Here is a 112,528-nt window from a genome sequence, read left to right on the forward strand (position 1 = left end):
CTGGAGCAGAACGCCGACAAGCTGACCCAGGGCGCGCGCCTGCTGGCTTCGGATTTCGGTTTCCGCGAGGCGATCGGCACCGACGATCGCGAAACCATCCGGTCGGTGCTGGAAAACCATGGCGCGCGCATCGGTTCGACGCTGTCGATGTACATCGGTGCCGATCAGCAGATCAAGGCGTCCACCCAGACCTATCCCAGCGCCGATTTACAGCGCAACAGCCTGGAGCTGGTTGCCAGGGCGGCCGATACCAACGGCGCATCGGAGACTGTGATCGTCGATGACAACCTGTTCCAGATCGTCGCGGTGCCGGTCAAGGCGCCGCTCGCCATCGGTTGGGTGGTGATGGGTTTCCCGGTCGACCAGAAGCTCATCTCCGACATGCGCGCCTTGTCGTCGCTACAGGTCAGCGTGCTGGTGAGCACGCGCGGCGCACAGTGGCAGCAGGACGTATCGACCTTGCCGCAGGAAGAATCCGGCATGCTGATGGCGCAGCTACCGCAATCGCCTGCCAGCAGCAGCTTCATTCCTGAATTGAAGATTGCCGACAACGATTACAGCGCGCGCCTGCTGGTGCTGGCCAAGGGCGTCGCCGGCCAGAGCGCGGTGGCGGTGCTGCAGCGATCGATCAGCGAAGCGGTGGCGCCTTACCGGCGCCTGCAACTGATCCTCCTGAGCATCAGCGTGATTGGCGTTGTCATGGCGATTTTCGCCAGCGCCTTCGTCGCGCGCCGCATCACGCGCCCGTTGCGGGCGCTGGCCGACACTGCCAAGCGCCTGGGCGCCGGCGACTATCGCGCCCGGATCGACATCAAGGGCGGCGACGAGATCGGCAAGCTGGCCGACGCGTTCGAAAGCATGCGCACCGGCATCGCCAACCGCGAACTGGAAATCCGCCGGCTGGCGTATTGGGATTCGCTGACCGACCTGCCCAACCGCGTGCAGTTCGCCACGCTGTTGAAGTCGGCGATCGAACGCGCCAAAACCAGCGGCGGCCAGTGCCATATCCTGATGATGGACCTCGACCGCTTCCAGCACGTCAACGACGTGCTCGGACACAGCTTCGGCGACAACCTGTTGCGCCAGGTCGGCCGCCGGCTGGAGCAGCAACTGGAGCGCGAAAACGACAAGGTCGCCCGGCTGGGCGGCGACGAATATGCCATCCTGCTGCCCGCCACCGACCAGACCGAGGCGGTGCGCCAGGCCAAGCGTGTGCTCAATTTGCTGGAAGTGCCGATCTCCATTGACGACCAGACCGTCGATCTCGGCGCCGGCATCGGCATTGCCGGCTATCCGGAAAACGGCGAGGACAGCGATACCCTGCTCAGCAATGCCGAGGTCGCGATGTACGTCGCCAAGCGGCGCGGCAGCGGTTTCACCGTCTATGATCCCTCGATCGACAAGAGCAGCCAGGAAAGCCTCAGCTTGTTGAGCGAATTGCGCCGCGCACTCGACCGCAATGAGTTCCTGCTGTATGCCCAGCCCAAGGTCGACCTGGCATCCGGCCGGGTGGTCGGCGCCGAAGCGCTGGTGCGCTGGGTGCACCCGGAAAAGGGCTTCATCGGTCCGGATCATTTCATTCCGTTTGCCGAGACCACCGGTTTCATCCGCATGCTGACATCCTGGATGCTGGGCAAGGCGGCCATCCTGTGCCGCGAGCTGCAAGAGAAGGGCCTGGAAATCAAGATTTCCGTCAACCTGTCGACCCGTGATTTGCTGGATCAGGATTTACCGACGCATTTTGCCGACATCCTGGCGCGCAACAAGCTGGCGCCGTCCTCGATGTGCCTGGAAATCACCGAGAGCGCGATCATGGACGACCCGGTGCGCGCCCAGATGACGCTGGAGCGACTGCACGGCATGGGCGTCGAATTGGCAATCGACGATTTCGGCACCGGCTATTCTTCGCTGGCTTACCTCAAGCGTTTGCCGGTGGATGAACTGAAAATCGACAAATCCTTCGTGATGAACATGGAGCACGACGCCGACGACGCCAAGATCGTCAAGTCGACCATCGACCTCGGACACAACCTCGGCTTGCGCGTGGTCGCCGAAGGACTGGAGACCATCGCGGTATGGAATCTGCTGCGGCAGATGGGCTGCGACCAGGCGCAAGGCTATTTCATGAGCAAGCCGATGCCGGGCGACCGTTTCCTCGAATGGCTGGAGCAATGGCAGCCGCCCGAGATGCCGAGCCAGTCGGAAAACATGGCGATCTGACCGGTGCGCGACGGTATGTCCGGCAAAGGCGGAAAAAATATTTTGGCGGCGGCGGAATAAAGGCCTCTGTATCGCGTATACGTAGGCATGGGTAAGGCAAACCGCGCAACCCAGCCATGAAAGGAATATCGAAATGAAACTGCTTCCTCTTTCCCTGCTGACATTTTCCCTCCTGTCTTCCGTAGCTACTGCCGCTTTTGCCGACGACGTTTTGGTCAACAGTAAGGGCATGACCGTCTACACTTTCGACAACGATCCCGCCGGCAAGAGCGTCTGCAACGGCGGCTGCGCAGCCAACTGGCCGCCCGTGGCGCCGACCGGTACCCCAGGCGCGCCGTTCTCGGTGATCCAACGCGACGACGGCAGTCCGCAACTTGCCTTCAACGGCAAGCCGCTCTATCTGTATGCCGCCGACAAGAACCCGGGCGACCGCAACGGCGACAATTTCAAGAATATCTGGCACGTCGTCAAGAAATGATCGCCGCTGAGCCGGCGTAATAGAAGTCATGTCCGACGAAAGTCACCTGTTAGCCTGCATCCCGCGCCTGCGCCGCTATGCGCGGGCGTTGGCGGGGGATCGCGCCGGCGCTGACGACTTGGTGCAGGACACGATGGAGCGCGCCTGGCAAAAAATGTCGAGTTGGCGCAAGGGAACCGACATGCGGCCCTGGCTGTTCAGCATCATGCACAACCTGCACGTCGACCAACGCCGCAAGCCGGTCATCCCGACGGTGACGCTGGACGACGAGGACGCGCTGGCGGTGCCGGCCCATGCGCCCGACCGGCTGGCCGGCTACGACCTGGAGTCCGCTTTGCGTCTGCTGGCCGCAGAGCAGCGCGAGATTCTGTTGCTGGTCGTACTGGAAGAAATGACCTATGAAGAAGTCGCCGCGACACTGAGCATCCCGATCGGGACGGTCATGTCGCGCTTGTCGCGTGCACGGGAACGGTTGCGCGGCTTGGTGGAAGGGCGGCCCCAGCATTCGCCGTTGAAGGTGGTCAAATGAAACCGTTGCCGATTACCGAAGCAGACCTGCAAGGCTATGTCGACGGTTTGCTGCCGGAAGAGCGGTTGGAAGAGGTCGCCGTTTATCTCGAAAGCAATCCGGAAGAGGCCGAGCGCCTGCGCACCTATCGCCACCAGAACCAGGCCTTGCACCTGCTGTTCGACCCGGTCCTCGACGAGCCAGTGCCGGCGCGGCTCTCGGCGCGTCCGAGCAGCCGCCGGGAACTGCTGCGGCGTTATGCCGCCATGTTCATCGTGGCGATCTTTGCCGGCGCCGGCGGCTGGTATCTGCACGGCGCGGCGCAGTCGTCGTCGGTGAACTGGATCGCCAGCGCCGCCGGTTCCATGACGCGTGCGGATGCTCCGCTGATGATGGCGCGTCGCGCCGCCGTGGCGCATGCCGTCTACACCCCGGACCCGCGCCGTCCGGTCGAGATCGGCGCTGATCAGGAAGATGTCCTGGTGCGCTGGTTGTCCAAGCGCATCGGCGCCGACGTCCGCGCGCCTAAACTGGCGCCGCTGGGATATGAACTGATCGGCGGCCGCCTGCTGCCGGGACAGAGCGGCCCGGTGGCACAGTTCATGTATCACGACGGCGCCGGTCAGCGCCTGACCTTGTACGTGTCGACCGACCAGGTGCAGAACAAGGACACCGGTTTCCGTTTCGCCCAGGAGGGGACGGTCAACGTGTTCTACTGGATCGACGGCAAGTTCGGCTATGCCTTGTCGGGAAGCATCCCGAGGGGCGACTTGGCGCGCATCGCCAATACCGTCTACGAGCAACTGGACAAACCCGCCAACTAACCGGATGGCGCAAGCGCGAGACTCCCGATGAGGCAAAATCTTAACCTGTGTAAAACAGGGATAAGGAGATGTGATTTTCGTAAAGAAGTGTCAGATTGTGTCGCTAACGGGAGGTTGCATTTGAGTCACAAGGAGGCATCATGGAGATCGCATCTCTGGCAACAGGTGTCGCAACCGCTTGGCTGGCGAAAAAAGCCGTGGAAGGCATCGCTCTGGATTTGACCAAGGTTGCCAGTCACGTCGTGGATGACGTGGTTGGTCTTGTCAGCCCGTCCTTGCCAGCCAACCCGAATATCGGCCGCATCGTCAATACCAAGGCCTGAGGGGGGAACCGGTCAGCACGGGTTCTCATTGAAATCGCATCTTCGTGATGCGATTTTTTTTGCCTCGGGCTTTTTCCTGCGGGAGGGAGGGCACCTAACACATTGTTTTATTGGTAATAATCCTGAAAACAGAATTGTAAAATTCCTTGATTGTCGTAAAGAAATACGAAACGATGACGTTAAGTAAGGACACCATCAAAGGAGTGAATATGGACCTAGGAAATATCCCAGCCGTCGCTTCGGCGCTTGCGTCACAGCAGACCAGCGATTCAGTCAACATCGCGATGTTGAAAAAAGCCCTTGATAGTCAGACTGCAGCCGCCGTCGGTATCCTGCAAGCTTTGCCTCAGCCAGCAAATCCGAACGTCGGCCGCAACGTCAATACCGTTGCCTGATGTTCTGATTGCCAGCATTGTGTTTTGAAATCGCCCCTCTGGGCGATTTTTTTATGCCGTGTTGTACTCCTTGCGATATTTTGCCTAATAAAATAGGCGTTTATTAATTTTGGCAATTATATTGGTCAATCGCTTGTATTTTTAAAAATGCATAATAAAATGGTCTTTAAGATCATTGGCACACTTTATTATGCACTCCCTTCAAGCTCTCGGCGCGCAAATCCGCCATGTCCGCAAAGCGCAGAAACTGAGTTCGGCCAGTCTGGCCGAGCGCAGCGGCATTCATCGCAACACCTTGCAGGCGCTGGAAACCGGCAAGGGTAATATCGAGCTTAGCAAGCTGCTGTCGATTTGCACCGAGCTTGGCCTTGAATTGTTGCTGGTGCCGCAAGAAGTCTCGGCGCAACGCGCGGCCGAGGGTGAAGGCGCCCGCACCGAATTGTCCGAACGCCTGCACGCACTGATGAGGAACGGGTCATGAGCATGCTGAGATCCCTGCGGATTCGCCTCGGCGTGACCGACGTCGGTTCGCTGTTCGCGCTGGACGACGGTCGCGTCTATTTTCGTTTTGACGACGCCTATGCAACCGACCCGGGTCGGCCTGTGCTGTCGCAGTTGTATCGCGGCTCGACCGAAGATCGCACGGTGGCGCAATTGCTCAATCCGGCGCTGGAGGCCAATCGCGGCGACGGCAAAGGAGGCTTGCCGCCGTTCTTCCAGAACCTGCTGCCGGAAGGCCAGTTGCGCAAGCACCTGATCGAGCGCGCAGGGCTGGCGCCGGACGACGAGTTCGGCCTGCTGGCATATTGCGGCAAGGATTTGCCTGGCGATGTATCGGCCTTGTCCGAGACGCTGGACGACCGCCATCTGGGCCGCCTGATAGGCCAGGGCCGCGACAGTTACGAAATGAGCGCCGGCCAGTTGCCCACGCCGGACGGCGAATCCATCTCGGGCGTGCAACCCAAGGTCGGCCTGGTGCGCGCGGCGGGCGGCCGCTACGTGATGCGCTCGAAGGATGCACAAGGCGCGCATTTCATCGGCAAGCTGCCGGCATCCGATTATCCCAACATGCCGGAAGTGGAGTTCTCTTCGCTGGCGCTGGCGCGCGCTGCCGGCGTGCAGGTCTGCGACCATGAACTGGCGCCGCTGACGGCGATTGCCGATCGCTTGCCGTTCGGATTGCGCAGCGATGCCGAGAGTTTCCTGCTGATCCATCGTTTCGACCGCGACGCCGGCACGCCGACCGGACGGCTGCACATGGAAGACTTCGCCCAGATTACCGGCACGCCCGCCGCCGCCAAATATGCCGGCACGTACGCCGCGCTGGGCGTGGTGCTGCTGGAGCGCAGCATCAAGGCCGAAGACGACTTGTTCGAGCTGTTGCGCCGGATCAAGGTGAATGAACTGCTCGGCAATTTCGACGCCCACCTGAAAAACTTCAGCATGCTGTATCGCACGCCGCAGGCGGCGGAGTTGTCGCCTGCTTACGATATCGTGGCGTATTCGGCTTATCTCGCCGGGCACGGCCATGCATTGGCGTTTGCTCCCGGAGAAAAGGCGCGGCAGTTGCTGACGCCGGCGGTGCTGCGCGAACTGGCCAATATCTGGCGCATCCCTGAGCCGAAGCTGCAAATGGTGCTGGTCGATACCGTCGAGCGGGCCATGCTGAGCTGGCCGGCATTGTTGCTCACCTTGCCCTTGAACGATACCCAGCGCGACCGCATCAAGGCGCATCTGGACACCAATCCCAGCGTTATCGCCTGGCAGCGCCGCGCCGCGCGCAAAGTCGGCGGCAAGGCATGAAACTCCAAGCGCCTTTGCCGCTCAGGGACGGCGTCGCGCCCAGCTACCTGTGGCTGCCGCAGGGGCAGTGGAATGGCATGCTGGATTTTTTGTGCGCGCGTTTTCCGGCGGTATCGGAAGACGCCTGGCGGCAACGCATGGCGCGCGGCGAAGTGGTCAACAAGGAGGGGGTGGCGATTGCGCCGGATTCGCCTTACCGGCGCGGCGATTGCATTTTCTATTACCGCGACCTCGAGGGCAGCGAAGAAGTCATCCCGTTTCAAGAGGAAATCCTGCATCAGGACGCACACCTGCTGGTGGTCGACAAACCGCATTTCGTGCCGGTGATCCCAACCGGCCGGTTCCTGCACGAGAGCCTGCTGGTGCGCCTCAAGAAAAAAACCGGCATGGCCGACCTGACGCCGATCCACCGGCTCGACCGCGAGACAGCCGGCGTGATCATCTTTTCGCACAATCCGGCCAGCCGCGGCGCTTATCAGTCGATGTTCCAGCAGCGCGCCATGGACAAAACCTATGAAGCGCTGGCCGGCATGCTGGAGGGGCGCGATTTTCCTTTCACCCACCGCAGCCGCATGGTCGACTCGGACAAGTTCTTCCTGATGCGGGAAGAACCGGGCACGCCCAATTCTGAAACCCACATCGACCTGATCGAGCGGCGCGGCGAGCTGGGTTTGTACCGGCTCAATCCGGTGACGGGCAGGAAGCACCAGTTGCGCGTCCACATGGCGGCGCTCGGCGTTCCCATCGTCAACGACATGTTCTATCCGCAAGCGGCGCCGGCTGGGGTCTCGGACAACTACGACGCGCCGTTGAAATTGCTGGCGCGCTCGATCGCCTTTACCGATCCGCTGAGCGGCGACGTGCGCTACTTTGAAAGTCTCAGGAAGCTGTAGTTTCAGGTAGGCGCCAGCATCAGCTCCAGGTTCTGCAACGCTGCGCCGGACGCTCCCTTGCCCAGATTGTCGAACACCGCCGACAGCAGCACATGGCCGTGTTCTTCGTTGATGAAGACACCCAGGCGCATGTCGTTGGTGCCGTTCAATTCTTGCGGGTTCAGATGCGTCAATGCCTGCGTGTCTTCCAGCGCAATCACCTGCACATGCGCCGTTCCCGCATAGTGCCGGGCCAGGCATGCATGCAATTGTTTGCCGTCCGTGCCGGGCGCGAGCAAACGCAATTCCAGCGGCACCGTCAGCACAATGCCCTGGCGGAAGGCGCCGTAAGCCGGCACGAAAACCGGCCGATGGTCCAGGCCGGCATAGCGTTGCATCTCGGGCGGATGCTTGTGCGCCAGTGCCGTTCCATAAACCTGGAAGGCCGGCGCTTGCGCCGCGGACGGTCCCTCGTATTGTTCCACCGCCGGCCGGCCGCCGCCGGAATAGCCGGATACCGCGTGCATGGCGATCGGATAATCGCGCGGCAGCAAACCGGCCTGCACCAAGGGGCGCAGCAAGCCGATTGCGCCGGTCGGGTAGCAGCCGGGATTGGTCACCCGGTGTGCGGCGGCGATGCGTTGCGGCTGTTCCGCATCCATTTCGGGAAAACCGTAGACCCAGCCCGGCGCGGTGCGATGCGCCGAACTGGCGTCGATCACACGCACGGCGGGATTCTCGATGGCGGCCACGGCTTCGCGCGCGGCGGCGTCCGGCAGGCAGAGGATCGCGATGTCGCTGGCGTTGATCGCCTCCGCCCGACGGCGCGGATCTTTGCGTTCGGCGGCCGGCAGCGTGAGCAGTTGCAGGTCGTTGCGTTCGCGTAGCCGCTCGTGGATGTGCAAACCGGTGGTGCCCTGGTCGCCGTCGATGAAAACAAGAGGAGAAGCCATAATTGCATTCCTTGCGATGAGTGTTCAAAGGAAAAAGTAACCGAGCGCCTATCTTCCGCTCATTGGTAGAATAGGAAAAGTTGAATTTAATAACGATAACATTCAGTTTTTCTGATCAATGAGGGTGCCATGCGGGAAATCAATCTGGATCGCTTGCGGACACTGGTGGCGATCGCCGACCACGGCTCCTTCGCCGAGGCCGCGCGCGTCCTGCATCTGGCGCCACCTACCATCAGCCTGCATATCGCCGACCTGGAGGAGCGCATCGGCGCGGCATTGCTGTCGCGTAAGCGCGGACAGATACGGCCGACGAGCATCGGCGAGACATTGATAGCGCGTGCGCGCCGGCTGTTGGCCGACGCCGAACAGGCGCTGGAAGACGTACAGCGGCAAGTCCAGGGGCTGGCCGGCCGCGTGCGGCTGGGGGCCTCGACCGGTGCGATTGCGCACCTGCTGCCGCAGGCGCTGGAAGTGCTGGGGCGGGATCATCCGGGCATCGACGTGCAGGTCGAGGTGCTGACTTCGCAAGACACATTGTCGCGCTTGAGCGAGGGCACGCTGGACGTGGGATTGGTCGCCTTGCCGCAATCGCCGATGGCGCGCCTGGTGGTGCGGCCGTGGCGGCGCGATCCGGTGATGGCGTTCTTGCCGGCCAACTGGCGCAGTCCGAGGCGCATCGCACCGGAATGGCTGGCGGCGCAGCCCTTGATCCTGAACGATTCCGGCACGCGGCTTTCGCATCTGACGCTGGAATGGTTCGCCGCCGGCGGACAACGTCCTGTGCCGCGTATCCAGCTCAATTACAACGATGCGATCAAGAGCCTGGTGGCGGCGGGATACGGGGCGACGCTGCTGCCGCACGAGGAGGGCGCGCCGCCGCCGGATGCGCGCATACAAATGCGTCCTTTGCAGCCGGCATTGTGGCGGCAGTTGGGCATCGCACACCGCGCGGAAAATATCGAGCGGCCGACGCAGCACGTGCTGGAGGTACTAGGGCGTTTCAGTCTGGATTAAGGAAAAGTCTTTCCTCGCACATCAGGCCAACGCATCGCTGAGCGTTTGCTTCTCGTTGTTCGGCGCAATCTTCAACTGATGCAGCGACGCCACCAGATCGGCGAAGCGTTGTCCCTGGATCATGACGTGCTGGCGCAGCAGCTCGCATGTACGTTCACTGTCGCCGGCGATGATGGCGTTGACCACGCCTTCGTGCTCATCGTAGGACCGCTTCAGGCGGTCGCGCACGCGTAGCTGCAGGCGGCGATACGGGCGCAGGCGGCGTTGCAGGACGCGCGCCTGTTCTTCCAGGAAGGCATTGTGGCTGCCAGCGTAAATCCGGCCGTGGAAGTCTTCGTTCTTGTAGAAATACGTATCCGGGTCGACGGCGTCGCACGCCTCTTTGCACGCCTGGTGCGCCGCCATCAGCGAGGCGTGTTCGTCCGCCGACATGCGTCGCGCCGCCAGCCGGCCGCACATCGCTTCCAGCTCCGCCATCACTTCAAACATCTCGATCAATTGCTGCGGGCCGATCTCGGCCACGATGGCGCCGCGTCGCGGCCGCATCACGATGATGCCCATCGACGCCAACTGGATCAGCGCTTCGCGGATCGGCGTGCGCGATACGCCGAATTCCTCGGCCAATACGGTTTCGTCCAGATGCTGGCCGGGCGTCAGCTTGCCGATGGCGATCAGTTCTTCAATCGATTCGCGCAGTGTCTCGGAACGCTTCTTGTGGGTATCCATGATTGATGTCAAGTATGCAATAGACCAATTCTAAATCATCTTTGATGCTTGACAATGTATTTGTTTTGTAAGAACGTGTATACAAGAAAGATACATAAAAAAGCAAAAACAATAAGCAAGTGCAGAGACCAAGCCGCCGGACACGAATAGAAAAAGCGGTGGAAACGGCAAGAATAGTTGGCGATCAGTCAGCAGCAAGCCAGCACAAAAGTAGAAAACAATATTTCTTTCACTCAAGGAGGAGCAACATGACTTCGCAAACCCGCAGAAGCATCATCGGAGCGCTGGCCACAGCGCCGTTGTGGACGGTCGGTACGTCGGCCTGGGCGCAAACCACATCGCTGAAGATTTCCCATCAGTTTCCCGGCGGCACCATCAATGAAGGCGATTTCCGCGATCGCCTGACGCGCATGTTTGCGGAAGAAGTGACCAAGCGCACCAAGGGTAGCCTCAAGTTTGAGATCTATCCCGGCTCCTCCCTGATGAAAACCAACGCACAATTCTCGGCCATGCGCAAAGGCGCGCTCGACCTGTCGCTGGTGCCGCTCAACTATGCCGGCGGCGAAGTCCCTGAAACCAACATCGGCCTGATGCCCGGCCTCGTCACCTCGTACCAGCAAGGCTCGGCCTGGAAGAACGCCGAAGTCGGCAAGGAACTGGCGCGCATCCTGGCGGAGAAGGGCATCCTCATCGTCAGTTGGATCTGGCAAGCCGGCGGCGTCGCTTCGCGCGGCAAAGCCATTGTCGATCCGGCCGACGCCAAAGGCATGAAAGTGCGCGGCGGTTCGCGCGAGATGGATCTGATCCTGAAAGAAGCCGGCGCCGCCGTCGTGACGCTGCCGTCCAATGAAATCTACGCCGCCATGCAGACCGGCGCGATGGATGCGGCGATGACGTCGTCGACTTCCTTCATGTCCTTCCGCCTGGAAGAAGTGGCCAAGGCGCTGACTACCGGCCGCGACAAGGCTTACTGGTACATGTTCGAACCGCTGATGATTTCCAAGACCGTGTTCGAGCGCCTGAGCAAGGACCAGCAAGCCGCCGTCATGGCCGTCGGCGCCGAGATGGAGCAGTTCGCGCTCAAGGCCGCGCAGACCGACGATGTCGCCGTCGCCGCGGTCTATCAGAAAGCAGGCGCCAAGGTGGTCGATCTCGACGCTGCCACCGTCAAGAAATGGCAGGACATAGCCCGCGCCACCGCCTGGAAGGATTTCGCCGCCCGCAACGCCAACTGCGCCAACCTGCTCAAACTGGCGGAGAAACTCCTATGAGCCACGGCTTCGAGATGCAGCCGCAGGCCAGGCCGGCGGTGCCGGACAACGCTGTGCTCGCCGTACTGCACCATGTGCTTGAAAAATTCAACAAGCTCGCGGTGTTCCTGTCGATGATTGCGCTAATGACGACGTCCATCATCCTGACGTATTCGGTGGTGGTGCGGTATTTCCTGCATCATCCGACCGACTGGCAGGACGAAGCATCGGTGTTCATGCTGGTGGGCGTGATTTTCCTGTGTTCGGCTTACGTCCAGTCGCTGCGCGGCCATATCGGCATCGAAGCGCTGGCCGGCTTCCTCTCGCCGACGGCCAACAAGGTGCGCATGTTCATTGTCGATCTGGCGTCCTTCGTGTTTTGCCTGTTCTTTGCGTGGAAATCGTGGACGCTGTTCCACGAAGCCTGGGTTGATGGACAAACCACGTCGTCGACGTTCGCGCCGCCGCTGTGGATTCCGTATTCCATGATGGCATTGGGCATGAGCATGCTGACGCTGCAATTGCTGGTGCAGGTGCTGACCCGCATCACAGGTACGAAGGAGGCCGCATGACGCCGTTGGTCCTTGGTTCCCTGTATGGGATAGTCACCATTGTCGTGATGTGCTCCGGCATGCCGATCGCATTTGCGCTCGGCGTGGTGGCGACATCCTTCATGTATTTTTTCATGCCGGCGTCATCGCTCGATACCGTGACGCAAAACGTCTATGAAGAAATCGCTTCCATCACCTTGCTGTCGATTCCGCTGTTCATCCTGAAAGGCGCGGCCATCGGCAAGTCGCCCGCCGGCAAGGACTTGTACTCGGCCATCCACGCCTGGTTGAATCGCGTACCCGGCGGCCTCGGCATCGCCAATGTGTTCGCCTGCGCCCTGTTCGCCGCGATGGCGGGTTCGTCGCCGGCGACGTGCTCGGCTATCGGCTCGGCCGGCATTCCGGAAATGCGCCGGCGCGGTTATTCGCCAGGGTTTGCGGCGGGCATCATCGCCGCGGGCGGCACGCTGGGCATCCTGCTGCCGCCGTCGATCACCATGATCCTGTATGCGGTGGCGGCCGAGCAATCGCTGGGGCGTTTGTTCCTCGCGGGCATCGGCCCCGGCTTGCTGTTGGTGGTCCTGTTTGCCGGCTATGCCGTGTATCGTGCGCGCAAGGAATACAAGATAGCGCATGCGATCTACATCGGCGGCGGCGCCAAGTCGGCTTATCTCGACGACGAGCATTTCACGCTGGCGCAAAAGGTGGAAATGCTGCCGCGCGTGCTGCCTTTCCTGATCCTGCTGATCGGCGTGATGGTGGCGCTGTACGGCGGTTTCGCCACGCCGTCGGAAACCGCCGGCCTGGGCGCCTTGCTGGCCATCGTGCTGATCGCCGTCGTCTATCGCATCTACAAGCCGCGCGAGCTGGTGCCTTTCCTCAATTCGACCATCAAGGAGTCCGGCATGCTGCTGCTGATCATCGGCATGTCGCTGCTGTATTCCTATGTGATGAGCTACCTGCACATCAGCCAGTCGGCGGCGCAGTGGGTGGTCGACATGCACCTGTCGAAATGGCTGCTGCTGGCGGTGATCCTGCTGATGGTGATCGTGCTCGGCTTCTTCCTGCCGCCGGTATCGATTATCCTGATGACGGCGCCGATCATCCTGCCGCCGTTGCGGGAAGCCGGGTTTGACCTGATCTGGTTCGGCATCGTCATGACCGTGGTCATGGAAATGGGCCTGATCCATCCGCCTGTCGGATTGAATTTATTCGTGATCAAGAACATCGCTCCCGACATTGCCCTGTCGGAAGTCATCAAGGGAACCATTCCGTTCCTGGCGCTGATGTTCCTGGCCGTGATCTTGTTGTGTATTTTTCCGGGTATTGCCACCGGCTTGCCTAATATCATCATGGGAGTGAAGTAGATGTCTGCCACCGGCCACGTCTGGAATCGTCGGCAAACCAATCGCAATGAACGCCTGGCGCGCGCAAGCGGCGTGCTGGGCAATTCGCTCGAAGGCAAGCTGTTGCCGTCGGCGCGCATTGCCGATTTGCTGTACGCCGTCATCGAATCGGGCGATCGCGTTTGCCTCGAAGGCAACAACCAGAAGCAGGCCGACTTCCTGTCGAAGGCGCTGGCCGGACTCGACCCGGCGCGCGTGCATGACCTGCACATGCTGTTCTCGGTGCTGGCCTTGCCGGAGCATCTGGATGTGTTCGACAAAGGCATTGCCTCCAAACTGGATTTTTCTTTCTCCGGTCCGCAGGCGGGGCGGCTGGCCAAGCTGGCCTCGGCCGGGAAGCTCAACATTGGCGCCATTCATACCTATCTGGAATTGTTCGGCCGCTATTTCGTCGACCTGACGCCGCGTGTCGCCCTGGTGGCGGCGCAGGCGGCGGATCGCTACGGCAATCTGTATACCGGCCCCAACACCGAAGACACGCCGGCGATTGTCGAAGCCACCGCCTTCAGCAGCGGCATCGTCATCGCCCAGGTCAATGAAATCGTCGATGTGTTGCCGCGCATCGACATTCCGTCTGACTGGGTCAGCTTCGTGACCAAGGCGCCGACGCCGCATTACATCGAACCGCTGTTCACGCGCGACCCCGCGCAGATCTCGGAAATCCAGGTGCTCATGGCGATGATGGCCATCAAGGGCATCTATGCCGAATACGGCGTGCAGCGCCTGAATCACGGCATCGGCTTCGACACCGCCGCCATCGAGCTGATCCTGCCGACCTATGCCGAATCGCTCGGCCTGCGCGGCAAGATCTGCAAGCATTGGGCGCTCAATCCGCATCCCGCATTGATCCCCGCCATCGAAGCCGGCTTCGTCGAGTCGATCCATTCCTTCGGTTCGGAACTGGGCATGGAGGACTATATCCGCGCGCGTCCCGACGTCTTCTTCGTCGGCCCGGACGGCTCCATGCGCAGCAACCGGGCCTTTTCGCAGACCGCAGGCCATTACGCCTGCGACATGTTCATCGGTTCGACCTTGCAGATCGACCTGCAGGGCAATTCGTCGACCGCGACATTGGGACGCATCGCCGGTTTCGGCGGCGCACCCAACATGGGCGCCGACGCGCGCGGCCGCCGTCACGCCAGTCCGGCCTGGCTCAAGGCCGGCCAGCAGGCAAGGGTCGGCAAGAACACCATTCCGCGCGGCCAGAAGCTGGTGGTGCAGACGGTGGAAACCTTCCGCGAACACATGCAGCCGGCCTTCGTCGAGCGGCTCGACGCCTGGCAACTGGCCGAACAGGCCAGGATGCCGATTCCGCCGGTCATGATCTACGGCGACGACGTTACCCATATCCTGACCGAAGAAGGCATCGCCAACCTGCTGCTGTGCCGCACCGACGAAGAGCGTGAACAGGCGATTCGCGGCGTCGCCGGCTACACGCCGGTCGGCCTGGCGCGCGACAAACGCATGGTGGAAAATCTGCGCGACCGCGGCATCATCCGCCGCGCCGAAGACATGGGCATCGACAAGCGCCTCGCCACGCGCGACCTGCTGGCGGCCAAGAACATGAAGGATCTGGTGCGCGCTTCCGGCGGCCTGTACAACCCGCCCAAACGTTTCAGGAACTGGTGATATGGAAACCTTGAATTATCGTTTTGAAAACGGCACCCGCAAGCTGTCCGCCAAAGCGGAACTGGTCGGCGTGGTCAGCTCGGGCAACCTTGAAGTGCTGATCGAACCGGCCGATTTGCAGGGCGCCTGCAGCGTCGAGATCAAGACCGCCGCACGCGGCTTCGGTGCGATCTGGGAAGCCGTCATCGGCGACTTCCACAAGCGCTGGCAACTGGCCGACACGCGCATCTCGATCAACGACATGGGCGCCACCCCGGCCGTGGTCAGCCTGCGCCTGGATCAGGCGGTGGAATCGATGGTGGAGGCCGCATGACATCAACCCGGAGTTCCAGTTACCTCGAAGCCAATGCCCGCGAACGCATCGCGCAAGTGTTCGACGCCGGCAGTTTTGAAGAATTCCTGCCGCCGGCCAAACGCATCGTCAGTCCGCATCTGGGGCAACTCGACGCGCCGGTGTCGTTCGACGACGGCGTCGTGGTCGGCCGCGCCAGCCTCAATGGCGCCAAGGTATTTGCGGCGGCGCAAGAGGGCGGTTTCATGGGCGGCGCGGTCGGCGAGGTGCACGGCGCCAAGCTGGTCGGTTTGCTCAAGCGCGCCGTGCAGGAAAAGGCCGAAGGCGTCATCCTGCTGCTCGAAACCGGCGGCGTGCGCCTGCATGAAGCCAATGCCGGCCTGATCGCCGTGTCGGAAGTGATGCGCGCCGTGCTCGACACGCGCGCCGCCGGCATTCCGGTCATTGTGCTGGTGGGCGGCTCCAACGGCTGTTTCGGCGGCATGGGCATCGTTGCGCGCTGCGCCAACGCCATCATCATGTCGGAAGAAGGCCGCCTGGCGATGTCCGGGCCGGAAGTCATCGAGACCGCCAACGGCGTCGAGGAATTCGACTCGCGCGACCGTGCGCTGGTATGGCGCACCACCGGCGGCAAGCATCGCTATCTGCTGGGCGATTGCCAGGGCATAGTCGCCGACGACACCGCGGCCTTCCGTGCTGCGGCGTCGCAGACCTTGCAAGGATTCAAAGGTAATCCGACCGCGCTGACGCTGCAAGCGCTGGAAGCCGAACAGGCCATGCTCGAACAACGCATTGCGCGCTTCGGCGACGCCGGCGATCCGCAGGAGATCTGGGAGCGCCTGGGCGTCGGCAACGCAAAGGATATCCCGATGCTGGAGGCCGGACCTTTCGTCGATCTGGTCGCAAGCCATCGCGTGAAGGGAACACCATGAACTGGCAAACACTGGCGGACGATTTGTTTCCGCAAGGTCACAGCATCACCGAGAAGGCGGACTTCCTCTCCGGCACCGCGCAGGTCGACGGCGACATCGTCGCCGTGGTCGGCACCACCGGCCACACGCCGATCGGCATCGAGATCGCCTTGGCGCAGGCGCAGGCCATCCTGCAGACCGTGCGCGAACATCCGGGCCGCCCCATCGTCATTCTGGTCGACACGCAAGGCCAGCGCCTGCGCCATCGCGACGAGATGCTGGGCATCAACAGCTACATGGCGCATCTCGGCAAATGCATCGACCTGGCGCGCCGCGAAGGCCACAAGATCATCGGACTGGTCTACGATCAGGCGCTGTCGGGCGGCTTCATCACCAGCGGACTCATGGCCGACGCCTCCTACGCCTTGCCGAACGCCACCATCCGCGTAATGGGCTTGCCCGCCATGGCGCGCATCACCAAGGTGCCGGAAGAACGTCTGGTCGAGCTGGCCGGGAGCAACCCGGTGTTTGCGCCCGGTCCGGAAAACTACCGCCGCATGGGCGGCGTCGCCGACATCTGGAACGGCGACGTGGCCGAACAATTGAAACAGGCGCTGGCTAAGGCAGACAACAAGGACCAGCGCGCCGCCCTCGGCCTGCAACGCGGCGGCCGCAACTGGTCGCAGCGCGTGGTCGACGCCATCGTCAGCGGCAGCGATGTCCAGCCTCTATAAACGGCATGGCCTGGTCTGGCTGAACGCGGACGGCTGGCGCGAGGCGCTTGGGCGCGCCGCCGAGCCGCATTGCGTCGCCGTGCGGCGCTGGCAACAGAACGACTGGCCGGCAGTGATTCGTCGCAACGACGCGGATTGCGCGGCGGGCGACATCTGCCTCGGCATCGCATTGCCGCCCGACCGGGACGGCGTCAAGCTGCGCGTGCCTTTGTGCGTCGGCTTGGCTGGCGTGCGTGAGATGCGCCCCCCGCTGGCTATTCCTGAAGTCGTCATGCATGCAGCCTTGCCGTGGCGAACGGCCTTGTGCGATTTGCACGATGCTGCCGCCGCGCAAGGCTTGTCGCTGCGCGTGTACGGATCGCTCGCCTTGCAGGCGATCACCGGCCAGCCTTACCTGCGGCTGGCGTCGGATATCGATGTCCTGTTTTGCCCAGACAACGCCGATCAGTTGTCGCGAGGGATGCGGTTGCTCACGTCCTATGCGGCGAAGTTGCCGCTCGACGGCGAAGTGGAGTTTCCCGACGGCGCCGCCGTGTCATGGAAAGAGTGGGTACAGGCGAGCGATAGTGTTGCCGGCGTGGACAACAACCGCGTCCTGGCCAAACGCAGCAGCGACGTGGCATTGTTGCGCGTCGGCGATCTGCTTGCCGCGCTGGAGGCGAACGCGTGTCCGACCTGACCCACGCAGACTGCATGCCGGCCATGCTGTTGCCGGCGGCGGTGCATTACACCGAACGGCGCCGCCGGCTCCGGCAGCAGCAGGCATTTTGCCGCTATCTTGCACGCGCGGCCGTGCGCAGCCTGCATCAGGAACTGACGCTATATCCCAAGCCGGGTCTGGTATCGCTGGTCGATAACGGCAGCCATGACGACATGGATGCGTCGACTTTCATGCGCAGCCTGTTTTCGCTTCGGCATTATTTCGCCGCCATCGCCGAAGCCGGCATGGCAGGCGCTTCCTTCACCGAACTCAAATGCCTCGGCATCAAGGCGGAGCAGCGCATGCTGCAGGCCACCGATGGCGTCAATACGCATCGCGGCGCCATTTTTTGCCTCGGCATGCTGTGCGCTGCGATGGCCTGTTGCCGTGGCCAGGACATGCCGCTGTCGCCGCAGGCGATACGCGCGACCTTGCTGATTCGCTGGGGTGATGCGCTCACGGCGCACACCGGCGCGACAGGTGCCGGCGAGACCGGCAGCAACGGTTTGCGCGTCGCCGCCAGCCATGCCGTCGGCGGCGCGCGCGAAGAGGGCGCGCTGGGCTTTCCGTCGGTCTTTGAAATCGCCTTGCCGCAATTGCAGGCGACGATCGCCGCCGGGCGCGACTGGCAATGCGCGAAGGTGGATGCCTTGTTTGCGCTGATGGCGCATATCAGCGACACCAATGTCTATCATCGCGGCGGCAGCGCCGGCGCCGCGATCGTGCAGGAACACAGCCGCGCTTTCCAGGCTTGCGGCGGCACCGCCGACATCGCCTGGTTGGCGCGCGCCGAAGCATCCCACCGCGCATTCGTCCGTCATCGCCTGTCGCCGGGCGGCGCCGCCGATTTGCTGGCGGCGGCTTGCCTGATACATGCCGTTTGCCGCGGCGACGCCAAAGCATGAACCAGCGCTTTGCCGTTCTTTGTCCCGGCCAGGGCGGACAGCATCCCGCCATGTTCGACCTGCTGCGCAACGATGCGCGCGGCAATGCGATATTGCAGCGTTACGCGTTGGACCGGCGGCTCGGCCATCCGCTCGACGCTGTCTTGCAAGACGACCGCCTACTGTTCGCCAATCGTCATGCGCAGGCGCTGGTGGCGGCTGCGGGATTGGCTGCATGGGAAGCGTTGCGTGAGGCGCTCCCGGCGCCGGCGCTGGTTGCCGGTTACAGCATCGGCGAACTGACCGCCTATGGCGTCGCCGACGCGCTTGCGCCGACGGATGTCCTCGATCTTGCGATTGCACGCGCCGGCTATATGGATGCCTGTCTGGCGCATGCGCCGCAACAACAGGGCCTGATGTCGGTCGGCGGTATGCGGACTGACGAGGCGCAGGAAGTGCTGCGGCGGCATGGCGCCTTCATGGCGATCGAAACCGGATTCGACACGCTGATCGCGGGCGGCCGCAGCGAAACCTTGCTGGCCGCGCAGCGGCAGTTCGAGGCTGCCGGCGCCAGAACCGGCATGTTGCCGGTAGGTATCGCTTCGCATACGCCCTTGATGGAAACGGCGCTGGCGCCGTTTGCCGAAGCGCTGCATGCGGCATCATTCAACGACCCCGCCGTCGCGGTGCTTGCTGGTATTTCAGGGCAGGAAATCCATGACAAGGAGGCAGCGCGAAGCGCACTCGCGCAACAGCTCACGCATGCCATACGCTGGTCGTCATGCATGGATGCCTGCGCCGAACGCGGCATTGGCATGGCGCTCGAACTGGGACCTGGATCGGCCCTGTCGCGCATGCTGCGCGAGCGTCATCCACATATCGAATGCCGCTCGCTCTCCGATTTCCGCAGTCTGGCCGGAGCGCAAAAGTGGCTGCAAAGCAGGCTCGCCTGAGGCCGCGAGAAGGGCGGTTTTTTCTTACTCATCCAACCTACCGGGCAGACCTTACTTGACTAAACGTCAAGTTTTGCACATCTCTCGTGAAAACGCGAATGTACGCTTGAAATGTAACTATCAATTGGGTACATTGGACCCGTCATTAAGCATCTGCAACAATCATAAAAATTCGCAACAGCATAGCTACCGGGAACAGTAGGTCCACATCCGGCGTTCACGACGCAAATAACAGAAACGAAGAAGCTCATGTGAGACATTGTTGACGGGAGCAAAAAAGCGCGCGACCAACTTACGGATCCGACGTACGGGCATAAGCTATGACTTCACAAGTCTCTGGAACGGAGATTGCAGATTTTCAACTGTTATTTGAATCGGTACCGGGACTGTTCCTGGTTCTGTTGCCGGACCTCACCATCATTGCCGCCAGCGATGCCTACGTACAGGCGACCCTGACCATACGAGAGCAGATCGTCGGCCGCCATCTGTTTGACGTATTCCCCGACAACCCAGACGATCCGGCAGCGGACGGCGTCGCCAATTTGCGCCGTTCGCTGGAGCGTGTGCTGGCGAACAAGACCCCCGACGCCATGGCGATGCAGAAGTACGACGTACCGAGGCCGGACGGCAAGGGCTTCGAGGAGCGTTACTGGAGCCCGTCCAATTTCCCCGTTTTCGGCGATGACGGCAACGTCCGCTACATCATGCACCGCGCCGAGGACATCACTTCGTATGTGCAACTGAAAAAGGACCGGCAGGAGCTGGGTCGCCTGCACGACCAGCTACAGGCACAGACCAGCGCGGAAGAACTGGAATTGCCGGCGCTGGCGGACGACATCAACGCCAGCACCAAACACCTGCATGCGTTGAACCGCGCATTGAAACTGGAACTGCTGGCGCGCAACAAGCTGGAAGACGCCAACCGGGAACTGACGCGGGAACTGAAAAGCAATATTGAGAAACTGGAATCCAGCAACAAGGAGCTGGAAAGTTTCAGCTATTCGGTTTCGCATGATCTGCGCGCCCCCCTGCGCGCCGTCGATGGCTTCGCGCGCATGCTGGAAGAAGATATCGCGGCCCAGCTCGATGATGAGGGAAGGCGCAAGCTTCAGGTCATCCGCGACAACACCCGCAACATGGGACGGTTGATCGATGAGTTGCTGGAGTTTTCGCGTCTCGGCAGGAAAGAACTCAACTATGGCCATATCGATATGGGCGCGCTGGCGAAGGCCGCCTTCAATGAAGCCGACAATGCGGCCACGGACAAGATGGCGATGAACGGGGCGACGCTGACGATGGGTGAGTTGCCCGCGGCGACAGGCGATCTCGTGCTGATCAAGCAGGTCTGGTCCAATCTGCTGTCCAATGCGCTCAAGTTCAGCGCAAAGCGCGAGCAGCCGCATATCGATATCAGCGGCGCAGCCAAAGACGGCGAGCTGACTTATACGGTGCGCGACAATGGCGCCGGGTTCGACATGCGCTATTACGACAAGCTGTTCGGCGTTTTCCAGCGCCTGCATCGCATCAGCGAGTTTGAAGGCACGGGCGTCGGACTGGCCATCGTATATCGCATCGTGAGCCGCCACGGCGGTCGCGTCTGGGCTGAAGGCACGGTCGGTGAAGGCGCTGCGTTCCACTTCACGTTGCCAACAACAAGGGAGCCGGCGCATGAACAATTTTGAAAAGATCGACATCCTTCTGGTGGAGGACAATCCCTACGATGCCGAGCTGTCGATGCGCGCATTGAAAAAGAAAAAGCTCGCCAACAAGGTCGAGTGGGTGCAGGATGGCGCCGACGCGCTCGATTTCATTTTTTGTACCGGCATTTATGCCGGACGTCCCAAGGGCGAGTTGCCCAGGTTGATCCTGCTCGACATCAAGCTGCCCAAGGTCAGCGGCATCGACGTGCTGCGCCGGATCAAGGCGGATCCCGTCACCAGATCGATACCGGTGGTCATGCTGACATCGTCGGCGGAAGGCCAGGACCTCGCCGAGTGCTACCAGCTCGGCGTCAACAGTTACATCGTCAAACCGGTCAATTTTGAGAGCTTTCAGGAAGAGGTCGAAAAGGCCGGTTTCTACTGGATGCTCGTCAACAAGGTGCCGGCATCTTGAAGCGGGCGGCAACGGCAGCAGCAACAGCAACAGCGACAGCAGCAACAAACGGGGCAAGGGGATGAGAAGAAGCGTTCTGAAAGTCCTGATGGTGGAGGATGATCCCGCGGATGTCGAACTATCGCGTTATGAACTGGTGCGCGCCGGCATTGCCTGCGAAGTGAAGCAGGTCGACACCGAGGATACGTTCGTCGACGCCTTGAGCAGCTATCAGCCCGATATCATTCTCGGCGATTTTTCCTTGCCCGGCTTCGATGGCATGTCGGCGCTGCAGATCGTCCAGCAGATGACGCCGAACACGCCTTTCCTGTTCGTTTCCGGCACCATGGGCGAAGAGCGCGCGATCAAGGCGCTCAAGCAGGGCGCCTATGACTATGTGCTCAAATCCAACCTCGCGCGCCTGCCGTCGGCAGTGGAGCGGGCCTTGCAGGAAGCGCATCAGAAGCAGATCCGCAACAAGATGGAACAGGCCTTGCAGGCCGAGCGCAATCTGCTGTCAGCCATCTTCGACACCACCGGCGCGTTGGGGCTGATGCTGGACAAGGACGGCTGCATCGTGCGCTTCAACCAGGCAGCGGAACGAACGACCGGTTATGCGCTGTCGGACGTGCAGGGCAGGCATTTTTGGGATGTTTTCTTTCCGCCGGAAGAAATCGAACAGGTGCACACGCATTTCCTGCACTGGCATTTGCAGGCCCAGCCTTTGCAATACCAGAGCCGCTGGCTGACCGCCGGCGGCGAACGGCGCGAGATATTATGGTTGACGACTTCCCTGCAGGAAGACAACGGCGCGGCGCTCAATTTCATTTGCAGCGGCATCGACATCACCCAATGGCGCCAGGCGGAAGATCGCGTGCATCGCCTGAGCAACTACGATGTGTTGACCGGCCTGCCCAATCGCAGCCTGTTGCGCGACCGGCTTGAGCAAGGCATCACGCGCGTGGAGCGCGAACATCGGCCCGGCTTGCTTGCCGTGGTACTGATCGGCATACGCGGCGCCATCGCCGTGCGCGAAAGCCTCGGCCTGCAACTGAGCGAACTCGTACTGGTCGAGTCCGGTCGCAGGCTGACCGGACTGATGCAGCACGACGCCACGCTGGCGCGCTTCGGCGACACCAGCTTCGCCATGGTGCTGCATGTGCCGGACCAGGACCAGATCGCCATGGCGGTGCAGGAAGTCATCGACGTATTGGACCAGCCTTACCACGTCGACGAGCACGAGGGCGTCTATCTGGAGTCCAACATCGGCGTCACCATCTATCCGAACGACGGCGACAACGGCGACGCCTTGCTGCAAGCCGCTGAAGTGGCCATGCATCGAGCCATGGACAATGTGCTGGAGCGTTTCCAGTTTTATACGCCGGCGCTCAACAGCCAGGTCAGCCATCGCTTGCAAATGGCCTCGCAATTGCGTCAGGCGGTGCAAAAGAAGGAACTGCTGCTGCATTACCAGCCGCAGGTGTCGCTGCAAAGCGGCGAGATCGTCGGCGTCGAAGCGCTGTTGCGCTGGCAGCATCCGGAAAAGGGCATGATTTCGCCGATGGAATTCATCCCTCTGGCGGAAGAAACCGGGTTGATCGTGCCGATCGGCGAATGGGTGCTGCGCACGGCTTGCGCGCAGGGCAAGCGCTGGCACGACATGGGGGCGCATGGCCTGACGATGGCGGTCAATCTGTCTGCCAAGCAGTTCGCGCAAAAAAACCTCGAGAGCATGGTGCGTAATGCACTGGATGAAAGCGGCCTGGATTCGCACTGCCTGGAGCTCGAATTGACCGAAAGCGCGTCGATGGAATCGCCCGAAAAAAGCATCGAGGTCATGCGGCTCCTCAAGGCCATGGGGCTGCGACTGTCGATCGACGATTTCGGCACCGGCTATTCCAATCTCAATTACCTGAAGCGCTTTCCGGTGGATCAGTTGAAGATCGATCGCTCCTTCGTGCGCGACGTCACCAGCGACGCCGACGACCTGGCGATCTCGCGAGCGGTCATCGCGCTGGCGCGCAGCCTGCATCTGGAAGTGCTGGCCGAAGGCGTGGAAGAGCTGGGGCAGTTCGACATCATGAAAGAGAACGGCTGCGACAAGGTGCAGGGATATTACTTCAGCAAGCCGCTGGCCGTGGAGGACTGCACCAGATTCTTGCAGCAGCATGGAAAGATCCGCTGAACCGCAGCGCGCGAAAGATGTTTTGGTGGATAATCTGCTTCCATGACTGCCACAACATCTTTCGTCCAAACGCCATTCCGCGGCCTGCTGCTGGCGGCCGGCAGAGGCACGCGCTTCGATCCCGCCGGCACCGGCAATAAGTTGCTGGCGCGTTTGCCCGATAGCGGAGAGATCGTCGCGGTCGCCGCCGCGCGCAGTATGCTGCAAGTTTTGCCGGTGCTGGCAGTGGTCAACGCCATCGACAGCGAAGTCGCGCGATGCCTGGCGGCGGCAGGTTGCGATGTGGTGGAATGCGCCGATGCCGCCGCCGGCATGAGCGCATCGCTGATGTGCGGGATCCGGCACGCGCAGGAAGCTGCGGGCTGGATCATTGCACTGTGCGACATGCCTTATGTGCAGCCGTCAACGCACGCCGGTTTGCTGGCGGCATTGAAAGACGGTGTGCATATCGCCGTGCCGACTTGTGAGGGAAAGCGCGGCAATCCGGTCGGGTTCGGCCGAAGCCATCTGGAAGGATTGCTAGGCCTGAGCGGCGATCGCGGCGCACGCGGATTGCTGCAGGATTTTCCGGTCAACGAAGTTCCCGTCAACGATCCCGGCATCCACCGGGATATCGACACGCGCGCCGACCTCGCCGCGCGCTGAAATCACGCCGATCTATTTGGTGAATTCGCCCACTGCGCAGCCGTCGCTGCCCGCCGTCGGCAGAGGATCGGTGCGTGCCGCATGGGTCTGCGAGATCGTCACGCCGTTGCGGATCGCTGTCATTTCGGCCAGGATGGCGATGGCGATCTCAGGTGGTGTCCGCGCGCCGAGGAACAGGCCGACCGGGCCGTGCAGCTTGTCGATCTCGGCTGCACTGATGTCGAACAGCGCCAGCCGTTCGCGCCGCTTGATGTTGTTGGTGCGCGAGCCGATGGCGCCGATATAGAAGGCCGGCGACTTCAGCGCCTCGATCAGCGCCATGTCGTCGAGTTTGGGATCGTGCGTGAGCGTCACCACGGCGCTGTTGGCGTCGAGCTGCAGGCGCAGCAGCAGGTCGTCGGGCATGTCGCCGGACAGTTCGACGCCGGAGATGTCCCATTCCTGCAGATATTCTTCGCGCGGGTCGCACACGATGACCTGATAGTCGAGCGCCAGTGCAAATTGCGCTACGTAACGCGACATTTGCGCGGCGCCGATAATGACCAGGCGATAGCGCGGACCATATGGCGCGATCAGCTTGCGTTCCTGCACCACCGTCTGGTGCGCATGGCTGTCGGTGGCGAGGCTGGCGGCGCCGGTGTCGAGATCGAGCGTACGCGTCACGCGCAGGCCCTGGCGCACGGCAGCCAGCAATTCGGCGATGCGCGATTGGGATGACACCGGTTCCATCATGATTTCCAGCGTGCCGCCGCAGGGCAGGCCGAAGCGGTGCGCCTCGTCGGCGGTGAGGCCGTATGTCAGTCCGAACGGCAGCGCCTTGTTCAACTCGCCGGCCTGGACGCGCCGGATCAGGTCGTCTTCCACGCAGCCGCCGGACACCGAACCGCGCACATGGCCGTCGCCGCGAATCGCCATCATCGACCCGACCGGGCGCGGCGCCGATCCCCAGGTATGGGTGACGGTGCCGAGCAGGACGCGGTGTCCCTGCTGGTGCCAGGCGAGGGCGGTATTGAGGACGTCGAAGTCGATGGATTCCATGTGCGGTTCTTTCTTCTCTCCAAATCTTCTCTTATGCTTTCTTCAACTGCTCGCGAATCGGCAACTGGCGGATGCGTTTGCCGGTGGCGGCGAAGATCGCATTGCACAGCGCCGGCGCAATCGTCGGCGTGGCCGGTTCGCCGACACCACCCAGAGGCACGTCCAGCGTATGCGGCACGATATGCACCTGGATCTGGCCGGGAGCGGCGAACGAACGCAAGACTTCGTAGTCGTGGAAATTGCTTTGCTCCACGGCGCCGTTCTTGAACGAGATTTCGCCGCTCATGGCCAGGCTGATGCCCATGATGCACGCGCCTTCGACCTGTGAACGGATACGGTCCGGGTTGATCGACGGGCCGCAGTCGACCGCGATGTCGACGCGCGGAACCGTCACCTCGCCCGCATCGTTCACTTCGACTTCCACCACCGCAGCGATGTAGGTCACGAAGCTGTAGCACACCGCCAGCCCGAGGCCGCGGCCCTTGGGCAACTTGCGGCCCCAGCCTGCCTTGGACGTCGCCAGTTCGATCACGCCGCGCATGCGGCCGGTGTCGAGCGGATAGCGTTGCGGCGACTCGCCGTAATTCCAGCCGTCGGACATCTCCGAGGGATTGATCTTGCGCGCGGGGCCGATCAATTCCAGCAGGTAGTCGCGATGGTCGCGCTTGGCCGCCGCCGCCAGTTCGGCGCTGAACGATTGGACCGCGAACGCATGCGGGATATTCGATACCGAACGGAACCAGCCGATACGGGTATGCGCTTCGACCTCCGGCGCTTCCACGCGGAAGTTGGGAATGGCGTACGGAATATTGATCGCCGACATCGCCAGCTCGAACGGCGCTTCGCCCTTGGCGCCGGCCGAGAAGATCGATGCGATGGTCGGCGCGGCGGTGCGGTGCAGCCAGGAGGTGACTTTGCCGTTGGCGTCGAGGCCGGCTTCCAGATGTTCCACCGAGACCGTGTGCAGATAGTCGTGGTGGATGTCGTCTTCGCGCGTCCAAGTGACCTTGACCGGTGCACCGTCCATGGCCTTGGACAGCAGCGCGGCTTCGGCGGCGAAGTCCGGCTTGGATTTGCGGCCGAAACCGCCGCCCAGCAGCGTGACGTTGACGGTGACTTCTTCCGGTTTCAGGCCGAGATGGCCGGCGACCGTTTCGCGGGTGGCTTGCGGCGCCTGTACGCAGGCCCAGACTTCGCATTTGCCGCCGACGATGCGGGCGACCGCCGCCGGCGGCTCCATCGTCGCGTGAGCGAGGTGCGGCAGGTAGTATTCCGCCTCGACGCGGCGCGGCGCCCTGGACAGCGCCGACATGGCGTCGCCGGTATTGCGCACGGCCTTGGCCGGCTTGCGCGCGGCGGCTTCCATGGTCTTGCGGTATTCGACCGAATCGTAGGACGCGTTGGGACCGTTGTCCCAGGTCAGTTTGAGCGCTTCCCGGCCTTTGATGGCGGCCCAGGTATTGCGCGCGATGACGGCCACGCCGCCGAGTGGATTGAACAGCGCCGGCGGCGGGCTGCCCTTGAGTTCGATTATGCGGATCACACCCGGCACCTTGAGAGCTTCGCTGCTGTCGACACTCGCCAGTTTGCCGCCATAGACCGGCGGACGTGCGATGACCGCGTACACCATGCCATCCAGGCGGGTGTCGATGCCATACTGGGTGTTGCCGGTGACGATATCGTGGATATCGATGGCGCGGGTGCTTTCCTTGCCGATGTAGCGGAACTGCTGCGGCGTTTTCAGTTGCACCGCTTCACGCGCCGGCAACGGCAGCTTGGCGGCATCGGCGGCGACTTCGCCGAAACCGAACTTGCGGCCGCTGGGCTTGTGGATCAGCTCATGATTCTTCGCTTCGACTTCGCCGACCGGCACATTCCAGCGTTTGGCGGCGGCGGTTTCCAGCATCAGGCGGGCGGTGGCGCCGACCTGGCGCATCGGTCCGAAAGAATGGCGCATGCTGCGTGAACCGTCGGTGTTCTGGTTGCCGTATTTTTCCTGGTCGCCCTGGGCCTGGATGACGCGCACGCGGCTCCAGTCGGCTTCGAGTTCGTCGGCCACCACCATCGGCAGGCTGGTGCGCACGCCCTGGCCCATTTCGGAGCGGTGGGCGACGATGGAGACGACGCCGTCGGCGCCGATCGAGACGAACAGCAGAGCGCTGTCCTTGAGGCCGCCGGGCATGCCGTCGCCGCCGTATTTGGGCGCGTCGGCGGCCATGACGATGCCATTGACGCCGACCGTCAAGGCCAGGCCGGTGAGGGCGCCGATGCCTTTGAGCAGGCTGCGGCGGCTTAATTGAATGTTATCGACAACCGTGCTCACGTCGGTGCTCATTTTGCGCCTCCATTCTGTGCGGCGGCTTGCTTGATCGCGGCCTTGATGCGGGTATAGGTGCCGCAGCGGCAGATGTTGCCGCTCATGGCGTTGTCGATGTCCTTGTCGGTCGGGTTCGGCGTCGCGCGCAGCAGCGCGGTCGCCGACATGATCTGGCCAGCCTGGCAATAGCCGCATTGCGGCACGCCCAGCGCCATCCAGGCATCCTGCACCGACTTGCCGACCTTGTCTTCGGCAATCGCTTCGATGGTGGTGATCTTCTTGCCGACTGCCGCCGAGATCGGCGTGATGCACGAGCGGATCGGTTCGCCGTCGAGATGCACGGTGCAGGCGCCGCACAGCGCCATGCCGCAGCCGAATTTGGTGCCGGTCATGCCGAGCTGGTCACGCAGGGTCCAGAGAATGGGCGTGTCTTCGGGCAAATCGACATTGTGTTGTTTGCCGTTGATGGTGAGCGTGGGCATTGTTGTTATACCTTTCCGACTTGGGGATGCCTAATGAAGGAATATGGCGCTGCCGAAAAACAATGTAGCAGCAAATCCATGGAGATGTTGGAGTATCGCAATGATTGCGCGATGTTGAAATGGCTTGCTTGGGAATTCTTGATTCCTGTTTTGGGAATAATTGTTCTGTTCCTGTCTACGTCATTGCATCCGGCTGCATCGGAAAGTCGCCCGCCGATGACAAGGCGTCCAGCAAAGCGTCAAATACCAGACGCACGCGCGCCGGCACCGGTCCGCGCTGCGGGCGGTAAACATAGAGATCCCAGGGCGAGGGCGCCAGGTCTTGCAACACCGCGACCAGCGCGCCGCTACGGATATGCGGCATTGCCAGGAAGGCCGGCAACTGGCCGAAGGCAACGCCATCGAGCACGGCGCGACGTTCGGTGTCGGGATCGTCGGTGATGAAGGCCGGCAGGCGTGGCGCGACTTGCTGGCCGTCGGCGAAATACCAGGGCCAGATACGGCCGGTGTTGCGATCGACCACCGCGCTCATCGGGCACTGCACCAGTTCCTCCAGCGTCGCCGGCGTGCCGCAGCGTGCAATAAGTTGCGGGCTGGCGCAGACGAAAAATGCCACTTTCGCCACCGCGCGGGCGACATAGCGACTGTCGCGCAGAAAGCCGATGCGGATGCCGATGTCGATTTTGTCATCGACGGCGTCGGTGATGATTTCAGACAGGCGGAGATCGAGCGTGATGTGGGGATGATCGAGCGCGATGCGATTGAGCACCGGCAGCAGGTAAGTGCGCGTCAGCGTGCCGGGCGCCGTGATGCGGACGATGCCGCGCAGGGCGTCGTCGTTGCGATGGTTGTTGTCGAGAAATAAATCGTCGAGCGCATTGATCGATTCGCGCGCCCGGTGCATCAGGCGTTCGCCGAATGTGGTGATGCGTACCTGACGCGTGTTACGATGAAACAGCAGTTCGCCGAAGGAGGCTTCCAGTTCCTTGACGGCGCGCGTGACCACCTGCGGCGAGATGCCCATGCGCACGGCGGCTTCGCGGAAATTGGCGCTTTCCGCCGCCATGCAGAAAATCCGTAATTGCTCGATGCGGTTCAGCTTGTTCTCCCTGTTCGACCATCGGTTCATTATTCCACAAACAGGAATATCGGTTGTGCAGCAGGCAATCCGGCACAGATGGCATATGGTGAACGAAAGGCCATGAACTGAATTCCAGCCATGCAGAAGTGCTTCGGAATGGGGATGAACTAATGATTTTTCCCCTAGTCCCACAGGAACGCCGGGCTGAAAAGCTTGCGTTTTTCCGATTGTGTTTGGCAAACTGGCAAGGGAGAAATGATGAAAGTGGATGTGTACAAGAGGGCCGAAGACAACAATCTCTGTTCTTACCTGGTGGTGCCGCATCAAAAACCGCTACCGGAAGAAGTCGTCAATACCGATTGGTTGGTACATGAGCTGGACGTCGATTTCGAGCGTGACGGCGGCATGCATTTCACGCTCGATCCGGAGGATGCTTTTCATCAGATCGGCGAAAAGGGTTATGCAATCAGTCATCTAGGCGACCGCACCATAGATGGCGACGTACACTGAGCCGGACAGACCAGACAGATTGCGGATACGAGGAGACCACCATGCCGGTTGAACAGTTGGGCGACTATGAAATCGAGTATTCGGGAATCAGGCTGGCGGCTGACAGCAACGACTGGGCGGCCAACGTGGCGATTTTCGGGCCGTCGACCAATCCCATGCATCGCAATCCCATCTTTCCTTCCCAGCGCGTCTTGCTGGACACAGTTTTTCACGACGAAAAATCGGCTGAACAGGAAGCCAGAAAGGCGGCAGTGGCGATGCTGGAGCATCGCTGATTCCGTCCCCGTTGTTACCAGGTCTTAGGCGACCGGTCCGCAAGCCGGGGGAATTTCGTCACCGCTGCTGCAGACCTGGTTGCGGCCGCGCGCCTTGGCGGTATAGAGCGCCTTGTCCGCGGCGCTGACGAGGTCCAGCAGGTTGCAGGCCGCGGTCGGCACCGTCGCCTGCACGCCGACGCTGATGGTGACGATGCCGGTCGGATTCTTGCCGTGCGGGATATTCAGGCTACGCACGTCCGCGCAAATTTTTTCCGCCACGCTGATTGCGCCCTTGAGATCGGTATTGGGCAGCAGAATGGCGAATTCCTCGCCGCCGTAGCGCGCCGACAGGTCGCCGGGACGGTTCATCTTGATCACCTTGCCGATTTTTTGAAGGCAGACGTCGCCGGCCGGATGGCCGTAGGTGTCATTGTATTTCTTGAAATGATCGACATCGATCATCAACAGGGCCAGCGACTGGCTTTCGCGTTTGGCGCGGTTGAATTCGTTGGCCAGGGTCACATCGAACTGGCGGCGGTTGGCGACGCCGGTAAGGCTGTCTTCCAGCGCCATCTTTTGCAGCGTCTTGTTCATTTCCACCAGTTTTTCACGCGCCGAGAGCAGTTTCTGCTGGGCCTGCGTGCGCAACTTGATCTGATCGACCAGGCGTTTCCCCAGCCACGCCAGCATGGCCACCAGAATCAGCACGCCGACCGACTGCATCAGCGTTTCGGTGCGCCAACTGGACAGCACTTCATCGTAGGACTGGGCCGCAGTGACGAACAGCGGGTATTTGTCGAGGCGTTTGTAGCTGTACAGGCGTTGCAGACCGTCGCCGGGCGACGTGATGAGAGCGACGCCGTTCTTGTTGCGGGCGGCATGCTCGCTGGCGATGTTGCTGCTGACATTCTTGCCGACGTCGCCGTCCACGGGAGGCCATTGTGCGAGCAGGACGCCGGCTTGCGTCGCCAGCAGGATTTCGCCGTGTTTGCCGATATCGAAGCTGCGATAGAACTTGAGGAAGTATTCGATTTCCACCGACGCCAGCACCACGCCGGCAAACGTGCCGTCGGGATGATTGATGCGGCGCGACAGCGGGATGATCCAGGCGCCGGTAGAGCGGCTCTTCACGGGCACGCCGACGTGGGCTTCGCGATTTTCATGGGTCATGTGAAAGATGAAATATTCGCGGTCCGCATTGTTCAGCATCCACGGCGAATCGTCCATGGAGTTCACCATCCACTTGCCGGTCTGGTCGTAGACGAACAATCCCTGGATTTGCGGCAACTCCTTGACATAGGACGCCAGCAGCGGATAGATGCGCGCCAGCGAATCGCGGTCCATGCCCTCGACTTCCAGTCGTTGCACCAGGCCGAACAGCACTGCGTCGGCCGAGGTCAGCGTGGCTTCGGCGTGCTCCGCCAGCGCGCGTGAGAGATTGGCGGTGGAGGTCTGTGCGTCCTCAAGGTCCTTGATGCGGACATTCCATGCAAACAAAATATGTAGGGCCAGAATGGAAATGCAAACCAGGCCGACGAAGACGGTGGCGAAAATACGGATATTGATGCGCCTGGCACGGGATGAAGCAGACGTCTGGGGCGCTTCGTCTGGGGAAGTCATCTAGGTCGATTCCATTATTGTTTCGTGAACGGATATCGCTGAAATATAACTACGGGGAGTCAGTTTCCGATTTCTGAGTAATTATTTTTTATCGTTGCGAGTCTTCCCACGATAGCAGCAATGCCAAACGGTGTGCGCACAGAGAAGACGAATTTCTTCGGCTCATTTGTGCGTTTCACCGGTGGATCGATACAGGCAGCGACGGACGGATTCTTTGTCGCCGTCTGCCACCGGGTTCATGAGCGCGGCGCCGGCACGCTTTCCCAACGCACGCTACGTACGCTGTTCTCCAGCCCAAGCCGGCTGACCAGACGTACCAAAGCTGCGCGTTCCGCCGTGGAACAGGCCAGCGACACGGTGAAATCGATCAATGGCTGACGGTCGCGCGGTGCGATCTCGAGTTCGTAACCCTGTTCAAAACCCTCCTGCAATTGCAACAGGATCAATTCTTCGATCTGCGACGCCTGGTCGCGACGGCAGGTGGCGATTACCCGATAGGGCAGGCGTTCCGATACGGCATTCCGATTGAGAAAATAGTTGCCGTTGAAAAATGTGTCGAATTTGATTTCCAGTTTGGTGATGCGCATGGCTCGCTCCTTTCTCCGGCTTCCGCGTTGCAGCGGAACGGCGGCTGCTTGTTGCTGATGTCCGATTTCTAAACTTCGACGACGTTGAGCACGGCCCAGCGCGCCGCGCTGACGCCTTTTTCCAGGCTGACCCGGCTGATGATCTGTTCCAGTTGAAGATGGTTGCTGGGCGAAGTGATCAGGTCGGCGCGGACTTCAAGCTGGTTGCCGGACGGCAGGTCTTCGCTGTGCAGCGACTGCACCACCAGATGCGGCATGCCGTTGAGCATATGCAGCATCAGCGTGCGCACCTGAACCTCGTCGTCAGGACGGCAGACCACGGAAAGGCGGTAGACCTGCTCGATTTCGGTGGCGCGTTGCAAATCCTGCTTGTTGATCAGATGGGAGACGCTGCGCAGCAACACGTTGGCCCCGAGGATGGCTCCTGCGCCGATGGCCGCTTCCAGCGGATGGCCGAGTCCCGACAGCACGCCGACGGCGGCCGAGCACCACAGCGTGGCGGCGGTGTTGAGGCCGCGCACGTTGATGCCTTCGCGCATGATCACGCCGGCGCCCAGAAAGCCGATGCCGGAAACGACATAGGACGCGATGCGCGTGGCGCCTTGCGGGTCGGTTTCGAACGCCGAGACCATCACGAACAGGGAGGCTCCGGTTGCCACCAGCGCGTTGGTGCGCAGGCCGGCCATGCGTTGCCGCATCTGCCGTTCGGCGCCGATGATGGAGCCGAGAACCAGCGCCAGCAAAACGCGCAGTGCAAAAACGTGTGCATCCATGGGTAAATCCTTTCACATCCAGTCGCACGCCGTGGCGCGGCGAACAATCGCTGCGTGCATAAAAAAGCATCGCGTGCGCGAACACCGGAACGCCTGCGCAAGCATCGAAAAATGAAAGACGGGAGAGAGCGAGAAAGCAAGAAAAGGAAGGGTGAGGATTCACCGCGACACTGCAACCGGAACCACTTCGGCTGCAGCAAATGAAGGGCGCTGCTAAGGGAAGCGTGTCCGGGCTATCGGCCCGTCTGCGTTAAATGACAAGAGCTACTGTCCACTTCGTGTCGACACCAAAAAATTGAGATGGGCGCAATATAAAGGAAGAGAAATATTGCGTCAAGCGCTTTGCCGTGCGTCCTCCTATTTGCGTGCGCACTTCGGCGCAGTTTCGCGTTTCACAATAAAATCGCACAGGTACAGGTTATTCCTTCCTCCGTCCACTCAATCCGACAATGAAACCTCAACTCCTGGTCCTTATCCATCTTTCGGAAGAAAGCAAAGCAACCATTCGTAGCGCCTTCGACATCATTTACGCCCCTACCCGGGAAATGCGCGCGGCTGCGATCGCCGGCGAGGCCAGGGACGTCCGGGTGGTGCTGACCAACGGTTCGACCGGCCTGACGGCGGCGGAGATGGATACGCTGGGCAAGCTCGAACTTGCCTGCGCGCTGGGAGCGGGTTTCGAGAATATCGACAGCGCGCATGCTGCAATGCGGGGCATCAAGATCGCCACCGGAGCAGGCACCAATGACGACTGCGTGGCCGACCATGCGATGGGGCTGGTGCTGGCGGTGGTGCGCAATATCCCGCAACTCGACATCGCCTGCCGCGGCGGTATCTGGCGCGAAGCCCTGGCGTTGCCGCCGCAATTGGCCGGCAAGCGCCTGGGCGTGGCGGGCCTGGGCATCATCGGCAAGAAAATCGCACGGCGCGCGGCGGCGTTCGACATGGAGATCGGCTACTTCAACCGTTCGCGCCGCGACGATGTCGACTACGCGTATTTTGGCGGCGTACAGCAACTGGCCGAATGGTGCGACGTGCTGGTAATGGCGACGCCCGGCGGCCCGGCCACGCGCCATCTGGTCGGTGCACGCGAGTTGCAGGCGCTGGGGCCGAAAGGGTTCCTGGTCAATATCTCGCGCGGCAGCGTGGTCGATACAGCGGCGCTGGCGGCGGCGCTCAGCAAGGGCGAGATCGGCGGCGCCGGGCTGGATGTTTACGAAAGCGAGCCGAAACCGCCGCTCGAGCTGCTGGAATTCAAGAACGTCGTGCTTACGCCGCATATGGCGGGCTGGTCGCCGGAAGCCATCACCGCCTCGGTGGCCAAGTTCCTGCGCAATGCCGCGGATCATTTCGCCGCGGCCGGCTGACGGTTTGCTGAAAGGCGAGGGCAAGAAACTTGCTTGGCAGGGTTATTCCAGATAGTCTTGCCGCGTTGTTGCGTCTGCGCATCGTTTTTCGCCACTCGCAGATCAATTACTCCTAGCATAGAACCTGAATTTACCAATAAAGAGAAAGCCGCTCACCATGGACATGCCATCTCACCAACTCACCATGACCGTCCTGATGACGCCCGACATGGCCAATTTCGCCGGCAACGTGCATGGCGGCACCATTCTCAAATTCCTCGACCAGGTCGCTTATGCCTGCGCCAGCCGCTATGCCGGCCAGTACGTGGTGACGTTGAGCGTGGATCAGGTGATGTTCCGGCAACCGATCCATGTCGGCGAACTGGTGAGTTTCCTGGCCAGCGTCAACCACACCGGCACCTCGTCGATGGAAGTCGGCATCAAGGTGGTCGCCGAGAACATTCGCACCCAGGAAGTGCGCCACGTCAATAGCTGTTTCTTCACCATGGTGGCGGTCGACGGTGAGCGCAAGCCGGTTGCGGTGCCGTCGCTGCGTCCGTTCACGGCGGAAGAAAAGCGCCGTTTCGAAGCCGCCAAATTGCGCAAGAAGCTGCGTGCCGAGCTGTCGCAGCGTTTTGAAGAAGCCAAATTGTCTTGATTGAATCCACTACCCGAGGGGAGTGAAATGCTGGCCAGTTTCGCGACCCTGCTGATGTTCCAATGCCTGGGCGAGGGCATCACCTTCGCCTTGAGACTGCCGATTCCCGGCCCCGTCGTCGGCATGTTGCTGCTGTTTTTCAGCCTGGTTGCCTATCCCCCTTTGCTGGACAACATCGAGGCCGCCGCCAATGAACTGCTGCGCCATCTGTCGCTGCTGTTCGTGCCGGCGGGCGTGGGCATCGTCGCCGCTGCAGGACAGGTGCGCGGCCACTGGCTGACCGTCATCCTTGCGGTGGCCGTCAGCACCTTGTTGACGCTGGCGGTGACGGCTGCCGTGACGCACGCCGTCATGCAGTGGCAAAGCCGCCGGAGTGCCGGCAAGGACGTGCAAGATGGCGGAGGCGACCATGCGTGAGCTGCCGCAATTCGGCCTGATCTGGGTCTACCTGTCGGCCTCGCCGTTGCTGGGATTGACGCTGACCTTGTGCGCGTATGTCGCAGCGTACTGGATCTACGGGCGCTGCAAATTTTCACCGCTGGCCAATCCGGTAGCGATCGCGATTGCGCTGGTCAGCGCCGTGCTGTTGCTGAGCGGCATGCCCTACAGCGAATATTTTTCCGGCGCGCAGTTCGTCCATTTCCTGCTCGGACCAGCGACGGTGGCGCTGGCCATCCCGCTGGCGCGCCAGTTGCCGCGTTTGCGGAAATCCTTTTTGCCTTTGGCGTGCGGTTTGCTGGCCGGTTCGGCCACCGCGATCGTATCCGCCGTCGCGTTGACGGTGTTGCTCGGCGGATCGCCGCAACTGGCGATCTCGATCGGCCCCAAATCGGCCACCACGCCGATCGCCATGGGCGTGGCCGAAAAGCTGGGCGGCTTGCCGGCGCTGACTGCGGTGCTGGTGATCGGCACCGGCATCTTCGGTGCGGTGGCGGCGCGCTTCCTGTTCAATCGCATGCGCATCGATTCGCATGAGGTGCGCGGTTTCGCGCTCGGCGTGACCTCGCACGGCATCGGCACCGCGCGGGCCTTCCAGGTCAGCCAGGAAATGGGTGCGTTCGCGGGGCTCGGGATGGGCCTGAACGGCGTGCTGACGGCCTTTCTTGCGCCGTGGCTGATACCTGTTTTCGTCGGTTTGCTGGCGCGCTAGACCAACAGCGTTCGCGCATCGGCAACATCTGGCGGGTAGCGATGCCGCTGCAAAGATCCGCTATCTCATTCCTGTCTTATTCCCTTGTCCGGCCGGAGCAATCAACGCCAGACCTTGGCCAGCGTTTTGACCGCGGCGGCGATCTCCGCTTCATTCGTCCCGCCGAAACCCATCACCAATCCGGCGGCGTCGCGGCCTGCCGTGCCCGGCAACCAGAAGCGCGTCAGGCCGTCGATCTCGATGCCGGCCTCGGCGGCGCGCGCGATCATGTCGTTTTGCCGTTTCTCGGAGGGCAGCCGCACTGTGCAATGCAGCCCGGCATGCATGTCCGGCAAGTCGATGCCGCCGGGCCGCAAGCGTTGCCAGCTCTCGACCATGGCATCGCGGCGCGCGCGGCTGGCGCGTCGCATGCGCCGTACGTGGCGCTGGAAGTGGCCTTGCGCAATGAATTCCGCCATCACGGCCTGGTCCGGCACCGACGAATGCCGGTCGTATTGCATGCGCAGGTTGACCAGCGCTGTTGCCAGCGCCGGCGGCGCGACGAGATAGCCGAGGCGCAGGCCGGGGAAGGCGATCTTGGAAAATGTGCCCATGTAGAGTACGCGGCCGCTGCGGTCCAGCGACGCCAGCAATGCCAGTGGCGTGCCGCTGTAGCGGTATTCGCCGTCGTAGTCGTCCTCCAGGATGTAGCCCTGGTTGGTCTCGGCCCAGGCCAGCAATTCCAGCCGGCGCGCCAGCGACAGGGTGACGCCGCTGGGATATTGATGCGACGGCGTGACGTAGGCCAGGCGGACCTCGCGGTGGGCGCGCAGCTCTTGCGTGACGATGCCCTCGGCATCGACGCCGACGCCGACCACCTTGCCGCCGCCGAGCATCAGCGCCGATGCCGCGCGCGGGTAACCGGGATTTTCCATGGCCGCCGTGTCGCCCGGATTGAGCAGCAACTGGGCGCACATGAACAGCGCCTGCTGGGTACCAGCGGTGATGATGATCTGGTCCGGATCGCAGACCAGGCCGCGCGCGTTGCGCAGGTAGCCGGCCAGCATGGCGCGCAGTTGCGGATCGCCGGCGGGGTCGCTGTAGCTGATGCGGCTTTCCGTGCCGCGCCGCCAGAAATCGGCTTGCAGGCGCGCCCAGACGTCACCGGGGAACAAGTCCAGCGCCGGCACGCCGAGCCGGAACGTGCGCGGCTTGCCGGCCTGCGGCATGACCTTGGAGGACCTCGCCATGTGCTGTCCGAGCTCGGACAGGCGCGACGCGATGTCGACCTTGCCCGGCACAGGCGTCCTGGCGATATCGGTGGCGGGCGCCGATACGTAGGTGCCGTCGCCGACGCGCGCGCTGATGTAACCCTCGGCATACAACTGGTCGTAGGCGCGGACCACGGTGGTGCGCGAAATGTTGAGCGCCTGCGCCAGTTCGCGCGTGGTCGGCAGCTTGACCTGGCGGTCGATATGACCCTTGAGGATGCGATCGCGCAGGCTCTGGTACAACTGCACGGCGAGGCCTTTTCCCGGCGCCAGATGCAATCCGGTCAGGTCGAAGGGAAACGGAGACGTATTCATGTTGACTGAATTGGTTTGCTTAAAATAGTGATTATTGGCTCTTTTTAAGGACCAAATTTATCATTAATCTGTGCCGTATGCTCAACAATTCTTCAACAAAGTTTCGGACCGATCTACCATGACGACTTCCACAATGTGTTTTACGGAGAATCAATTCGGACAGCCGGTCGGCGTTCCCTTGCCTGACTGGACGCCGCGCCGCTTGCCGCCGCCGACCGCCATGTACGGCCGCTATTGCGGCGTCGAACCGATCACGCCGGCGCATGCGGATCAACTGTTCGACGCCAACAACGACGACGTCGAAGGCCGTAACTTCACCTATCTGTTCGTCGACAAGCCGGCCAGCCTGGAGGAGTACCGCGAATGGGTGACGAAGATGAGCGTCAGCAAGGATCCGATGATGCACGCCATCGTCAACCTCGACACCGGCGCGGCCGTCGGCGTGGCGTCGTTCATGCGCATCGATCCCAACTTCGGCGTGATCGAGGTCGGCAACATTAATTTCTCGCCGCGCCTGCAGCGCACGCGGGCCGCGACCGAAGCGATGTTCCTGATGATGCGCCGCGCCTTCGACGAACTCGGCTACCGCCGCTACGAGTGGAAATGCGACAGCCTCAACGCACCGTCACGCGCGGCGGCGCAACGCTACGGTTTCACGTTCGAAGGCATCTTCCGCAAGGCCGTGGTGTACAAGAACCGCAGCCGCGACACGGCCTGGTTTTCGATCGTCGACAGCGAGTGGCCGCAGGTCAAGAGTGCATTCGAGCATTGGCTCGATCCCGAAAACTTCGATGCGCAAGGCCGCCAGCGCGAGAGTCTCGCTACCTTGATGGCGCGTCATCGCACGGCTGGAAAAACTGCCGGATAATGACGCTCCCGATTTATCCATAACAAGCGAAAACATGCGCGAATCCAGTTTGTCGTCCCGCCAGGCTGTTGTTCTGCTTGGCATCGTCGTCCTGATATGGGGCACGACCTGGCCGGTCAACAAAGCCATCCTGCAGTACATGACGCCGATCTGGTCGACGGCGATACGCTCGTGCATCGGAACGCTGGTGCTACTGGTCTTGTGCCTGGCGCGCGGTCGCCTGATATTGCCGCAGCGCGGCGATCTGCCCGTGGTGTTCAGCGTCGGTCTGCTGCACATGACGGCATATTCCATACTCGGCAATGTCGGCATGCAGCATGTCGCCGCCGGCCGTTCCGTCGTGCTGGCGTACACCACGCCGATGTGGGTGGCGCCGTGCGCTCGTCTGTTCCTCGGCGAGGCATTTACGCTGCGGCGCGCCATCGGCACCGTGTTCGGTTTGCTGGGATTGGTGCTGATCTTCAATCCTTTGGCGTTCGATTGGAGCAACCATGCTTCGGTCCTCGGCAACGGCCTGATCTTGTTGGGAGCGATGTTCTGGGCCGCGAGTATTTTGTATGTGCGCGGTCATCGCTGGATCGGTCAGCCCTTCGATCTGCTGGTGTGGCAGGCCTTGACGGCAAGTTGCGTGCTGGTGCCGTGCGCCTGGCTGTTCGAAGGTCCGCCGCATGTCGATCTGGGCCGCGAAGTGATTGTTTTGCAGTTGTACAGCGCCACGTTCGGCATCGCCATCGCTTATTGGGCCATCAACAAGGTCAACCACGCCTTGCCGGCGATGACCACTTCGCTCGGTTTGCTGGGCGTGCCGGTGTTCGGCATCGTGTGTTCATCGCTGGCCCTGGGTGAACCGCTGGAGTTCAGCCTGGTGGCTTCCATGGCGCTGATCATCATCGGCATCGCCATCGGCGCGCTGCCGGAGCGGCGTGCCGTACGGGCTTAGGCGGTATCGGCCGACGGTATATCGGCAGGCCAATGCCGCAGGACGCGGCGACGATTGACGCCGGCGCTCAGCCATTGCAGGGTTTCCGGCCATAGCGTCTGGCGGAAGCGGTCATGGAAGAAGGCGAAATGGCCGATTTCCTTGAGATGAAGATCGTCCGGCGCGAGACCGACCAGCGTGCGTTCGCTGCCGCTGTAGTAGCGCAGCAGGCGCGTGACCGCAGCCGGCGTGCCGAAAGGATCGTCGCTGATCGTATAGGCCAGCGTCGGGCAGCCGAGATGGCCGAAATACTGCACGCGAGCGGCGTCGGGATGTTCCAGTGCGGGGCGGCGAAATGCCCATTCGTGGGCGACGCCGGCCGGCAAATCTTCCAGCCAGCCCAGCCGGCGACCGGGAAAATAGCCGACGGCAGCGGTCAGCAGCGGCATCAGGACATGCCACTTCAGCAACATCCGGCTGCGCGAGGCGGGTGCGTAGTCGCGCCAATAGGCGTATTGCGCGCCCACAATCAGCAGCCGGTCGATGCGCCAGTTGGAGGCGCTGTAGCCGGGCATGACGCCGCCGATGCTGTGGCCGACGACGTGGATTTCGCTGTCGGGAAAGTTGACGGAGGCCCATTGCATGACCCCTTCGAAGTCCTTGCTGCCCCAGTCGAATTTGCCGGTGCGCAAGCGGCGCAGCGATGCCGGACGCGATGCGCCGATGCCGCGATAGTCCCAGGTGATGGCCAGATAGCCGTGCTCGGCCAGGTAGCGGGCGTAGCGCGCGTAGTACGCGGCCTTGACGCCGGTGGCGCAGTTGACGATGGCGAGCCGCTGCGGATGCGGCGAATCGTCCGTATAAAACAGGGTTGCGCCGAGCAGGTAGCCGTCGGTCGCTTCGATCTGGATAGGGGATTCGATGCGCATGGGAAATGGAATCGTAAAAATAAAACAGCGGAATTGGTGCTCTGTCTGCATTGTAGGGAGCGTTCCGTCCTTGCATAAGCTATGCTGTCTTCATCAATTTGTTGAACTGATCTCACCAATATGAACCTTGACGCCAATTCCCTGATCATCTTCTTCCACGTCGCCAAGGCCGGCAGCCTGAGCAAGGCCGCCAAGGCCTTGAGTTTGTCGCGCTCGGCGCTGAGCCACCGGATCAAGGCGATCGAAGGGCGGCTGGGTTGTCAGTTGCTGATGCGCACCACGCGCCGGGTCGGGTTGACCGAAGCCGGCTACCGGCTGGCCGAGCATGCCGACCGCATGGCCGACATCCTCAAGGACGCCAACATGCTGGCGCACGGACTCAACGAAGACGCTGCCGGCTTGGTACGCATTTCCGCGCCGCTGACGCTTGGCGCGGTGTGGCTCAAGCCGCTGCTGATGTCGTACATGCAGGCCAATCCGCGCGTGCAGGTGGATTTGCGGTTCAGCGAGCAAGCGGTGGACATTACCAGCGATCCGGTCGACCTCGCCATCCGCGTGGCATCGCGATTGCCGGACAACGTGGTGGCGAAAAAATTGTTCGGCATTTCCTGGCGACTGTGCGCCAGTCCTGACCTGGCCGGGCGCTATGCGGCCGAACTGGCCTCGGGCAATCTGGCGGCATTGCCGCTGGCCGGATTCTCGCGCAGCAGGCAGTTCGCATCGCCGCTGATATCGCGCGACGGTCAGCCTTTGCCGCTAGCCAGCGAGACGGTGCTGTTGTCGAACGATCTGGACGTGGTGCGCGAAGCGGTGCGGCGTTCGCTGTGCGTGGCCGTGATGCCCGATTACTTCATCAACGAAGACCTGGTGGCGGGGCGGTTGGTCCATCTGTATCCGGACGCGCGGGTCGACGTCGGCTACGGCGATCATGTTTATGCGCTGCATTTGCCGGGACGTCTGCTGCCGGCGCGGGTGCGCAGCCTGATCGCTTTCCTGGGGCAGGAGGGTGTGAAGCCATGAGAGTATCGGAGCGGGAATTGTTGAGATTTACTGGACACTGAAGAGCGCAGGATTTTTTTGCGGAAAGCCTCTTCCCAAGCACAAAACAATTGACGTAAAATCATCAGCGGACCTTTCTGGTCCAACGTCGCTCGGACGGTTCCGGGCGCTCACGTGAAAGTACAACATGACTCAATCCCGCAGTCCGCGCAGCTTTGCGCGCATCGATCGTCTTCCTCCCTACGTTTTCAACATCACCGCCGAACTGAAGATGGCTGCCCGCCGTCGCGGCGAGGACATCGTCGACATGTCGATGGGCAATCCCGACGGCCCGACGCCCAAGCATATCGTCGACAAGCTGGTCGAAGTGGCGCAGCGCCCCGACACGCACGGCTATTCGACCTCAAAAGGCATCCCGCGCCTGCGCCGTGCGATCGCGCACTGGTACAAGAGCCGCTACGACGTCGAGTTCGATCCCGACAGCGAAGCCATCGTCACCATCGGTTCCAAGGAAGGGCTGGCGCATCTGATGCTGGCGACGCTGGACAAGGGCGACACCGTGCTGGTGCCGAATCCGAGCTATCCGATCCACATCTATGGTGCGGTGATCGCCGGTGCCGATATCCGTTCGGTGCGCATGAGCCCGGACATCGACTTTTTCTCCGAGCTGGAACGCGCCATCCGCGAGAGCTATCCGAAGCCCAAGATGATGGTGCTCGGTTTCCCGTCGAACCCTACGGCGCAATGCGTGGAACTCGAATTTTTCGAGCGCGTGGTCAAGCTGGCGCGCGAACACAACATCCTGGTGGTGCACGATCTGGCCTATGCCGACATCACCTTCGACGGCTGGAAAGCGCCGTCCATCATGCAGGTCGAAGGCGCGCGCGAGGTCGCCGTCGAATTCTTCACGCTGTCCAAGAGCTACAACATGGCCGGCTGGCGCATCGGTTTCATGGTCGGCAACAAGGAACTGGTGGCGGCGCTGGCGCGCATCAAGAGCTACCACGATTACGGCAGTTTCACGCCGGTGCAGGTGGCTGCGATCGCTGCGCTGGAAGGCGACCAGTCGTGCGTGGAAGAGATCCGCGCCACTTACGAAAGCCGCCGCAACGTGCTGGTCAAGGGCTTGCACGAAGCGGGATGGATGGTCGATGTGCCGAAGGCGTCGATGTACATCTGGGCGCGCATTCCCGAGGCGTACCGCCATCTCGGCTCGCTGGAATTTGCACGCCAGTTGCTGGAGAAGGCCAAGGTCTGCGTTTCGCCCGGCATCGGTTTCGGCGAATACGGCGATGATTACGTGCGCTTCGCGCTGATCGAAAACGAATCGCGCATCCGTCAGGCCGTTCGCGGCATCAAGACCATGCTGCGCGGCGAGAAGGAAGCCGCGCCCAAGGCCAAGGCAGCGCGTCCTTAGCCGATCAAGGGACCGAGCGCGCCGATGGTGACGACGATCAGGCCGAGGATCAGGTTGATGCCGACCAGGCGTCGGATCTGGCCGAGCGCCGCACCGCCGGCGCTCCAGTCTTCCGCGGCGACAGCGCGTTGGAGGCGTCGGTAGGGCGCGAAAAAGACGTGGGCGAAAATCAGCATCATCAGGATGCCGAGGCCGGCCATGCCGGACACATATCCGGGCGGCTTGCCGATCTGCGCCATCATGAGCAGGCCGCTGGCCAGGATCAGCGCAATCGCCAGCCACACCCAGGGGAAGAATTTGCCAAACACGCCGGCCCACAAGGCCAGCCGTGCCGGCGGCTGCAAGGCGGTGGCCGCCACCGGGCGCAGACAGAGATAGGCGAAAAACATGCCGCCGACCCAGACAGTGAAACCGAGGATATGCAAGTACTTGGCGAAGAGGATCATGGCGATAGACTTGTAAGAAGAGGGCGAAACCGGATTGTCGCACGGCCGGGCGTCGGCCGATGCGCTAACATTTGCGCTGCCCCGTTTGCGGCACATCAGAACAAACAAAAAATGAAAGACCGTATCCGATGATTACTCTAAGCGCCTTGCATAGTTATCCCATCAAATCCTGTGGCGGCATCAGCTTGCGCGAGGCCGACATAAGCGAGTCGGGCCTGTCGCTGGACCGTAGTTGGATGCTGGTGGATCGCGACGGACGTTTCCTGTCGCAACGCGAGCATCCGCTGATGGCGACGATTGCGACATCCATCGGACAGGATGCCCTGATCGTGCGTGCGCCCGACATGCAGGCGCTGAGCGTGCCCTTGCAATACGATGCTTGCGTCGGCAAGGTGCCGGTCGCCATCTGGAAAGACAATGTGGAAGCACTGGATTGCGGCGCCGAAATGCATGAATGGTTTTCTTCCTGTCTCGGTACGGACGCGCGGTTGGTGCGTTTCGATCCTGCCGTGCGGCGCATCTGCAGTCGGCGCTGGACCGGCGAGGCCACGGCGACGACGCAGTTTTCCGATGGTTTCCCGATCCTGGTGGTCGGCGAGGCGTCGTTGCAGGATCTGAACCAGCGGCTGCAAAAGAAAGGCGCGCCGACGCTACCGATGGACCGTTTCCGTCCCAACGTCGTGCTGGCCGGGCTGGAGGCCTATGAAGAGGATTACCTCGATACGCTGACCATCGGCGAGCCGGGCACGGAGGTGATCATCAAACTGGTCAAGCCGTGCGCGCGTTGCCCGATTCCCGGCATCGACCAGCAGACCGGGTTGCGCGACCCGCGCTGGCCCAATGAACCGCTCGACACCATGGCGACTTATCGCGCCAATGACCGGGTCGACGGCGGCCTGACTTTCGGCCAGAACGCGATTGTCGTGCAAGGTGCGGGACGCCGCTTGCGGTTGGGGCAGGAAGTGCAATGCGAGCTGGCTTTCTGACGGATTTCGGAATCGAGTCGCAAGCTGATGTTCCCGGACCGGCACAGAATTGCTGCAGCCACGCGTCAGGTGAGGCACAATGGCGTCACGGGACGGAGATCATTCGACGAGGAGGTCAAACCGACCCATTCGATCTCCACCATTTACCATGCCAAGAACCAGAAGCGGACGCCGCTGAAAACCATCGGCGACAAAAAATAAATCCAAGACAAGACCATGCCGATCATCCGTGTCATCACCGCCGTCAGTTATAACAAGCAAGGCCATGTGCAATACGTGCGATGGGGACTGGCCGACACCGACAGCAATCGCTGGAAGGTGGCGCCCAGCGAGAGCCACATCATCCATGTGCTGGAAGCGCTCAGGTACGGCGAGGATGTCTGGACGGTATTTCCGGAAGGCGACCGGATCGTGCCGGGGCCGCGCGTGCACGCGGTGAAAGTCAGGCCGGGATTGAAAACCATCGCCATCGCGCATGAAGACGGCAGTGAAGAACCTGCTTATACGCTGGAAGGGCTACCGGTATTTTCGCGAGACGCCATATAAGCGGAGAGAACGGGCGGAGAGAGCGAATGGGGAAAATCGACTGACGGGATTGCAGCCTCATCCAGAGATGTCATCGACATTTTCGGATGAGGCATGCAAGGCGCTGCTTCATTACTTCATTACTTCTTCGGACGCCCCACCTTCAATGGCGTCAGGCCAGCCAGCAGCGTTTTGAGCTTGCCGGTTTCCAGATTCTTGATCAGCGACACGCCGATGCGCAGCAGGTCGCTTTTCTTGATTTCAAAACCGGCCTTGAGGCAAGCTTTCTTGACCTGGCTCAGCACTTCGTATTCGGTTTCCGGCATGGTGAAGCTGTCGCGGATCTGTTTGACTTTCTTGATCTTCAGTTCGGCTTTTTTCTCCGTCTTGGCGACAGCCTTGGCTGCCGGCTTGGTGATCGGCTTGACGGAGGCGGGCTTGACTACCGGACCCAGCGGTTTCTTCAGTGCGGGGGCAATCGTTTTGGCCGGGGCTTTCGCTGCCGGTTTTCTGACCGGCTTGGCCGGCGCTTTGGCCGCCGGTTTCTTGACGGCGGTTTTCACGACCGGCTTGACCGCTTTTGCGGCTGCAGCAGAGGTTGCGCGCACAGCCGTTTTTGCTTGAGATTTTTGTGTTGCCATGGTTGCTCCATAAAAAATAATATAAACAATATATATTTTTTTGCGATACAAGGCAATCGTAAAAAACGTTACCCGTATGATTTATAAGCTTTTTTTGTTTTTCCTTTCAAATGAAAGCAATGTAATCGTTATTATTACCATATGAAGGCGTTTGCGGGGTCGAATGCGCGTTCATTCCTCCAGCCAGTCGCGAACCTGCCGCGCCACCCATTCGGGTTCATCCAGCGTCAGGTCGTGTCCGGCGGTATCGTGCGAGCGCAGTGGCGCCTGCCATTGCCGCGCCAGCGTCGCGGAGCAGCGCGGGTTGACCAGGCGGTCGCCTTTGCCCGACAAGATCAGCAGGGATGCCGCAGGCGCCTTTTGCGGCGCTTCGTAGCGCATCGCCGCCAGGAGCTGGCGCAAGGCATTGGCGCGGGCGACAGGATATTCGCGCGCATAGCGCATCCATTCGCTGAGCAGCCGCGCCGGCGGATGGCGATTGCTGGTGAGCCTGAGTATTGCGCGCTCGCTCGCTGCTGCATCCGGATTGCCGAGCGCGAACCGCAGCAGCGTCGGGTAATTGCGCGGCCGCAGGCGTTGGTAAAAGGGATTGAACGGGCGCAGGCTGGTGTTGATCAATACCGCCTTTTCGATTTCCTGCGGATGGCGCGCGGCCCAGTCGCTGGCCGCCATGGCGCCGAGGGAAAGGGCCAGCAGATTGTAGGGCGGCGCGATGCCGCGTTGCTGCAACTGGCGGCGGCAGGCTTCGCTCATCTCCTGCATATGCGACGGGCTGCGCTGGAGATGCAGGCTGCCGTTGCCGGGCAGGTCAAGCATGACGATTTCGGCGGCGGGCAAATAGGCCGACAGCACTTGCGGAAATTCGCCCCAATGGCGCGTCTCGCGCATGAGGCCGCGCAGCAATATCCACGGCCTCATGCGTGCGCCATCCTTATCGGCGGGCTGCCGTCTTCGCCGGGCAGCCAGTGCTGGTGCGCGCATGCGGCGCGCGTGAGGAAATCGAACCAGACCAGATGGCTGCGCTGCACGCGTTGCAGGCGATGCGGCGCATTCGGGTTGAACATGCCGGCGCGTGAAAACAACTGACGGGGATTCTTCTTGACCCAGCGCCAGGATCCCATTTCCAGCGTCAGCGGCAGGAATACGTTGTCGGTCTCGGCCGCCGTTTGCAAATACAGGTAATCCCACAAGTCGCCATGCGTCAGGTACTGCATGCTTTGCGGTTCGAACAGATAGTTGTGGTCGGCATAAGTCTGGCTGAACAGATCCTGGAGCGCCTGGATCTGCGGCATGTGCCGGATCGGCTGCGAACTGTGCGCGAACGGGAACCAGATGCGGTCCTGCAGGCCGAAGCCGGAATGGCAATCCAGCGCCACGCTGAATGTGCGGCTGCTCAGCTCCTGCCGTACGACATCGCACAGCGCCTGTGCTTCCGGCTCCATGGCGGCGTCGGCAGGCCCGCGATACCAGGGCAGGCGATGGCTGAAACGCTGGCCGCCCAGCATGAAGGGGACTTTTTCAAGCGAGTCGACCGGCGCGTTGCGCATCAGGTCGACGCCGCTCGGATTGCAGCGGGTGTTGTTCCACATCCCGGCCGGATTCACCAGCGGCATGAAGATCAGCCGCACCGATTCCAACTGATGATGCAGCACTTTGTCCCACTTGAGGCGACCCAGCAGGCTGCGCAGGAAGGCCAGCAGGATACGGGTGCCGATGCGTTCGAGTCCATGCACGCCGCCGAAGAAACCGACCGCAGGCACCGCCGGATCGGCGCTGCCGATGCTCAATACATATACCGGGAAGTGATGGCCCTTGAATTCGACATTGCAGGCGGACCGCGCTTCAAGAAGAGGCGCGCCGGCCTGGATGATGCGTTCCAATTCAATCAGCTCGGGTAACTTCAGATCCATGCGGCGATCGGCTCCATAGGGCCTGTCATCAATTGGTTTTCGAGATGCGTTCCCGCCAGGGGACGGCAGGCCAGAGCTCGGTGGAATTCTCCGACCTATTCTTGCACATAATCGCTGCGGCAAAATGACAAGCGTGTTTCACGCAGTCACAAGCAGGCCGGCGCCGGCGGAAGGGGGAGTCGCGACGATAGACAAAAAGAGGCCTGTCGCCGCCATCATTGCAATGACGGGAGACAGGCCAAGAGGGGGAGGGGCAATGAAAAAACTGCTGTCACGGATTCCGAGGGAGCTGCAAGATCAGGACGTTCAGGCGATCTTCGCCAGCCGCACCGGCATTTGCACGGCGTCGTCTTCCTCTACTGCGTGGACTTCGCGCAGATAGGCGGCAAAGTCCTTGCCCACTTCGGCGTGCTTGACGCCCATGGCCATCGTGGCCTTGAGATAGCCCAGCTTGGAGCCGCAGTCGTAGCGCTGGCCGCGGTAACGGTAGGCCAGGACCTGTTCGCTTTTCATCAGTTCGGCAATGCCGTCGGTCAGTTGGATTTCGCCGCCTGCGCCTTGGCCGATGTTTTCGAAATGGTCTTCGATGGCGCGCTTGTTGCGGCCGGTGATGAAGATCATTTCGGTAATGCCTGCCTCGACAGCTTCTTCGACGGCGTACTGGATCGGCGGCTTGTCGACGATCGGAAGCATTTCCTTCGGCTGCGCTTTGGTGGCGGGCAAAAAGCGGCTGCCAAGTCCCGCGACAGGGAAGACGGCTTTCGTGATTTTTTTCATGTTGATCCTCGGTCGATGAAGACGCGACAGACAGGGCGCGAATGCGCTACTGTTGTCCGCGATCTGCATTCGTACTTTGTCCAGCCGATGCGTTGCATTCACGTTATTGAATTAATTTCAATTTCAGATTAAAAATCCATTCGGCGTTTGGCTATAGGAAACACTCCTTTTGACCTGTAGGAATTCGAGAGATGCGGCATAAACCGCAGCGGGCGGAACAACACTATTTTCCGCTTGTCCTACAAGGGAATTGGCCGCTGTCCGATATGGCGCCTGCGAGGCGCCAAATAAGATCCTTCTATCCTTGCATTCGGACGGCATTTGAAAAAAATAATCTTGAAAGGAACATCTCATGTCTCATGGAATCATTGCCTGGCTGGTGATCGGCGCTGTTGCAGGTTGGCTGGCCGGCGTGCTGGTCAAGGGCGGCGGCTTCGGGCTTCTGGTCGACATCCTGGTCGGTATTGTCGGCGCCTTCATCGGCGGCTGGCTGGCGGGCCTGCTCGGCATTGGCGTAGGCGGCGGGATTGCCGCTTCCATTGTGACGGCTACCATCGGCGCGGTAGTGCTGCTGTTGCTTCTGCGGCTCATCCGACGCGCATGACGATGCATTAATGATGCGGAAAGTTGATCCAGGGAAAAAGAAGTGCAGAGACTGCAAACGTTATGATCATACGTTGTCACTCATATATCGTGCGCAGTCGACATCTCGTGTAAATTGAATCTATGCAGAAGATTCCTTCATTGCGGGAGTGAAGATCATGCAGACCACCGAAAACAACGACAGGCTCAACTCCGTTCATGCTTCCAGCTTCCCGGTCAGGCAAGCGCACACGCCATCCAGCGTGTCGCATCCTTACCAGCCGGGGCAGCCGCAGGTATTGACGGACGATCTCAAGGCGCAACTGGCGGAAGCCAACCAGCGGCGCCGCGAGAATCTCTATCCTCGGCTGGCGCAGACGCTGGCCACCATGGAGCAGGGCAGCGTGACGCGCAGCTACTCGGAAGAGCGCGCCATGTCTTTGCAGCAACTGGCTGCGGCCAACAAGGCCAGACGCAGCCGACTACGCGAAGCCGGTTACGGTTCGCACATGCCTGGCCTGGCGTAGTTTACCGGCGTCCGCGCTACAATAGCGGGCTTGGTGGATACGCATTCAAGCGGCAGCGCCTATCGCGGCGCTGCCGGTTCATCATTTTCATCCAAAGAAACGACAAACCATACATGAGCAGCATCAGTCCTCTGGCGGGGCAACGCGCCGCTACTTCCTCCCTGGTCGATTTGCCGGTGCTGGTGACCAGTTACTACAGCCTGCGCCCGGATGCTGGCATGACGTCGCATCAGGTCGCCTTCGGCACATCCGGCCATCGCGGCAGTTCTCTTGTCTACAGCTTCAACGAATGGCATGTATTGGCGATCACCCAGGCGATCTGCGATTACCGCATGGAGAACGGCATCAGCGGTCCGCTGTTCCTCGGCATCGACACACATGCCTTGTCGGCGCCGGCCTTCGCCAGCGCGCTTGAGGTGCTGGCCGCCAACGGCGTGCAGACCATGATCTCGCGCGGCACGCCTTATACGCCCACGCCGGCGATATCGCACGCAATCCTGATGCACAACCGCAGGCATCCCTCCGCCCCGGCCGACGGCATCGTCATTACGCCATCGCATAATCCTCCCGACAACGGCGGATTCAAGTACAACACACCCAATGGCGGTCCCGCCGACACCAACGTCACCAACTGGATCGAAAAACGCGCCAACGCCTATCTCAAGGACGCCGTGCGCACGGTCAAGCGCATACCCTACGATCGCGCCATGCGCGCGCCGAGCACGCATCGGTACGATTATCTGGAAACCTATGTCGACGACCTGACCAACATCATCGATCTGGCGGCAATCCGCGATGCGGGCATCCACATCGGCGTCGATCCGCTGGGCGGCGCCGGCGTCCATTATTGGGGAATGATCGCCGATCGCTACAACCTCAAGCTGGAAGTGGTCAATCGCGAAGTCGACCCGACCTTCCGTTTCGTGCCGCTGGACTGGGACGCGCAGATTCGCATGGATCCTTCGTCGCCCTATGCGATGCGCGAACTGATTTCTCTGAAGGATAAATTCGACATCGCCTTTGCCTGCGACACCGACCATGACCGCCACGGCATCGTCACCAGGAGCGTCGGCCTGATGCCGTCCAATCATTATCTGTCGGCGGCCGTATCCTATCTGTTCCAGCATCGTCCCGAATGGCGCTCCGACACCGGCGTCGGCAAGACATTGGTCAGCAGCCAGATGATCGACCGCGTTGCGGCGCAATTGCAGCGTCCATTGCAGGAAATGCCGATCGGTTTCAAATGGTTCGTCGAGGGCCTGCAGGACGGCAGTCTCGGTTTCGGCTGCGAAGAGAGCGCCGGCGCGTCTTTCCTGCGCTTCGACGGCACGCCGTGGAGCACCGACAAGGACGGCATCACCGCAGCCTTGCTGGCGGCGGAAATGACCGCGCGCACCGGCCGCGATCCCGGTGAAATCTACCTGGAACTGACGCAGCAACTCGGCCTGCCGTGCAATGGTCGCATCGAAGCGGCCGCCACGCCGGAACAAAAGAAACTGCTGTCGCGCCTGTCTTCCGACAACGTTCATTCGACCGAGTTGGCCGGCGAAGAAATACGCCAGATCCTGACCACCGCGCCGGCGAACCACAAGGCCTTCGGCGGCGTCAAGATCATCAGCGACAATGGCTGGTTCGCCGCGCGCCCCTCCGGCACCGAAAACATCTACAAGATTTACGCCGAAAGTTTCCGCGACGAGACCCATCTCAACCACATCTTCGCCGAGGCGCAGGAGATCGTTACCGAGGCGCTCACGGCCGGCGCCGCCTGACTTTCAAGCTTCGCTCCGGCATGAGGCTGTCCGGCTTCATGCCGTTCTTCCTACAGGGGAATAGGTGCCTGTCCTGTTGGCAGGCCGTCCCGTCTTGCCTACGATGACCTTGCCTCTTATTTTTTCAGACAGGAGTCCATCATGCCCAGGGGCGACAAATCTTCTTACACCGGCAAGCAAAAACGTCAGGCCGCGCATATCGAAGAAAGCTATGAAAAGCACGGCGTCAATCACAAGGAAGCCGAGCGGCGCACTTGGGCGACGGAAAACAAGATTTCCGGCGGCGTCCGCAAGAGCGGCTCCGGACGCAAACATTAGGGCACTCGTTTCGCCATGTTTGCCGACAGCATGATTTTGCACGCGACGGCTGAAGCGCAGAGCAGGCATCGTGTATCGGCCCCGTCAACCAGCGCAGGCAAGGAGAACAGCATGGCCACTGCAACAGACAAACAGCCGGTGAAATCCGAGGTCGCGCCGCAAAATCAAGAACAAGCTTCATCTTCCGGCCAGCGGCAGTCGCCACACCTCGATCCGCTGGGGCGACCGCTGCACCAGGGCAGTCCGCGCTTCACCGACCAGCAGGCCGGCGGCGACCTGACGGGCGACGAATCGGATGCGCGCGACGACAACTTTATTGAAGCCGGTTCTGGGCAGACGGCGCGCGACGTCACCGGGCATGCTGACGAATTGCCGGCGGCTTCGGCAGAGTTGCTGCGTTGTGTTGCCGTCGTCAAATCGGAAGTGCCCATGAAGGCGCCCGCTATCGGGCAACGCGAGGCAGAGCCGGAGCCCGACGGCACCGAAGATCCGGGTTCCAGCGCCGACGACGGATTGGCGCCGCGCAAGACAGACGGAAGCGCATCCGAACAGCACTGAGCCTTCGCATCATCCTCCCGGCAGTTGACATCGACGCATGTCAACTGCCGTTTTGCATTGCATCGCCGGAGAGCGCATATCGACATCCCCACCGTCTACTTTCTGGTCGCCGGCATCCTGCTGATGTTCATGGTGTTCCTCGAGTCCGTGCTGGAACGCCTGCCGTTCAACGCCGCCATGCTGTACCTGCCGATCGGCTGGCTGCTCGGGCCTTCCGGCAGCGGCCTGATCCGTATCGATCTGCAAGCCCATGCCGAGGTCCTGACGGTTGTCACGCGCGTGGCTTTGCTGTTGTCGTTGTTCACGGTCGGGCTCAAGCTGCGCGTGGCGTTTCGCGGCGAAGGCAGCAAGCTGTGGCGGTTGCCGCTGCGGTTGGGCGTGGTGTCCATGCTGATTACCGTGCCGCTGCTGGCGCTGTGCATCAGCGTCCTCTTTGGATTGCCGTTCGCCGTCGCCATGCTGCTCAGCGCCATTCTCGCACCGACCGATCCGGTGCTGGCCTCCGACGTGCAGATTCAGAATGTGGACGACCCCGACCAACTGCGTTTCAGCCTGAGCGGCGAGGGCGGGCTCAACGACGGCAGCGCCTATCCCTTCGTGATCCTGGCGCTGATCCTGCTCGGCGTGACCGATGAGATCGCCCAGGTGGATCATTTCGGCTTGTTTGTCGCTTGGGGTGTCGCCGCCGGCATCGGCTGCGGCGCGCTGTGCGGCTGGGCCATGTCGCGCACAGTGCTGTTCGCGCGCCAGCGCTTCGGCCTGGCGCTCGGCATGGAAGAGTTCATGGCGATCGGCATCATCATGCTGTCGTATGGCGTGGCGGAACTGGTGCATGGCATTGGCTTCCTGTCGGTATTCGCCGCCGGCCTGGCGATGCGCCAGGTGGAATCCGCCAACAGCGGCAACAAGCCCGCCGGCGAGCTGATCGCTGCCGCGCAAGGCAGCGGCAAGACCGCGGCGGCGGTACATCCCGAGCAGGCGCCGGCGTATCTGACCGAGACCGTGCTCGGCTTCAACCAGCAACTGGAACATTTCGCCGAGTTTTTCATGGTCTTGCTGATGGGGATTCTGCTGTCCGAATCAGGTTTGTCGGGCGAGGGTGTGCTGCTGGCCGGGTTGCTGTTCTTCGTGGTCCGGCCGATTGCCGTGGCGCTGGGGCTGGCCGGGTCAGGCATCGAAAGCTCGCACCGCTGGCTGATTGCCTGGTTCGGCATCCGCGGCGTCGGTTCGCTGTATTACCTTTGCTTCGCCTTGCAGTTCTGGCACAACAAACTCAATGCGCGCGTGGCGCGGGACGTATTGACCGTGCTGGCGCTGTCGATCGTCGCGCACGGCATTTCTTCGGCGCCGTTGATGCATATCTATTGGCGCAAACGCATGCAATCGGAGAGGCGTCTGCGCCAGGAAAAGTAATAAAACTACATTTACTACATCGACATTTTTTACTTTGTTGATGACTGCTTCGTCAATAAAAATAAAGAGTTATCCGTGAAATGGCTGGAAATATGGCCCGTGCTGTGCCAGAATAATCAAAAAATATAGTAAAACTACATAAAATAAAGCCTCAAAGATTGTGCTCGACTCAATCTTGGCCATGCACGGAACAGGAGACCGCATGAAATTTTCCAGTCTTAGGATCGGCCATCGCCTGTCGCTTTGCTTCGGCGTCATCCTGGTATTGATGGCGGCCGTCACGGCCTTGGCGGGCTTGTCCGCGCATCGCGCCCAGCAACGACTGGCGGCGGCCCTCAGTCATACCAACGGCAAATCCGAAATCGCAGCGCTGATGCGCCAGAGCCTGTTCCGCCAGGGGCAGGCCGCGCGCAACGTCGGCACGCTGACCGACCTCAACGCCATGCAAAAGGAAATGGCGCGCATCGGCAGCGAACGCAAGAACTACCGCGTCAATCAGGCGGCCTTGCTCAAGGCCGGCGTCAGCGTCGAAGAGCAGGCCATTGTCAATGAGATGGAAGGCTACGACCGTCGCAGCGAGCCGTTCATCAGGCAAGCCGAGGAGTTCGCCGCCGGCTTCAACGCCGGGCAGGCGACCAAGCTGCTCAACACCGAAGTCGCTCCCTTGCAGAGCCAGTGGCTCGAAGCCATCGACAAACTAGTCAAGCTGGAGCAAAGCCAGATCCAGAGCGACCTTGACGATTTCGCCGCGAGCAGCCGGCAGACCACGCTGGCGACGATCGCGATTTGCGCCGTCGCGATGCTGCTGGCGGCCCTGGTGGCATCGCGTCTCAATCGCAGCATCACACGGCCGCTCAATGAGGCCGTCAGCCTTGCCAGCCGCGTTGCCGCGGGCGACCTGACGGCGCATATCGCCGGCGGCGGCAAGGATGAAACGGGTCAGTTGCTGGCGGCGCTGGGCAGCATGAATCAAAGCCTGCTGCAAACCGTCAGCGAAGTGCGCAACGGCACCCAAAGCATCTTCCGCGTGTCGCAGCAGAATGCCGCCGGCAACACCGACCTCGCGGCGCGCACCGAAGCCCAGGCCGGTTCCTTGCAGCAGACCGCCGGCGCCATGGCGGAACTGACCGATATCGTCGGCCGCAATGCGCGGCAGATCGGCGAAGCCAACCGGCTGGCCCAGTCTGCCGCCGGCGTCGCCTCGCGCGGCGGCGAAATCGTGTCGTCGGTGGTTGGCACCATGAGTGCCATCAAGGACAGTTCGCGCAAGGTGGTCGACATCATCGCCGTGATCGACGGCATCGCCTTCCAGACCAATATCCTGGCGCTCAATGCCGCCGTGGAAGCGGCGCGGGCCGGCGAGTTGGGGCGCGGTTTTGCGGTAGTGGCGACCGAAGTGCGCCAGTTGGCCATGCGCAGCGCTGCCGCGGCCAAGGAAATCAAGGTCCTGATCGGCGACTCGGTCGAGCGCATCGATGCCGGCAGTCGCCAGGTGGACGACGCCGGGCAGACCATGCGCGAAATCGTCGGCTCGGTCGAACATGTGGTCGGCATCATGGATGAAATCGCCGCCGCCAGCGATGCGCAAAACCACGGCATCGCCGACCTCAATCAGTCGATTGCCGAAATCGATGCCGTCACGCGCACCAACGCCATGCTGGTGGCGCAAGCTGCTACGGCCACCGCCGACATGCAGGAACAGGCGCGCAAATTATGGAGCGCGGTCAGTGCGTTCCGCGTCGGCGAACAGCATGACGGGCTCGCGGACCTGCACGACATCCGGTCATTGCCGCCGACAGGGAAGGCGGGGCTGCCGCAGCGCGAAACGCCGATGATTTCCATCGTTCCGGCTTGATCCGATGCAACTCTTGCGCCGTGTCGGGACTCGTCGACGGCGGCGTCAGAGTCGCTGACGCCAGAAATAGTGTTTGTCCTATACGCAGCTCCGGCCTGAGAGAGTAGCCTGAGTAGTCGCCAGCCGGCGTCGTCGTTGCTGCGCCGTCGTCGGTTACGCGCACGTCATCCTGCAGAAAGGACATCATGCATAGACCCCAAGACATACCCCCGGTGGAAGTGCCGCCGCTCGATCCGAACCCTGACCGGGAACCGGTTCCGGATCAAAATCCGGAATGAGGCGCCATACGCATGCACACGCCGCAAGAAATCCCTCCGACCGCGCCACCGCCGCCCAGGGATATTCCACCGGACGAGTACAACCCGATCGAAGACCCGCCTGTCAATCCTGAGCAGCCGGGCATCCCCGAGCCTCCCGAAATACCGGTCAAGATGGCATAGACAGGTGTAGCGGAATGGTCTGAAACCGATTCCTATGAGGAGTACAGCAACATGGCAACCAGCACTCTTGATCCCGACGTTTTGCCGACGTCGGATCGCCAGTTGAACAAAGGCCACGACAATCACGCGCTCGGCCCGGGCGACAGTTCGGACAGCGGCAGCGACATGACCGATCTCGCCACCGAAGCCGACAGCGACTCCAACGGTACCGGAGAGCGCGGTTCGGTTGAACGTGGCGACCGGGTCCGCCTCCGGGAAATGCCGGAGGCGATGGAGCAGGTTGCCGGCGACAATGAAAGCGGCGAAGACATCGTTGCCGACGACGACATCGTCGCTGTCGACGAACAGGACCTGGTGCAGCAAGGACATAGCGCCAGGCAGGAAAAGCAGACCAGGCGCGACCACGACCTCGACGAGGCGCTGGAGGATACCTTTCCGGCCAGCGACCCCGTCAATCTGACGTCCGAACTGCCCCAAAAGGTCGCAAAAGTCCCGAGCTCCCGATAAATCCCGGGTTTAACCGAGCGATCCGGAAGCCTTGCTCCAGCTCGTTTCCGGTTGCCAGAATCCTGTCCGGCACCTATACTGCCGGGGTAGCATTGCCTTGGGTATCCTGCGAATGACCATTCGCCGGATTTAATCGGGAAGCCGGTGCGTTCGTCCTTCAGGACAAACCATTCCGGCGCTGCCCCCGCAACGGTAAGCGAAGCAGGGAATTTGCATCACGCCACTGTGTTTTCAAAACATGGGAAGGCGCAGATTCCGGCGCCGGTCTTTTGACCATCGCCCTTCGCGAGCCCGGAGACCGGCCCTCGGCGAACGACTTGTTTGTATCGCGGAGGGCGATCGACGGACTGCTTCCCGGAATGTTGCCATTTCCCCCGCACCCGCGTTGTGTCCTTGTTTTTCCTCCGTGATCGTTGCACGCGCTGTTTCAGCGCGTGAATATGGCTTATCCGAAGGAAACCAGATGGCACTTCTCACCGGCGCATCCGTACACGACACCAGCGCAATCGATTCCACCAGCGGCACGCAACTCTGGCGCGACCGCATCCTGCCGGGCCTGCTGGCGCTGGCGTTCGGCGCAGCCCTGATCTATGCCGCCGGCTTCGCTTCCAGGGTGGAGTTGCATAACGCCGCCCACGACGGCCGCCACTCGGCCGGCTTTCCCTGCCACTAAGACATCGAGCGGAATAGCGTCATGATCAATCTCGCGGTATTGCGGCGGATCGCCTCCGTCGTCCTGTTGGCGGGCGCGCTTGCCGGCCTGTTGCTGAGCGGCGTGCAGCAGTTGCAAGTCTCCAGGATCATCCTGCAGGCGGAAGTCTATGAAGAAGCGGCCGCCGCCGAGGCGCACCGGCAGGCGCATGCGGCCGCAGCTCCTGCCGTTCCTGCCGCAGCCCACGAGCAAGAACATGCGCATGAAGGCGGCGAATGGGAGCCGGCCAACGGCTTCGAGCGCAGCGCCTACACCGTGCTGGCCAACGTCAGCATGGCGATCGGTTTTGCCCTGTTCCTCGCCGCCGCCATCGTCATCAGCGGCAGGCAGGTGACATGGCGTTCCGGCTTGTTGTGGGGCGTGGCCGGTTATCTGGTGTTCTTCGTCGCGCCGTCGCTGGGCCTGCCGCCGGAAGTGCCCGGCACGGTCGCCGCGCCGCTGCATGCGCGCCAGTTGTGGTGGGTCATGACGGCCGGGCTGACCGCCGCCGGCCTCGGTCTGGGCGTGTATGCGCGCCACTGGGCGCTGAAGCTGCTGGGACTGGCCTTGCTGGTCGTGCCGCACGCGATCGGCGCGCCGCATCCGGCCGTGCACGGCGGCGCCGCGCCCGAAGAGTTGGCGCAAGCCTTCATCCATGCCACTGCGCTGGCCAACGGCGTGTTCTGGCTGACGCTGGGCGGACTGACCGGTTACTTCTACAAGAAATTCGCCTGAATCGGGCAAGGAAATCCCAGATGCCGATCCGGCCCGTGGTGGCCGGATCGGCATTTTAGCCAAAGAAAGCCTATGAGAACCCATCACCGGCACGTGCTGATGTGCACCGGCCCGCGTTGCACGGAAGACGGCGTACTGGCCGAAGCCATGTTCGCCGTGCTCGGCGAGCAGATCGACGCGCGTCCCGAATTGCGCGTCAAGCGCACGCGCACCCACTGCATGGTGGCGTGCAAGGCGCAGGCGCCGGTCGTGGTGGTGTATCCCGAAGGCGTCTGGTACCGCTGCGAAGACGCCGCCGCGGTCGAGCGCGTGGTGGTCGAGCATCTCGAAGGCGGGCGGGAAGTCGCCGACCTGATTTTCCACCGTCTCGGCAGCGGCGACGTCCATCCCGAGGAGCCGGACAATGTCTGAGCGCGCAGCGCAAACGACGACTGCCGCACCTGCGCGCATCGCCGTGCTGACGCATGCGTCCACCGATCTCGCCATCCTGCACCATGCACTGACGCAATTGCCGGCGGATTTTCCGGCGACGGTCGGCATCAATCTGCAGGGCGTGGAAAGCGAAGCGCGCATGAGCGAGTTGCTGCAGGCCGAACTGGCCGATGCCGACATCATCGTGCTGCGCATCCTCGGCCGTCTCGGCAGCATCGCCGGTTTTGCCGGGTTGTTGCGTCACGCACAGCACCGGGGACGCCATCTGATTGCGCTCAGCGGCGCCGGAGAGCCGGACGCCGAACTGGCGGCGGTATCGACGGTACCGACCGATGTGCTGCGCGAGGCGCTGGCGTATTTCCACGGCGGCGGCAGCGTCAACCTGGCGCAATTCTTACGCTTTGTGTCGGACCGTTTGCTGCTGACCGGTTTCGCTTACGAGCCTGCAGTGGCTTTGCCCGACCACGGCATCTATCATCCCGATCTGGAACAGGACGCGGGCATTGCGGACTGGTTGCGGCTGCGCATGGATGTCACCGGTCGCCGCAAGCCCGCGGCCGGCATCATCTTCTATCGCGCGCATTGGATGAGCGGCAACACGCGCTTCATCGACGCCCTGATCACGGCGCTGGAACAACGCGGCATGGACGTGCTGCCGATCTTCACGGCGTCGCTGCGCACCTCGGCGGCGGATTCCGATCTGCCGGCGGCGCTCAGTTATTTCTCAGGCGAGCAGGGCACCCACGTTGACGTGCTGATCAACACCACGTCCTTCGCCATGGGCGAGATCACGCCGGGCGGACCGACGCCGGCAGGCTGGTCGGTTTCGGTGCTGGAAAAACTCAATGTTCCGGTATTGCAAGCCATGACCAGCGGCATGACCCAGGAACAATGGGAAGTCTCCACGCGCGGCATGAACCCGCTCGATGCAGCCATGAACGTGGTCCTGCCCGAATTCGACGGCCGCATCATCAGCGTGCCGCTGTCGTTCAAGGCGCAGGCGGCGGGCGTGTCGGGCGATGTGGTGGAATTCCGGCCGGTGGCCGACCGCGTCGAACGCATCGCCGGCCTGGCCGCGCGCTTCGCTCGCCTGCGCGCGCTCGACAACGCCGACAAGCGCATCGCCTTCATCTTCACCAATTCCAACAGCAAGGCTGCGCAGATCGGCAACGCCGTCGGCCTCGATGCGCCGGCCTCGCTGATGCGCATCCTCGAGGCCATGCGCGACGCCGGCTACGCCATCGGCGACTTGCCCGAGAGCGGCAGCGCGCTGATCCACACGCTGGTCGACCGTTGCTCCTACGACAATACCTATCTCACCAGCGAGCAATTGCAGCACGCCGTCGACCACGTGCCGGCGCAGCGCTACGCGCAATGGTTCGCCGAGCTGCCGCAAGCGCTGCAACAAAAAATGGAAGCGCAATGGGGCGCGGCGCCCGGCGAAGCCTACGTCCACGACAACCAACTGGCGTTTGCCGGCGTCGAACTCGGCAATGCCTTCGTCGCCTTGCAGCCGCCACGCGGCTACGGCATGGACCCGGATGCCATCTATCACCAGCCCGACCTGCCGCCGACGCATCATTACTACGGCCTGTACCGCTGGCTCAGCGACGAGTGGGGCGCGGACGCCATCGTCCACGTCGGCAAGCACGGCACGCTGGAATGGTTGCCCGGCAAGGGCGTCGGCCTGTCGGAAAATTGCTTTCCCGACGCGCTGCTGGGCGACATGCCGCTGTTCTACCCCTTCATCATCAACGACCCCGGCGAAGGCTCGCAAGCCAAGCGGCGCGGCCATGCCGTCGTGGTCGATCACCTGACGCCGCCGATGACCACCGCCGACAGCTACGGCGCGCTGGCGCAACTGACGCAACTGGTCGACGAGTATTACCAGGTCGAAGTGCTGGACCCGTCCAAGCTGCCGTTGTTGCAGCAGCAGATATGGGAACTGGTCAAGCAGACCAATCTCGACAGCGACTTGCAGATGAAGCTGCTGCATCACGACCATGACCACGGTCATGAGCACGGTCATCACCATCACGGACACGATCACCCGCATGATCACCCGCACGACCACGGCCACGAGGGCGAACTGCCGGAAGCCTTGAGCGCCATGGGCGGCTCCGACGTCGCCCACCTGATCGAAGACCTCGACGGCTACCTGTGCGAACTCGGCGCAGCGCAGATCCGCGACGGTTTGCACATCCTCGGCCGCGCGCCCGATGCGGCACAGATGCCCGACATGCTGGTGTCGCTGACGCGTCTGCCGAACCAGGATATCCCCGGCCTGCCGGAGGAAATGGCGCGCCTGTTCGGGTTCAAGCTCGACATGCTGCTGGAAAACAAAGGCCAGCGTCTCAACGCCGACAGCGCGCTGGCGCGCATCGCCGGGCGCGCCGTGGTCACGCGCGCCGACGCCATCGAAGCCATTGACGCTTTGTGCGTGCGCCTGATGCAGACGCTGCAGGACAACGGTTACCGGGCAGACGCCATCGACGGCATCCTGCAATCCATGTTCGGCGACCTCAGCATCGACAAGCCGCGCCTGCAAACCGCCACCGTGCGCCAGCCCGGCAGCATGCTCGGCCAGATGAAAATGCAGGCGCGCAGCAAACCTTCAGTCGCGGTGCAATCGATTGCGAAAGCGCCGCAACCGGCCGCGGACAAATTCGCCGCCTTGCGCCGCATCCTCGATTTCACCTGTCGCCAGTTGTTGCCCAACCTGCATCGCGCCGGCGACGAGATCGGCAATCTGTTGCTGGGCTTGTCGGGCGGCTACGTGCCGGCCGGTCCGAGCGGTTCGCCCACGCGCGGCATGGCGCATATCCTGCCGACCGGACGCAATTTCTATTCGATCGATCCGCGCAGCGTGCCGTCGCAATCGGCCTGGCGCGTCGGCCAGCAACTGGCGCGCGAAGTGCTGGAAAGGCATGTGCGCGAAACCGGCGACTATCCCGAAAGCGTCGCCATCAGCATCTGGGGCACCAGCGCCATGCGCACGCACGGCGACGACGTGGCGCAGATACTGTGCCTGCTCGGCGTGTGTCCGCTATGGCGCTCCGGCAATCGCCAGGTGTCCGGCATCGAAGTGGTGCCGTTGCAGGAGTTGCAACGGCCGCGCATCGATGTCACCACGCGCATCAGTGGCTTCTTCCGCGACGCCTTCCCGCAATTGATCGAGCTGATCGACGACGCCGTCAATGCCGTCATCGCGCTGGACGAGCCGCTCGATCAGAACTACGTACGCAAGCATTACCTGCAGGAACTGGGCGAGTGGATCGGCAAGGGCCTCGGCAAGGAGGAGGCTGAGGAGCGCGCCGCCTATCGCATCTTCGGGGCCAAGCCCGGCAGCTACGGCGCCGGCATCCTGCCGCTGATCCAGGAAAAAAACTGGCAGGCCGATGCCGATTTCGCCGAAGCCTACATCAACTGGGGCGGCTACGCCTATGCGCGAAAGACGCAAGGCAGCGACCAGCGCGAAGCCTTCCGCACGCGCCTGTCGGGCGTGCAGGTGGCCTTGCACAATCAGGACAACCGCGAGCACGACATCTTCGACAGCGACGATTACCTGCAATACCACGGCGGCATGATCGCCACCATCCGCGCCCTGACCGGCCGGCAGCCGCGCCATTATTTCGGCGACAGCCACGACCCGGCGCGCGCGCAGGTGCGTGACCTCAAGCAGGAGACGTTGCGCGTGTTCCGCTCGCGCGTGGTCAATCCGAAGTGGCTGGACAGCATCCAGCGCCACGGCTACAAGGGCGGCCTGGAATTGACCGCGACGGTCGATTATCTGTTCGGCTACGACGCCACCGCGCAAGTGATGGACGACTGGATGTACGAACAACTGGCGCAGACTTACGCCTTCGATCCCGGCATGCAGCGCTTCCTCGAAGAAGCCAATCCCTGGGCGCAGAACGCCATCGCCGAACGCCTGCTGGAAGCCGCCAGCCGCGGCATGTGGGCCGAGCCGCAGGCGCAGACGCTGGAAGAGCTGCGCCGGCTTTACCTGAAAAGCGAAACCCTGCTGGAGGCGCGCGGCGAAACTCCGCGCGGAGTCTGATATGAGTCTGTCCAACTTGCCGCCTTCGTTTCCCTTTACGGCCATCGTCGGCCAGCAGCAACTGAAGAACGCCTTGCTGTTGTGCGCGGTCGACGCCACGTTGGGCGGCGTGCTGATCCGCGGCGACAAAGGCACGGCCAAGAGTACCGCCGCACGCGCCCTGACGGCGGTGCTGCCGCCGGTCGAGCGCGTCGCCGGTTGCGCCTTCAATTGCCTGCCGGGCCAGCCTGTCGAACACTGCGCCGTGTGCCGCGGCGATGCGGCGACGATCTCGGCCCCGGTTCCGTTCGTGACTTTGCCGCTGGGTGCCACCGAAGACCGCGTGCTCGGCACGCTCGATCTGCAACGCGCCTTGCAAGGCGAGCCGAACGCCTTGCAGCCGGGCCTGCTGGCCGCCGCGCATCGCGGCATCCTCTACATCGACGAAGTCAACCTGCTGCCCGACCATCTGGTCGACGTGCTGCTCGACGTCGCCGCGATGGGCGTCAATTCGGTCCAGCGCGAAGGCTTGTCGGTGTCGCATCCGGCGCGCTTCACGCTGATCGGCACGATGAACCTGGAAGAAGGCGACCTGCGCCCGCAACTGCTCGACCGTTTCGGCCTCATGGTGGAAGTCGTCGCGCCGCGCGACAAGACGCTGCGCGCCGACGTGGTGCGCCGCCGCCTGGCCTATGAATCAGATCCGGCCGCTTACGCCGCGCAATGGCATGTTGAACAGGATGCCTTGCGCGCCCGCATCGCCGCCGCGCAAACGCTGTTGCCGCAAGTCGTCCTGAGCGACGCCTTGCTCGATCTGATCAGCCATTTGTGCTGCGAATTCGATGTCGCCAGCCTGCGCGCCGACATCGTCATGCACAAGACCGCGCGCGCATTTGCGGCGCTCGACGGTCGTCAACGCGTCACGCCCGACGACGTGCGCGCGGCGGCCGAACTGGTGCTGCCGCATCGGCGTCGCCGCAAGCCGTTCGAGCAGCCGGGGCTGGATCAGGACAAGCTCGACGACCTGATGCAGCAGGCAGGGCAAGCGCAGGAACCGCAAGGAAACGATGGCCAGGATCAATCGGATTCCACATCCGATAGCGAAGACCAATCGGACGGCGACGACAGCCTGCAGGTGTTCGCCGCCGCCGTCGTCGGCGAGGCGCGTCAGCTCAAAGTCGATGCGCCCGTGAATAAGGTCGCCACGCTCGCTGGCCGCCGCAGCGACTCTGGCGAAGCAAATGCCATGCGCGGCCGCATGATCCGCGCCGTGCCGGACAGTAATCCGGCCAGCCTGGCGGTCGGCGCAACATTGCGCAGCGCGGTGTTGCGCAGCGCCGCCGAAGGCCTGGAAGAGGGTGCCGCCGTGCAATTGCAGGCGGGCGATCTGCACGGCAAGGTCAAGGCCGGCAAGCACGCCAACCTGATCCTGTTCGTGGTCGACGCCTCCGGTTCGATGGCCGCGCAACGCCGCATGGAAGCGGTCAAGGGCGCAGTGCTGGCCTTGCTGACCGATGTCTACCAGCGCCGCGACCAGGTGGCGGTGATCGGCTTCCGCGGCGACAAGGCATCCATGCTGCTGGCGCCGACGCGCAGCGTCGATCTGGCCGAACAGGGCTTGCGCGAACTGCCGACCGGCGGCCGCACGCCGTTGCCGCATGCCCTGCAACTGGCTTTGCAGACGCTGGATCAAGCCATCGGTACGGCGCCGCCGTTGCTGGTTCTCCTCAGCGACGGCAAGGGCAATGTCGCTTTGGAAAACGGCGGCGATCCCTGGCGCGAGACGCTGGCGCTGGCCGAACAATTGGCGGCACGCGGCACGCCCGCGCTGGTGCTCGACACCGAAACCGGTTACGTGCGCCTCGGCCGCGCCGCGCAACTGGCGCAGGCGCTCGGCGCGGAGTGCATGACGCTGGAAGAATTGACCGCCGACAACCTGGCGCTGACGATTCGCGCTCGCATGGCCCAATAAAAATTGATGAAGGAATAACACATGATCATCTGCATCGGCGCAGGTCCCGGCGACATCGGCTACCTCACCCAACGCGGCGCGGAACTGATTCGCAACGCCGACGTGGTGGCGGGCTTCGATGCCGTCGTCAATGTCGTCCAAAGCATCATCCCGCCGACGGCGCAAGTCATCCTCATGGGTTACCGCGACCAGGTCGCCAAGCTCGATCTGGTTGCTGCCGCGCATCATGCCGGCAAGCGCTGCGTGGTGGTGTTCATGGGCGACATCCATTTCAGCGGCTTCCAGTACCTGGAACGCGTGGAGCGCGCCTGCGGCCATCCGGTCGAGACCTTGCCCGGCATTTCCTCGGCGCAAATCCTCGCTTCCCGCGCCAAGGTTTGCTTCGATGAAACCACCTTCATCACCTTCCATCGCCGCGGCGACCTGACGCCGTTCAAGCGCCATCTTGTGCATGTGCTCAATGACGGCCGCAATGCGATTGTGATACCGTGTCCCTGGGATGCGGCGCGCTCCTTCATGCCGCGCCATATCGCGGCCTACCTGCTGGAAAACGGCGTGCGGCCCGACCATCCGACCGAAGTCTGGGAAAACCTCACGCGTGGCGACGCCGAGTGGCATGGCTCACTGGCCGACTGCGTGGACAAGGAGTTCACCGACATGAGCATCATGCTGATTCGCACCCATACGCCCATGGACAGCCAGATCGAGCCGCCGCCGGCACAATCTGCGGAGGCCGCATGAGCGCAGTGCCTTACGCAACGACTGTTGACGATCCGGCAAGCTACGGCATCGTGATCGCCGGTCACGGCAGCCGCGACGCCGATGCCGTGCGCGAATTCGAAGCGCTGGTCGAGATCGTGCGCGCCCGTGCGCCCGGTCGCGTGGTGACGCACGGCTATCTCGAATTCTCCAGTCCGACCATCGGCGAAGCGGTCGACGCCAATCTGGCCGCCGGCAGCAAGCAGGTCGCCGTGGTGCCGGGCGTCTTGCTCGCCGCGCGCCACGCCAAGAACGACATGCCGGCCGAAGTGCTGGAACTGGCGCGCAGGCATCCCGACGTCGATTTCCATTTCGGCGCGGCCATGAACCTGCATCCGCAACTGCTGCAACTGGCGCAGGAACGCATCCTTGCCGCCGAAGCGCAATCCCCGCAAACCATCCGCCGCGACGACACCTGCCTGGTGCTGGTCGGACGCGGCACGACGGACCCCGACGCCAACGGCGACGTGTCGAAACTCGCGCGCATGCTGGAAGAAGGCATGGGCTTCGGCGGCGTCTACGTTTGCTATTCAGGCACCGCCAGACCGCTCGTCGCCGACGGCCTGCGCGCCGCCGCCTTGCTCGGTTTTGCGCGCATCGTCGTGCTGCCGTTCTTTCTGTTCGACGGCGTATTGGTCAAGCGCATCTATGCCGCCGCCGACGATTTGCAGCAGCGCGAGCCGGGGCTGGAAGTGTTGAAGGCGGGCTATCTCGGCGTGCATCCGAATGTCGCCGACGTCATGCTAGAACGCGCGCGCGAAGCGGTCGAAGGCCGCGCCGCGATGAATTGCTCGCTGTGCAAATATCGCGTGCAGATCATCGGTTTTGAAGAACAGATCGGCGAGCCGCAGCGCGCGCATCATTTGCAGGTGCGCGGCTTGCTGAATCGCGAAGCTCCCGCCGTCGGGTTGACAGCGGATTTTCCCTCGTATGTGCCGCATCCGATCGAGAAGGAAAGTTTTGACATCATCGCCGCCGGTCGCGACTGGTCGATGTTTCCGCCGGCGCACCTGACCGCGCTGCAACGGCTGGTGCACACCAGCGGCGACTTCAACGCGGTCGACGATATCTATTTTTCAGCCGGTGCGATCGACGCCGGCATCCGCGCCATCCTGCGCTGCAAACGCGTGGTGACCGACGTGACGATGGTGCAAACCGGATTGAAGCGCGCGCTGGTCGAACAGCTCGGCATCGAAACCTGGTGCGGCGTGCACGACCGCGAGACGCACCTGCTGGCGCAGGCGCAAGGCATCACGCGTTCGGCGGCAGGCGTGCGCCGCGCATGGGAAAAATTCGGCAACGACATCATCCTCGCCATCGGCGATGCGCCGACCGCGATTGCCGAAACCACGCGCCTGATCCGCGAGCACGGCTGGCGGCCGCAACTGGTGATCGGCCTGCCGGTCGGTTTTGTCGGTACGCGCGAAAGCAAGGACGACCTGCGCCGCTGCCTGCAAGTGCCGCGCATCACCAACAGCGGCACGCGCGGCGGTTCGCCGTGGGCGGCGACGGTGGTCAATGCGCTGATGATCGACGCCATCGCGCAGGTGATCGCAAGGCCGCAGGCGGAACAGGAAGCAGCGCAAGAAAATGCACGAACTTGAACGCGCCGAATTCGACCTCGCCGTGCCGGCCCCGAACGGCCTGCGGCGCGGCCGGACGACCGGCAGTTGCGCCACCGCTGCCGTGAAGGCGGCATTGACCATGCTGTTGCGCGGGGCAAGGATCGACAAGGCCGAAGTGAGCCTGCCGGACGGCAGGCATTACTTGGTGGTGCCGATACAGGACGTGCAGTGGCTCGATGCGGGCGACGACAAGCGCGTGCGCGCGGAAGTATTGAAGGACGGCGGCGACGATCCCGACAACACGCATGGCGCGACGATTTTCGCCGAGGTGGCGCGCAACGATGCCGGAGAGATCCGCTTCCTGGCGGCGTCCGGCGTCGGTACCGCGACCCGGCCGGGCTTGCGCGTGGCGGTCGGCGAACCGGCGATCAACCCGGTGCCGCGCCGGATGATGCGGCTGGCGGTGGCGGAGGTGCTGGAAGAATTGCATATGCAGGGCGAAACCGGTTTCGATCTCGCCATCGGTTGCGAAGACGGCCAACAGATCGCGCGGAAGACCTTCAATCCGCGCCTCGGGATTGTCGGCGGCATTTCGATTCTGGGCACCTCGGGCATCGTCGAGCCGATGTCGCTGGCGTCGTGGATTGCGTCGATCGAGGTGTATATCCGCGTCGCCCTGGCCGATGAGAGTCGGCCAAACGGCATTGCCGCCAGCGTGGCCTATTTGCCCGGCAAGATCGGTCGGACTTTCGCGCGCGATGAATTGGGCTTGCCGGAAGCACGCTCGGTGCAGATCGCCAATTTCCTCGGCGACGCGCTCGACTTCACGCAAGCGGCGTTGGCCGAGCAGGGCGGCGAACTGGAGGTGTTATGGCTGGCAGGACATCCCGGCAAGCTGGCCAAGGTGCTGGACGGCGTATGGGATACGCATTCCGGCAAGAGCAATATGGCGATGGGCGGCGTGGCCCGCGTGGCGGCGGAACTGGCGACCGAACTGGGATTCTCCGGCGCGCTGATCGCCGGGATAGAAAGTGCAAACACCGTGGAGGCAGCAATCGAACATCTCAGGAACGAACCGGGCGCGGCCGCTGCCGTCGCCGCGCTATGGCGCGCCATCGAAGCGCGCATCGCCGCGCTGGCGCAGGCGCGCGTGCCTTCGGTCAGGCGCGTCGAGGTGCGTTTGTTCGACCTCGACGGCAACCTGCTGGGAGGTCGGGTATGAAGCCGGGCATATTCTGGGGCATCGGCGTCGGTCCCGGCCCGGCGGGCTATCTGCCGCTGGCGGCCATGCAGGCTTTGCAGCAGGCCGACCTGATTTACGTGCCGCGCGCCAGGAGCGCCGATACTTCGGTCGCGCTGCAATGTCTCGAAGGTGTCGCCATCGCGACCGACCGCCTGCGCGAAATCGAGTTCAACATGGACCCCGACCGCAACGTCCTGCGCGAACATTACGCGCAACTGGCGCAAGGCATCGCCGCCGAATTGCAGGCCGGACGCAGCGTCGCTTACCTGACCATCGGCGACACGCTGACGTATTCGACTTACGGTTATGTGCTGGCGGCGCTGCGCGATTTGTTGCCGGAGTTTCCGCACCGGACTTTTCCCGGCATCACCAGCTATGCCTCGGCGGCAGCCGCGCTGGACTGGCCGCTGGGCGTGGGCAAGGAGCGCACGTTGATCCTGCCGTGCCCGGACGATCCGGCCGGCTTGCAGCGCGAGATCGAGACCCACGACATCGTGGTGCTGATGAAGATCGGCGCGCGCCTGCCGTGGGTGCTGGCCTTGCTCAAGGAAATGGGCATCGCCGGACATTGCGCCTTCGCCCGGCGCATCGGATTGGATGGCGAAGTATTGGCGAACGATTTAAGCGAACTCGAAGCAGGCGAGCGGGACCATGCCGTGAGCGGCTACCTGGCCACCATGCTGATTCGCAAGACCGCATTGGAAAAGAGGCATCGGACATGAAGGTATATTTCGTAGGCGCCGGTCCCGGCGCTCCCGACCTGATCACGCTGCGCGGCGCCAGGCTGCTCGGCGACGTGCGGATGGTGTTGTATGCCGGTTCGCTGGTGCCGACGGAGATGCTCCGGCACTGCCGCCACGACGCCGAGATGATCGACACCGCGCAACTCGACCTGGAACAGCAGCAGGCTTGCTACGAACGCGCCCAAGCGCAAGATATCGACGTCGTGCGCCTGCATTCGGGCGATCCGGCGATTTACGGCGCGACGGCCGAGCAGATGCGTCGCCTCGACGCGCTCGGGATCGCCTATGAAGTGGTGCCCGGCGTATCGTCGTTCACCGCCGCCGCCTCGGCGGTCACGGCCGAACTGACCAAGCCGGAAGTGTCGCAGACCGTGATCCTGACGCGTGTTTCCGGCCGCGCCTCGGCGGTGCCGGAGCTGGAATCGATTGCGCGCCTGGCGGCACATCAAGCGACCATGTGCATCTTCCTGTCGGGGCCACACCTGAAGAAGATCGTCGCCGACCTGCGCCTGCATTATCCCGACAGCACGCCGGTCACGCTGGTCTATCGCGCCACCTGGCCCGATCAGCGCGTCTACCAGGGCACGCTGGCCACTGTGCTCGAAGAGACCAGGCGCGGCGCCTGGAACCTGACCACGATGATGTTGGTGGGCGCGGCGCTGGACAAGGGCGCGCAGGTCGAGTCGAGTTTGTATTCCAAGGATTTCACGCATCTGTTCCGCGTGGTGAAGAAGAACAAAGACAAGCCAGAGCCCGCGGAAATTTCCGCTACCGTACATGAGGTCCGATCATGAGCAATCCAGTGCAAAACACGCAGGCAAACAACCTTGGCATCTGGCTGGTGCGGTCCGAGTGCGAGGCCTTGGCGGCGCGTTTGCAAGGACAACTGGGCGGTACGCTGTACCGGCCCTGGCTTAATGCCGGCATTCCGCAGAAGCAGCAATTCCGCGCCTCTTACCGCCATCAGGGCCAATGGGTCATGCTGGCGGCCAGCGGCGTGGCGGTGCGCTTCCTCGAAGGTTTGCCGCAGGACAAGCAGACCGATCCGGCGGTGGTGCTGCTCGATGAGGCCGGGCGCTTTGCGGTGTCGTTGTTGGGCGGTCATGAAGGCGGCGGCAACCGGCTGGCGTATCGCGTCGCCAATGTCGTCGGCGCGGTGCCGGTGGTGACGACCGCGACCGAGGCGTTGAAGCCGCTGGTGCTCGGCATCGGTTGCCGCAAGAACACGCCGGCGGAAAAAATCGCCGCCGCCGTGACGCATGCGCTGGCCTTGTTGGGGCGGCAGATCGGCGATGTGCGCGAAGTGGCGACCATCGATCTGAAGGCGGAAGAACCCGGCTTGCTGACCTTTTGCGCCACCAACGAATTGCCACTGCGGGTGATCGCGGCGTCCGATGTCGCGGCGCGCGGCTGGGTCACGGCGCCATCGGAATGGGTGCAAAAGAATGTCGGCGTCGATGGCGTGTGCGAACCCTGCGCCCTGATCGCCAGTTCGCGCGGCGTACTGGCCTTGCCGAAGACGGCGCTCGAAGGCGTGACGGTGGCGGTGGTGGAAGATATCGGCCTGCCTGACAAGGATATGCGGGCGGGCGAACAATGAAAAAGAAAGCGATGCAATGAGTGGCGTATTGAACCTGGTCTCGGTCGGCCCCGGCTTTGAAGACCTGATCGTGCCGCGCGCCGTGGCCGCGGTGCGCGACAGCGACGTGATCGTGGCTTACGAGTTGTACCTGCGCTGGATCGCGCCGCACATCGAAGGCAAGCAGATCCATACGCCGCCGCTGACGCAGGAGCGCGAACGCGCCCTGCTGGCGATCGAGAAGGCGCGCGACGGCGCGAAGGTGGCGCTGATTTCGAGCGGCGACATCGGCATCTACGCGATGGCGGCGCTGGCCTTCGACGAAATGCGCGAGGATGACGACTATGAAGTCAACGTCATCCCCGGCGTGACATCGGCCAACGCCTGCGCATCGCTGCTGGGTTCGCCGCTGTCGCACGACTTCGCCACGCTGAGCCTGTCGAACCTGCTGTGTCCGTGGGAGTGGATAGAGAACCGCGCGCGCCACATCGCGCAAGCCGATCTCGCCTGCGTGCTGTACAACGTGCAAAGCGCCGGTCGCCAGGAAGGCGTCTATCGCATCCTCAAGCTGATGCTGGAATCGAAGGCGCCGCATACCCTGTGCGGCGTGGTCAGGAATGCTTATCGCCCCGGCCAGCAAGTCAGCATCCATCGCCTCGACGAATTGCCGTCATTGCAGTTCGACATGCTGACCAGCATCGTCATCGGCAACCGTTTTACCCGGCGCAAGCGCGGCTACATCTTCACGCCGCGCGGCTATAACGACTGGCGCGACGAATCGAAAGCCGCAACGGAAGAACCCGCCTTGCCGTCGCAGGCGGTATGGGTGTTCGCCGGCACCGGCGACGGCAACGCGCTGGCGCGGCAACTTGCGCAGCAAGGCCATCGGGTGGTGGTGTCGACCGCGACCGAATACGGCGGCGAGCTGGCCTTGCAGGATTGTCCCGACGTCGCGGTCTGGGCCGGGCGCCAGGGCGTCGAAGCGCGCAAGCAGGCCTTGCTGCGGCACGAGGCGCGCGTGCTGGTCGACGCCACGCATCCTTACGCCACGCTGATGTCGCAGCAACTGATGGGCCTGTCGCACAGCCTCGGCATTCCATATCTGCGCTATGAGCGCCCGAGCGGCATCGCCGACAGCGACGCGCAGGTGTGCGAGTCGATGGAACAGGCCGCGGAACGGGCAATCGCCAGCAGCGAACGCATCTTCCTCGCCACCGGTTCCAAGGACATCGCCGCCTTTTTGCAGGCGCCGGGCGCGGACAGGAAGCAATGGTTCGTGCGCGTGACCGCCGAGCCGGAATTCATCCAGCGCGCCATCGATCTCGGTATTCCGCGCAGCCGCATCTGCGCGATGCAGGGACCGTTTTCGCAGGCGTTCAACCAGGCCTTGTGGAGCGACTGGAACATCGATTGCGTCGTCACCAAGGATTCCGGCGACGCCGGCGGTTATCGCGCCAAGGCGGAGGCGGCCAGGGCGCTGGGCATTGCGCTGCTGACGGTGCGCCGTCCGGCGCTGGCTTATCCGGTGCAGACGGATAATCTGGACGATGCTTGCGCGCAGGTGCAGCGCTGGCTGCCGCAAAGCAAGCAGGCATGATGCAGTCGCAGCGCATTCCCGTCACGGTTGTCACCGGCTTCCTCGGCGCCGGCAAGACGACCTTGCTGCGCAGCCTGGTGCAGCGCCGCCAGACGCGCCGGCTCGCCCTGCTGATCAATGAGTTCGGCGAGGCGACGATCGACGGCGACCTGATGCGCGCCAGCGCGGACGACCTGGAACAGGTGCGCATCCACGACTTTTCTTACGGCCTGATCGCCTACGGTGGAGACGAGCGGTTTGTGCCGACCATGCTGGCGCTGGCGGCGCGTCGTGCGCAGATCGATCATGTACTGATCGAAACCTCGGGACTGGCTTTGCCGACGGCCGTCATGGAAAGCTTGCAAACGCCGGAACTGGCCGCGCATTTCATCCTCGATGCCACGCTGGCGGTGGTCGATACGCCCTTGCTGCTGGACAACCGTTTTACACAAGGCAACGCGGAGCGCGGAGCCGATATGGCAGTCGCGGACATCTTCGGGCGCCAGCTTGAATATGCCGACGTCGTCGTGCTCAACAAGATCGACGCGCTGGATGAAGCGCAATTGCTGGATGCAGAGCAGCGCGTGCGCGCGTGTGCGCCGAATGTGCGTTTCCTGGAACTGGCCGGCAAGGCGCAACTCGACATCCGGCTGGCGCTCGGCCTGCGGCTGCATCAGCCGACCTTGCAGGCGCACCAGCACACGGGGCAAAACACCTACACGCATGTGCGCATGCCCGGCGCGGATGCCAGCGTGCTGACCGACCAGGGACGTCTCAACGGCCATTCGCATTCGGGTCTCGGCGCGCACAGCCACGGGCTGGCGACGCACAAGCATTTCCACGAACAAGACCCGGGCTGGCTGTCGTTCACGCTGCGCAGTCACTCGCCGCAACCGGCGGAAAAATTGAAGCAGGCCATCGCCGAGGCGGCAAGGAGCGAGCCTATCCTGCGCACCAAGGGCTTCGTGCGCACGCTGGACGGCAAGCGCGCGCAACTGGTGCAGGGCGTGCGCACGCGCGTGACGATTAATGCAGATGCGGCCGACTCTGCCAGTGAGAACAGGGAAACCGACAAGTCGGAACTGGTCTTCATCGGCTATCACCCGAGCCGCAGCAAGGTGGCAGCCTTGCTTTCCGCGCTGACTGGTACACACTGGAAGTAGAGACAGAAAGAACAGCCATGAAAACCGACCCCGAATCGCACAAGCGCATGACCCAGCGCCACAAGGAAGGCTTCGAAAAAAAGAAAGCCGCCGCGCAAAAGGAAAAAGGCTTGCTGATCGTCAACACCGGCACCGGCAAGGGCAAGTCCAGCGCCGCTTTCGGCATGGGCATGCGCATCCTCGGCCACGGCATGAAGCTGGGCGTGGTGCAGTTCATCAAGGGCGCCTTGTACAGCGCCGAGCGCGATTTCCTCGGCGGCCATGCTAATTGCGATTTCCATGTGGTTGGCGCCGGCTACACCTGGGACACGCAAGACCGCGATGCCGACATGCAGACCGCCGCTCGCGGCTGGACCGAAGCGGTGCGCATGATCCGCGATCCGTCCTACGACATGGTGATCCTCGACGAGATGAACATCGTCCTCAAATACCAGTACCTCGATTTGCAGGAGGTGCTGGACGTCTTTGCCGCGCGCCGCGAGATGCTGCATATCGTCGTCACCGGCCGTCACGCGCCCGATGCGCTGATCGACCAGGCCGACCTGGTCAGCGAAATGCGCCCGCTCAAGCATCCTTACAAGGAGCAGGGCATCAAGGCGCAAAAGGGCGTGGAGTTCTGATCATGCAGACCGCATCGTCCGGCCCGTCGGCGCATTGCCCGGCGCTGTTCATTACCGCGCCCGGCTCCCATCACGGCAAAACCACCGTGACGGCGGCGCTCGCGCGCTGGCATCGCTCGCAGGGCAGCAAGGTGAGGGTGTTCAAGACCGGGCCGGATTTCCTCGATCCGACTGTCCTCGAGCGCGCCAGCGGCAATCCGGTGTATCAGCTCGATCTGTGGATGATGGGCGTGGCGGAATGCCGTCGCCTGTTGCACGAAGCCGCGCAACAGGCCGACCTGATCCTGGTGGAAGGCGTGATGGGCCTGTTCGACGGCGAGCCGTGCAGCGCCGATCTGGCCGAATTGCTGAAGCTGCCGGCCGCCGCCGTGGTCAATGTTGCGGGCGTCGCGCAGACGCTGGGAGCGATCGGCTACGGGCTGGCGCATTACCGTCCTGGCTTTCCTCTGATCGGCGTGCTGGCCAACGGTGTCGCCAGCACGCGCCACGAAGAGATGCTGCGCCAGGGCATGCCGCACGGCGTCGACTACCTGGGCGGGATACCACGCGACCTGCAGTTCGCGTTGCCGGAGCGCCATCTCGGATTGGTGCCGGCGGCGGAAGTCGCCGACCTCGACCAGCGCATCAATGCGGCCGCGGCGGCCATCGGCGTCACCGAACTGGCGCGCATGCCGGCGCCGGTGGCGTTTGCCGCGCCGGGACAGGATGCGACGCCGTTGGCGGCGCTGCTGCAAGGCCGGCGCATTGCCGTTGCGCGTGACCGGGCGTTTTCCTTCATCTATCCAGGCAATCTCGATTTGCTGCGGCGGCTCGGCGCGGAACTGGCATTTTTTTCACCGTTGCACGATGCGGCGCTGCCGCCGGCCGATAGCGTGTATTTGCCGGGCGGCTATCCCGAATTGCATCTGCAGGAACTGGAGGGCAATGTTGCCATGGGGCAATCGTTGCGCGACCATTGCGCCGCCGGCAAGCCGCTGTATGCGGAGTGCGGCGGCTTGCTGTACCTGCTCGACAGCCTGACCGACAAGGACGGCAAACGCGCGCGCCTGCTCGGCATTCTGTCCGGGCAGGCAGTCATGCAGCGGCGCCTGCAGGGGCTGGGTTACCAGACCGTCGCCATGCCGCAGGGCAAGCTGCGCTGCCATACCTTCCATTATTCGACGACGGTCACGGCGATGGCGGCGGCCTTTATCGGCGAGCGCCTCTACGATACGTCCGACGGCGAACGCGTGTATCGTGCGCAAGGCGTCACGGCGACCTATCTGCATGCCTATTTCGCATCGTCGCCGCAAGCGGCGGCGGCCCTGTTCCTGCCGCAGACGGAGGCGGTATGAGTCATCGTTACAGCCAGCCGGACATCGACGCCGTCTACCGCGTCATCGCGGAGCGGCGCGACATCCGTCATTTCCTCCCGGACACGATTGATCCCGCGTTGCTGCGCCGCCTGCTGCAGGCGGCGCACCTCGGTCCCAGCGTCGGCTTCATGCAGCCCTGGCGTTTCATCCGCATTGCGGAGAGGGACAGGCGCAACGCCATTCATGCGCTGGTGGAACAGGAACGCATCCTGACCGCGCAGGCATTGAACGAGCGCGAAGACGAATTCATGCGACTCAAGGTCGAAGGCATCCGCGAATGCGGCGAAGTACTGGTGGCTGCGCTGATGGATGGCCGCGAGCGTCATGTGTTCGGCCGCCGCACCTTGCCGGAGATGGATCTGGCCTCGGTCGCCTGCGCGATCCAGAACATGTGGCTGGCGGCGCGCGCCGAAGGCATCGGCATGGGCTGGGTGTCGCTGTTCGACGCGGACAAGCTGGCGGCCTTGCTGGCGATGCCGGCGGGCGCGCGGCCGGTGGCGGTGATCTGCCTGGGCCATGTCAGGGAATTTTATGCGCGTCCCATGCTGGAGCAGGAAGGCTGGGCGGCGCGGCAATCGCTGGACGATCTGGTGTACAGCGACCTATGGGGCAACAAGGAAAACAAGGAATGAGCGAGGGTATTTTGAATCAGCGCACTTTGATATTCGGCGGCGCGCGTTCGGGCAAGAGCGCCCAGGCGGAACGATTGGCCGCCGCCGCCGGCAAGCCGGTGACGTATATCGCCACGGCCGCAATCGGCGACGACGAGATGGCGGCGCGCATTGCCGCGCACCGGCGGCAGCGCGGCGCGCACCATGCCGATTGGGAAACCGTGGAAGAGCAGCTCGCGCTGGGCGACGCCATCGCCCGCTGCAGCACGTCCGGCAATGTGGTGCTGGTTGATTGCCTGACGGTGTGGCTGTCGAACCTGCTGTTTTCGGAAAACCGGGACTACCCCGAGGTCGGCGAGGTAGAGCCGCCGCCGCGCTTTGCCGTGGAGCGCGCGCGCCTGCTGCAAGTCCTGGCGCAAGTCGAAGGCGAGGTAGTGCTGGTGTCCAATGAAGTCGGCATGGGCATCGTGCCGCAAGGCGCGGTCTCGCGCTGGTTCGTCGATGAGGCCGGACGCCTCAACCAGGCGGTCGCGGCGATCTGCGAACGCGTGCAGTTCGTCGCCGCCGGTTTGCCGCTGGAGCTGAAAGGACGCGCATGCTGAGCGGCATCGATCTGGCGCTGCTGGCCTTGCTGATGACGGCGGGGGTGGCAATCGACCGGCTGCTCGGCGAAACGCCGCGCTGGCATCCGCTGGTCGGTTTCGGCCGTTATGCGAATCTGCTTGAGCGTATTTTCAACCGTTCCCGGGGCAGCTACGGGCGCGGCGCGCTGGCATGGACATTGGCGGTGCTGCCGCCGGCAGCGCTGTCGTGCTGGATCACGCTGCTGCTGGCGCAGCGATCGCTCTGGCTGGCGGCTGCCTGGCATGTGTTGCTGCTGTATTTCTGCCTCGGCCTGCGCAGTTTGCATGACCACGCGATGCCGATTGCGCGCGCCCTGCAATCGGGCGACCTGGCGGCTGCGCGTCGACTGACGGGACGCATCGTCAGCCGCGACACCGGCGCCTCGCAGGAAACCGATCTGGCCAAGGCCGCCGTCGAATCACTGCTGGAAAACGGCAACGACGCCGTGTTCGGCACCTTGTTCTGGTTCGCTGTGGCGGGCGGCCCGGGCGCACTGCTGTTTCGCCTGTCCAACACGCTGGATGCCATGTGGGGTTACCGCACGCCGCGTTTCCTGGCGTTCGGCTGCGCGGCGGCGCGCATCGACGACGCGCTCAACTGGATGCCTGCGCGCCTGACGGCCTGGTCTTACGCCTTGCTCGGCGACTGGCGCCAGGCGCGCGCTTGCTGGCGAACGCAGGCGCCGGCATGGAGCAGTCCCAACGCCGGTCCGGTGATGTCGGCGGGCGCCGGAGCGCTCGGCCTGACCTTGGGCGGCGCGGCGATCTACGACGGCGCGGTTGAACAACGCCCGTCGCTCGGCATCGGCCGCGACGCCGTCGCCGGCGACATCGCACGCGCCTGGAAACTGGTGTCGCGCAGCGTCATGCTGTGGCTGACCGTGATGCTGCTGGCGTCCTGCATTGCCGCGTTCGGAGGCTTGTATGCTTGAACACGGCGGCAACCTCAACGACGCCGTGATCCGTTACGGCATTGCGCGCGCCGACTGGCTGGACTTGTCGACCGGCATCAATCCGCATCCTTATCCCGCGCCGGTCCTGCGCGCCGATGCCTGGCACCGGCTGCCGGAACCGAGCGCGGAACTGGTCGCCGCCGCTTGCGACTACTACGGCGCGTCCACCATGCTGCCGGTATCCGGCACGCAGGCGGCGATCCAGGCCTTGCCGCAATTGCGCCTGGGCGACGCCGGCGTGTCGCGCGTGGCCGTCGCAGCGCCCGCCTATGCCGAACACGCGCATCGCTGGACGCGGGCAGGGCATGCCGTGCGCGAGATTGCCTATGCGGATTTGCCGGCGGCGGTGGGGGCTTGCGACGTCATGGTGATCTGCAATCCCAACAACCCGACCGGCGCCAGCGTCGAACCCGATACCTTGCTCGCCTGGGCGCGGCATCTGGCGGAACGCGGCGGCTGGCTGGTGGTCGATGAGGCGTTCGGCGACACCGTGCCGGCGCTAAGCGTCGCCGCCCATGCCGGCAAACATCCCGGCCTGATCGTGCTGCGCTCGGTCGGCAAGTTCTTCGGTCTGGCAGGCCTGCGGCTGGGATTTGTCGCCGCCCACGAGACCATCCTGCACGCTTTGCGCGACTGGCTCGGTCCCTGGTCGGTCAGCGGCCCTGCGCAACAGATCGGCATGGCGGCGCTGACCGACATTACCTGGCAGCGGGCCATGCGCGCGCGGTTGCTGGACGAAGGCGAGCGGCTGCAATCCCTGCTGGCCGAATGCGGCATCCGCTCCAGCGGCAGCGCGCTCTATCAATGGTGGCCGCAGCCGGCGGCGGCGGCCTTTCATAGCTGGATGGCGCAGCAGGGCATCTGGGTGCGGCTGTTCATGCGCGGCGCCGGCGGCATCCGCATCGGTCTGCCGCCGAACGAGCAAGGCTGGCGCGACCTGCGCGCAGCCTTGCTCGGCTGGTTCGAGATGTCGGGCATGGCGAGGGAAAAGGTGTCGCGTGGCTGATCGCGAGTTTCCGTTCCACACATTGATGGTGCAGGGCACGACCTCCGACGCCGGTAAAAGCACCGTGGTCGCCGCGCTGTGCCGCCTGCTGCACCGGCAAGGGATCAAGGTGGCGCCGTTCAAGCCGCAGAACATGGCCCTGAACAGCGCGGTCACCGGCGACGGCGGCGAAATCGGCCGCGCGCAAGCCTTGCAGGCGCAGGCCGCCGGCATCGCCCCGCACACCGACATGAACCCGGTGCTGCTGAAACCGTCCAGCGACACCGGCGCGCAGGTGATCGTGCACGGCAAGGTGCGCGCCGACATGAACGCGCGCGATTACCACCGCTACAAGACCAGCGCCATGGAAGCGGTGCTGGCGTCTTACCATCGCCTGCGCGCGCAATACGGCGTGGTGCTGGTGGAAGGCGCCGGCAGCCCGGCCGAGATCAACCTGCGCGCGCGCGACATTGCCAACATGGGCTTCGCCGAAGCGGTCGATTGTCCGGTGGTCTTGGTGGCGGACATCGACCGCGGCGGCGTGTTCGCGCATCTGATCGGTACGCTGGACTGCCTCTCCGCGAGCGAGCGGAAACGCGTGATCGGCTTCGTGATCAATCGCTTTCGCGGCGACATCAGCCTGTTGCAACCGGGACTGGACTGGCTGGAAGAGCGCACCGGCAAACCGGTGCTGGCGGTGCTGCCGTATCTGCACGGCCTGCACCTGGACGCCGAAGACGCCGTCGCGTCGAGCCAGAGCGCCAAGGGCAGGTTTCGCGTGATCGTGCCGGTGTTGCCGCGCATCAGCAACCATACCGATTTCGACGCGTTGCGCGCACATCCGGATGTCGACTTGCGCTTCGTCGGCCCGGGCCAGCCGATTCCGGCGGCCGACCTGATTGTTTTGCCGGGCAGTAAAAACACCCGCAACGACCTTGCCTGGCTCAAGCAGCAAGGCTGGCCCGAGGCCATCCGCAGGCATTTGCGCTATGGCGGCAAGCTCATCGGCATTTGCGGCGGCTTCCAGATGCTGGGCGCCAGCGTCGACGATCCGCACGGCGTGGAAGGCGCGCCTGGCGGCATGGCGGGACTCGGCCTGCTGGACATGAGCACGGAACTGACACAACGCAAGCAATTGCTGCAAGTCGCGGGGCATTGCGCTTTCGGCGACGGCGCAGCGGCGGTCAGCGGCTATGAGATCCATATGGGCGTGTCCGACGGCGCGGCGTTGCAGCGTCCCGCATTCGTGATCGGCGGCAGCCCGGAAGGCGCGCGATCGGCGGACGATCAGATCCTCGGCAGTTATCTGCATGGCATGTTCGACACGCCGCAGGCGTTTGCCGCATTGTTGAAATGGGCGGGACTGGACGGCGTCGATGCCGTCGATCTCAACCAATTGCGCGAACAAAGCCTGGAGCGGATCGCGGATGCCGTCTCGCCGTTGTTCGAGGCATTGTGCGAAAAAAAGCCTGTCTCTTGAACGAGACAGGCTGAAGGGACTACCGGGAGGTCAAAGAAATTTACAGGTACTGCACTTCAATGGTTGCCAGACCGTCGAGGTCGATGCTCTGGGTCAGCGGCAGGTTGGCGCTCTTGTCGATGACAGCCTGGACGCCGATGGAGCCGGTGATGGTCTTGTAACCGACAGGTGTCGAAGTGCCGGCTGTCGTGAACGACTGGCGGGCAGTACCGTCGGCATTGAAACGTCCGGCAGCGGACTTGATCCAGGCGTTGCTGTTGGTGGCGTCAGCCAGCACGTCAGGAGTGGAAGCCGTACCGCTGGCGGCGGTGGCGTTGACGGAGCCGGGAATCAGACGCAAGGCATAGGCGCCGATCCTGGTGCCTGCGACCGTACCCAGGCCGAAAGCCTGGGCATCGGTCACACCGGCGCCGATGTTCGCGGCGATGCCGGCGACGACCGAGGTTGCGCGGTTATCGATTGCATGCACGGCAACTTTGGTATCGGCATCGCAAGTGATGGTCAGGGGAACGGTCTTCTCGCTCAGGACGGTGGCGCTCGACGGGTTGAGGTCTTTGGCGGCGGAGATGGTGCCGTAATCGACGACGTTGGTGCCGGTGAAGCTTGGGGTGCAGGCCGAAGGACGGATGACGCCCTTGACCTTGAGTTCGGCGGTGTCGGCGGCGTGGGCGGCGAAAGACACCAGCAGGGAAGCAGCCAGGGCGGAGAGCTGGGCGACTTGTTTGTTCATGATCGTTTCCTCGAAAAGTTAAGAATGGATAAGAAGTCTTGTGCCTCAGCGCTCTGTGTTTGTGCTTAAGCAGTGATGCCATTCTGACGATTCTTAACTCTCATTTATATGAGAAAACTCTCAAAAAACGAGTTGTTGCGAGGGGGTGTCGCGCAAAACCGGTTTCCTTCGGCGAGGTGTCGGAAGGGAGGGAAAGGGCGATGAAGAGGGGAAATAGGGGCTACCGCTGTAGTGCCATTTCCACGGCCGCCGTCCTGGCGAACGCTGGCGCCCGGTGTTTTGCAGACGTCCAATGCGACGCTGGGTCCTGACTTTCGTCAGGACGACGGTGGTGGTGGACTGATAATTCAGCAAGGAGCTTTTTAAACTTGACTGAACGGCATTCGGGCTACGGCTGGGAAATGATATGAACCGGAGTCAGTTCAGCGCTTCCTTGGCGGCTTCTTCCGGCGTCAGGCCGTCATAGAACAGATCGGTAAACCATTCCACCTCTTCTTCGATATGTTCCTGCGCCTGGGCCAGCGTTGCGCCGCCTTTGACGAGGAACTTTTCGACCTCGGTGCACCATTTGATCAGTGCTTCGGTTTCCGGATCCAGTTTCTCTTCTTTTTTGGGCATGATGATTTCCTTGTTTCTTGACTACGGTGAGGTGTTAACCGGATGGTCCGGCAAGGATAAGGCAAAGCGAGGAATTGCGCCCGATGTTGTGGATCCGCCGGTCAATAGGTCAGTGGTCAATACGCCGCCGCCCACAGCAGGGACAAACCCGACACCAGCAGGAGCAGATTGAGCAGGTGCTGGAAATTGGCTTCGCTCATCTTCATGACGAAGACCTTGCCGACGAAGGTGCCGGCCATCAGGGAGCCGCCCACCAGCAGCCCTTGCAGGAACACCGACAGCGGCATCGCGCCGAGTTCGCGGAAGGTCAGCACCTTGCTCACGTACAGCACCAGCGAACTGGCCGCTTCGGTGGAGAGGAAGGCGCCTCTGCTGAGGCCGTAAGCGCTGAATACCGGTACGCTCAGCGGCCCGGTCGACAGCACGATGCCGGTCAGGAAGCCGATGACGGCGCCGGCCAGCGACAACTGCCACAGCCGGACGGTGAAATTGCGCTTTTTGAGCCAATACCGGAACGGGATCATGGCGAGGAAGAATAATCCCAGGCTGATGTCGATGAAATGCGCCGGCAACTGGAGCAGGGTGCGCGCGCCCAGTGCCGCGGCAGGCACGCCGGTGATCGCATAGGCCAGGAAGGCGCGCCAGTCGACCACGCGCCACCAGGCCAGCACGCGCGCCAGGTTGGCCATCACGGCAGCCACCGCCATGATGGGCACCGCCTGTTTCGGGCCGAAGTTGAAGACCAGCACCGGCAGCAGCATGATGGAGGAGCCGGTGCCGATGACGCCGCTGACCATGCCGGCGACGAGTCCGACGAGCAAGACGAAAATGTAAGCTGCCACTGGGTGTTCTGGTTATGTTTTTATCGGATCAAGCGGCGTTATTGTACGCCGCTCCCAGTGGCTACGCCCACCGGCGTCAGGGACGTTCGCCGGCTTTGAGGCGGCCGGCGATTTTTTCAGCCACCGCCGGCAAGTCGGCGACCGAATCGATGACGTAATGTGCGCCGGCTTCGCGCAGGCGCATTTCCGCCAGCGCCTTGAGCGCCTTGACCTGTTCCGGCGTCAGTTGCGCCAGTTCGGCGCCGGTGCAGCCGACCTCGTTGCCGGACAGCGATACGCCGACGGTCCACATGCCGGCATGGATGCCTTCCTCGATGCCGGGGATGGTGTCGTCCACCTTGATGCAGGCGGCAACGTCGCCGATCTTCAGCGCCAGCATGTTGGCCAGCGCCATGTAAGGGCCGGGGCGGCCGCCTGTGGCCAGTTCGTCGCCGGCGACGACGTGGTCGGGCGCGATGCCTTCGGCGGCGGCCAGCGGCAGCAGCACGTCCAGCACCTGGCGCGGATAGCCGGAGCAGGAGCCGATCTTCAGGCCCTTGGCGCGCAGCCAGGCGAGCGTCTCGGCCGCGCCGGCGATGGCTTGCGAGTATGCGCCGACCTTGGCGATCTGCATCGGCATGAAGCGGGCATAGATGGCGTCGACGTCGGCATCGGCCGGCGCATGGCCGTGGCGTTCCTGCCACTGGCGCGCGACGTCGGGATTATCGAGCAGGGTGCGGATGTGCTGCCACTTGGACAGTCCCATGGGGCCGCGCGCCTGCTTGAGCGTGATGTGCATGTCGAAACTCTTGAAGGCGTCGACGAAGATCTGGGTCGGCGCCAGCGAGCCGAAATCGACCAGCGTGCCGGCCCAGTCGAAGATCACGGCTTCCAGGTCGATGGGGGCATGAAGTGGGCGTGTCATGGAGATTCCTTTACGGGTCAGAAAGTCAGGAGTGGATTGCGGCAATGAAATTGCGCCCGCGCGGCCCTTGCAGGGCGCGCTGCACCAGCGTGTCCCAGGCCTCGGCGATGCCGTAGTGCGCGGGATCGGTGCTGACGCCGAGGCGTTCGAGGAAGCCGGACAGGTTGTCGATGGCTTCCTGTTCGTCGACGGCGCCGAAGATGTCCAGCAGCAGGGCGTCGACGGCGGCGTCGCTGCCGAACGCCAGCGCCATGACATGCGGCAGCGAGAACGAGCAGGCGATGCCGTGCGCCACGCCGTGATGCAGCGTGATGTCGTAGGACAGCGAATGCGCCAGCGCGGTCTTGGTGTTGGAAAACGCCAGCCCGGCCTGCAGCGCGGCGCTGGCCATGCGTTCGCGCAAGGCCAGGTCGCCCGGACGCCGCAGCAGTTCCGGCAGCGTCTCGACGACGCTGCGCGCCGCGGCTGCGGCGAGACTGGCCGAGACCGGATTGCGGTTGACATTCCAGATCGATTCCAGCGCATGCGAGAGCGCGTCGAGGCCGCTGGCCAGTGTGATGTCGTGCGGCAGGCTCAGCATCAGTTGCGCGTCGACGACGGCGGCATGCGGCCAGGTCCAGGTCTGGTGCAGCGAATACTTGCTGCCGGCGGCGGCGTCCCAGATGGTGGCCCAGGGCGTGACTTCGCTGCCGGTGCCGGCGGTGGTCGGGATGGCGATCAGCGTCTTCGCGTCCCGTCCGGACAAGGGCGCGCCGTCGCGCAGATGCGCCAGCAATGCGTCGAAGTTGCCGGAAGGCGTTCGCGTCAGCATGGCCTTGGCGCAGTCGATCACGCTGCCGCCGCCGAAGGCGACGATGCATTCGATGTCGGCATGTCGGCGCCAGACGCGTTCATACATGGGCGCCAGCCAACTGACGTCGGGGTTCGGCTGCACGGCGTTTTCGATGCCGGCCAGTTGCGGGCCGAGCAGTTGCGCGATGCGCGCTTCCAGCCCGAGCGCGGCGGCCTGGGGGAAGGTGATCAGCAGGGCGCGCCTGCCGTCGAGCAGCGTCGGCAATTGCGCCAGGCTGCCGCTGCCGGCCTGGATGGCGACCGGGTTGTGATAATTCCACATGGATTTCTTTGCTAAAAATGTTAGTTGCTGCGGCCGTCCTGGATCATCCGGCGCAAGCGGCTGGAGAGCGTGTCGGCGGCTACCACCATCAGCGTGACGACGACGATGCAGGTGGCGGTGTCCTGGTACTTGAACAGCTTGAGGCTGTTGACCAGTTCGAAACCGAGGCCGCCGGCGCCGACCATGCCGAGCACGGTGGCCTGGCGCAGGTTGACTTCAAAACGGTACAGCACGGTGGCGATCCAGGCCGTAACGACTTGCGGCAAGACGCCGAAGACGATCACCTGCAGCGGACGGGCGCCGGTGGCGCGCAGCGCTTCGAGCGGGCCGTCGTCGATTTCCTCGATGCTTTCGGCGAAAAATTTTCCGACCATGCCGACGCCATGCAACGCCAGCGCCAGCACGCCGGGAAAAGGACCGAGGCCGACTGCGGAGACAAACACCAGCGCCAGGATCAGCTCATTGATGCTGCGCGTGACATTGAGCAACTGACGCACCGACTGATACACCACGCGGTTGCGGTTGAGGTTGCGCGCCGCCAGGAACGACACGGGAATTGCGCCGATCACGCCCAGCAGCGTGCCCCAGATGGCGATCTGGATGGTTTCGATGGCGGGACCGAGCAGGTTGCCGAGGATGCTCCAGTTGGGCGGGAAGGAACGGCTCAGGAAATCGGCGATCTGCGGCAGGCCGTCGGCCAGCTCGCTCCAGCTCAGTTGCGTGCCTTGCGCGCTCCAGGCCAGTACGAAGGCGGCTGCGGCGACCGCGGCGATGCACAGCAGCCAGGCGCGCAGGGTCAGCGGACGGGCACCGGTCCAGACATAGTCGTGATAGCTGGCGCGGTCCGCGCCGGGCTGCATCGGGACGTTCATGACAAGGCTCCTTCCAGCGCCATGTCGGCGGCGGGTTGCCGCGACATCCGGGAATCATCGTCCTGCGCCCTGACCTGATCCAGGCCGGCATAGATCAGGTTGAGATGCGAATCGCGCAATTCATCGCCGCGGCCGTCGAACACCAGCTTGCCGCCCGACAGGCCGACGATGCGGTCGCCGAACTCGCGCGCATAGTCGACCTGGTGCAGGTTGCAGACCACGGTGATGCCGAGTTCGCGGCAGGCTGCGCGCAGGTATTGCAGCACCAGGCGGGAAGTCTTGGGATCGAGGCTGGCGACCGGTTCGTCGGCCAGGATCACCTGCGGACGCTGCGCCAGGGCGCGGGCGATGCCGACGCGCTGGCGCTGGCCGCCGGAGAGCGCATCGGTGCGTTGCCCGGCCTTGTGCTCGAGCTCGACGCGGCGCAGGCAATCCATCGCCAGCGCGATGTCCTGGCGGCTGAACAACTGCAATATGGAACTCAGCGTCGAGGTTTGGCCGAGCCGGCCGGTCAGCACGTTCTTCAATACCGACAGGCGCGGCACGACATTGTGATGCTGGAAGACGCCACTTGTCGGCGCAGCTTGCGCACGTTGCGCATGTCCGTGGCGTCGAATCCGGCCGCCACCAGTTCACCGGAGGTCGGCGTCGCCAGTCCGTTGATACAGCGCAGCAAGGTCGACTTGCCGGCGCCGGACGGTCCCAGCACGACCAGGAATTCCCCGGGAGCGACATCGAGGTCGATGCCGCGCAGCACGGCATTGCTGCCGTATTGCTTGGTGAGCGAACGGATGCGGATCATTTCATGGCCTTGAGGTCGAGATTGAGGATCTTGGCGGTATCGCGCACGACGTTGTAGGCGGCGTCATTGGTCGGCACGAAGCCGTTGAGCACGCCCTGATCGCCCCATTCGACGTTCTTGATGCTGCCGAAGGCGGCGGCGATCTTCTTCTTCAGTTCAGGATCGAGGTCCTTGCGCCACACCATCGGCGACTCCGGGATGTCCGGCGAGGTCCAGACGATATTGAAGTCGCTTTGCTTGACCACGCCCTTGGCGATGGCGGCGGCGAGGATGCGGTCGGCCACGGCGGCGGCGTCGACCTTTTTGTTGGCGACGGCGAGGATGCTGGCGTCATGCGACCCGGAGAAGATCACGCGCGAGAAATACTTGTTCGGCTCGATGCCTTGCTTTTGCAGGCCGGCGGTCGGGAACAGGTGGCCGGATGCCGACGACGGGTCGACGAAGGCCATGGTGCGGCCCTTCAACTGCGCGACGGTATCGATGCCGCTGTCCTTGCGCACGATGATCAGGCTCTTGTAGGAACTCTTGCCGGTCTTCTTGGTTTCGGCCACGGAGAAGGCTTCGACGTTGGCGATCGAGGTCGCCAGCACATAGGAGAACGGGCCGAGGTAGGCGACGTCGAGCTTCTTCGAGCGCAGCGCTTCGATGATGCCGTTGTAGTCGGTGGCGATGAAAGGCTTGACCGGCATGCCAAGCTGTTCTTGCAGGCTGTCGATGACTTTCTTGCTGTTTTCCAGCATGGCTTGCGAATCCTCGGCCGGGATCAGGCCGACGGTGAGTTGCGGGGGCTGGGCGGCGAAGGACGCGGCGGCGGCGAGCAGGCCCAGGCTCAGGGCAAGAGGGCGGAAAAGGGCGGCAAGACGTTTCATGATGCTCCTATCGGTTGAGGTCGGACGGGCTGTTGTTCATGACCGTAAGGATAGGAAGCTATTGTGACCGGCTTGTTATCGATATAATCGAGAGATTGACGATTACCTATTGATGGAATCTATAGATGACGCCTTCGCAACTGCGCGCCTTCCTGGCCGTCGCCCGCAATCGCGGCTTTAGCGCCGCCGCGCGTACGCTCGGCGTGAGCCAGCCGACGCTGACCTCGCAGGTGCAGGCGCTGGAGCGCCAGCACAACGTCGAACTGTTCTACCGGCGCGGGCGCCGTCTCGACCTGACCGACACCGGCCAGCGCCTGTTGCCGATCGCGCAAAAGATCGCCGAACTCGAACTGGACGCCTACAACCTGCTGTACAACTCGGGCGTGCTCAACATCGGCCACCTCAAGATCGGCGCGGTCGGGCCTTTCCATGTGATCGAAATGGTCGACGCCTATCGCCGCAAGTTTCCCAATGTCGAACTGTCGATCCGCATGGGTAATTCGGCCGAAACCATGGCCGATCTCGAAAATTACGTCACCGACGTGGCCGTGCTGGCCAGCTTCAACGACGATCCGCGTTTTGTCGCGGTGCCGTATGCTGACCACGCCGTGGTGGTGTTCGCCCATATCGACCATCCGTTCGCGAAACGCGATTCGGTCAGCCTGCAGGATTTGCACGGCCAGCCGATGGTGATGCGCGAGCAGGGATCGACCACCCGGCTGGCGCTGGAGAAGGTGCTCAAGCAAGCCGACGTCATGCCGCGCGTGGTGATGGAGATCGGCAGCCGCGAAGCCTTGCGCGAGGCGGTGGCGCGCGGCATCGGGCTGGGTACGGTGTCGGAGGCCGAGTTCGTGCCCGATCCGCGCCTCAAGCTGTTGCGCATCGACGGCGATCCGGTCAGTACGCACACGTATCTCTACTGCCTGGCCGACCGCAAGGACAGCCGGCTGGTGGCATCTTTCCTGCAGCAAGTTGCCGCACTGTAAATAATGTTGCAGGGCACCAGAAAGAAAGCCGCCGGCATTGCTGGCACAGCGGTTTAAATCTGCTATCTTTAACCCCGGTAGTGAGCTGAATTCCCACCAACTGAACACCACGAGGAGATGTATATGGATTTGGTTGAAAAATTCGACGCCAAAGGCAAGACAGGAGGCGCCTATCACGTCGAGGTATACCAGACGCCGATCGAAGAAGCCGACAAGGCAGCGCCGCCGGGGCTGAAGACTTACAAGCTGGCCGACGGACGCGCTCTCGATCCCTTGTCGGACGCCAAATTCAAGATTGTCCAGACCGGAGAAAAGATTTACCGGGTCTGATCGGACAGACAATAAAAAATCGAACGGCAGACATCGCGTCTGCCGTTTTTATTGGTGCAAAAGATTGGATCAGGTCGGCTTGCGATAGCCGCTTTCCACCCAGCGCGCGGCGCTCTCGGCGCTCAGCTTGAAATTGGGCGCAACCTGCGCCTTTGCCAGCAGTTCTCCGGCATCGTCCCAGGCTTTCAGGTCGGCATAGGGAAAATCGTCGTCAGGCACGATGTCCAGCGTCACCTTGATGCCGCCGTCCGCGCCGTCGACCATGACATGCTTGTGCAATTGCGCGTGCAGTTGCTGTTCGCTGCGGCGGCGGAATTCCGATGCCGTTTTCACCAGCGTGTTGAAGGCCGCTTTGTCCATCGGTTTGGGATTCTTCTTGTCGCGCCCCATGGTCCACGGTCCGATCAGCGTTGGCTCGCGCTCGCCGTCGCGCGTCATTTCCACCGCCCAGCCGTCATCGTCGTCGTTCTTGATGATGCGCGCGGTCCAGCCTTCGTCGCGCCACAGGCGCGGTTCCCGGATGGCGGACGCCGCATCGGTATTTTCATCGGTATTTTCATCATGGATGTCGGCAATGTCGGGAACGGTATCTGGCATAAGAAGCAGTCGGTGCGGGCAGGAAATTGAAGAGGTCCGACATGATAGAGGAATAATGCCCGCCGCGCCCGTATTCGCAGAGGATGCGCGGCAGGAGTAGACTGGCGCGATGGAAATCGAACTCAAACTGCTTATTGCGCCGGAAGATGTCGGCGCGTTCCGCCGCCATCGCCTGCTGAAGGAATTTTCCTGCGGCAAACCGGTGTCGCAACAGCTCGTCAGCACCTATTTCGATACGCCCGACCTGTACCTGAAGCAGCATCAGGCGGCCTTGCGCGTGCGCAAGCTCGGACGTTCCTGGATCCAGACGCTCAAGGGCGGCGGACGCGTTGATGCGGGTCTGCATCAGCGCCATGAATGGGAGTGCGCGGTCAAAGGCCGGCAAGTCGAACTGGCGTCGTTGCTGCCGCTGGTCGACGAACCGGCGGCGCGGCTGCTGCTGGAAGCGCCCGGTCTGGCGGCGCGGCTGCAAGAGGTGTTCACGACCAGTTTCAGGCGCACCGCATGGATGCTGCGCCTGCCGCGCGGCGCGGAAGTGGAGCTCGCGCTCGACCAGGGTTTCGTCGACAGCGGCGAGCGCCAGACGGTCATCAGCGAAATCGAGCTTGAACTGAAATCGGGCGAGCCCGGCGAACTGTTCGATTTCGCGCTGGCCTTGCAAGAGGACATTCCCGTCATTGGCTGCAACGCCAGCAAGGCCGAGTGCGGCTTCGCGCTGCGCCAACCGGCCGGCGACATGGTGCCGGCAGAAATATGGAAGAGCGAGCCGCTCGTTTTCGACCCGCATGTCTCCCTCATCGAAGGCGTGCAGGCCATCGTCCGCAACTGCATGACCCACGTGCAGCGTAATGAAGCCGGCGTTGTCGCGGAAGGCGCCAGGGGATATCACCCCGGCAGCGTGGAATGCCTGCATCAGATGCGCGTCGGGCTGCGCAGGCTGCAATCCTGCATCGCCATGTTCCGGCGGCAGGTGGCTTGTCCCGAACCGTTGCGGCGGCAACTGGCGGGCGTCAACAAGGCGCTTGGCGCCGCGCGCGACTGGGACGTGCTGGCGCATGAAACGATTCACGCCATTGCCCATGCGTTTCCGGAAGAGTCGCAACTGGAGCAACTGCGCCAGCGCGCAGTGGTGCACGCCCGGCTGCAACATCGGCATGCGGCCGCCATGATCGGCTCGGTAGCCTATTCGCGCCTGATGCTGATGCTGGCGTCATGGTTGCAGACCTTGCAAACGGTGGCGGCGGACGGCGCCGCGGTGCAACCGGGATCGCTCAGGCGATTCGGCGAAGAAAAGATACGCTCCCGGCAGCGCAAGCTGCTGCAGCGCGATCCAGGCCGGAGCAAGGATAACCGGATATCCCCGGCGGCGCTCCACCGCTTGCGCATCGCTGTGAAGAAAGCGCGTTATCCGGCGGAATTTTTCGTTTCCTGTTTTCCAGGCAAGCGCATGCAGCGCTACCTGCAGGGGCTGACGTCCCTGCAGGACAGCCTAGGCCGGATCACCGATGCCGCCAGCAGCACGCCCATGCTGCTGGAACTGGCGCAACGGCACGGCGAGCTGGAACAGGCGGCAGGTTTCATCCGCGGCTATATGGCGGCGCAGATGCCGTGCAAGGAAAAACAGGCGGCCGCCGTGTGGAAGGCGTTTGCGTCGCTGAAACTGCCGACGGCCTAATCAGGTGGCGGCGGCGCCAGCACGTCGCGGCTGCCGCTCTTGGACATCGACGACAGGATACCCGACGCTTCCATCTGTTCCACCAGCCGTGCGGCGCGGTTGTAGCCGATGCGGAACTGGCGCTGCACCGACGAGATCGATGCGCGCCGGCTGCGGGTGACGTAAGCCACAGCCTCGTCGTACAGCGGATCGGCTTCGTCGCCGGCATCGCCGAACATATCGCCTTGTTGTGGATCTTCCGAGGCCGGCCCGGCCAGGATCGCTTCTTCGTATTGCGGTTCGCCGTGCGCCTTCAGGTGTTCCACCACGCGATGCACTTCCTCGTCCGATACAAACGCGCCATGCACGCGCTGCGGATAACCCGAACCCGGCGGCAGGAACAGCATGTCGCCGTGGCCGAGCAGGGTTTCCGCACCCATCTGGTCGAGCACGGTGCGCGAGTCGATCTTGGACGACACCTGGAACGCCACGCGCGTCGGGATGTTGGCCTTGATCAGGCCGGTGATCACGTCGACCGACGGCCGCTGCGTCGCCAGGATCAGATGGATGCCGGCGGCGCGGGCCTTTTGCGCCAGGCGGGCGATCAGTTCTTCGATCTTCTTGCCGGCCACCATCATCAGGTCGGCCAGCTCATCGATCACCACCACGATCATCGGCAGCGGATCGAGCGGCTCGGGCGCATCCGGCGTCAGCGAGAACGGATTCTTGACGCGCCTCTCGGCGGCGATGCCGTCGGCGATCTTCTGGTTGTAGCCGGCCAGGTTGCGCACGCCCAGCGCCGACATCAGGCGATAGCGCTTGTCCATCTCGGCGACGCACCACGACAAGGCATGCGCGGCCAGCTTCATGTCGGTCACGACCGGCGCCAGCAGGTGCGGGATGCCGTCGTAGACCGACAATTCCAGCATCTTGGGATCGATCATGATCAGGCGCACGTCGTCCGGCGTGGCCTTGTACAGCAGCGACAGGATCATGGCGTTGATCGCCACCGATTTGCCGGAACCGGTGGTGCCGGCCACCAGCATGTGCGGCGCGCGCGCCAGGTCGGTCGCCACCGGCACGCCGGTGATGTCCTTGCCCATCGCCAGCGTCAGGTGCGAGGCCGAGCGCGCATAGGCTTCGGAACGGATGATTTCGGCCAGGCGGATCATTTGCCGCTTGGGATTGGGCAGTTCCAGCCCCATGCAGGTTTTGCCGGGAATCGTTTCGACCACGCGGATCGAGGTCAGGCCGAGCGCGCGGGCCAGGTCTTTCATCAGGTTGACGATCTGCGCGCCGCGCACGCCCAGCGCCGGTTCGATCTCGAAACGCGTGATCACCGGGCCGGCATAGGCGCCCAGCACGGTCACCGGGACTTTGAATTCCTTCAGGCGCTGTTCGATCAATTGGCCGATTTCGGCCAATTGGGTCGCATCCATTTCCACCGGTGCGTCGCTGCCCTGATCGAGCAGGTCGATGCCTGGCAAGGGAATGGCGGTGGGGCGGTAGGGCGTTGCCGGCGTAGGTGCAGGAGCGCCTGGCTGCGTCGTCGGCGCCTGCGTCCAGGTGCGGATTTGCATGGGTGCGGCGGGGGCCGCGGGAGGTTCTTCAGGCGCGGCAAACAAGGATGGGACTATCGGCGCTTCCGCCACCGGCTCGACAGTCGACTCAATGAAAGTCGGCTCAACCCGCGTTTCGATGATGCGGAAAGGCTCGGGCGCAATCACAGCCTCCGGTTCTTGCAGGTCGAGCGATGCCGGAGATGCCGCGAATTGGGGTGTCATGGCGGGAACAGTTTCCGGCGCAACGGGCATAGTGGGCATAACCGGTGCAACCGGCGCGGCAGCGACAGGCGCCGCCTGCGCCTGCAATGTTGCGCTCAGCGAGGTGGGAATGGCCTGGCTGCGATCGCTGGCGGTACTGATGCGGACCTTGGTGCTGCTGCCGGCGATCGGCGTGATGCGCGGCTTGCTGATGATGCTGGTGGCCAGCGAGGGCTTGGGCGTCGCGGTGTGCACAGGCGTGGCGGCCGGTTCCGCGGCGGTCGGCGGCGCCGATGAGGCCGAGCGCGCCAGCATGGCCTGGGTCGGGCGCAGCGCTTCAAACGCGGCCCATTCGGAAGCCGGACGCGCCGGACGTTGGGGTTGTTCCCGGGTTTTCGGCGGCGCCGGCCATTTGCCGGCGGGCGTGCGCGATGGATCGGCGGCGCGCGGCAGTTCGCCGGGCAGCGGCCAGGGATCGCGTTTGCGGGTCAGGTTGCCGAAGGGCGGGGAAGCCGGTTGCGGTTTGACCGCCTGGCTGGCCGGCATATTGCGCACGACCGGCGGAATATGCGCTTGCGTGCGGCGCGGCACCGACGCCTGCGCAGGCAGGCCGGCGATGGCTTCGTCGGCAACGCCGGATTTGCGGCTGCGGCCGAACAGCCAGAACAGTCCGATCAGCCCGGTTGCCATCAAGCCAATCACGGCGATCAGCTTGCCGAAGGCGAGCGTGACGTTGCGCGCCAGCGCCTGGCCGACGAAATCGCTTTCGAGGACGGCGTCGCCTTGCGTCCTCAGCATGGCTTCGATCGCACTGCTGGCGCACAGGATCGCCAGCGTGCCCAGCCAGATGCGAATGGAGCCGCGTCCGCCGACGCCGCGGCCTGCAATGAGGGACAGCAAGACCCTGCCGGCCAGCGGCAGAATCCACAAGAACGACCAGCCGAACCAGTCAAATAAAAATATACGCATCCCGGAAGTTTACAGGAAGCCGGGGCCTAATCTGAAATTTCCGTCGCGCGCGTGAGAAAGATCCGGCCCGAATGCGGATTCCTTATGCCGCCGGCATCTTGCGGAAGCCGATGGCAAAGCGGTTCCAGCTATTGATGGTGTTGATGGCCAGGGTCAGGTTGACCAGTTCGGCGTCGCTGAACTGCGCGCGCACCAGCGCGTAGTCTTCGTCGGGGGCGCCGGTCTGCGCAATCAGCGTGAGCGATTCGGTCCAGGCCAGGGCGGCGCGTTCGCGTTCGGTGAAGAACGGCGTTTCGCGCCAGACCGGCACGGCGTACAGGCGGCGTTCGGTCTCGCCGGCCTTGCGGGCGTCGGCGGTGTGCATGTCGACGCAGAAGGCGCAGCCGTTGATCAGCGAGGCGCGCAGGCGGACCAGTTCCAGCAGGGAGGTTTCCAGCCCCAGTTTGCCGACGGTGTTTTCGAGTCCGATCATGGCTTTGAGAACTTCCGGGGATGCTTTGTAGAAATCGACGCGTTGTTCCATGGTAGTGCTCCTTTAAGATAAGTCAGTCAATGAAAGTCGTTGCGAATCGGGCTTGCATGCGCTTGATCGCCGAGCCGATGACGTCATCTTAAGGAGGCCAATGCTCGCCGCGGATAACCAATTTTTATAAAAATGAGGAGGCCACTCCTATCTGCTCCGCTAGAATCTCTCCGGTCAATACAAACAAGACGAACCTCGGGAAGCGGACACGGGCATGGAGCTGCACATCGTCATTGAAGGCAACAAGGACCTGGCCGGGCAGGTATACCGCCAGTTGCGCGAGGCCATCCGGACCGGCCGCCTGGCGCCGGGCGAGCAGGTGCCGCCGTCGCGCCTGCTGGCCACGCAACTGGGCCTGTCGCGCAAGACCGTGTCCGAAGCCTATAGCCGCCTGACGCTGGAAAAGCTGCTGGTCGGCCGGACCGGCAGCGGCACTTTCGTCAACACGCCGGCCGACGCCAGGCCCAAACCGAAGCGCTTTGAAAGCAGGGACCTCGCCGCAGGGAACATCCTTGCGCACTGGTTGAAGCAATCTTTTCCCTTGTCGATGCGGCATGTCGGTCCCGAAACACGCTCGCAATACGATTTTCTCGGCGGCATTCCGACGCGCCGGCAGTTCCCGCAGGCAGCGTGGCGCCAGTGCGTCCTGCACGGCTTGCGCCAGAGCGGCGAGTCGCGCGGCGTCTATGCGGAAACGGAAGGGCTGCCGGCGCTGCGGGAGGCGATTGCGCGCCATGTGTCGTTTTCGCGCGGAGTGCAATGCACGGCCGCCGACGTGCTCGTCACCAATGGCGCGCAACAGGCGCTGGACCTGATCGCGCGCGTGCTGGTGGAGCCCGGCAGCGTGGTGGCGGTGGAAGATCCTGGCTATCCGCCGGCGCGCGTGCTGTTTGCCGCTCAGGGCGCGGAGGTGGCGGCCGTTCCGGTCGACAACGAAGGCATTCGGGTCGACCTGATTCCGGATGGCGCGCGCCTGATCTACGTGACGCCGGCGCATCAGTTCCCGCTCGGCATGCCGATGAGCCCGGCGCGGCGTGAAGCCTTGCTGGTGCGTGCGCGTGAACTGCGGGCGATTGTCGTCGAAGACGATTACGACAGCGAGTTCCGCTACGAGGGACGGCCGATGGATTCCCTGCAAAGCATGGATCAGGACGGCCTGGTGGCCTTCGTCGGCACGTTCTCCAAGGTCATGCACCCCGATCTGCGCGTGGGCTATGTGATCGCGCCGCCGGCGATCCGGCGCGCCATGACGATCGCCAAGGGGCTGTCGGACTGGCATACGCCGACCATGACGCAATGGGCGCTGGCCAGGTTCATTGATGACGGCCATCTGCAAAAGCACATTCGCCGTTGCCATGACATCTATGTCGCGCGGCGCGAAAAACTGCATGCCGCGCTCAACGGCGACCTCAAACCGTGGATGCGCGCGGTGCCGACGGTTGCCGGCTTCCATCTGGCGGCGACGATGACGGCCGAGGTCGATATGGCGCAGTTGGTCCGGCTGGCGCGCCGCGTCGATGTCGCGCTGTACACGCTGGACGAGTTTTATTACAGGCTCAAACCGCAGCCGGCGCTGTTTTTCGGTTACGGCGCCATCGAATCGCTCGATATCGAAGTGGCGCTGGGGCGGGTGAAGACGATTTTGACGGAACTGAGTGCATAGCCCGGTCCCGGTCCGTTATTGGCGGACGTCACTGGGTTCCGGCTTTCGCCGGAACGACCAGGATGGTGTTGACGACAGCGGTTTTCACTTCCCCGTCGCTCCGGCGGTGCAATCCGCGGCGGATCAGTCGAGCGACGAAGCCGGGCCGAAAAACTCGTAGCGGCTTTGCGCAGCCGGCACGCCCAGCGCTTGCAAATGGCGCTTGACGGCCTTCATGAAGGCTTTGGGACCGACGAAATACGCATCCACATCCCGCGATGCCGGCAGCCAGCCGGCCAGCTTGTCGCGGTCGATGTAGCCGACGGCGTGCGGCGCCGGATCCTGTTCGCGCTGCTGCTCGTAGCAGAAGAAACGTTGCAGTTGCGGATGCCTTTGCGCCAGCTCGTCGATTTTCTCGCGGAAGGCATGTACGCCGCCGTGGCGCGCGGCGTGGATGAAGATCACCGGCCGATTGCCCGGCAGCGCCGCATCCAGCATCGCCAGCATCGGCGTAATGCCGACGCCGCCGCTGATCAGCACCAGCGGCTTGTCGCCGGCCGCCAGCGTGAATTCGCCCGACGGCGGCATGAGGTCGATGGTCTGGCCGACCGTCATGTGGTCGTGCAGGTAATTCGACACCTTGCCGCCCGGCTCGCGCTTGACGCTGATGCGATACATCTGTTTGTCCGGCGCGGCCGACAGCGAATACTGGCGGCGCATTTCCTCGCCGTCGACATCGACGCGCACGCCGATGTACTGGCCGGGCCGGTAACCCAGGATGGGCTTGCCGTCTTCGGGGGCGAAATAGAACGAGGTGATCTCATCGCTCTCGTCGACGCGCCGCGCCACCACGAACTTGCGCAGGCCGCGCCAGCCGCCTTCAGCTTTTTCCGTGTTGGCGTACATGCCTTCTTCGGCGCCGATCAGGATCTCGGCCAGTTGCTGGTAGGCCGCGCCCCAGGCTTCGATGACCTGGTCGGTGGCGATCTCGGCGCCCAGCACTTCGCGGATCGCGCGCAGCAGGCAATCGCCGACCATCGGATAATGCTCGGGCAGGATTTGCAGCGCGACGTGTTTGTTGACGATGGTGGCGACCAGGTCGCCGAGCTGTTCCAGTCGATCGATATGGCGCGCATACATCAACACGCCGTTGGCCAGCGCGCGCTGCTGGTCGCCGCTGCCCTGGTGGGCCTTGTTGAACAGCGGGATGACTTGCGGATAGTCGCGCATCAGCATTTTGTAGAAATGGGTGGTCAGTGCTTCGCCGCCGCTTTCCAGCAGGGGAACGGTGGACTTGACGATGGCGCGGTGGGCATCGGATAGCATGTGGATTGCCTTTCAGTGGTGGAGGACTCGAATCTTGGTTTTTTCTTTTCTAATCAAACTCCATGCCAGAGTAAAAATCTTTTATAATCAGTCGCTTATAAAATGACCGAGTCAAATCGACCTGAGTCATATCGACTCTATAAGGGTAAAAATGACTCCCAAGCTTTTACTGGACGCGTTGATTCCCCTGATGGCCGATCTGTCGCGCGAGCTGCATGACAGCGAGCGTTACCGGCGTCTGCTGGATAGCTTGCGCATGCTGTTTCCCTGCGACGCCGCGGCCTTGTTGCGGCTCGACGGCGAGGTGCTGGTGCCGCTGGCGATCAACGGTCTCTCCAGCGACACGCTCGGCCGGCGTTTTCGCGTGAGCGAGCATCCGCGTTTTCGGGTGCTGCTTTCCAATCTTCCGCCGACCCGTTTCCCCGCCAATTCTTCCTTGCCCGATCCTTATGACGGGCTGGTCGAGGCGCATTCCGGCGAGCTGCACGTGCATGACTGCATGGGCTGCCAGATCACCATGAACGGCCGGCCCTGGGGTTTGCTGACGCTCGATGCGTTGGCGCCGGGGCGCTTCGATGCGGTCGATCCGGCCTCGTTGCAGGCCTTTGCCAGCCTGGCGGCAGTCACGGTCAACGTCGCCGAGCGCATTCACGATCTCGCCGAAACCAGCGAACAGGAACGCCAGCGCGCCGAAGCTTACCGGCTGGCCGCCAACCAGAGCCGGCGCGAGCTGATCGGCCAGAGTCCGGCACACAAGCGCATGATGAAAGAAGTCCGGCTGGCCGGGCCGAGCAACATGACCGTGCTGATCGCCGGCGAGACCGGCACCGGCAAGGAACTGATCGCCAACGCCATCCACGCCGCGTCGCCGCGCGCGCGCAAACCCATCATCAGCATCAATTGCGCGGCCTTGCCGGAAACCCTGGTCGAGAGCGAACTGTTCGGCCATGTGCGCGGCGCGTTTTCAGGCGCGGTCGGCGACCGGCGCGGCAAGTTCGAACTGGCCGACGGCGGTACGCTGTTCCTGGACGAAGTCGGGGAGTTGTCGCTGGCGGTGCAGGCCAAGCTGTTGCGCGCATTGCAAAGCGGCCAGATCCAGCGTGTCGGGTCGGATGAGGAACACAAGGTCGACGTGCGCGTGATCGCCGCCACCAACCGCGACCTGGAAGAAGAAGTGCGGTTGGGCCGCTACCGCGCCGACTTCTATCATCGCCTGAGCGTCTATCCGCTGGCGGCGCCGCCGCTGCGCGAACGCGGCCACGACATCCTGCTGATCAGCGGTTTTTTCCTCGAAGAGAACCGTTTCCGGCTCGGCTTGCTGAGCCTGCGCCTGGCGACCGATGCGCAGGAAGTCCTGCTGAGCTACCGCTGGCCCGGCAACGTGCGCGAGCTCGAACACGTGATCGCGCGCACGGCGCTCAAGGCGCTCGGCAAGCATCCCGAACGGCCGCGCATCCTGACGCTGACGGCGGAGGATTTCGATCTTGCCAATGAAAAAACGCCGTTGCAGGCGGCGCAGCATGAAGAGCAGATCCAGTCCGAACTCGACCTGCAAAACGGCAGCAGCCTGCGCGACGCCGTGAGCGCCTACGAACGGCGCCTGATCAGCGCCAGCCTGGCGCGCAACGGCGGCAACGTGGCTTCCTCCGCGCGTGAACTGGGCGTGGATCGCGCCAATCTCAATCGCATGGCCAGACGACTCGGATTGAAGTGAAAGACGGGGATTATCGATTGCCTGCGGCAGGTTCTGGCACGTCGATTGCTTGAACGCGCAGGGAGCGTTTCACCGTATCGGGAGAGGACCATGCACGACCATTCAACGCTTTATCCGGCCCAGGGCCTGACGCCGACGGCCGACCAGATCCGCCGCCACCTGCATCGTTCGAACGAAGTCGCCAGGCGCGCCGTCAGCATCGGCCATCACCCGTTCGGCGCTATCCTGGTCGGCCCCGACCAGGAAACGGTGCTGATGGAGCAATGCAACGTCGATACCGTCAACCACGCCGAAGCGGTGCTGGCGCGTACGGCTGCGTTGAATTATTCGCCGGAGTTCCTGTGGAGCTGCACGCTGTACACCTCGGTCGAGCCGTGCTGCATGTGCGCCGGCACCGCCTATTGGGCCAACATCGGTCGCGTGGTGTACGGCATGACCGAGCGCCGGTTGCTGGACGTCACCGGCGCGCACAAGGAAAACCCGACCATGAGCGTCGACTCGCGCTACGTCTTCGACCATTGCCAGAAGCCGGTCGAACTGATCGGACCGATGCCGGATGAGATGGTGGAAGACATCGTCGCCTTGCAGCAAAGCTTCTGGGCCGCGCGCTGAGGCTGGCGCGGCAAGCGGCAAGCGGAAATCAGGCGAAGGTGATGTCGATGCCCTGGGCCTGATACGGCGCGATCAGTCCGGGCGCGGTATCGCGATTGACGACGATGCGGCCGACTTCGGCCAGCGGGACGATCTCGAAAGGCGAAGTGGTTTCCAGCTTGTCCGGCGAAGCCAGCACGACGGTCTCGGCGGCGGCGCGGCTGAAGGCGCGCTTGATGCAGGCTTCCTCAAAATCCAGCGAGGTGATGCCGGTGCGCGGATGCAGGCTGCACACGCCCATGAAATACTGATCGGCGCGCACGCGGGCGATTTCATCGACGGTGCCGCTGCCCATCGCCACGACGGAATGCTTGAACAGTTTGCCGCCGATGATGATGACCTCGATATGCGCATGGCCGGCCAGCTCGACCGCAATCGACGGGCTGTGCGTGACGACCGTAGCCTTCAGGTCCGGCGCCAGATGGCGCGCCAGTTGTACGCAGGTCGTGCCGCCGTCGATGAACACCACCTGGCCCGGCAGCACCAATGCCGCCGCCGCGCGGCCGATGTCGGCCTTGGCGCCCGGTTCGATGTGCTGGCGATTGGCGAACATCACCATCGGCGGCGTCATCGGCAGGGCGCCGCCATGCACGCGGCGCAGCAATCCTTCCTTGGCGAGTTCGCGCAAATCCCTTCTGATCGTGTCTTCCGAGACTTCCAGTTGCTCGCTCACGGGCTTGGCGATGATGCGGCCGTCCCGGCTCAGCAGGTCGAGGAGATGCTTTTTTCTTTGGCTGGTCAGCATGCGGATATCCAATCGAAGAAGGCGGCCTAGTGTACAAGAAGACGTGCAGATTCGTGCATGTTCGTGAAGAATTTTAATAATTATTGCACGATTATTCTTGATGTTTCACGATATTGCATGATAATTTATAAAAAACAGGCAAAAGCCGACAAGCTTGGCGCCCGCAATCATGTCCTCACCGCACAGGAGCAAACCGATGGAAAACGAGCGCGTCCGCATCCGCAACGTTGAAGTACTGTCCGACGACTGGTACCTGCTGAAGAAAACCACCTTCGACTACCGCCGCGCCGACGGCGTCTGGCAGACGCTCAACCGGGAAACCTACGACCGCGGCAACGGCGCCACCATCCTGCTGTACAACCTGCAAAAGCGCACGGTGATCCTGATCCGGCAATTCCGGTTCCCGACGTATCGCGACGGGCACGATGGCTTCCTGGTCGAAACGCCGGCCGGGCTGCTCGACAACGCCAGCCCCGAACAGCGCATCCGCGAAGAAGTGGAAGAAGAAACCGGCTATCGCGTCGGCGCGGTGCGCAAGGTGTTCGAGGTGTTCATGAGTCCCGGCTCGGTCACCGAGAAGCTGCATTTCTTCGTCGGCGAATATGCTTCGGACGAGCGTGCGGGCGAGGGCGGCGGCAATATCGCCGAAGGGGAGGACATCGAAGTGATGGAAGTACCGATCCAGCAGGCCCTGATGATGATCGCCGAGGGCGAAATCGCCGACGGTAAGACCATCATGCTGCTGCAGTATGCGCAGTTGCACTTGTTCGGCGCGGGGCCGAATTAAGCGAGGATAGCGGCATGCAAGATTGCATCATGCGCTTCCGGTTGCAGCCTCGTTTGTCTGCGATTTGATTTTTAAATCAAATATTTCCCTTTTGCCTGCTTAATAAATTCTGTTTTGCTTTTTTTATTGGGCTTGCATCGGCTTTCCCAAACGCCGTGTTGTTACCATTGAGCGTTATGCAATTGTTTGAAAGGGAAGTGATGCTCCGCAAAACGATGAAGACGACAACGCTGCTATCGATCCTGGCATGCCTGGCGGCCGCAGGACCGGCAACCGCCGGCAACGCCGCCGGAACGGACATCGGGCCTGTCGTCGATGAGGCGATCCGGCCGCTGATGCAGCAATACGCCATACCGGGCATGGCGGTCGCGGTAACCGTCGACCGCCGGCAGTACTTTTACAACTACAGCGTGGCCTCGAAGGAAACCCGCAAGCCGGTGACCAGCCAGACATTGTTTGAAATCGGCTCCCTGAGCAAGACCTTCACCGCGACGCTGGCTGCCTATGCGCAAGCTGACGGCGCGCTCGCCTTGTCCGATAGCGCCGACAAGTATCTGCCGTCCTTGCAGGGCAGCAGTTTCGACAAGATCACCCTGATCAACCTCGGCACCCATACCGCCGGCGGTTTGCCCTTGCAGATCCCGGAAAACATCAAGGACACCCGCCAACTGATGGCGTACTACAAAAGCTGGCGACCCAGGCATGCGGCTGGCACTTACCGCACATACTCGAACGCCAGCGTCGGCATGCTCGGCGTGATCGCCGCCAAAAGCCTGAACATGTCCTTCGACGACGCCCTGGAAAAGAAACTGTTCCCCGCGCTCGGCATGATGCACAGCTACCTCCATGTACCGGCCGCGCAAATGGCCGGCTACGCCCAGGGATACAACAAGAACGATGCGCCGGTCCGGCTCAATCCGGGGATGCTTTCCTCCGAAGCTTACGGCGTCAAATCCAATACTGCCGACATGATCCGCTTCATCGAAGCCAACATGGACACGACCGGACTTGACGACAAACTGGGCCGCGCACTGATGAATACCCACACCGGCTATTTCAAGGCCGGCGAAATGACGCAAGACCTGATCTGGGAGCAATATCCGTATCCGACGGAACTCAAGCAGGTCCTGGCCGGCAATTCCGATGCCTTTATTTATCAGGACGTGAAGGCGGAGGCCTTGAATCCTCCCTTGCCGCCGCAGGCCAACGTGCTGATCAACAAAACCGGCTCAACCAACGGCTTCGCAGTGTACGCGGCCTTCGTGCCGGCCAGGAAAATCGGCGTGGTCATCTTCGCCAACAAGTCGTATCCTATCGCCCCGCGCGTGACCGCAGCGTATCGGATATTGACGGTGCTGGATGCACAGGCGGCATCCTTGAAATAGCGGCGAAGGCGGGGATTCTTGTCCCGCCTGCTCGGCGCCGGGCCGTGGCGGACAGCCTTGTTTCCAATCAATAAATTACCCTGAAAGCCGCGCCGAAAGCGGCGCTCGACCTGTCTCTTTACAATGCGGGGGATTGTAGTGGGGATTGATCTTGAATTATAATGAGAATTATTTCTATTTAATTCTAGATCGCCCGTGGCCGAATCCTCCTTTTGCCAGCCAGACCTGCATGCGTTCTACAGCAGCCATCATGGCTGGCTGTACGGCTGGCTGCGAAAAAGGCTGGGGTGTTCGCACAATGCCGCCGATGTCGCGCAGGATACTTTCCTGCGCATCATCGCCTCGCGCGATGCCTTGCTCGGCATGCGCGAGCCGCGCGCCTACCTGACCGTCACCGCCAAACGACTGATTTTCGATCGCGCGCGGCGGCAACTGATCGAACAATCCTATCTGGCCGAACTGGCATTGCTGGCCGAGAACGCCGAAGGGCATCCCGGCCCGGAAGACATCCTGCTTGCGGTCGAGGCGCTGGAGCAGATCTGCGCGGCTTTGCTGGCGGTTTCCGACAAGGCGCGCAAGGCCTTCCTGCTGCATTACCTCGATGGCAGGCCGCATGCCGAGGTGGCGATGGAACTCGGTGTGTCCACGCGCATGGTGCAAAAATACCTGGTCCAGGCGCTGGTCAAATGCCGCCTGGCGCAGCCATGAATCCACGATCATGAGCATAGGATCATGAAGCGCGATATCGGAGCGGACACCGCGACGGCCGCCGACACGGCGTCGACGGAAGAGGCCGTTGCCGAGCAGGCGGCGCAATGGATCGTGCAACTGAGCGCCGACGACGAAGCCGTTCGCGCCGCTGCCCGTAGCGGTTTCGATGCGTGGAAGAAGGTCGATCCGCGTCATGCCGACATGGCCGCGCGGCTGCAAGGCTTCATCGGCTGCGTCCAGGGCGTGCGCGGCGCCGACGGCGGCCAGGCCCGGCCGGCGCACGCCGCGCTCGACGCTGCTTTCGACCTCGGGCGCAAACGCACAAGGCGCGCGGGCATCGCAATTGTCGCCGCCATGCTGCTGGGCTTGCCGATGTGGCTGGCGCTCAAGGCTTTTCCTCCGGCCTACCTGACGGCCGACATGCGCACCGCCACCGGCAAGTGGGAAAACCGCGTGCTGGAAGACGGCACCAGCGTCACCTTGAACAGCGCCAGCGCGGTCAACCTGCATTACGACGCCAAACGCCGCGTGCTGGAACTGGTGCGGGGCGAGATACTGGTCGAGGTCGCCAGGGATCCGGGACGTCCGTTCGTGGTTGAAACCGCACATGGCCGCATCCGTGCGCTCGGCACGCGTTTTGTGGTCAGCCGCGAAGCCGACGCCACCGTGCTCAGCATGCTGGAGTCGCGTGTGGAGGTGCGCACTGCCGACCAGATCGCCGTCCACGACGAAGTCGCCACGGTGGTCAACGCCGGCCAGCGTGTCCGCATCCACGCCGACCGCGTCGGCCCGCCGCAAGACATCGATGTCCGCAGCATTGCGGACGCCTGGAAATTCCACCAACTGGTGGTGCAGAACCAGCGCCTGCCGGACGTGCTCGATGCGCTGGACCGTTATCGCCCCGGCGCCATCAGCTACGACCGCGCACAGATTGAGGACATCAGAGTCTCGGCGGTGCTGCCGCTGGACGATACCGGACGCGCCTTGCAATTGCTGAGCCACAGTTTTCCGGCACTGCGCATCCGCATGCTGTCGCCGTATCTGGTGCGGGTGGACGCGCCGGTACGGCCTTAGCATCGGCAAAGGGAACGCCATGCAAGCCGTGCCGACAAAATCTTCAGATTATTTTCAGAAAGCGGTTCCGCTTTTGGTTTGTCGCGCGTCAAGAAGGCATGACCAACGAAAAGAGAGTCTTCATCATGCAGCGCCAAGGTTTCACTTCCGCAAAGACAGCCGCCATAAAGACCGCAGCCGTCTCCCGGCAGCATTCCCGTTTCAATCTCAAGCCGCTCGCGTTTGCCGCACGGCTGAGCCTGTCCGCCGCGCTGGCGGGCGGTATCGCGGTCCAGGCCCATGCGCAGACGGCGACGCAAAACATTTCCTACGACATCCCGGCCGGCCCGCTGGCCGATGCGTTGAATCGCTACGCCCAGCAATCCGGCATTGCGATTGCCGTCGACGCCGACAGGCTGCAGGGCAGGCAAAGCGCCGGTCTCAAGGGCAGCTACGGCGTGGAGGAGGGGTTCCGCCTCCTGCTGCGCGATACGGGGTACGAAATGCGTAAGACCGACGCCGGTTACGTCCTCGTTGCGTCCCGTCAGGACGGACGCAACGACAGCAGCAGCCTGCCGATGGTGAGCGTGACCGCCGCCGCGGAAAACAGCCTGCACCTCAGCGAACGCGTATCCAGCGGCGCGCTCGGCACCCGCTCGCAACTGGACACGCCGTTTTCCATGACCGTCGTCAAAGGCGAAGATCTGGCGGAGCGTCAGGTCGCCAAGCTGGGCGACGTCTTTGCGCTGGATGCATCGGTCACGGACAACAGCGGCGGCTACAGCAGTTGGGCCAGCTACGTCACCGTGCGCGGCTTGCCGCTGGACTGGCAGAATGCGTACCGCATCGACGGCCGGCCGTTCATGAGCTACGCCATCACCTTGCCCTACGAGCATTTCGAACAGATCGACTTGCTCAAGGGGTCGTCGGGCTACATGTACGGTTTCGGCGCGCCGGGCGGCATGATCAACTACGTCACCAAAAGGCCGCCGGGATCGGCCGACGAACCCGTGCGCAGCATCGACATCGGTTTCAGGTCCGATAATATCTGGAGCGAGCACGTCGACCTCGGCGGCCGGTTCGGCCGGGATGGCATGTTCGGATACCGGCTCAATGCGACGCATGAGCAAGGCGCGACCTTCAACGACGGCGGCGTCCGCCGCGACACCGTTTCACTGGCGCTGGACGCCAGGCTCACACGCGATCTGAGCTGGGAATTCCAGTCCATGTACCACAACCGCAACTCCGACGACCAGACGCCGTCGATCAGCACCAGCAAGATTACCGGCGGCGTCCTGCCCGCCGTGCCGGCCGCCGACAACCAGTCGCTGCAGGGCAAGGGGCAGCATCTGAACACCAATTTCCAGTTCTATGCGACCGGCCTGAAATACGCCATCAATCCCGACTGGAAACTCAGCCTGAACTACAGCCACAGCACGTCCAGGCGCAGCCGCAATGAATCCGCGCTATACCTGGCCAATGCTGCCGGCGACTATGGCGATACCCGTTCGGACAGCCGCGAAGGACATGTCTTCGACTACTGGCAAGGCATACTGGAAGGACAGGCCCGCACCGGCTTCATCGAACACCAACTGGTGTTCGGCGCCTCCTGGCAAAAACAGGTCAACGATTACACGATCAGCAGCTTCTACCAGTCGATCGGCAGCGGCAATCTGTACCGGCAGAACCTCAACGACTACTACAGCGCGACCGACCTGCGCACGTATCACGATTCCGACATCCGGCAACAGGCCCTGTTCGCCAGCGACACGCTCAAATTCTCCGAGCGATGGTCGCTGCTGGCCGGCCTGCGCTACACCGATTTCGAGCAGAACAGCTACGGCGTGACCGGCGCGCGCACCGCCCAATACAAGAAAGACGGCGTCGTCACGCCGACGCTGGCGCTGATGTTCAAGCCTGAGCCCGGCACCACCGTCTACACCAGCTATGTCGAATCGCTGGAGCAGGGAGGCATTCCCACGATCGATAATTCCAACTACCGATCCACGCTCAAGCCCCTGACCAGCAAGCAATACGAAGTCGGCGTCAAAACCGGACAGGAACGCTGGAGCGCCACGGCGGCCTTGTTCCGCATCGAACGCAGCGCGGAATACACCGACCCGGCAACCAGGGCGCTGGTGCAGGACGGCCAGTCGGTCTATCAAGGCCTGGAACTCGGCGCCGCCGTCCAGCCCGGCCGCGACTGGCGGGTATCGGGCAACCTGATGCTGCTCGACACCGAATACAAGAAAGGGCTGACCTACAACGGCAACCGCGTGGCAGGCGCGCCCGACTTCGTCGTCGCCGGACAAGCGGCTTACCTGGTGCCGCAAGTGAGCGGCCTGAAGCTCTCGGCCGACGCCAAGTACACCGGCGCCACCATGCTGCGCGCCGCCAACGACATCAAGCTGTCCGGCTACACGCTGTTCAATCTAGGCGCCAGCTACACGACCCGCATCGGCAAGACCGACACGACTTTCCGCGCGGCCATCAACAACCTGACCGACAAGCATTACTGGGAATACCAGTACGAAAACTGGATCAAGCCCGGCGATCCGCGCACCTTCAGTCTCAGCGCCAAGATGGATTTCTGATCCACCGGCTGCCGGACTGAATAGTCAACCTGCCGGCGGTCTTGTCCAGGAATGAAACGGGCAAGACCGCCCCGGCGTTTTTTTGAAGCGATTTTATGCGTGTTGTTTTAGTTCTTCTTCACCGCTGGTTCGGCCTTGGCGTGGCCGTGTTCCTGTTCATCTCCGGCGCCACCGGAGCGATCATTTCCTGGGATCACGAACTCGACGCCTTGCTCAATCCGACGCTGTTCCACGCCGGCAGCGCGGTGGCCGGCGGCTTTTCCGGCACTCCCAGGCCCGGACTGGAACTGGCCAACATCGTCGAAGCAAAAGAACCGACGCTGCGCGTCACCTATGTCCTGACCGAAAGCGAACCCGGCCACACCATTCCCATGATGGTCGAGCCGCGCCTCGACCCGGCCACCGGCAAACCCTATGCGCTCGGCTACAACCAGATCGCGGTCGATCCCGTCAGCGCCGACATCCAGGGCCGGCGCATGTGGGGCGCCATCTCGCTGAGCCGAGAAAACCTGCTGCCTTTCCTCTACAAGCTGCACTACACCATGCACCTGCCGGAGGTCGGCGGCATCGAGCTTGGCATCTGGCTCATGGGCCTGGTCGGCATCGTCTGGGCGCTGGATTGCTTCATTGCGCTGTGGCTGTCTTTTCCCAATTGGAAAAGCTGGCGCAAGTCGTTCGCGTTTCGCTGGAAAGAGGGCGGCCACAAGCTCAATTTCGACCTGCATCGTTCCGGCGGCGTCTGGGTCTGGATCCTGCTGCTGATCCTCGCCGTGACCTCGGTGTCGATGAACCTCGACCGCCAGGTCATGCGACCGATCATCAAGGTATTCTCGACCGTGACGCCGACCGCGTTCGACACGCGTGTACCGGTCGCGGCGGACAAGGTCGCGCAGCCGAAGATCACGCGCGAACAAGTGGTGCGAATGGCGAGCGAAGAGGGCAGGCGCCGTGGCTTTGAGGTGCCGGCCGGCGGCGTGTTCTATTCATCCATGTTCGGCTTGTACGGCGTCGGTTTCTTCGCGCCCGGCAACGACCACGGCGACATCGGCCTCGGCAACGCCTGGCTGTACTACGACGCCGCCACCGGCAAGCCGGAAGGCGCGAAGATCCCCGGCACGGGCAGCGCCGGCGACCTGTTCATGCAGGCGCAGTTTCCGCTGCATTCGGGCCGCATCCTCGGCGTGCCGGGGCGCATCCTGATCTCGCTGATGGGCGCCATGGTCGCCATGCTTAGCGTCACCGGCGTGGCGATCTGGTTGCGCAAGCGCCAGGCGCGCGTGCGGCAAAAGATCAAGGCCATGGAGCAAGCCCGTGCAGCCGCGCCGCAAGTAACGGCAAAGGCAAAGGCAGAGGCGAGAGACGAAGGAAATGCGGGCGGAGGACAAAGCGCATCGCTGTCCTGAGCGCGGCCATCGTCCGGAATGTCGAAATACGGGCTCAGATGCGAAACCAAAAAGCGCGTATTCCACTCTGAGAGAGCGCCATGCCCCTCTTATGGGGCGGGCATCTTTCAATATTATTTCTGGATACGGATATGACTGATAGCAAGCAAATCAAGGCGTTCATCGTCGATGACAAGGGGCAGCTCACGCCGGTGGCGGCGAGTTCCCTGGTTCTCGAATTTTCCCCGGAAAGCTCGCTGGAAATTTCGTGGAAAGGACAGCATCCCGACGATCCGCGTCCGGTACATGTCCAAATCTGGGGCGGAAGATGTCCGAGGGAGGACTGGTCGGAAGAAGACATCCGGCAGCGTTCCTCGCAAGTGGCGATCCTCCCGGCAGGGGGCAATCTGGTTCTGGTTCATCCGTATTCGTTGCCTGACCGGACCTGAGTATACGGAAGCCCGGCCCTGACAGCATCGGAACCGCCGGCCGCGGCCAGGCATCACTCCAGCATCGCATCCAGCCCGGCCGTCAGCTCATTCAACGGCGGCATCGCCCGGTCGGCGCGATCCTTGGCATGCGCCACCAGCGCCGGCACCCAACCGGCGTCGACGTTCAGGCGTTTGCCGATAATCGTTGGATAGCCCTCGGTCATTTCTTCATCGCTCAGCTCCAGCACTTCGGCGCGGGCGCGCCAGGCGCCGAGGTGGACCCAGGCGGCGGCTTTGTTGATCGGGGTGGATGCAAGCGGGGCGGGGATGTCCTTCAGGGCGGTTGACAGCGACTCCGGGAAGTTCCATATCTTCGCCAGTTCGGCGGAGACATCGGCATAGTGGAAGCCGAGTTTCTCTTTTTCCAGCGCGGCGCGTCCAGCGTCCAGCACGTTCATTTCCTTGTCCAGCGGCATCACTTCGGCCGGCGCGACGGCATGCAGTTGCAACTGCCCGATGCCGTGCATCATGCCCAGCGTGAATGCGGTGTCGCCGTTGTCTCCGCCTTTTTGCGCCAGCCAGCGCGCCGCGCAGGCGGTGTACAGGTTGTAGCGCCAGAACTGCTGCAAGTCCATGCCCTTGGTGTTCTTGAACGCGGCGACCATGCCGTTGCCCAGCACCAGGTTACGTACCATCACGAAACCGAGCATGCGCAGCGCATCGTCGACGGTGCCGACCGTGCGCGAGACGTGGAAGTAGGCGGAATTGGCCAGGCGCAACAATTTGGCGGCCAAGGCGGGGTCGCTGGCGATGAGATGCGCAATTTCGGCTGCGGAGATGTCTTCGGAATTGAAGCTCTCGATGAGTTGCTGTACGACCTTGGGGACGGTGGGCAGCTTGTTGGGCTGGTCAACGAGGTTCTTCAGTTCCATGCGATGTTCCCTTTGTATCGATTCGGTAACGCTGACTTCACAAGTTCTGCACTCAATCAAGAGAATTACGGTTTTATTGTCGCAGAGATCATGCATTTTAATCGTCTCTTTATCGGTATGATGGTCGAGAATGTTGTATATCCCATCAATCAGGAGTGGACTCATGGCAACGCGCAAGACACCGGCAGCAACCCGGCAAGACCAGGAAGCCGCATCGCCGGCCGTTCCTGCATTGGGAATGCCGCAATTGGGCGACGTCAATGCTTATCTGACGGACGCCATGCAGCGCACCTTTTTATTCCTCGACACCTTGCTCGACCGCGGCAACAATTACCTGGAGCATCTGGACCAGGGCACGCCGCCATTGCTGAAGTTCGACCATGAACTGGTCATGGACGGGCACGACCTGCCCAATCCCTGCAATTACGCCTTGCTGCGCCTGCAACCGCCGGCCGACATGCCGGTCAAGCCGGACGCGCGCCCGGTGATTGTGGTCGATCCGCGCGCCGGGCATGGCCCGGGCATCGGCGGCTTCAAGTTCGATTCGGAAGTCGGCATGGCCATGCGCGCCGGACACACCGTGTATTTCGTCACGTTCCGGCCCGAGCCGGAAGACGGCCAGACGCTGCTGACCGTGATGGATACCGAAGCGCTGTTCATCGAGGAAGTCATCCGGCGTCATCCGCAATGCCAGGCCAAGCCGGTCGTGATCGGCAACTGCCAGGCCGGCTGGGCCATGATGGCCCTGGATGCGCGGCGGCCCGAGCTGTTCGGCCCGCTGATGATGGTCGGCGCGCCGGTGTCCTACTGGGCCGGCAGCTCGACGCTGAACCCGATGCGGTACAGCGGCGCCTCGCTGGGCGGTTCCTGGCTGGCGTCGCTGACCAGCGACCTCGGCGCCGACCGTTTCGACGGCGCCTCCCTGGTCGAGAATTTTGAAAAGCTCAATCCCGCCAACACCTGGTGGAACAAGTATTACAACCTCTGGTCCGGCGTCGACACCGAAGCCGAGCGTTTCCTCGAATTCGAGCGCTGGTGGGGCGGCTACTTCCGCATGACCGGCAGCGAGATCGAATCCATCGTCGAAAACCTGTTCGTCGGCAACAAGCTTGCGCGCGGCGAGATGGTGGTCGGCGGCAAACCGATCGACCTGCGCAATATCACCGCGCCGATCGTGGTGTTCGCCTCCTGGGGCGACAACATCACGCCGCCGCCGCAGGCGCTGAACTGGATCATCGATACCTGGGGCGACGAGCGCGCCATTGCCGCCGCCGGGCGCACCATCATTTATGTGCTGCACGAGAGCGTCGGCCATCTCGGCATCTTCGTCGGCGGTTCGATTGCGCTGAAGGAGCACGACCAGCTCGTCACCTCGCTCGATGTGATCGAAAGCCTGCCGCCCGGCCTGTACGAAATGAAGCTCGAAGCCAAGGCCGGCAAAGACGAGCAGCGTTGGGACGAACTGGAGCCGGGCGACTATACGGTGCATTACCAGCACCGCACCATGGAAGACATCCGCAAGATCAATCCGGAAGGCCGCGAAGAAGAGGCAATGTTTTCCACCATCGCGCAATGGTCGGAGTTCAACGCCAATCTCTACAAGACCTATGTGCGTCCGTGGGTGAAAATGACCGCCACGCGTGAAGTCGCCGACGCCATGGTCAAGCTCAATCCGCTGCGCATGCAGCGTCAGTTGTTCTCGGACAGCTTCCCGCTGGCGCCATTCATCCGCCGGCAAGCCGCCGAGGCGCGGGCCCATCGCGCGAGCGTCGGCGACGACCATCCGCTCAAGCAACTGGAAAAGAAGATGGCCCGGCAGATCACCGAGGAGCTGAACACCTATCGCGATCGCCGCGATGCGCGCACGGTCAGGACGACGCGCCAACTGTTCGGTCCCAACGGTCTGGGCGCCTGGCTCAAACCGCATGAACCCGACGCGGTGGTGGCGCATGAGCGCGCCTTGCGCGAGCTGGAGGCCTATCGCGAATCGGCGCTGGCGCATATCACCGAAGGCGGATTCGCCGAAGCCGTATGCCGCATCGTGGTGGCAGGAATGATCTCGATCGGCGCCTTTGAACGCCGCAGCCTGCGCCTGGCGCGCCTGCTGGCGCAATTGCCGATGCATGCGAGCGTCTCGTCCAAGACCAACTGGGTGCAATTGCTCAAGGATCAGGCGCGCATCACGGCGGTGGCGCCGGTGGAAGCCCTGAACGCGCTGGAGCAGATATTGCCCGACACGGCCACGCGCGAGCGCGCGCTGGCGGTGTCGGCGGCGGTGATGATGATCGAACCGACGCTGGCCAATCCCAGGTCCGAGATCATCGAATTCCTGATCGGCACCCTGGGCGTGAATCCGCAACGCGTGATCGGACTGGCGCGCAAGCTGACCGATGCGCTGGAAAAGCCGGAGACGAAAATCGCGAAGCCGAAAGCAAAAGCGGCGCCCAGGGCGCCGCTGAAAGCCAAGGCAACGAAGGCCAAGGCCGGTGTAAAAAAGGCTGCCGTCAAGCCGCGGGGCAAGACGGCAGCAAAGGCGGCTTAGTACTACGGTATGCCCACCGCTAAGCCGCTTCCACAACCCTTAACGGGACGCTCGTCGGGCGACCCTTGAAATCCGTCCAGCACAGGCGATCGAAGTCGTACAGCTTGCAACGACGCGCCGTGTCGAAATACCAGCGCCAGGAAAATTTCTGGATCACGATGCGGCCGGGCAGCATGGTCTCCAGCATTTTCTGCGCCTTTTTGAGGCGATATAAAGGCACGCTCATGTCGACGTGATGAGCGGTGTGCTCCATGATGTGATGCAGCGCCGCGCCGATGCCGTGACGGAAGGTCAGGTGCACGGTGGTCGACACGAAAGGCTGTGCGGCCGCCCATTCCGACTTGTCCTTGTACCAGGCCACGCTGGTGTGGGTATGGTGGACGTACACGACGAAGCCGATCATGGCTTTCCAGAACAATATCGGCACCACGAAGGCGGTCAGCAGCAAGACCCAGAACGATTGTCCGCTGGCCTGGGCGGCAAACGCCAGGCCGCCGATCCAGATTGCGGCAACCGCGGTGACCAGCACGCCGTCCCAGGTGAATTCGGCGCGCCGCGTCGGCATCTGCCGGCGCGAGGGGAAATACATCCTCTTCCACCACATATCCACCATGTAGTACAGCCACGGCGTCCAGCCGCTGCGGTAGATGCGCTCCAGCTTCTGGCGCCAGCGCGGCAGGGCGCGGAATTCTTCCAGCGAGCGCGGTTGCCAGACGAAATCGAAACCCTTGAGGTTGGTGTAGCCGTGATGCACGACGTTATGGCCGACCGACCACAGGCTGTAGGGCGTCAGCGACGGCATGAACACCAGCCGGCCGAGCCAGGTGTTAAGCCGGCGATGCACCGTGAAACTTTGATGGCTGGCATCATGGCCAAGGATGAACAGGCGGCCGATGATGAAACCGGTCAGCATGCCCAGCAAGACTTTGGCGACGATGTTGGACACCCACACGGTCGCCGTCAGCGACAGGCCGAACAGGAAAAAGTCCAGCACCACCAGCGCAATCGCCAGCGGCGTGCTGCGCGCGACGATGGGTTCGAGCCAGGAGCGGATGATTTTCCGGTGCGGCATGGGCGCATGCGGATTGATGGGGGGCAAAACGGTGTCGGGATGTTGCATGAGATAAAACCTTAAAACGTTGTTGTGGCGTTTCTTTATACGAGTGGATGTCGGTCGGCGGCTTTTTGCGGCACTATTGGATCCCGGCGTTCGCCGGGACGAATGGCTATGTTTTTGACGTTGAGAATGACTTCAACGCACAACGATGAACAAGGCGATGAAGGCTTGGAAAAACATCGCCGACAGTCATTCATCCGGAGATCGTCACATTTCCTCCGTCGTCCCGGCGAACGCCGGGACCCAGCGGCGTCAACAAGCAGCCCCGTCAAACCCTCATGGTCAGAAGCGGTAACCCACGCCCACGCCGATCAGCCACGGATCGATCTTCACCGTGCTCAGCTTGGCGCCGCCGTTGGCCGCCAGCACGTCGCTGCGGATCTGCACTTTCTTGATATCGAAGTTGAGCGACCAGTTGCGGTCGAACTTGACGTCCATGCCGACTTGCAACGCCGGGCCGATGCTGTGGTTTTCAAGACGCGCGCCGCCGTTGAGCAGGGTCACATCGGAGATGCGGGTGTAGTTGATACCGGCGCCGACATATGGGCTGATCAGCGACGAGGGCGTGAAATGGTACTGCGCCAGCAGCGTCGGCGGCAGTTGCTTGAAGCTGCCGATGTTCTGGCCGTCGAGACGGACGTCATGCTTTTGCGGATAGGTCAGGACCAGCTCCGCCGCCCAGTTGGGGGTGAAGAAATA

109 protein-coding genes, 1 pseudogene and 1 riboswitch (2 of these 111 cut by a window edge) are annotated in these 112,528 nt (G+C 62.8%); of the genes and pseudogenes, 78 read left to right on the forward strand and 32 right to left on the reverse strand.

Annotated elements, in window-relative coordinates:
• From RV1423_RS07315 to RV1423_RS07355, 9 genes are all read left to right on the forward strand, one after another.
• Positions 1–2,220: the 3' portion of a bifunctional diguanylate cyclase/phosphodiesterase gene (locus RV1423_RS07315; protein ID WP_034294893.1), read on the forward strand. It extends 165 nt beyond the left edge of the window; 2,220 of the gene's 2,385 nt are visible here — the last part of the coding sequence; its start codon lies beyond the left edge, outside the window; it ends in the stop codon at positions 2,218–2,220.
• Positions 2,221–2,353: 133 nt separating this feature from the next.
• Positions 2,354–2,698 (forward strand): lipoprotein, encoded by a 345-nt coding sequence (locus tag RV1423_RS07320; RefSeq protein ID WP_034294895.1) that lies wholly within the window; start codon positions 2,354–2,356, stop codon positions 2,696–2,698.
• 28 nt (positions 2,699–2,726) lie between these two features.
• Positions 2,727–3,227 (forward strand): RNA polymerase sigma factor, encoded by a 501-nt coding sequence (locus RV1423_RS07325; protein ID WP_034294899.1) that lies wholly within the window; start codon positions 2,727–2,729, stop codon positions 3,225–3,227.
• Positions 3,224–4,030, forward strand: a complete 807-nt coding sequence (locus RV1423_RS07330; RefSeq protein WP_034294901.1) for an anti-sigma factor — start codon at positions 3,224–3,226, stop codon at positions 4,028–4,030. The genes RV1423_RS07325 and RV1423_RS07330 overlap by 4 nt, the downstream gene beginning before the upstream one ends.
• A 140-nt stretch (positions 4,031–4,170) precedes the next feature.
• Positions 4,171–4,353 (forward strand): hypothetical protein, encoded by a 183-nt coding sequence (locus RV1423_RS07335; protein WP_034294903.1) that lies wholly within the window; start codon positions 4,171–4,173, stop codon positions 4,351–4,353.
• Positions 4,354–4,562: 209 nt separating this feature from the next.
• Positions 4,563–4,748 (forward strand): YjfB family protein, encoded by a 186-nt coding sequence (locus RV1423_RS07340; RefSeq protein ID WP_034295201.1) that lies wholly within the window; start codon positions 4,563–4,565, stop codon positions 4,746–4,748.
• A 190-nt stretch (positions 4,749–4,938) separates the two neighbouring features.
• On the forward strand, positions 4,939–5,229 hold the full coding sequence (locus RV1423_RS07345) for a helix-turn-helix domain-containing protein (protein WP_034294905.1): 291 nt from the start codon (positions 4,939–4,941) through the stop codon (positions 5,227–5,229).
• Positions 5,226–6,551, forward strand: a complete 1,326-nt coding sequence (locus tag RV1423_RS07350; RefSeq protein ID WP_034294907.1) for a type II toxin-antitoxin system HipA family toxin — start codon at positions 5,226–5,228, stop codon at positions 6,549–6,551. The genes RV1423_RS07345 and RV1423_RS07350 overlap by 4 nt, the downstream gene beginning before the upstream one ends.
• On the forward strand, positions 6,548–7,444 hold the full coding sequence (locus RV1423_RS07355; protein ID WP_034294908.1) for a pseudouridine synthase: 897 nt from the start codon (positions 6,548–6,550) through the stop codon (positions 7,442–7,444). The genes RV1423_RS07350 and RV1423_RS07355 overlap by 4 nt, the downstream gene beginning before the upstream one ends.
• A gap of 2 nt (positions 7,445–7,446) precedes the next feature.
• Here RV1423_RS07355 and argC read toward each other — a convergent pair whose 3' ends face one another.
• On the reverse strand, positions 7,447–8,376 hold the full coding sequence (gene argC / locus RV1423_RS07360; RefSeq protein ID WP_034294910.1) for an N-acetyl-gamma-glutamyl-phosphate reductase: 930 nt from the start codon (positions 8,374–8,376) through the stop codon (positions 7,447–7,449).
• Between the two features lie 129 nt (positions 8,377–8,505).
• Between argC and RV1423_RS07365 the strand changes: the two genes are divergently transcribed.
• Positions 8,506–9,390: a LysR family transcriptional regulator gene (locus RV1423_RS07365; protein ID WP_034294912.1), complete on the forward strand. Its 885-nt coding sequence runs from the start codon at positions 8,506–8,508 to the stop codon at positions 9,388–9,390.
• Positions 9,391–9,411: 21 nt separating this feature from the next.
• Here the strand turns inward: RV1423_RS07365 and RV1423_RS07370 are convergent, their stop codons facing one another.
• Complete coding sequence (locus RV1423_RS07370; RefSeq protein WP_034294915.1) at positions 9,412–10,116, reverse strand: GntR family transcriptional regulator; 705 nt, start codon at positions 10,114–10,116, stop codon at positions 9,412–9,414.
• 248 nt (positions 10,117–10,364) lie between these two features.
• Between RV1423_RS07370 and dctP the strand changes: the two genes are divergently transcribed.
• From dctP to RV1423_RS07440, 14 genes are all read left to right on the forward strand, one after another.
• On the forward strand, positions 10,365–11,387 hold the full coding sequence (gene dctP, locus RV1423_RS07375; protein ID WP_034294917.1) for a TRAP transporter substrate-binding protein DctP: 1,023 nt from the start codon (positions 10,365–10,367) through the stop codon (positions 11,385–11,387).
• Positions 11,384–11,938, forward strand: a complete 555-nt coding sequence (locus RV1423_RS07380; protein ID WP_034294919.1) for a TRAP transporter small permease — start codon at positions 11,384–11,386, stop codon at positions 11,936–11,938. Before dctP ends, RV1423_RS07380 begins: the two co-directional genes overlap by 4 nt.
• Positions 11,935–13,284 (forward strand): TRAP transporter large permease, encoded by a 1,350-nt coding sequence (locus RV1423_RS07385; RefSeq protein ID WP_034294921.1) that lies wholly within the window; start codon positions 11,935–11,937, stop codon positions 13,282–13,284. The genes RV1423_RS07380 and RV1423_RS07385 overlap by 4 nt, the downstream gene beginning before the upstream one ends.
• The gene (gene mdcA, locus RV1423_RS07390; protein WP_034294924.1) at positions 13,285–14,952 is read left to right on the forward strand and encodes a malonate decarboxylase subunit alpha; all 1,668 of its coding nucleotides are present in this window, start codon (positions 13,285–13,287) and stop codon (positions 14,950–14,952) included.
• Between the two features lies 1 nt (position 14,953).
• Positions 14,954–15,265, forward strand: coding sequence for a malonate decarboxylase acyl carrier protein (gene mdcC, locus RV1423_RS07395; RefSeq protein WP_034294927.1), 312 nt, complete (start codon positions 14,954–14,956; stop codon positions 15,263–15,265).
• Positions 15,262–16,176 (forward strand): biotin-independent malonate decarboxylase subunit beta, encoded by a 915-nt coding sequence (locus tag RV1423_RS07400; RefSeq protein WP_034294930.1) that lies wholly within the window; start codon positions 15,262–15,264, stop codon positions 16,174–16,176. Before mdcC ends, RV1423_RS07400 begins: the two co-directional genes overlap by 4 nt.
• Positions 16,173–16,889: a biotin-independent malonate decarboxylase subunit gamma gene (gene mdcE, locus RV1423_RS07405; protein WP_034294933.1), complete on the forward strand. Its 717-nt coding sequence runs from the start codon at positions 16,173–16,175 to the stop codon at positions 16,887–16,889. The genes RV1423_RS07400 and mdcE overlap by 4 nt, the downstream gene beginning before the upstream one ends.
• Positions 16,873–17,568 (forward strand): malonate decarboxylase holo-[acyl-carrier-protein] synthase, encoded by a 696-nt coding sequence (gene mdcG / locus RV1423_RS07410; protein WP_034294934.1) that lies wholly within the window; start codon positions 16,873–16,875, stop codon positions 17,566–17,568. Before mdcE ends, mdcG begins: the two co-directional genes overlap by 17 nt.
• A 23-nt stretch (positions 17,569–17,591) precedes the next feature.
• Positions 17,592–18,494 (forward strand): triphosphoribosyl-dephospho-CoA synthase MdcB, encoded by a 903-nt coding sequence (gene mdcB, locus RV1423_RS07415; protein WP_231502107.1) that lies wholly within the window; start codon positions 17,592–17,594, stop codon positions 18,492–18,494.
• Positions 18,491–19,426, forward strand: a complete 936-nt coding sequence (locus RV1423_RS07420) for an ACP S-malonyltransferase (protein WP_034294936.1) — start codon at positions 18,491–18,493, stop codon at positions 19,424–19,426. The genes mdcB and RV1423_RS07420 overlap by 4 nt, the downstream gene beginning before the upstream one ends.
• 320 nt (positions 19,427–19,746) lie before the next feature.
• Positions 19,747–21,108, forward strand: a complete 1,362-nt coding sequence (locus RV1423_RS07425) for an ATP-binding protein (protein ID WP_034294938.1) — start codon at positions 19,747–19,749, stop codon at positions 21,106–21,108.
• A complete protein-coding gene (locus tag RV1423_RS07430; protein WP_034294941.1) occupies positions 21,095–21,541 on the forward strand; it encodes a response regulator in 447 nt (148 codons plus the stop codon). The genes RV1423_RS07425 and RV1423_RS07430 overlap by 14 nt, the downstream gene beginning before the upstream one ends.
• Positions 21,542–21,602: 61 nt before the next feature.
• The gene (locus RV1423_RS07435; RefSeq protein WP_034294943.1) at positions 21,603–23,705 is read left to right on the forward strand and encodes an EAL domain-containing protein; all 2,103 of its coding nucleotides are present in this window, start codon (positions 21,603–21,605) and stop codon (positions 23,703–23,705) included.
• Between the two features lie 42 nt (positions 23,706–23,747).
• Positions 23,748–24,350, forward strand: coding sequence for an NTP transferase domain-containing protein (locus RV1423_RS07440; protein ID WP_034294944.1), 603 nt, complete (start codon positions 23,748–23,750; stop codon positions 24,348–24,350).
• 12 nt (positions 24,351–24,362) lie between these two features.
• Here RV1423_RS07440 and RV1423_RS07445 read toward each other — a convergent pair whose 3' ends face one another.
• The 4 genes from RV1423_RS07445 to RV1423_RS07460 form a co-directional block, all read right to left on the reverse strand.
• Complete coding sequence (locus RV1423_RS07445; protein ID WP_034294945.1) at positions 24,363–25,388, reverse strand: XdhC family protein; 1,026 nt, start codon at positions 25,386–25,388, stop codon at positions 24,363–24,365.
• A 31-nt stretch (positions 25,389–25,419) separates the two neighbouring features.
• Complete coding sequence (locus RV1423_RS07450) at positions 25,420–27,723, reverse strand: xanthine dehydrogenase family protein molybdopterin-binding subunit (protein WP_034294947.1); 2,304 nt, start codon at positions 27,721–27,723, stop codon at positions 25,420–25,422.
• The gene (locus tag RV1423_RS07455; RefSeq protein WP_034294950.1) at positions 27,720–28,187 is read right to left on the reverse strand and encodes a (2Fe-2S)-binding protein; all 468 of its coding nucleotides are present in this window, start codon (positions 28,185–28,187) and stop codon (positions 27,720–27,722) included. The genes RV1423_RS07450 and RV1423_RS07455 overlap by 4 nt, the downstream gene beginning before the upstream one ends.
• Positions 28,188–28,362: 175 nt before the next feature.
• Positions 28,363–29,316 (reverse strand): LysR family transcriptional regulator, encoded by a 954-nt coding sequence (locus tag RV1423_RS07460; protein WP_034294952.1) that lies wholly within the window; start codon positions 29,314–29,316, stop codon positions 28,363–28,365.
• Between the two features lie 207 nt (positions 29,317–29,523).
• Here RV1423_RS07460 and RV1423_RS07465 point away from each other — a divergent pair, with 207 nt between their 5' ends.
• Positions 29,524–29,778: a DUF6139 family protein gene (locus tag RV1423_RS07465; RefSeq protein WP_231502083.1), complete on the forward strand. Its 255-nt coding sequence runs from the start codon at positions 29,524–29,526 to the stop codon at positions 29,776–29,778.
• Between the two features lie 41 nt (positions 29,779–29,819).
• Positions 29,820–30,053: a hypothetical protein gene (locus RV1423_RS07470; protein WP_034294954.1), complete on the forward strand. Its 234-nt coding sequence runs from the start codon at positions 29,820–29,822 to the stop codon at positions 30,051–30,053.
• Between the two features lie 24 nt (positions 30,054–30,077).
• Here RV1423_RS07470 and RV1423_RS07475 read toward each other — a convergent pair whose 3' ends face one another.
• The 3 genes from RV1423_RS07475 to RV1423_RS07485 all read right to left on the reverse strand — a co-directional run bounded on the left by RV1423_RS07475 (position 30,078) and on the right by RV1423_RS07485 (position 33,015).
• Positions 30,078–31,655 carry a sensor domain-containing diguanylate cyclase gene (locus RV1423_RS07475; protein ID WP_051516546.1) on the reverse strand — a complete coding sequence of 526 codons (1,578 nt, stop codon included), beginning with the start codon at positions 31,653–31,655 and terminating at the stop codon, positions 30,078–30,080.
• Between the two features lie 236 nt (positions 31,656–31,891).
• The gene (locus RV1423_RS07480) at positions 31,892–32,242 is read right to left on the reverse strand and encodes a hypothetical protein (protein ID WP_034294956.1); all 351 of its coding nucleotides are present in this window, start codon (positions 32,240–32,242) and stop codon (positions 31,892–31,894) included.
• Positions 32,243–32,310: 68 nt separating this feature from the next.
• Entirely contained in the window at positions 32,311–33,015 is a 705-nt protein-coding gene (locus tag RV1423_RS07485) for an MgtC/SapB family protein (protein WP_034294958.1), read from the reverse strand.
• 449 nt (positions 33,016–33,464) lie between these two features.
• On the opposite strand from RV1423_RS07485, the gene RV1423_RS07490 reads away from it, so the two are divergent.
• The 4 genes from RV1423_RS07490 to RV1423_RS07505 all read left to right on the forward strand — a co-directional run bounded on the left by RV1423_RS07490 (position 33,465) and on the right by RV1423_RS07505 (position 36,169).
• The gene (locus RV1423_RS07490) at positions 33,465–34,382 is read left to right on the forward strand and encodes a 2-hydroxyacid dehydrogenase (RefSeq protein WP_034294959.1); all 918 of its coding nucleotides are present in this window, start codon (positions 33,465–33,467) and stop codon (positions 34,380–34,382) included.
• A 157-nt stretch (positions 34,383–34,539) separates the two neighbouring features.
• Complete coding sequence (locus RV1423_RS07495; protein ID WP_034294962.1) at positions 34,540–35,019, forward strand: acyl-CoA thioesterase; 480 nt, start codon at positions 34,540–34,542, stop codon at positions 35,017–35,019.
• Positions 35,020–35,046: 27 nt separating this feature from the next.
• Positions 35,047–35,436, forward strand: coding sequence for a CidA/LrgA family protein (locus RV1423_RS07500; RefSeq protein WP_034294964.1), 390 nt, complete (start codon positions 35,047–35,049; stop codon positions 35,434–35,436).
• Entirely contained in the window at positions 35,429–36,169 is a 741-nt protein-coding gene (locus RV1423_RS07505) for an LrgB family protein (RefSeq protein ID WP_034295206.1), read from the forward strand. The genes RV1423_RS07500 and RV1423_RS07505 overlap by 8 nt, the downstream gene beginning before the upstream one ends.
• A gap of 101 nt (positions 36,170–36,270) precedes the next feature.
• On the opposite strand, the gene RV1423_RS07510 is transcribed toward RV1423_RS07505, so the two are convergent.
• Positions 36,271–37,734: a PLP-dependent aminotransferase family protein gene (locus tag RV1423_RS07510; RefSeq protein ID WP_034294967.1), complete on the reverse strand. Its 1,464-nt coding sequence runs from the start codon at positions 37,732–37,734 to the stop codon at positions 36,271–36,273.
• A gap of 118 nt (positions 37,735–37,852) precedes the next feature.
• Here RV1423_RS07510 and RV1423_RS07515 point away from each other — a divergent pair, with 118 nt between their 5' ends.
• Both RV1423_RS07515 and RV1423_RS07520 read left to right on the forward strand, forming a co-directional pair.
• The gene (locus RV1423_RS07515; protein ID WP_081768735.1) at positions 37,853–38,602 is read left to right on the forward strand and encodes a GNAT family N-acetyltransferase; all 750 of its coding nucleotides are present in this window, start codon (positions 37,853–37,855) and stop codon (positions 38,600–38,602) included.
• Between the two features lie 34 nt (positions 38,603–38,636).
• The gene (locus RV1423_RS07520) at positions 38,637–39,542 is read left to right on the forward strand and encodes a DMT family transporter (RefSeq protein ID WP_034294972.1); all 906 of its coding nucleotides are present in this window, start codon (positions 38,637–38,639) and stop codon (positions 39,540–39,542) included.
• Here the strand turns inward: RV1423_RS07520 and RV1423_RS07525 are convergent.
• On the reverse strand, positions 39,539–40,450 hold the full coding sequence (locus RV1423_RS07525) for an alpha/beta fold hydrolase (protein WP_034294975.1): 912 nt from the start codon (positions 40,448–40,450) through the stop codon (positions 39,539–39,541). The two genes, RV1423_RS07520 and RV1423_RS07525, sit on opposite strands and share 4 nt — an antisense overlap.
• A gap of 120 nt (positions 40,451–40,570) precedes the next feature.
• Between RV1423_RS07525 and RV1423_RS07530 the strand changes: the two genes are divergently transcribed.
• Both RV1423_RS07530 and alaC read left to right on the forward strand, forming a co-directional pair.
• Positions 40,571–41,470, forward strand: coding sequence for a LysR family transcriptional regulator (locus RV1423_RS07530; protein WP_034294977.1), 900 nt, complete (start codon positions 40,571–40,573; stop codon positions 41,468–41,470).
• A 166-nt stretch (positions 41,471–41,636) separates the two neighbouring features.
• Positions 41,637–42,866: an alanine transaminase gene (gene alaC, locus RV1423_RS07535; protein ID WP_034294979.1), complete on the forward strand. Its 1,230-nt coding sequence runs from the start codon at positions 41,637–41,639 to the stop codon at positions 42,864–42,866.
• On the opposite strand, the gene RV1423_RS07540 is transcribed toward alaC, so the two are convergent.
• Positions 42,863–43,312, reverse strand: coding sequence for a CopD family protein (locus RV1423_RS07540; protein ID WP_034294981.1), 450 nt, complete (start codon positions 43,310–43,312; stop codon positions 42,863–42,865). The genes alaC and RV1423_RS07540 overlap by 4 nt on opposite strands.
• Positions 43,313–43,440: 128 nt before the next feature.
• Here RV1423_RS07540 and RV1423_RS07545 point away from each other — a divergent pair, with 128 nt between their 5' ends.
• Together RV1423_RS07545 and RV1423_RS07550 are read left to right on the forward strand one after the other, a co-directional pair.
• Complete coding sequence (locus RV1423_RS07545; RefSeq protein WP_034294983.1) at positions 43,441–44,298, forward strand: MOSC domain-containing protein; 858 nt, start codon at positions 43,441–43,443, stop codon at positions 44,296–44,298.
• Between the two features lie 216 nt (positions 44,299–44,514).
• On the forward strand, positions 44,515–44,844 hold the full coding sequence (locus tag RV1423_RS07550) for a hypothetical protein (protein ID WP_034294985.1): 330 nt from the start codon (positions 44,515–44,517) through the stop codon (positions 44,842–44,844).
• A 119-nt stretch (positions 44,845–44,963) separates the two neighbouring features.
• On the opposite strand, the gene RV1423_RS07555 is transcribed toward RV1423_RS07550, so the two are convergent.
• The 4 genes from RV1423_RS07555 to RV1423_RS07570 all read right to left on the reverse strand — a co-directional run bounded on the left by RV1423_RS07555 (position 44,964) and on the right by RV1423_RS07570 (position 48,151).
• Complete coding sequence (locus tag RV1423_RS07555) at positions 44,964–45,464, reverse strand: hypothetical protein (RefSeq protein ID WP_034294987.1); 501 nt, start codon at positions 45,462–45,464, stop codon at positions 44,964–44,966.
• A gap of 171 nt (positions 45,465–45,635) precedes the next feature.
• Complete coding sequence (locus RV1423_RS07560) at positions 45,636–46,382, reverse strand: alpha/beta fold hydrolase (protein ID WP_034294989.1); 747 nt, start codon at positions 46,380–46,382, stop codon at positions 45,636–45,638.
• Complete coding sequence (locus tag RV1423_RS07565; RefSeq protein WP_034294991.1) at positions 46,379–47,374, reverse strand: M14 family zinc carboxypeptidase; 996 nt, start codon at positions 47,372–47,374, stop codon at positions 46,379–46,381. Before RV1423_RS07565 ends, RV1423_RS07560 begins: the two co-directional genes overlap by 4 nt.
• Positions 47,375–47,680: 306 nt before the next feature.
• The gene (locus RV1423_RS07570) at positions 47,681–48,151 is read right to left on the reverse strand and encodes a sugar phosphate nucleotidyltransferase (protein ID WP_034295208.1); all 471 of its coding nucleotides are present in this window, start codon (positions 48,149–48,151) and stop codon (positions 47,681–47,683) included.
• A gap of 352 nt (positions 48,152–48,503) precedes the next feature.
• Here RV1423_RS07570 and RV1423_RS07575 point away from each other — a divergent pair, with 352 nt between their 5' ends.
• The 28 genes from RV1423_RS07575 to RV1423_RS07710 all read left to right on the forward strand — a co-directional run bounded on the left by RV1423_RS07575 (position 48,504) and on the right by RV1423_RS07710 (position 79,244).
• The gene (locus tag RV1423_RS07575) at positions 48,504–48,755 is read left to right on the forward strand and encodes a GlsB/YeaQ/YmgE family stress response membrane protein (RefSeq protein ID WP_034294994.1); all 252 of its coding nucleotides are present in this window, start codon (positions 48,504–48,506) and stop codon (positions 48,753–48,755) included.
• Between the two features lie 157 nt (positions 48,756–48,912).
• Positions 48,913–49,260 (forward strand): hypothetical protein, encoded by a 348-nt coding sequence (locus tag RV1423_RS07580; RefSeq protein WP_034295210.1) that lies wholly within the window; start codon positions 48,913–48,915, stop codon positions 49,258–49,260.
• A gap of 113 nt (positions 49,261–49,373) precedes the next feature.
• Positions 49,374–51,029 carry a phosphoglucomutase (alpha-D-glucose-1,6-bisphosphate-dependent) gene (gene pgm / locus RV1423_RS07585; RefSeq protein WP_034294997.1) on the forward strand — a complete coding sequence of 552 codons (1,656 nt, stop codon included), beginning with the start codon at positions 49,374–49,376 and terminating at the stop codon, positions 51,027–51,029.
• Positions 51,030–51,170: 141 nt separating this feature from the next.
• A complete protein-coding gene (locus tag RV1423_RS30350; RefSeq protein ID WP_034295000.1) occupies positions 51,171–51,347 on the forward strand; it encodes a hypothetical protein in 177 nt (58 codons plus the stop codon).
• Between the two features lie 111 nt (positions 51,348–51,458).
• Positions 51,459–51,905, forward strand: coding sequence for a hypothetical protein (locus RV1423_RS07595; protein ID WP_231502084.1), 447 nt, complete (start codon positions 51,459–51,461; stop codon positions 51,903–51,905).
• A gap of 57 nt (positions 51,906–51,962) precedes the next feature.
• Positions 51,963–53,318, forward strand: coding sequence for a sodium:proton antiporter (locus RV1423_RS07600; RefSeq protein ID WP_231502086.1), 1,356 nt, complete (start codon positions 51,963–51,965; stop codon positions 53,316–53,318).
• A 202-nt stretch (positions 53,319–53,520) separates the two neighbouring features.
• On the forward strand, positions 53,521–55,173 hold the full coding sequence (locus tag RV1423_RS07605) for a methyl-accepting chemotaxis protein (protein WP_051516549.1): 1,653 nt from the start codon (positions 53,521–53,523) through the stop codon (positions 55,171–55,173).
• A 491-nt stretch (positions 55,174–55,664) separates the two neighbouring features.
• Positions 55,665–56,120 (forward strand): hypothetical protein, encoded by a 456-nt coding sequence (locus tag RV1423_RS07610; protein ID WP_034295007.1) that lies wholly within the window; start codon positions 55,665–55,667, stop codon positions 56,118–56,120.
• Between the two features lie 82 nt (positions 56,121–56,202).
• Positions 56,203–56,442: riboswitch (cobalamin riboswitch) on the forward strand.
• Between the two features lie 141 nt (positions 56,443–56,583).
• Entirely contained in the window at positions 56,584–56,793 is a 210-nt protein-coding gene (locus RV1423_RS07615; protein ID WP_034295011.1) for a CbtB domain-containing protein, read from the forward strand.
• Between the two features lie 21 nt (positions 56,794–56,814).
• Positions 56,815–57,546: a CbtA family protein gene (locus RV1423_RS07620; RefSeq protein WP_197034896.1), complete on the forward strand. Its 732-nt coding sequence runs from the start codon at positions 56,815–56,817 to the stop codon at positions 57,544–57,546.
• Between the two features lie 72 nt (positions 57,547–57,618).
• Complete coding sequence (locus tag RV1423_RS07625) at positions 57,619–57,957, forward strand: ferredoxin (protein ID WP_197034897.1); 339 nt, start codon at positions 57,619–57,621, stop codon at positions 57,955–57,957.
• Positions 57,950–62,038: a cobaltochelatase subunit CobN gene (locus RV1423_RS07630; protein WP_034295014.1), complete on the forward strand. Its 4,089-nt coding sequence runs from the start codon at positions 57,950–57,952 to the stop codon at positions 62,036–62,038. The genes RV1423_RS07625 and RV1423_RS07630 overlap by 8 nt, the downstream gene beginning before the upstream one ends.
• Before the next feature lies 1 nt (position 62,039).
• Positions 62,040–63,989, forward strand: a complete 1,950-nt coding sequence (locus tag RV1423_RS07635; RefSeq protein WP_034295016.1) for a putative cobaltochelatase — start codon at positions 62,040–62,042, stop codon at positions 63,987–63,989.
• 21 nt (positions 63,990–64,010) lie between these two features.
• Positions 64,011–64,730, forward strand: a complete 720-nt coding sequence (locus tag RV1423_RS07640) for a cobalt-precorrin-7 (C(5))-methyltransferase (protein ID WP_034295018.1) — start codon at positions 64,011–64,013, stop codon at positions 64,728–64,730.
• A complete protein-coding gene (locus RV1423_RS07645) occupies positions 64,727–66,352 on the forward strand; it encodes a precorrin-8X methylmutase (RefSeq protein ID WP_051516550.1) in 1,626 nt (541 codons plus the stop codon). The genes RV1423_RS07640 and RV1423_RS07645 overlap by 4 nt, the downstream gene beginning before the upstream one ends.
• A complete protein-coding gene (cbiD, locus tag RV1423_RS07650; protein WP_034295021.1) occupies positions 66,339–67,535 on the forward strand; it encodes a cobalt-precorrin-5B (C(1))-methyltransferase CbiD in 1,197 nt (398 codons plus the stop codon). The genes RV1423_RS07645 and cbiD overlap by 14 nt, the downstream gene beginning before the upstream one ends.
• Positions 67,532–68,278: a precorrin-2 C(20)-methyltransferase gene (cobI, locus tag RV1423_RS07655; protein WP_034295023.1), complete on the forward strand. Its 747-nt coding sequence runs from the start codon at positions 67,532–67,534 to the stop codon at positions 68,276–68,278. The genes cbiD and cobI overlap by 4 nt, the downstream gene beginning before the upstream one ends.
• Positions 68,275–69,093, forward strand: a complete 819-nt coding sequence (cobM, locus tag RV1423_RS07660; RefSeq protein ID WP_034295025.1) for a precorrin-4 C(11)-methyltransferase — start codon at positions 68,275–68,277, stop codon at positions 69,091–69,093. The genes cobI and cobM overlap by 4 nt, the downstream gene beginning before the upstream one ends.
• The gene (locus tag RV1423_RS07665) at positions 69,090–69,899 is read left to right on the forward strand and encodes a cobalamin biosynthesis protein (protein WP_034295028.1); all 810 of its coding nucleotides are present in this window, start codon (positions 69,090–69,092) and stop codon (positions 69,897–69,899) included. The genes cobM and RV1423_RS07665 overlap by 4 nt, the downstream gene beginning before the upstream one ends.
• Positions 69,900–69,915: 16 nt before the next feature.
• Positions 69,916–71,475: a precorrin-3B C(17)-methyltransferase gene (gene cobJ / locus RV1423_RS07670; protein ID WP_034295030.1), complete on the forward strand. Its 1,560-nt coding sequence runs from the start codon at positions 69,916–69,918 to the stop codon at positions 71,473–71,475.
• Entirely contained in the window at positions 71,472–72,617 is a 1,146-nt protein-coding gene (locus tag RV1423_RS07675) for a GTP-binding protein (RefSeq protein ID WP_081768738.1), read from the forward strand. Before cobJ ends, RV1423_RS07675 begins: the two co-directional genes overlap by 4 nt.
• 17 nt (positions 72,618–72,634) lie before the next feature.
• The gene (gene cobO / locus RV1423_RS07680) at positions 72,635–73,237 is read left to right on the forward strand and encodes a cob(I)yrinic acid a,c-diamide adenosyltransferase (protein ID WP_034295033.1); all 603 of its coding nucleotides are present in this window, start codon (positions 72,635–72,637) and stop codon (positions 73,235–73,237) included.
• Between the two features lie 2 nt (positions 73,238–73,239).
• Positions 73,240–74,571 carry a cobyrinate a,c-diamide synthase gene (locus tag RV1423_RS07685; RefSeq protein WP_034295036.1) on the forward strand — a complete coding sequence of 444 codons (1,332 nt, stop codon included), beginning with the start codon at positions 73,240–73,242 and terminating at the stop codon, positions 74,569–74,571.
• Complete coding sequence (gene bluB / locus RV1423_RS07690; protein WP_034295039.1) at positions 74,568–75,224, forward strand: 5,6-dimethylbenzimidazole synthase; 657 nt, start codon at positions 74,568–74,570, stop codon at positions 75,222–75,224. Before RV1423_RS07685 ends, bluB begins: the two co-directional genes overlap by 4 nt.
• Positions 75,221–75,805 carry a bifunctional adenosylcobinamide kinase/adenosylcobinamide-phosphate guanylyltransferase gene (gene cobU / locus RV1423_RS07695; protein ID WP_034295040.1) on the forward strand — a complete coding sequence of 195 codons (585 nt, stop codon included), beginning with the start codon at positions 75,221–75,223 and terminating at the stop codon, positions 75,803–75,805. The genes bluB and cobU overlap by 4 nt, the downstream gene beginning before the upstream one ends.
• On the forward strand, positions 75,799–76,758 hold the full coding sequence (gene cbiB / locus RV1423_RS07700; RefSeq protein ID WP_034295041.1) for an adenosylcobinamide-phosphate synthase CbiB: 960 nt from the start codon (positions 75,799–75,801) through the stop codon (positions 76,756–76,758). Before cobU ends, cbiB begins: the two co-directional genes overlap by 7 nt.
• Positions 76,751–77,785: a threonine-phosphate decarboxylase CobD gene (gene cobD, locus RV1423_RS07705; RefSeq protein WP_051516551.1), complete on the forward strand. Its 1,035-nt coding sequence runs from the start codon at positions 76,751–76,753 to the stop codon at positions 77,783–77,785. The genes cbiB and cobD overlap by 8 nt, the downstream gene beginning before the upstream one ends.
• A 25-nt stretch (positions 77,786–77,810) precedes the next feature.
• A complete protein-coding gene (locus RV1423_RS07710; protein ID WP_197034902.1) occupies positions 77,811–79,244 on the forward strand; it encodes a cobyric acid synthase in 1,434 nt (477 codons plus the stop codon).
• A gap of 40 nt (positions 79,245–79,284) precedes the next feature.
• Here RV1423_RS07710 and RV1423_RS07715 read toward each other — a convergent pair whose 3' ends face one another.
• The 8 genes and pseudogenes from RV1423_RS07715 to phnD all read right to left on the reverse strand — a co-directional run bounded on the left by RV1423_RS07715 (position 79,285) and on the right by phnD (position 85,995).
• Positions 79,285–79,974 carry a DUF1120 domain-containing protein gene (locus RV1423_RS07715; RefSeq protein WP_034295045.1) on the reverse strand — a complete coding sequence of 230 codons (690 nt, stop codon included), beginning with the start codon at positions 79,972–79,974 and terminating at the stop codon, positions 79,285–79,287.
• 417 nt (positions 79,975–80,391) lie between these two features.
• Positions 80,392–80,592: a hypothetical protein gene (locus tag RV1423_RS07720; protein ID WP_034295047.1), complete on the reverse strand. Its 201-nt coding sequence runs from the start codon at positions 80,590–80,592 to the stop codon at positions 80,392–80,394.
• A 116-nt stretch (positions 80,593–80,708) separates the two neighbouring features.
• Entirely contained in the window at positions 80,709–81,434 is a 726-nt protein-coding gene (locus RV1423_RS07725; RefSeq protein ID WP_034295049.1) for a sulfite exporter TauE/SafE family protein, read from the reverse strand.
• A gap of 76 nt (positions 81,435–81,510) precedes the next feature.
• Entirely contained in the window at positions 81,511–82,338 is an 828-nt protein-coding gene (phnX, locus tag RV1423_RS07730; protein WP_034295051.1) for a phosphonoacetaldehyde hydrolase, read from the reverse strand.
• Positions 82,339–82,363: 25 nt separating this feature from the next.
• Complete coding sequence (psrA, locus tag RV1423_RS07735; protein ID WP_034295053.1) at positions 82,364–83,452, reverse strand: iron-containing alcohol dehydrogenase PsrA; 1,089 nt, start codon at positions 83,450–83,452, stop codon at positions 82,364–82,366.
• A 20-nt stretch (positions 83,453–83,472) separates the two neighbouring features.
• Complete coding sequence (gene phnE, locus RV1423_RS07740) at positions 83,473–84,324, reverse strand: phosphonate ABC transporter, permease protein PhnE (protein ID WP_051516552.1); 852 nt, start codon at positions 84,322–84,324, stop codon at positions 83,473–83,475.
• Positions 84,321–85,126 (reverse strand): annotated as a pseudogene (phnC, locus tag RV1423_RS07745) (phosphonate ABC transporter ATP-binding protein). Before phnC ends, phnE begins: the two are co-directional and overlap by 4 nt.
• On the reverse strand, positions 85,123–85,995 hold the full coding sequence (gene phnD, locus RV1423_RS07750; protein ID WP_034295056.1) for a phosphonate ABC transporter substrate-binding protein: 873 nt from the start codon (positions 85,993–85,995) through the stop codon (positions 85,123–85,125). Before phnD ends, phnC begins: the two are co-directional and overlap by 4 nt.
• Positions 85,996–86,120: 125 nt before the next feature.
• Here phnD and RV1423_RS07755 point away from each other — a divergent pair, with 125 nt between their 5' ends.
• Entirely contained in the window at positions 86,121–86,981 is an 861-nt protein-coding gene (locus RV1423_RS07755; protein WP_034295059.1) for a LysR substrate-binding domain-containing protein, read from the forward strand.
• A 123-nt stretch (positions 86,982–87,104) separates the two neighbouring features.
• Positions 87,105–87,311: a hypothetical protein gene (locus tag RV1423_RS07760; protein WP_034295061.1), complete on the forward strand. Its 207-nt coding sequence runs from the start codon at positions 87,105–87,107 to the stop codon at positions 87,309–87,311.
• A 69-nt stretch (positions 87,312–87,380) separates the two neighbouring features.
• Here the strand turns inward: RV1423_RS07760 and RV1423_RS07765 are convergent, their stop codons facing one another.
• Positions 87,381–87,908 (reverse strand): hypothetical protein, encoded by a 528-nt coding sequence (locus RV1423_RS07765; RefSeq protein WP_051516553.1) that lies wholly within the window; start codon positions 87,906–87,908, stop codon positions 87,381–87,383.
• A 109-nt stretch (positions 87,909–88,017) separates the two neighbouring features.
• Between RV1423_RS07765 and RV1423_RS07770 the strand changes: the two genes are divergently transcribed.
• A complete protein-coding gene (locus RV1423_RS07770) occupies positions 88,018–89,583 on the forward strand; it encodes a CYTH and CHAD domain-containing protein (RefSeq protein WP_034295063.1) in 1,566 nt (521 codons plus the stop codon).
• On the opposite strand, the gene RV1423_RS07775 is transcribed toward RV1423_RS07770, so the two are convergent.
• Both RV1423_RS07775 and RV1423_RS07780 read right to left on the reverse strand, forming a co-directional pair.
• On the reverse strand, positions 89,580–92,294 hold the full coding sequence (locus RV1423_RS07775) for a DNA translocase FtsK (protein ID WP_034295065.1): 2,715 nt from the start codon (positions 92,292–92,294) through the stop codon (positions 89,580–89,582). The genes RV1423_RS07770 and RV1423_RS07775 overlap by 4 nt on opposite strands.
• Before the next feature lie 82 nt (positions 92,295–92,376).
• The gene (locus RV1423_RS07780; protein WP_034295067.1) at positions 92,377–92,817 is read right to left on the reverse strand and encodes a carboxymuconolactone decarboxylase family protein; all 441 of its coding nucleotides are present in this window, start codon (positions 92,815–92,817) and stop codon (positions 92,377–92,379) included.
• A 214-nt stretch (positions 92,818–93,031) separates the two neighbouring features.
• Here RV1423_RS07780 and RV1423_RS07785 point away from each other — a divergent pair, with 214 nt between their 5' ends.
• Complete coding sequence (locus tag RV1423_RS07785; protein WP_034295068.1) at positions 93,032–94,480, forward strand: PLP-dependent aminotransferase family protein; 1,449 nt, start codon at positions 93,032–93,034, stop codon at positions 94,478–94,480.
• A 123-nt stretch (positions 94,481–94,603) separates the two neighbouring features.
• Here the strand turns inward: RV1423_RS07785 and hmpA are convergent, their stop codons facing one another.
• Complete coding sequence (gene hmpA / locus RV1423_RS07790) at positions 94,604–95,785, reverse strand: NO-inducible flavohemoprotein (protein ID WP_034295070.1); 1,182 nt, start codon at positions 95,783–95,785, stop codon at positions 94,604–94,606.
• A gap of 151 nt (positions 95,786–95,936) precedes the next feature.
• On the opposite strand from hmpA, the gene norR reads away from it, so the two are divergent.
• Both norR and RV1423_RS07800 read left to right on the forward strand, forming a co-directional pair.
• Positions 95,937–97,499: a nitric oxide reductase transcriptional regulator NorR gene (norR, locus tag RV1423_RS07795; protein WP_081768739.1), complete on the forward strand. Its 1,563-nt coding sequence runs from the start codon at positions 95,937–95,939 to the stop codon at positions 97,497–97,499.
• 90 nt (positions 97,500–97,589) lie between these two features.
• Positions 97,590–98,111 carry a nucleoside deaminase gene (locus RV1423_RS07800; protein ID WP_034295075.1) on the forward strand — a complete coding sequence of 174 codons (522 nt, stop codon included), beginning with the start codon at positions 97,590–97,592 and terminating at the stop codon, positions 98,109–98,111.
• Between the two features lie 28 nt (positions 98,112–98,139).
• Here RV1423_RS07800 and RV1423_RS07805 read toward each other — a convergent pair whose 3' ends face one another.
• A complete protein-coding gene (locus RV1423_RS07805; protein ID WP_034295077.1) occupies positions 98,140–98,895 on the reverse strand; it encodes a DeoR/GlpR family DNA-binding transcription regulator in 756 nt (251 codons plus the stop codon).
• 196 nt (positions 98,896–99,091) lie between these two features.
• Between RV1423_RS07805 and RV1423_RS07810 the strand changes: the two genes are divergently transcribed.
• From RV1423_RS07810 to RV1423_RS07840, 7 genes are all read left to right on the forward strand, one after another.
• The gene (locus RV1423_RS07810) at positions 99,092–99,682 is read left to right on the forward strand and encodes an NUDIX domain-containing protein (RefSeq protein WP_034295079.1); all 591 of its coding nucleotides are present in this window, start codon (positions 99,092–99,094) and stop codon (positions 99,680–99,682) included.
• A gap of 200 nt (positions 99,683–99,882) precedes the next feature.
• Positions 99,883–101,067, forward strand: coding sequence for a class C beta-lactamase (gene ampC, locus RV1423_RS07815; RefSeq protein WP_034295228.1), 1,185 nt, complete (start codon positions 99,883–99,885; stop codon positions 101,065–101,067).
• Between the two features lie 195 nt (positions 101,068–101,262).
• The gene (locus RV1423_RS07820; protein ID WP_034295081.1) at positions 101,263–101,775 is read left to right on the forward strand and encodes a sigma-70 family RNA polymerase sigma factor; all 513 of its coding nucleotides are present in this window, start codon (positions 101,263–101,265) and stop codon (positions 101,773–101,775) included.
• Positions 101,776–101,799: 24 nt separating this feature from the next.
• Positions 101,800–102,852, forward strand: a complete 1,053-nt coding sequence (locus RV1423_RS07825; protein ID WP_034295083.1) for a FecR family protein — start codon at positions 101,800–101,802, stop codon at positions 102,850–102,852.
• Between the two features lie 98 nt (positions 102,853–102,950).
• Complete coding sequence (locus tag RV1423_RS07830; protein ID WP_034295085.1) at positions 102,951–105,425, forward strand: TonB-dependent receptor; 2,475 nt, start codon at positions 102,951–102,953, stop codon at positions 105,423–105,425.
• A 95-nt stretch (positions 105,426–105,520) separates the two neighbouring features.
• The gene (locus tag RV1423_RS07835; RefSeq protein ID WP_034295087.1) at positions 105,521–106,828 is read left to right on the forward strand and encodes a PepSY domain-containing protein; all 1,308 of its coding nucleotides are present in this window, start codon (positions 105,521–105,523) and stop codon (positions 106,826–106,828) included.
• Between the two features lie 131 nt (positions 106,829–106,959).
• Positions 106,960–107,256 (forward strand): hypothetical protein, encoded by a 297-nt coding sequence (locus tag RV1423_RS07840; protein WP_034295089.1) that lies wholly within the window; start codon positions 106,960–106,962, stop codon positions 107,254–107,256.
• A 53-nt stretch (positions 107,257–107,309) separates the two neighbouring features.
• Here RV1423_RS07840 and RV1423_RS07845 read toward each other — a convergent pair whose 3' ends face one another.
• Entirely contained in the window at positions 107,310–108,170 is an 861-nt protein-coding gene (locus RV1423_RS07845) for an HDOD domain-containing protein (RefSeq protein ID WP_034295091.1), read from the reverse strand.
• A 163-nt stretch (positions 108,171–108,333) separates the two neighbouring features.
• Here RV1423_RS07845 and RV1423_RS07850 point away from each other — a divergent pair, with 163 nt between their 5' ends.
• Positions 108,334–110,712 (forward strand): DUF3141 domain-containing protein, encoded by a 2,379-nt coding sequence (locus RV1423_RS07850; protein ID WP_034295094.1) that lies wholly within the window; start codon positions 108,334–108,336, stop codon positions 110,710–110,712.
• A 19-nt stretch (positions 110,713–110,731) separates the two neighbouring features.
• On the opposite strand, the gene RV1423_RS07855 is transcribed toward RV1423_RS07850, so the two are convergent.
• Positions 110,732–111,832, reverse strand: coding sequence for a fatty acid desaturase (locus tag RV1423_RS07855; protein ID WP_231502087.1), 1,101 nt, complete (start codon positions 111,830–111,832; stop codon positions 110,732–110,734).
• Between the two features lie 279 nt (positions 111,833–112,111).
• On the reverse strand, positions 112,112–112,528 hold the 3' portion of the coding sequence (locus RV1423_RS07860; RefSeq protein ID WP_034295097.1) for an OmpW family protein. Its footprint extends 201 nt past the window's final position; 417 of the gene's 618 nt are visible here — the last part of the coding sequence; the start codon falls outside the window, past its right edge — the gene reads right to left on this strand; it ends in the stop codon at positions 112,112–112,114.

The sequence above is a fragment of the Herbaspirillum sp. RV1423 genome (assembly GCF_000577615.1).
GTDB lineage: Bacteria > Pseudomonadota > Gammaproteobacteria > Burkholderiales > Burkholderiaceae_D > Herbaspirillum.

What these genes read in the sequence shown, in the direction of transcription:
- RV1423_RS07320 (WP_034294895.1), top strand. Translation starts at nt 2,354, where the DNA reads ATGAAACTGCTTCCTCTTTCCCTGCTGACATTTTCCCTCCTGTCTTCC.
- RV1423_RS07325 (WP_034294899.1), top strand. Translation starts at nt 2,727, where the DNA reads ATGTCCGACGAAAGTCACCTGTTAGCCTGCATCCCGCGCCTGCGCCGC.
- RV1423_RS07330 (WP_034294901.1), top strand. Translation starts at nt 3,224, where the DNA reads ATGAAACCGTTGCCGATTACCGAAGCAGACCTGCAAGGCTATGTCGAC.
- RV1423_RS07335 (WP_034294903.1), top strand. Translation starts at nt 4,171, where the DNA reads ATGGAGATCGCATCTCTGGCAACAGGTGTCGCAACCGCTTGGCTGGCG.
- RV1423_RS07340 (WP_034295201.1), top strand. Translation starts at nt 4,563, where the DNA reads ATGGACCTAGGAAATATCCCAGCCGTCGCTTCGGCGCTTGCGTCACAG.
- RV1423_RS07345 (WP_034294905.1), top strand. Translation starts at nt 4,939, where the DNA reads ATGCACTCCCTTCAAGCTCTCGGCGCGCAAATCCGCCATGTCCGCAAA.
- RV1423_RS07350 (WP_034294907.1), top strand. Translation starts at nt 5,226, where the DNA reads ATGAGCATGCTGAGATCCCTGCGGATTCGCCTCGGCGTGACCGACGTC.
- RV1423_RS07355 (WP_034294908.1), top strand. Translation starts at nt 6,548, where the DNA reads ATGAAACTCCAAGCGCCTTTGCCGCTCAGGGACGGCGTCGCGCCCAGC.
- argC (WP_034294910.1), bottom strand. Translation starts at nt 8,376, where the DNA reads ATGGCTTCTCCTCTTGTTTTCATCGACGGCGACCAGGGCACCACCGGT.
- RV1423_RS07365 (WP_034294912.1), top strand. Translation starts at nt 8,506, where the DNA reads ATGCGGGAAATCAATCTGGATCGCTTGCGGACACTGGTGGCGATCGCC.
- RV1423_RS07370 (WP_034294915.1), bottom strand. Translation starts at nt 10,116, where the DNA reads ATGGATACCCACAAGAAGCGTTCCGAGACACTGCGCGAATCGATTGAA.
- dctP (WP_034294917.1), top strand. Translation starts at nt 10,365, where the DNA reads ATGACTTCGCAAACCCGCAGAAGCATCATCGGAGCGCTGGCCACAGCG.
- RV1423_RS07380 (WP_034294919.1), top strand. Translation starts at nt 11,384, where the DNA reads ATGAGCCACGGCTTCGAGATGCAGCCGCAGGCCAGGCCGGCGGTGCCG.
- RV1423_RS07385 (WP_034294921.1), top strand. Translation starts at nt 11,935, where the DNA reads ATGACGCCGTTGGTCCTTGGTTCCCTGTATGGGATAGTCACCATTGTC.
- mdcA (WP_034294924.1), top strand. Translation starts at nt 13,285, where the DNA reads ATGTCTGCCACCGGCCACGTCTGGAATCGTCGGCAAACCAATCGCAAT.
- mdcC (WP_034294927.1), top strand. Translation starts at nt 14,954, where the DNA reads ATGGAAACCTTGAATTATCGTTTTGAAAACGGCACCCGCAAGCTGTCC.
- RV1423_RS07400 (WP_034294930.1), top strand. Translation starts at nt 15,262, where the DNA reads ATGACATCAACCCGGAGTTCCAGTTACCTCGAAGCCAATGCCCGCGAA.
- mdcE (WP_034294933.1), top strand. Translation starts at nt 16,173, where the DNA reads ATGAACTGGCAAACACTGGCGGACGATTTGTTTCCGCAAGGTCACAGC.
- mdcG (WP_034294934.1), top strand. Translation starts at nt 16,873, where the DNA reads ATGTCCAGCCTCTATAAACGGCATGGCCTGGTCTGGCTGAACGCGGAC.
- mdcB (WP_231502107.1), top strand. Translation starts at nt 17,592, where the DNA reads ATGCTGTTGCCGGCGGCGGTGCATTACACCGAACGGCGCCGCCGGCTC.
- RV1423_RS07420 (WP_034294936.1), top strand. Translation starts at nt 18,491, where the DNA reads ATGAACCAGCGCTTTGCCGTTCTTTGTCCCGGCCAGGGCGGACAGCAT.
- RV1423_RS07425 (WP_034294938.1), top strand. Translation starts at nt 19,747, where the DNA reads ATGACTTCACAAGTCTCTGGAACGGAGATTGCAGATTTTCAACTGTTA.
- RV1423_RS07430 (WP_034294941.1), top strand. Translation starts at nt 21,095, where the DNA reads ATGAACAATTTTGAAAAGATCGACATCCTTCTGGTGGAGGACAATCCC.
- RV1423_RS07435 (WP_034294943.1), top strand. Translation starts at nt 21,603, where the DNA reads ATGAGAAGAAGCGTTCTGAAAGTCCTGATGGTGGAGGATGATCCCGCG.
- RV1423_RS07440 (WP_034294944.1), top strand. Translation starts at nt 23,748, where the DNA reads ATGACTGCCACAACATCTTTCGTCCAAACGCCATTCCGCGGCCTGCTG.
- RV1423_RS07445 (WP_034294945.1), bottom strand. Translation starts at nt 25,388, where the DNA reads ATGGAATCCATCGACTTCGACGTCCTCAATACCGCCCTCGCCTGGCAC.
- RV1423_RS07450 (WP_034294947.1), bottom strand. Translation starts at nt 27,723, where the DNA reads ATGAGCACCGACGTGAGCACGGTTGTCGATAACATTCAATTAAGCCGC.
- RV1423_RS07455 (WP_034294950.1), bottom strand. Translation starts at nt 28,187, where the DNA reads ATGCCCACGCTCACCATCAACGGCAAACAACACAATGTCGATTTGCCC.
- RV1423_RS07460 (WP_034294952.1), bottom strand. Translation starts at nt 29,316, where the DNA reads ATGAACCGATGGTCGAACAGGGAGAACAAGCTGAACCGCATCGAGCAA.
- RV1423_RS07465 (WP_231502083.1), top strand. Translation starts at nt 29,524, where the DNA reads ATGATGAAAGTGGATGTGTACAAGAGGGCCGAAGACAACAATCTCTGT.
- RV1423_RS07470 (WP_034294954.1), top strand. Translation starts at nt 29,820, where the DNA reads ATGCCGGTTGAACAGTTGGGCGACTATGAAATCGAGTATTCGGGAATC.
- RV1423_RS07475 (WP_051516546.1), bottom strand. Translation starts at nt 31,655, where the DNA reads ATGACTTCCCCAGACGAAGCGCCCCAGACGTCTGCTTCATCCCGTGCC.
- RV1423_RS07480 (WP_034294956.1), bottom strand. Translation starts at nt 32,242, where the DNA reads ATGCGCATCACCAAACTGGAAATCAAATTCGACACATTTTTCAACGGC.
- RV1423_RS07485 (WP_034294958.1), bottom strand. Translation starts at nt 33,015, where the DNA reads ATGGATGCACACGTTTTTGCACTGCGCGTTTTGCTGGCGCTGGTTCTC.
- RV1423_RS07490 (WP_034294959.1), top strand. Translation starts at nt 33,465, where the DNA reads ATGAAACCTCAACTCCTGGTCCTTATCCATCTTTCGGAAGAAAGCAAA.
- RV1423_RS07495 (WP_034294962.1), top strand. Translation starts at nt 34,540, where the DNA reads ATGGACATGCCATCTCACCAACTCACCATGACCGTCCTGATGACGCCC.
- RV1423_RS07500 (WP_034294964.1), top strand. Translation starts at nt 35,047, where the DNA reads ATGCTGGCCAGTTTCGCGACCCTGCTGATGTTCCAATGCCTGGGCGAG.
- RV1423_RS07505 (WP_034295206.1), top strand. Translation starts at nt 35,429, where the DNA reads ATGCGTGAGCTGCCGCAATTCGGCCTGATCTGGGTCTACCTGTCGGCC.
- RV1423_RS07510 (WP_034294967.1), bottom strand. Translation starts at nt 37,734, where the DNA reads ATGAATACGTCTCCGTTTCCCTTCGACCTGACCGGATTGCATCTGGCG.
- RV1423_RS07515 (WP_081768735.1), top strand. Translation starts at nt 37,853, where the DNA reads ATGACGACTTCCACAATGTGTTTTACGGAGAATCAATTCGGACAGCCG.
- RV1423_RS07520 (WP_034294972.1), top strand. Translation starts at nt 38,637, where the DNA reads ATGCGCGAATCCAGTTTGTCGTCCCGCCAGGCTGTTGTTCTGCTTGGC.
- RV1423_RS07525 (WP_034294975.1), bottom strand. Translation starts at nt 40,450, where the DNA reads ATGCGCATCGAATCCCCTATCCAGATCGAAGCGACCGACGGCTACCTG.
- RV1423_RS07530 (WP_034294977.1), top strand. Translation starts at nt 40,571, where the DNA reads ATGAACCTTGACGCCAATTCCCTGATCATCTTCTTCCACGTCGCCAAG.
- alaC (WP_034294979.1), top strand. Translation starts at nt 41,637, where the DNA reads ATGACTCAATCCCGCAGTCCGCGCAGCTTTGCGCGCATCGATCGTCTT.
- RV1423_RS07540 (WP_034294981.1), bottom strand. Translation starts at nt 43,312, where the DNA reads ATGATCCTCTTCGCCAAGTACTTGCATATCCTCGGTTTCACTGTCTGG.
- RV1423_RS07545 (WP_034294983.1), top strand. Translation starts at nt 43,441, where the DNA reads ATGATTACTCTAAGCGCCTTGCATAGTTATCCCATCAAATCCTGTGGC.
- RV1423_RS07550 (WP_034294985.1), top strand. Translation starts at nt 44,515, where the DNA reads ATGCCGATCATCCGTGTCATCACCGCCGTCAGTTATAACAAGCAAGGC.
- RV1423_RS07555 (WP_034294987.1), bottom strand. Translation starts at nt 45,464, where the DNA reads ATGGCAACACAAAAATCTCAAGCAAAAACGGCTGTGCGCGCAACCTCT.
- RV1423_RS07560 (WP_034294989.1), bottom strand. Translation starts at nt 46,382, where the DNA reads ATGAGGCCGTGGATATTGCTGCGCGGCCTCATGCGCGAGACGCGCCAT.
- RV1423_RS07565 (WP_034294991.1), bottom strand. Translation starts at nt 47,374, where the DNA reads ATGGATCTGAAGTTACCCGAGCTGATTGAATTGGAACGCATCATCCAG.
- RV1423_RS07570 (WP_034295208.1), bottom strand. Translation starts at nt 48,151, where the DNA reads ATGAAAAAAATCACGAAAGCCGTCTTCCCTGTCGCGGGACTTGGCAGC.
- RV1423_RS07575 (WP_034294994.1), top strand. Translation starts at nt 48,504, where the DNA reads ATGTCTCATGGAATCATTGCCTGGCTGGTGATCGGCGCTGTTGCAGGT.
- RV1423_RS07580 (WP_034295210.1), top strand. Translation starts at nt 48,913, where the DNA reads ATGCAGACCACCGAAAACAACGACAGGCTCAACTCCGTTCATGCTTCC.
- pgm (WP_034294997.1), top strand. Translation starts at nt 49,374, where the DNA reads ATGAGCAGCATCAGTCCTCTGGCGGGGCAACGCGCCGCTACTTCCTCC.
- RV1423_RS30350 (WP_034295000.1), top strand. Translation starts at nt 51,171, where the DNA reads ATGCCCAGGGGCGACAAATCTTCTTACACCGGCAAGCAAAAACGTCAG.
- RV1423_RS07595 (WP_231502084.1), top strand. Translation starts at nt 51,459, where the DNA reads ATGGCCACTGCAACAGACAAACAGCCGGTGAAATCCGAGGTCGCGCCG.
- RV1423_RS07605 (WP_051516549.1), top strand. Translation starts at nt 53,521, where the DNA reads ATGAAATTTTCCAGTCTTAGGATCGGCCATCGCCTGTCGCTTTGCTTC.
- RV1423_RS07610 (WP_034295007.1), top strand. Translation starts at nt 55,665, where the DNA reads ATGGCAACCAGCACTCTTGATCCCGACGTTTTGCCGACGTCGGATCGC.
- RV1423_RS07615 (WP_034295011.1), top strand. Translation starts at nt 56,584, where the DNA reads ATGGCACTTCTCACCGGCGCATCCGTACACGACACCAGCGCAATCGAT.
- RV1423_RS07620 (WP_197034896.1), top strand. Translation starts at nt 56,815, where the DNA reads ATGATCAATCTCGCGGTATTGCGGCGGATCGCCTCCGTCGTCCTGTTG.
- RV1423_RS07625 (WP_197034897.1), top strand. Translation starts at nt 57,619, where the DNA reads ATGAGAACCCATCACCGGCACGTGCTGATGTGCACCGGCCCGCGTTGC.
- RV1423_RS07630 (WP_034295014.1), top strand. Translation starts at nt 57,950, where the DNA reads ATGTCTGAGCGCGCAGCGCAAACGACGACTGCCGCACCTGCGCGCATC.
- RV1423_RS07635 (WP_034295016.1), top strand. Translation starts at nt 62,040, where the DNA reads ATGAGTCTGTCCAACTTGCCGCCTTCGTTTCCCTTTACGGCCATCGTC.
- RV1423_RS07640 (WP_034295018.1), top strand. Translation starts at nt 64,011, where the DNA reads ATGATCATCTGCATCGGCGCAGGTCCCGGCGACATCGGCTACCTCACC.
- RV1423_RS07645 (WP_051516550.1), top strand. Translation starts at nt 64,727, where the DNA reads ATGAGCGCAGTGCCTTACGCAACGACTGTTGACGATCCGGCAAGCTAC.
- cbiD (WP_034295021.1), top strand. Translation starts at nt 66,339, where the DNA reads ATGCACGAACTTGAACGCGCCGAATTCGACCTCGCCGTGCCGGCCCCG.
- cobI (WP_034295023.1), top strand. Translation starts at nt 67,532, where the DNA reads ATGAAGCCGGGCATATTCTGGGGCATCGGCGTCGGTCCCGGCCCGGCG.
- cobM (WP_034295025.1), top strand. Translation starts at nt 68,275, where the DNA reads ATGAAGGTATATTTCGTAGGCGCCGGTCCCGGCGCTCCCGACCTGATC.
- RV1423_RS07665 (WP_034295028.1), top strand. Translation starts at nt 69,090, where the DNA reads ATGAGCAATCCAGTGCAAAACACGCAGGCAAACAACCTTGGCATCTGG.
- cobJ (WP_034295030.1), top strand. Translation starts at nt 69,916, where the DNA reads ATGAGTGGCGTATTGAACCTGGTCTCGGTCGGCCCCGGCTTTGAAGAC.
- RV1423_RS07675 (WP_081768738.1), top strand. Translation starts at nt 71,472, where the DNA reads ATGATGCAGTCGCAGCGCATTCCCGTCACGGTTGTCACCGGCTTCCTC.
- cobO (WP_034295033.1), top strand. Translation starts at nt 72,635, where the DNA reads ATGAAAACCGACCCCGAATCGCACAAGCGCATGACCCAGCGCCACAAG.
- RV1423_RS07685 (WP_034295036.1), top strand. Translation starts at nt 73,240, where the DNA reads ATGCAGACCGCATCGTCCGGCCCGTCGGCGCATTGCCCGGCGCTGTTC.
- bluB (WP_034295039.1), top strand. Translation starts at nt 74,568, where the DNA reads ATGAGTCATCGTTACAGCCAGCCGGACATCGACGCCGTCTACCGCGTC.
- cobU (WP_034295040.1), top strand. Translation starts at nt 75,221, where the DNA reads ATGAGCGAGGGTATTTTGAATCAGCGCACTTTGATATTCGGCGGCGCG.
- cbiB (WP_034295041.1), top strand. Translation starts at nt 75,799, where the DNA reads ATGCTGAGCGGCATCGATCTGGCGCTGCTGGCCTTGCTGATGACGGCG.
- cobD (WP_051516551.1), top strand. Translation starts at nt 76,751, where the DNA reads ATGCTTGAACACGGCGGCAACCTCAACGACGCCGTGATCCGTTACGGC.
- RV1423_RS07710 (WP_197034902.1), top strand. Translation starts at nt 77,811, where the DNA reads ATGGTGCAGGGCACGACCTCCGACGCCGGTAAAAGCACCGTGGTCGCC.
- RV1423_RS07715 (WP_034295045.1), bottom strand. Translation starts at nt 79,974, where the DNA reads ATGAACAAACAAGTCGCCCAGCTCTCCGCCCTGGCTGCTTCCCTGCTG.
- RV1423_RS07720 (WP_034295047.1), bottom strand. Translation starts at nt 80,592, where the DNA reads ATGCCCAAAAAAGAAGAGAAACTGGATCCGGAAACCGAAGCACTGATC.
- phnX (WP_034295051.1), bottom strand. Translation starts at nt 82,338, where the DNA reads ATGACACGCCCACTTCATGCCCCCATCGACCTGGAAGCCGTGATCTTC.
- psrA (WP_034295053.1), bottom strand. Translation starts at nt 83,452, where the DNA reads ATGTGGAATTATCACAACCCGGTCGCCATCCAGGCCGGCAGCGGCAGC.
- phnE (WP_051516552.1), bottom strand. Translation starts at nt 84,324, where the DNA reads ATGAACGTCCCGATGCAGCCCGGCGCGGACCGCGCCAGCTATCACGAC.
- phnD (WP_034295056.1), bottom strand. Translation starts at nt 85,995, where the DNA reads ATGAAACGTCTTGCCGCCCTTTTCCGCCCTCTTGCCCTGAGCCTGGGC.
- RV1423_RS07755 (WP_034295059.1), top strand. Translation starts at nt 86,121, where the DNA reads ATGACGCCTTCGCAACTGCGCGCCTTCCTGGCCGTCGCCCGCAATCGC.
- RV1423_RS07760 (WP_034295061.1), top strand. Translation starts at nt 87,105, where the DNA reads ATGGATTTGGTTGAAAAATTCGACGCCAAAGGCAAGACAGGAGGCGCC.
- RV1423_RS07765 (WP_051516553.1), bottom strand. Translation starts at nt 87,908, where the DNA reads ATGCCAGATACCGTTCCCGACATTGCCGACATCCATGATGAAAATACC.
- RV1423_RS07770 (WP_034295063.1), top strand. Translation starts at nt 88,018, where the DNA reads ATGGAAATCGAACTCAAACTGCTTATTGCGCCGGAAGATGTCGGCGCG.
- RV1423_RS07775 (WP_034295065.1), bottom strand. Translation starts at nt 92,294, where the DNA reads ATGCGTATATTTTTATTTGACTGGTTCGGCTGGTCGTTCTTGTGGATT.
- RV1423_RS07780 (WP_034295067.1), bottom strand. Translation starts at nt 92,817, where the DNA reads ATGGAACAACGCGTCGATTTCTACAAAGCATCCCCGGAAGTTCTCAAA.
- RV1423_RS07785 (WP_034295068.1), top strand. Translation starts at nt 93,032, where the DNA reads ATGGAGCTGCACATCGTCATTGAAGGCAACAAGGACCTGGCCGGGCAG.
- hmpA (WP_034295070.1), bottom strand. Translation starts at nt 95,785, where the DNA reads ATGCTATCCGATGCCCACCGCGCCATCGTCAAGTCCACCGTTCCCCTG.
- norR (WP_081768739.1), top strand. Translation starts at nt 95,937, where the DNA reads ATGACTCCCAAGCTTTTACTGGACGCGTTGATTCCCCTGATGGCCGAT.
- RV1423_RS07800 (WP_034295075.1), top strand. Translation starts at nt 97,590, where the DNA reads ATGCACGACCATTCAACGCTTTATCCGGCCCAGGGCCTGACGCCGACG.
- RV1423_RS07805 (WP_034295077.1), bottom strand. Translation starts at nt 98,895, where the DNA reads ATGCTGACCAGCCAAAGAAAAAAGCATCTCCTCGACCTGCTGAGCCGG.
- RV1423_RS07810 (WP_034295079.1), top strand. Translation starts at nt 99,092, where the DNA reads ATGGAAAACGAGCGCGTCCGCATCCGCAACGTTGAAGTACTGTCCGAC.
- ampC (WP_034295228.1), top strand. Translation starts at nt 99,883, where the DNA reads ATGCTCCGCAAAACGATGAAGACGACAACGCTGCTATCGATCCTGGCA.
- RV1423_RS07825 (WP_034295083.1), top strand. Translation starts at nt 101,800, where the DNA reads ATGAAGCGCGATATCGGAGCGGACACCGCGACGGCCGCCGACACGGCG.
- RV1423_RS07830 (WP_034295085.1), top strand. Translation starts at nt 102,951, where the DNA reads ATGACCAACGAAAAGAGAGTCTTCATCATGCAGCGCCAAGGTTTCACT.
- RV1423_RS07835 (WP_034295087.1), top strand. Translation starts at nt 105,521, where the DNA reads ATGCGTGTTGTTTTAGTTCTTCTTCACCGCTGGTTCGGCCTTGGCGTG.
- RV1423_RS07840 (WP_034295089.1), top strand. Translation starts at nt 106,960, where the DNA reads ATGACTGATAGCAAGCAAATCAAGGCGTTCATCGTCGATGACAAGGGG.
- RV1423_RS07845 (WP_034295091.1), bottom strand. Translation starts at nt 108,170, where the DNA reads ATGGAACTGAAGAACCTCGTTGACCAGCCCAACAAGCTGCCCACCGTC.
- RV1423_RS07850 (WP_034295094.1), top strand. Translation starts at nt 108,334, where the DNA reads ATGGCAACGCGCAAGACACCGGCAGCAACCCGGCAAGACCAGGAAGCC.
- RV1423_RS07855 (WP_231502087.1), bottom strand. Translation starts at nt 111,832, where the DNA reads ATGCAACATCCCGACACCGTTTTGCCCCCCATCAATCCGCATGCGCCC.